This is a genomic window from Klebsiella sp. LTGPAF-6F, from assembly GCF_001753185.1.
GTDB classification, from domain to species: domain Bacteria; phylum Pseudomonadota; class Gammaproteobacteria; order Enterobacterales; family Enterobacteriaceae; genus Klebsiella; species Klebsiella michiganensis.
This window is the reverse complement of record NZ_CP017450.1, coordinates 3,791,998-3,905,439: the sequence shown is the minus strand read 5'-3', so window position 1 is coordinate 3,905,439 and position 113,442 is coordinate 3,791,998. Positions and strand designations below refer to the sequence as shown.

Sequence of the window (113,442 nt, the reverse complement as noted above, 5' to 3'; positions counted from 1 at the left end):
GGTTGTATAAAAATAGAGCAGCCATGCGCCGCTGATCGCCAGTGCGCCGCTTCCCAGTAAATTCCCGCCGCCGTAGGCTAACTGATGGCGTAACAAAATCGGTCTTCCCTGCAGCCCCTGTGGGGCTGAAGCCGTATATCTTGCCATTAAAGTAAACTCCGTGTTTTAAATTTTTGAAACAGTGTTTTTATATTATCAACCCGTAGTTTTAAACGTGATCCAGATCACCAATACCCTGCTAATTCCTCCGGCGGAGCAGGAATGAGATCTGGTTAAAAGTTTTTAATGCTTTTCTGGAATAAAAACGGCGCCGAAGCGCCGAAAAAGAAGGGGGACAGGGAACCTGCGATTAAAGAGAGCGCTGGCCCGAACAGGAGAATTCTGATGATTTATCGCCGGCGAGCATCCGCCGGCATGGCGTTATACGCGCTGTTGACTGACCAGATCCAGCAGGTGGCTATCGGTTTGTTGTACGCTGGTTCCGGCATTTTTCGCATGACGGATTTCTTCAAGAATGGTCTCCAGCAGTATGCCATCCTGATCCTGCTCTTCAGCAAGCAGCGTCAGAAAACGCAGGGTTGATTCATCGCTTTGCGCCTTCGCCTCTTCCGCCAGGCTGGAAAGTATCGTGCTGCGCTGCTGATAATCTTCGACGGTTTTGCTAAAGAGATCTTCCAGGGACGAACATTCAGTGCCGTAGGTTCCTTCCGCTTTCACAACGGGCCAGGCGCCTGATTTTTTCATAAAATCAAAGACCCGCATCATCTGCGTGATACTGGCTTGCGCTCGGTTACGGAGAAAAGTGGCGGTACCGTTCAACCGTTGCTGAGTACACCATTCGCTCAAATGCAGATACAAATTTGAGGTATAGAACTCAAGATTCATCTGGTTATTCAGCTTTTGAACCATTCCTGGTACGACCATACAAATATCCTTATTCACTTTGGAGGGGGCGGGCGTCATATCTTGACGCATCTACATCAGGGGCGCCTTAGAAATTACGGTGCGCAGAGAGAGAGTCCTGAGTAATAGTATTCAGGATTTCTGCACAGCCGTTTGAATTAAATCTCTTATCTCAACAAATATAGAATAGCGCCATATTTGAATTAAGAAAACTCTCAATGAGTGATATTTACATTTCGTTACAACATCCGTATTTATCTTGAAAAGAGGGTCTTTTGTAAGAATAAAGTCTGATGTTTAACGATCGCATATAAGCTTATTTTGCTGATTTTAAATGTTTTTATTTCCGCGCCTCATTAATTGATAGTAGTCCTAATGATTTTGTTGAAATTGTGTTTTAAAAATAATGATTAATAATTCTATTTTGTGGTAGCCTGCGAGTGAGAAAATGATGAGGTTAATTTAAAAAGATGCTGCTTTTGTAAACACATTATTGCTAACAGGCTATCTGAAGGAGTCGGAAATGAAAAAAGTTGCGGTGCTGCTGGCACCGGGTTTTGAGGAAGGTGAAGCGATTGTGGTGATTGACATTCTTCGTCGCTTACACCTCGATGTCGAACTGCTCTCCTGCGCTGATTCGCGCGCGGTGGTGAGCTATCACGATATCCCCATGGTGGCGGACAGCACGCTAACAGAGCGCGCCGGGATACTGTACGACGCGGTGGTTCTGCCCGGCGGCCCGCAGGGAAGCGTCAATCTTGCCGCCAGCCGGGACGTCGTGGCGTTTATTTCGGCCCACGATACCGCGGGAAAGCTGATCTGTCCGATCTGTTCGGCGGCAGCGAGAGTGCTCGGTGGCAACGGGCTGCTCAAGGGGCGACGCTACGTCTGTTCGGGAGAGTTATGGCAGCACGTTACGGACGGAGAGTACGTGGACCAGGCGGTAGTGGAGGACGGTAATTTGATTAGCGGTAAAGGCCTGGGACACGTTTTTGACTTTTCGTTTACCGTAGCCGCCCGTTTATTGGGGGATGAGGCGCCCGTTCGCAATCATGCGGAGCACATTTATTGTCGCTGGTAATCTCTACAGGGATAACTCTGCTGATGATATAGAGAATATTGCTACGGCATGCGCTAATTGTCTGACAATTAGCGCTTTTTTTATGTCATTTTTCGCTGTTTATATGCACGCAATTACTGTAATTCCGCGATGTGATTGGGCTCTCGTATGGAGAAATAATTTCCGGTTAATACTATTTAAACAACGGCACTCAGCGTTGAGATTTTTCTAATGCCTTGTTTTTCGTCCGATTAAAAATTTAAGACTTATTATTCCCTACATAAAAGCGAATTAAAGCTGGAGTTTACCATGCACAAATTTACTAAAGCGCTGGCGGCAATCGGTCTTGCCGCGGTTATGTCACAATCAGCTATGGCTGAGACGCTTAAGCTGGGTTTTCTGGTGAAACAGCCTGAAGAGCCATGGTTTCAAACCGAGTGGAAATTTGCCGATAAGGCCGGTAAAGATTTAGGTTTCGATGTCATTAAAATTGCTGTGCCCGACGGCGAGAAAACCCTGAACGCGATAGATAGCCTGGCGGCCAGCGGAGCCAAAGGCTTCGTCATTTGCACCCCGGATCCGAAGCTCGGGGCGGCCATTGTCGCCAAAGCGCGCGGCTATGATATGAAAGTGATTACCGTTGATGACCAGTTCGTCAACGCCAAAGGCAAACCGATGGACAGTGTACCGCTGGTGATGATGGCGGCCAGCGAAATCGGCGCGCGCCAGGGGCAGGAGCTCTATAAAGAGATGCAGAAACGCGGTTGGGACGTGAAGGATACCGCGGTTATGGCCATTACTTCCGACGAGCTGGATACCGCCCGCCGCCGCACTACCGGCTCAATGGACGCTCTGAAAGCCGCCGGTTTCCCGGAGCAACAAATCTATCGCGTGCCAACCAAATCTAACGACATCCCCGGCGCGTTTGACGCCGGTAACTCCATGCTGGTTCAACATCCTAATGTTAAGCACTGGCTGATCGTCGGCATGAACGACAACACCGTGCTGGGCGGCGTGCGCGCCACCGAAGGCCAGGGCTTTAAAGCGCCTGACGTTATCGGGATCGGTATCAACGGCGTCGATGCGGTGAACGAACTTTCTAAAGCGCAGGCCACCGGTTTCTATGGCTCTTTACTGCCAAGCCCGGATATTCACGGCTATAAAACCAGCGAAATGCTTTACAACTGGGTGACAAAAGACGTTGAACCGCCGAAATTCACCGCGGTAACCGACGTGGTGCTGATTACCCGCGACAACTTTAAAGAAGAGCTGGCGAAAAAAGGGCTGTAAGGCCAGTTGACCGGGCCTCTTGCCTTGCGCGAGAGGCTCTGTACAGAAAAGCGGAGTCGTTATGCAACAGTCTACCCCTTATCTCTCATTCCACGGCATCACCATGACATTCCCGGGCGTTAAAGCGCTGTCCGATATTAGCTTTGGCTGCTATGCCGGACAGGTGCACGCCCTGATGGGAGAAAACGGCGCCGGGAAATCCACGCTGCTGAAAATTCTCAGCGGCAACTACATACCGACCGCCGGCAGCCTGCAAATCCGCGGCCAGCAGATGACGTTTACCCACACCACCGAGGCGCTGAACGCCGGGGTGGCCATTATCTATCAGGAGCTGCATCTGATCCCGGAAATGACCGTGGCGGAAAATATCTACCTCGGGCAGCTGCCGCATAAAGGCGGGATTGTGAACCGGTCGCTGCTGAATTATGAAGCCGGCCTGCAGCTGAAGCATCTGGGGCTGGATATCGATCCGGAAACGCCGCTCAAGTATCTCTCTATCGGCCAGTGGCAGATGGTGGAGATCGCCAAGGCGCTGGCGCGTAACGCAAAAATTATCGCCTTTGATGAGCCGACCAGCTCCCTGTCTGCGCGGGAAATCGAAAACCTGTTTCGGGTTATCCGCGAGCTGCGCCAGGAAGGACGGGTCATTATTTACGTTTCCCACCGCATGGAAGAGATCTTCGCGTTAAGCGACGCGATTACGGTGTTCAAAGATGGTCGCTACGTGCGTACCTTCGACAATATGCAAGAGGTTAACCACGACGCGTTGGTACAGGCGATGGTGGGGCGCGAGCTGGGCGATATCTACGGCTGGCAGCCGCGTGAATATGGCAAAGAGCGTTTGCGTCTTGAACAGGTGAAGGCGCCAGGCGTGCGGCAGCCCGTTAGCCTTTCGGTGCGCAGCGGAGAAATCGTCGGCCTGTTTGGGCTGGTTGGCGCCGGGCGCAGCGAGCTCATGAAAGGCTTATTCGGCGGCAGCAGAATAACCGGCGGCCAGGTTTATATCGACGGGGAGGCCATTGATATTCGCAAGCCGGCTCAGGCGATTCAGGCCGGGATGATGCTCTGCCCGGAAGACCGCAAAGCGGAGGGGATTATTCCGGTCCACTCGGTGCGCGACAACATCAATATCAGCGCTCGCCGCAAGCATATTCTCGCCGGCTGCGTTATCAACAATGCCTGGGAAGCGCAGAACGCCGACCAGCATATCAAATCGCTGAATATCAAAACGCCCGGCGCCGAGCAGCTGATTATGAACCTCTCCGGCGGCAATCAGCAGAAGGCGATCCTCGGCCGCTGGCTGTCGGAAGAGATGAAAGTCATCCTGCTTGACGAGCCAACGCGCGGTATTGACGTGGGCGCTAAACATGAAATCTACAACGTTATCTACGCATTAGCGGCATCGGGCGTCGCGGTGGTCTTTGCCTCCAGCGATTTACCGGAAGTTCTCGGCGTCGCCGATCGCATTGTTGTGATGCGCGAGGGGGAGATCGCCGGAGAGCTGCTGCATGAACATGCGAATGAACAGCAGGCATTGAGCCTTGCCATGCCAAAAGTGAGCCAGGCGGTCGCCTGAGTAAGGAGTCTATGATGTCATCAGTTACCACTTCAGGTACTACCCGGTCGGCTTTTAGCTTCTCCCGCATTTGGGATCAGTTCGGCATGCTGGTTGTTTTCGCGGTGCTGTTTATTGGCTGCGTGATTTTTGTGCCTAATTTTGCCTCGTTTATTAATATGAAAGGCCTGGGGCTGGCTATTTCTATGTCCGGAATGGTGGCCTGCGGAATGCTGTTTTGCCTGGCATCGGGGGATTTCGATCTGTCGGTCGCCTCGGTTATCGCCTGTGCCGGTGTGACCACGGCGGTGGTGATTAACCTGACGGAGAGCATGTGGGTGGGGATCGGCGCCGGTCTGCTGCTCGGCGCGCTGAGCGGCCTGGTCAATGGTTTTGTGATTGCCCGCCTGAAGATTAACGCCCTGATCACCACCCTGGCCACCATGCAGATCGTCCGCGGTCTGGCCTATATCATCTCTGACGGTAAAGCGGTTGGGATTGAAGACGAGCGTTTCTTTACCCTCGGCTACGCCAACTGGTTTGGCCTGCCAGCGCCTATCTGGCTGACCATTGCCTGCCTGATTGTCTTCGGCCTGTTGTTGAATAAAACCACCTTTGGCCGCAATACCCTGGCGATTGGCGGTAACGAAGAAGCGGCGCGTCTGGCGGGCGTGCCGGTAGTGCGGACCAAGATCATCATTTTCGTCCTTTCCGGCCTGGTTTCCGCGGCGGCAGGCATTATCCTGGCTTCACGAATGACCAGCGGACAGCCGATGACCTCAATTGGCTATGAGCTGATTGTCATCTCGGCCTGCGTACTGGGGGGCGTATCGTTGAAAGGCGGGATCGGTAAGATCTCCTACGTGGTGGCCGGGATCCTGATCCTGGGAACGGTAGAGAATGCGATGAACCTGCTCAATATCTCGCCATTCTCGCAGTATGTCGTACGCGGCGTGATTTTACTGGCGGCGGTGATCTTCGACCGCTACAAACAGAAAGCGAAACGAGCCGTTTGATTCGTCCAACTTTTCAGTTTAATCCTAATCCGTTGCCAGCGCTCGTTGCGCTGGCAATGACTATCAAAAATGGCGAGGCTGGTCACACTGTCTATACTTACATGGCTACAATTATTTAACACCCAGCATGTTGCTGGCCATGATAAGGAGGAAACAGGGTGGCTGACCAGATTTATGTACCGCCTGCGTTAACCGGAAACTGCGCTTTTTTCTTTGACCTCGACGGTACCCTTGCCGGTATCAAACCCCATCCCGATCAGGTGGTCATTCCTGCCGATGTTTTGCAGTCGCTGCGCCAGCTCGTGCAGCAGCACAACGGCGCGGTGGCATTGATTTCAGGGCGCTCAATGGTTGAGCTGGATGAGCTTACCCGTCCTTACCGGCTGCCGCTTGCCGGTGTCCACGGGGCTGAACGCCGTGATATCAATGGTAAAACGCATATTGTCTCTTTACCGGATTCTCTCCAGAAGGCGCTCTCTGCGGAACTGACCGCGGCGCTGGATGACTTGCCGGGATGCGAACTGGAAAGTAAGGGGATGGCCTTTGCTCTGCACTACCGACAGGCGCCGGAGCATCAGCACGCAGTGCTGGCGCTGGCGCAGGCCGTCGTGCAGCGCCATCCCATTCTGGCATTACAGCCGGGTAAGTGCGTGGTGGAGATCAAACCGCGCGGAGTGAATAAAGGTGAAGCGATAGCCGCTTTTATGCAGGAAGCTCCATTCAGCGGGCGCAGGCCGGTGTTTGTCGGTGATGACTTAACCGATGAAGCGGGTTTTAGCGTCGTCAATCAACTGAGTGGCGTATCGGTCAAAGTGGGCGGCGGTGAGACCCAGGCGCACTGGCGCCTGCCGGATGTCGCCGCTGTTCATCTTTGGATTAGTAACATCGCGAATCATGGGCAACAACCAGATGCGCTAACCGACAGGAGAGATGGCTATGAGTCGCTTAGTCGTAGTATCTAATCGTATTGCCCCGCCGGATGACAAAAAGGCCAGCGCCGGTGGCCTTGCCGTGGGGATTATGGGGGCATTAAAAGCAGCCGGAGGACTGTGGTTCGGCTGGAGTGGGGAAATCGGTGACGACCAGCAGCCGTTAAAAAAAGTGAAGCAGGGGAATATCACCTGGGCTTCCTTTAACCTTAGCGAGCAGGATCACGACGAATATTACAACCGCTTTTCCAATGCCGTTTTATGGCCCGCATTCCACTATCGTCTCGATCTGGTCGATTTTCAGCGTGAAGCCTGGGAAGGCTATCAGCGCGTCAACGCAACGCTGGCGGATAAACTGCTGCCGCTGATCGAACCTGACGATATCGTCTGGATCCACGATTACCACCTGCTGCCGCTGGCCAGCGAACTGCGCCAGCGCGGGGTCAATAATCGCATCGGCTTCTTTTTACATATTCCGTTCCCGACGCCGGAAGTCTTTAACGCGCTCCCGCCGCACGCGGAGCTGCTTGAACAGCTGTGCGATTACGATTTACTGGGTTTCCAGACCGAGAGCGATCGCCTGGCGTTTCTCGATTGCGTATCGATGCAGACTCGCCTGACGACGCGCGACGGCAAAAAGCATGTGGCCTGGGGGAAACCTTTCCACACCGAAGTCTATCCGATCGGTATCGATCCGGAAGAGATTGCGCGGAGCGCAAAAGGGCCGCTGCCGCCGAAGCTGGCGCAGCTGAAGAGCGAACTGAAAAGCGTGCAGAATATCTTTTCCGTTGAGCGGCTGGACTATTCCAAGGGGCTGCCGGAGCGTTTTCTGGCCTACGAGGCGCTGCTGGAGAACTATCCGCAGCATCACGGCAAGATTCGCTATACCCAGATTGCGCCGACGTCGCGCGGCGATGTTCAGGCCTACCAGGATATTCGTCATCAGCTTGAAACCGCGGCCGGCCGCATTAATGGCCGATATGGCCAGCTGGGCTGGACGCCGCTTTATTACCTGAATCAGCACTTTGAACGCAAGCTGCTGATGAAAATCTTCCGCTACTCGGACGTCGGTCTGGTTACGCCGCTGCGCGATGGGATGAATCTGGTAGCGAAAGAGTATGTGGCCGCGCAGGACCCGCAAAATCCGGGCGTGCTGGTGCTGTCGCAGTTTGCCGGCGCGGCGAACGAGCTGCCGACGGCCTTAATCGTCAATCCTTACGATCGCGACGAGGTCGCGGCTGCGCTGGACCAGGCGTTAACCATGCCGCTGGCCGAGCGTATTGCCCGCCATTCGGCCATGCTGGCGGTGATTAAAGATAACGATATTCATCGCTGGCAGGAGCGGTTTATTGCCGATCTAAAGGAGATTGAGCCAGGAAGTGAGGAGAGCCACTTAGCGCGCAAGGTCGCGACCTTCCCCAAGCTCGCCTGAGACGATCGCGGTTAGCGCTTTCGGCGCTAACCTTTTTCCAGACACACCAGCAGCACGTCAACGCCGCTGCTGCCCACGATATCTTTCGCCGAACAGGTGGCGCGAGAGAACAGGCTCTGGTTGTGGTTGCCGCAAATCACCAGGTCAACGCGATGCCGCTGGCAAAAATCCTTCACATGGTGGGCAATCCCGCCGCTGGCTATAGTCATTTTCTCTATCGGGTAGTCGGCGTGGCGGGCGAGCTCGGCCAGAAAGCCGCGCGTCTCCTCCTGCATCACTTCGCGTAAATTTTCCATCATTGGCGCCGCAAACTGGTTATACAGCTCCGGGTCCGTTGCCAGGGTAATCAGGCTGACCTTCGCATTGACCGGACGGGCGATGGAGACGGCTTTCTGAATGAGGACCCGGCTTTCCGGGGTTGGCGCCACGGCGACCAGCAGATGTGAGTAGGGCATCAAGCCTCCTTGAGATACGCGAAACAACCCTTTTCTATTGTCTTTACTCCCATTCCTTAGCTTTCGCAAGGTTTATCCGCAGCGAAATAACGCGCCCAGATTTCACTCCGCCGTGCGCCATTTTGGTGGTCGCCTCGCAACTTTTGGTCCGATCTTTTGTATTAAAAGAAACGCTGTTTTATAAATCAGTGAGGCGCGTTCATCGACTCTTTGTGTTTTTGCCATTGAACGCTTTTGGCTGGCAAAAATGAAAAGGTAACGCCGTTCCCATGTTCTTAATGTAGCCATGTATCAACCCCCTTTTGGCTGAATGGGCCAAAACGCGGTTCGGAGTTCTCTAAAAAAAGACACAGGATTTACGGCGATGAAAACACGTAAAATCGGTTTGGTTAACTACCTTGCCTATGGATCGGGCGATTTCCTTGGTGCGGGAACGACCGCACTCACAGCAGCATGGCTGCTCTACTTCTACACCACCTTTTGCGGCCTTTCCCCTATCGAGGCGACGCTTATTTTTGCCACCGCCAGGGTTCTGGATGCGGTAATCAGTCCGCTGATGGGCTTTCTGACGGATAACTTTGGCTCAACCTGGCTGGGGAAACGTTTTGGCAGGCGTAAGTTCTTCATCCTGCTCGGCATCCCCTGCGTGTTTAGCTACTCCATCATGTGGGTAGGGGATATGGGGTTCTGGTACTACCTGCTGACCTATCTTCTTTTTGATATTGTCTACACCATGATTCTGGTGCCGTATGAAACGCTGGTACCGGAAATGACCGATGATTTTAAACAGAAAACCAAATTCTCCGGCGCGCGTATTTCTATGGCGCAGATGTCGGCGATTCTGGCTTCCTTCCTGCCGGGCGTTCTGCTGACTATCTTTGGTAAGGACAACGCCGTTTCTTTCTTCTATGCCAGCCTGGTGTTCTCGGTGCTGTGCGCCATGATGCTGACCTTCGTCTGGTTCTTTACCTGGGAACGCCCGCGTGAAGAGTGGACGGAGGCCGCGCTGCGCGCCGAAGAGGAGAAACAGAACCTGAGCCTGTCGCAGAGTCTTAACCGCCTGTTCATTGAGTTAAGTTCGACCCTGCGCATTAAAATTTTCCGTCAGCATCTGGGTATGTATCTGGGGGGCTATATCGCCCAGGACGTCTTCAATGCGGTCTTTACCTACTATGTGGTGTTTGTCCTGATGCAGGAAGCCTCAATGGCTTCTAACCTGCTCGGAACCATGGCGATCTTCCAGTTTATTGCGGTTATCGCCATGATCCCGCTGTGTATTCGCTTCGGGCCGGCGCCATCGTATCGCATGGTGGTGGTGCTGTTCGGCCTGAGTTCGCTCTCTTACGCGGTGCTGTACTACGCTGGCCTCAGCGATGTCTATTCGCTGCTGCTGCTGATATCCGCGGTGGCGGGCCTGGGCCGCGGCGGCATCAACTACGTTCCGTGGAACACCTACACCTATATTGCCGACGTGGACGAAGTGATCACCGGCCAGCGCCGCGAAGGCATCTTTGCCGGGATCATGACTCTGACGCGTAAAGCTTCCCAGGCCGGAGCGGTGATGCTGGTGGGGATCATCATGCAGATGTCGGGCTTTGTCTCCGGACAGAAAACGCAGCCCTATGAAGTGAGCCATACCATTCTGCTGATCCTCAGCGTGGGCACCTTACTGGTGCTGGCCTGCGGTTTCCTCGTTTCCCTGCGCTTTAAGCTTAATCTGCAAACCCACAGCGTCCTGCGCGCGGAAACGCTGAAAATGCGTGAATCCGGTCGCGCTCAGCCAGAACTGGCCAGCGCCGGGGATCGTGAGGTGGTGGAGATGCTGGCCGGGATGCCGTACGACGCCCTGTGGGGAAACAACAATATTGGTTATCTGAATCGGAATAAACCCGCCGCGCCAGCGCTGAAGCCGCGTTCAGCCATGAATTCGACATATAACAGAGGTTAAGGATATGAAAGTTTGGCCTGTCAAACATAGCCCACTACTGCGCCAGCCGGAGCGTTTTATCGCCCGCAATGAACTGCAGGCGCTGATTCAGAAGGTGACGCATAATCTGGTCAACATTAAGGACGAAAGCGGGCAATTTTTACTGCGGCTGGACGACGGACGCGTTATCGACACTAAAGGATGGAACGGCTGGGAGTGGACTCACGGCGTCGGCCTGTACGGTATTTATCAGTATTACCAGCAGACCGGCGATACGGCGATGCGCGACATTATTGATGGCTGGTTTGCCGACCGCTTTGCCGAAGGCGCGACCACCAAAAACGTCAACACCATGGCGCCGTTTCTCACCCTGGCTTACCGCTACGAAGAGACGGGCAACCCCGCGTATCTGCCCTGGCTCGATAGCTGGGCGGAGTGGGCGATGAACGAAATGCCGCGCACTGAGTCTGGCGGCATGCAGCACATCACCCTGGCGGAAGAGAATCATCAGCAGATGTGGGACGACACGCTGATGATGACGGTTCTGCCGCTGGCGAAAATCGGCAAGCTGCTTAATCGTCCGCAATACGTAGAGGAGGCGGTATATCAGTTTCTGCTGCACGTGCAGAATCTGATGGACCGTGAGACCGGCCTGTGGTTTCACGGCTGGAGCTACGAGGGGCGGCATAATTTCGCCCACGCTCGCTGGGCCCGCGGCAATAGCTGGCTGACTATCGTTATTCCGGATTTCCTGGAGCTGGTGGATTTACCCGAGAACAGCGCGGTACGGCGTTATCTGGTGCAGGTGCTGAATGCGCAGATTGCGGCGCTGGCCCGCTGTCAGGACGATAGCGGCCTGTGGCATACGCTGCTTGACGATCCTGGCTCCTATCTGGAAGCGTCGGCGACCGCCGGTTTTGCTTATGGGATCCTCAAAGCGGTGCGCAAGCGCTACGTGAGCCAGGCGTATGCGGAGGTTGCGGAAAAAGCGATTCGCGGCATCGTGCAGAATATCTCAGCGCAAGGGGAGCTGCTGCAAACGTCGTTCGGTACCGGCATGGGTTCGAATCTGGATTTTTATCGCGACATTCCGCTGACGTCGATGCCGTATGGCCAGGCGATGGCGATCCTGTGCCTGACGGAGTATCTGCGGAAGTATTTCTGAGAAGGGCGGAATTTCCCCGGTGGCGCTTACGCTTACCGGGGCTACAATGATGCTGCAGGTCTGATGAGCGTGGCGCCATCAGGCGCTATAAAACAAACCCGGCTTTCGCCGGGTTTGTTTTTACATCCGTTCTACGGTTTCGATACCCAGGGTATCCAGACCCAGCTTCAGCGTTTTCGCCGTCAGCAGCGCCAGCTTCAGGCGGCTATTGCGCGTCTCTTCGCTTTCGGCGCTCAGGATCGGGCAGTGCTCGTAGAAGCCGGAGAACAGACCCGCCAGATCGTACAGGTAAGAACACATCACGTGCGGCGTGCCTTCACGCGCGACGACCGTCAGGGTTTCTTCAAACTGCAGCAGACGGGCCGCCAGCTGGGCTTCGCGCTCTTCGGTGATGACCACCGGCGCCGCCGCCAGCGCGCTTTCATCGACATCCGCCTTGCGGAACACGGAGAGCACGCGGGTATAGGCATACTGCATATAAGGCGCGGTATTGCCCTCAAAGGCCAGCATGTTGTCCCAGTCAAAGATATAGTCGGTGGTGCGGTTTTTAGACAAGTCGGCATATTTCACCGCGCCGATCCCGACCGCGTTCGCCAGTTTTTCCAGCTCATCGGCGGGCATATCCGGGTTTTTCTCCGCCACCAGACGGCGCGCGCGCTCCAGCGCTTCGTCCAGCAGGTCGGCCAGCTTCACGGTACCGCCGGCGCGGGTTTTAAACGGTTTGCCATCTTTGCCGAGCATCATGCCGAACATGTGGTGCTCCAGCGGGACGGAATCCGGCACGTAGCCGGCTTTACGCACGATGGTCCACGCCTGCATCAGGTGCTGGTGCTGGCGAGAGTCGATGTAGTAAAGCACGCGGTCAGCATGCAAGTTTTCGTAACGGTATTTTGCGCAGGCGATATCGGTGGTGGTGTAGAGATAGCCGCCATCCTTCTTCTGGATGATAACGCCCATCGGTTCGCCTTCCTTGTTTTTGTACTCATCAAGGAACACCACGGTCGCGCCTTCGCTTTCTACCGCCAGACCTTTGGCTTTCAGATCGGCAACGATACCCGGCAGCATCGGGTTATAGAGGCTTTCACCCATCACGTCGTCGCGGGTCAGGGTAACGTTGAGGCGGTTATAGGTTAACTGGTTTTGCGACATGGTGATGTCGACCAGCTTGCGCCACATTTCGCGGAAGTACTCGTCGCCGCCCTGCAGCTTAACGACATAGCTGCGCGCGCGCTCGGCGAAGGCTTCATCTTCATCGTAGTGTTTTTTCGCTTCGCGATAGAAACCTTCGAGGTCGGCCAGCGCCATTTCACCGGCGTTTTCCTGCTGCTGTTTTTCCAGGTACGCGATGAGCATGCCGAACTGGGTGCCCCAGTCGCCCACGTGGTTAGCGCGGATCACTTTATGGCCGAGAAACTCCAGCGTACGCACCGCGGCGTCGCCAATAATGGTGGAACGCAGATGGCCTACGTGCATCTCTTTCGCCACGTTCGGCGCGGAGTAATCGACGACCACCGTCTGCGCCTGCGGCTGAGCCACGCCCAGACGTTCCGATTTCAGCGCGCTGCTGACGTTTTCCGCGAGGAAGGCCGGATCGAGGAAAATATTAATAAAGCCAGGGCCGGCGATCTCTACCTTATTGGCAATTCCGCTCAGATCGAGATGAGACAGTACCTGCTCTGCAAGTTGTCGCGGCGCCATGCCCAGTTTTTTGGCAACGGCCATCACGCCGTTGGCCTGATAGTCGCCGAACTGGACTTTTGCTGACTGGCGGACCTGAGGTTCGCAATCGGCAGACGCGCCTGCCGCGATCAGGGCCTGACTGACTTTTTCTGAGAGAAGAGCCTGAATATTCACCGAAACACCTTACGTTAACACGCCGTCACCCTGATGGGGCGGCGCGGGAATGTGGACAAATTAGGGCAGGAGTATACTGCATTTGCACCCACGCGTCAGCACCGCGCGGAGGTTGCTGAGCCTCGCGCTCAACGAATAACCGTTCGCGGGACGCTGCCGGCGATTGCCGGTTGGTCGGTCGCGGAAAACGCGATAGATTAGCGCTTTTTAGCGAGTACCGAGGCTTACGATGGCGAACTGGCAGCAGATAGATGAACTGAACGATATTTCCGCGGACCTGCCGCGTTTTACCGAGGCGCTGAACGCGCTTGCTCACCGGCTCGGTCTCGATATTACGCCCCATGACGCCGACCATATTTCCCTGCGCTGTCACCAGAACGCTACGGCGGAGCGCTGGCGTCGCGGCTTTGAACAATGCGCTACTCTGCTGTCGGAAAATGTTATTAACGGTCGACCCATCTGCCTGTTCAGGCTGGATGAGCCGGTGGTCGTGGCGCACTGGCGTTTTAGCATCGTTGAACTGCCGTGGCCGGGCGAAAAACGCTATCCGCATGAAGGCTGGGAGCATATTGAAATCGTTCTGCCGGGCGATCCTGAAACGCTCAATACCCGCGCGCTGGCGCTGCTTTCCGATGAAGGGCTGGGCCAGCCGGGCATTTTTGTGAAGACCAGCGCGCCGAAAGGAGAGCGTGAGCGTTTACCGAATCCGACCCTGGCGGTAACGGATGGCAAAGTGACGATCAAATTTCACCCGTGGTCGATTGAGCAAATTGTCGCCAGCGAACACGCTGAACGATAACAGTGTGAAGCGACGCGGCGTCTGCCGGAAGAAATCGTGACATTCTGTAGTGCCTGCCCTATCGACGGAGAGAAGAATGACCTTACTGGAAGTCTGTTGTTACAGCATGGAGTGCGCGCTGGAGGCCCAGCGCCGGGGCGCCGATCGCATCGAGCTATGCGCCGCGCCGCAGGAGGGAGGGCTGACGCCTTCGCTGGGGGTACTGAAATCGGTGCGTGAAGCGGTGACCATTCCCGTTCATCCGATTATTCGCCCGCGCGGCGGTGATTTTTGCTATACCGCCGGCGAATTTGCCGCGATGCTTGATGATGTGGCCGCGGTGAAGGATCTCGGTTTTCCCGGCATGGTGATCGGCGTTCTGGACGCCGACGGTCGGGTGGATAGGGCGCGAATGAAAAAAATAATGGCGGCGGCGGGAACCCTGGCCGTCACCTTTCATCGGGCCTTTGATATGTGCGCCGACCCGCGCCAGGCCAGCGCTGAGCTGGCTGAACTCGGCGTTCAGCGTATCCTGACTTCGGGCCAGCAGTCTTCAGCCGAAAAAGGAATTTCATTAATCAGGGAACTTATTTCCCAAAGCGATACTCCTATTATTATGGCCGGTGCAGGCGTCCGCGCCGCCAACCTGCCGCTATTTTTGCAGGCAGGGGTAAAAGAGGTGCATTCCTCGGCAGGCCAGTGGTTACCATCCCCGATGCGCTTTCGCAATCCCGGGCTGTCGATGTCTACGGATGCCGAAGCAGATGAATACTTACGCTACGCCGTCAATGGCGAAGCGGTAGCGGAAATGAAGAAGATTATTTCCGCACAGAGAGATTAAAACCCTAAATAATTCGAGTTGCGAGAAGGCGGCGACGCAGGGGATCCACAGGAGCTTACTCAAGTAAGTGACTGGGGTGAGCGACAAATCTGTCTGGAACAGATTTGAACGCCGTATCCCGGCGGCCCGTAAGGGCGAGGCTCATGGATGAGCCGAGTAACAAAGCCAACGCACATGCAACTTGAAGTATGACGGGGATAAACCGTTTTTTGCTGCACATCATGTCGCCCAATATGATGATTGCCCGTACCAGGCCCCTGCCCATTAAACAGGGGCCTTTTTTTATCCTGAAAACGCGTTAACCAGGCTGCTTGTCGGCCCGCTTTTTCGCCGCCAGCGACTGTTCTGTTTCCGGTTTGGTGGCAATAAGCACCGCGCGCAGCGGGGCAGGGTAGCCTTCGCGGGTTTTGCTGCTGTCCTGCGGATCGAGGAAGTCGGCCAGAGACTCGGTGGTCATCCACTCGGTGCGGCGCTGCTCTTCGGTGGACGTCACGCAGGCGTCGACGATGCGTACATCGATAAATCCGCATTTCTCCAGCCACTGCTTTAGCGCGGCGGCAGAAGGGATAAAGTAGACGTTGCGCATCTGCGCATAGCGATCGCCCGGCACCAGCACGGTATTTTCGTCGCCCTCGACGACCAGCGTCTCCAGCACCAGTTCGCCGCCGGGAACCAGCTGATCTTTGAGCTGCCACAGGTGATCGAGCGGGGAGCGGCGGTGGTACAGCACGCCCATCGAAAAGACGGTATCAAAGGCGTTCAGCGCCGGAAGCTGCTCAATGCCCAGCGGCAGCAGATGCGCGCGCTGATCGTTGCCCAACAGTTTTCGCACCGCTTCAAACTGGCAAAGGAACAGCTGGGTGGGATCGATGCCCACCGCCAGACGAGCCCCGGCGCCAATCATCCGCCACATGTGGTATCCGCTGCCGCAGCCGACATCAAGGATGGTACGTCCGGTGAGGTCGGAAAGGTGCGGCAGTACGCGTTCCCACTTCCAGTCGGAACGCCATTCGGTGTCGATATTCACGCCGTAAAGCGACCAGGGCCCTTTACGCCACGGCATCAGATTCTTCAGCAGGTTTTCAATCCGCAGACGCTGACCGTCGCCCAGCGGCGTTTCGCTCTCCGCGGTAACGCTATGCAGCAGATCCAGTCGGTAGGGCGAAAACTCGGGCAGAAACTCGACGGCCCGCTCCCATTCCCGGTATTTCCCGTGCAGCGCGTCACGCTGCCAGGCCGCCACCTGGGCGGGCAGCGTCTCCAGCCAGTGCGACAGCGGGCTTTTGGCAATCAACTGATAAAAGTTGCTGAAATCAATCATGCCTGGTCCCCGGATTTTACGGCGATTAACGATCCGAAGTTAAAGCACTGGAACCACAGTTCGGCATGTTCGAAACCGGCCTTGCGCAGGCGCGCTTTGTGGGTTTCGACGGAATCGGTGAGCATCACGTTTTCCAGCATGCTGCGCTTTTGGCTGATTTCCAGCTCGCTATAGCCGTTGGCGCGTTTGAAATCATGATGCATGTTGAACAGCAGTTCGCCGACGTTGTCATCTTCGAAGCTGAATTTTTCCGACAGCACCAGCGCGCCGCCCGGATTGAGCCCCTGATAGACCTTATCAAGAATGGCCTGGCGTTCGCCCGGTTCGAGAAACTGGATGGTGAAGTTCAGCACCACCATCGAGGCGTTTTCTATCGTGACGTGGCGAATATCGCCTTCAATCACTTCGACCGGCGTCGGCGCCTTATAGGCGTCAATATGGCGACGGCAGCGTTCGACCATGGCCGGCGAATTATCAACGGCGATGATTTTGCAGCCGGCATGCGCAATATTGCGGCGCACGGACAGCGTGGCTGCGCCAAGCGAGCAGCCGAGATCGTAAACCTGGGTATCCGGCTGAACGAAACGTTCCGCCAGCATGCCGATCATGGAAATGATATTGGAATAGCCGGGAACAGAGCGCTGGATCATATCCGGGAAGACTTCAGCAACCCGTTCATCAAAGGTCCAGTCGCCGAGACTGGCAATCGGCGCGGAAAAAAGCGTATCGCGGTGAGACATAACGTTAAACCCGAAAAATCGAAAACGGCGTATTGTGCGCTAACGGACGGAGAAAACCAACTCCCAGGGCATATACCAGAAGTTCGCCAGCACCATCAGCAACAACGAACACCACGTCGCGCTCATGCCGGAACGACGCCAGCGGTAGAGACGATGATGAAAGCCATAGGAGTGCATCAGGCGCCCGGCGATCAGTAAAATACCGCAGACGTGGACCATCCAGGTCTGCGCGCCGTTCATTTCCATAAACAGCAGCAGAATCAGGCCAATGGGAACATATTCCACCGCGTTCCCGTGCACGCGTATAGCAACCTGCAGTTCGCTAAAACCGCCGTCGCCGTAGCCAACGCGATATTGCGTCCTCAGTCGTACAACGTCCCAGGAAAACTTAATAAGCAATAACGCACCTAAAACCGCATACAGCGCGCTGACCATACTCAAAACTCCCTTTTATCGCTTCCGGTGGCTCAATTGAGGATAGCAGGATATCAGAAAAGAGAGGTTTGCTGCGGAATTGAAGGTGCCGCCCCTATTTCCGGTAGGGCGGCGCGCAGATCGCTCCACAGGGTGTCGACCAGTTCCGGCGCCTGGGCGATATCCGGGGTATGGAGGAACAGGTACGGCGTGGTTGTCTGCGCCCATTTTGGCAGCGTGCGTAACCACACGCTAAACAGTTCACGATTTTGCGCCATGTCATCGCTGCCGATAAAACGCACCATCGGATGGTGGGCCGTCACCAGCGCATGGACGGGGACTTTTGGCTTCTTTCTTTGTGCATCGAGCATCGCCGGGCTGCGGGCGACGGCGCTATGAACCGGACGGCTATCCAGGATCACGCGGTTGACGTTTCGCTGATGCAGCCCGCGATTGAGCTGTTGTTCCGCTTCCTCTTTGGCGAAAAACTCCGGATGCCTTACCTCAACGCCGTAGCTGAATTCGCGCGGCAGGCTGTCGAGGAACTGCCAGAGCGCGGGAAGATCCCGAGGGCCGAACGTGGCCGGCAGCTGCAGCCAGTATTGGCCAATGCGCGATGACAGCGGCGCCAGGCGGGTGAAAAACTCGTGGCTTAAGTCGTCGCAGTTGCGCAGCGATGCCCGGTGCGAAATGGTGGCCGGAAACTTGAAGCAGAAGCGAAAATCATCGTGGGTTTGTTCATACCAGCGGCTGACAATCTCAGCTTTTGGTAAAGCGTACAGGGTCGTGTTGCCCTCCACGCAGTTAAAATGGCGGGCATACTCTTCAAGGCTGGTGATACCCAGGCGCACCCACTTCGGGTGCGCCCATTGGGGAAGCCCAATATAGATCATAACGCGGCAAGTACCTCCTCGGTACTGCGCACGCGGGCAATACGCGGGAAGATGTGCGTCATGCTGCCCTGATGCTGTTCAGCCGTTGCTGCGCTGCAGGCGTCTTCAACGAGAATCAGATTGAAGCCCAGCTCCCAGGCGTTGCGCGCCGTCGATTCGACGCCGATATTGGTTGAGATACCGCACAGGATAATCGTATCGATACCGCGACGGCGAAGCTGCAGCTCCAGGTCGGTGCCGTAAAAGGCTCCCCACTGGCGTTTGGTGACTTCGATGTCGCTCTCCTGTTTTTCCAGCGCCAGCGGATAGGTCCACCAGTTTTCCGGTAGCGTATGGGCGCCTGCCTGGGCATCGACCGGCTGCTTCAGCGCTTCGGCGAAATCCGCCGACCAGCCAACGCGAACCATGACCACCGGGGAACCCTGCTGGCGGCACTTTTTGGCCAGACTCGCGGCGCGCTCAACCACGTCGTCAGCCCGATGCGGGCCGCCGGCAAACGGTAAAATGCCTTCCTGCAGGTCTATAACCACCAGCGCGGTTTTTTTTGCATTGAGTTCTAACATGATATCCCCGTATCTTCTTCTGTTGTCAGGTCGCTACAATACCGTTGCCGATCTCGCCCGAGGGTAACAAATTTTGTTAATTTTTGTGAGTACAAGCAATAAGCGCGCAGCAAAGCAACGCTGCGCGCTGCGCCGGGCTTATCGTGCGCCATAATTTCCAGTATAATAGCCGCCTTTTTTCATTCAGTTGTGACATCAGCTAAAGCTGCGACCTCGTCGCCTGCAAGACAGGCAACAATCCGCCTGCGGCTAAGTTAAGGGATATCTCATGCGTACAGAATATTGCGGGCAGCTTCGTCTGTCCCACGTAGGGCAGCAAGTGACTCTGTGTGGTTGGGTCAACCGTCGTCGTGATCTCGGTAGCCTTATCTTTATCGATATGCGTGACCGCGAAGGCATCGTACAGGTGTTTTTCGATCCGGATCGTGCCGACGCATTAAAGCTGGCCTCTGAACTGCGTAATGAGTTCTGCATCCAGGTCACCGGTACCGTGCGTGCGCGTGACGAAAAAAACATCAATAGCGATATGGCCACCGGCGCCATCGAAGTGCTGGCATCGGATCTGACGATTATCAACCGCGCTGAAGCGCTGCCGCTGGACTCCAACCACGTCAATACCGAAGAAGCGCGTCTGAAATATCGCTACCTGGACCTGCGTCGTCCGGAAATGGCGCAGCGCCTGAAGACCCGTGCGAAAATCACCAGCCTGGTGCGCCGCTTTATGGATGACCACGGTTTCCTCGACATCGAAACGCCGATGCTGACCAAAGCCACGCCGGAAGGCGCGCGCGACTACCTGGTCCCATCCCGCGTGCATAAAGGGAAATTCTACGCGCTGCCGCAGTCTCCACAGCTGTTCAAGCAGCTGCTGATGATGTCCGGTTTTGACCGCTACTATCAGATCGTTAAATGCTTCCGCGACGAAGACCTGCGTGCCGACCGTCAGCCGGAATTTACCCAGATCGATGTGGAAACCTCCTTCATGACCGCCGGGCAGGTGCGCGAAGTCATGGAAGCGCTGGTGCGCAACCTGTGGCAGGAAGTGAAGGGCGTGGATCTGGGCGATTTCCCGATCATGACCTTCGCCGAAGCCGAGCGCCGCTACGGTTCTGACAAACCAGACCTGCGTAACCCGATGGAGCTGGTGGACGTCGCCGATCTGGTGAAAGCGGTGGAATTCGCCGTCTTCGCCGGCCCGGCTAACGACGCCAAAGGGCGCGTTGCCGCGCTGCGCGTACCGGGCGGCGCTGCGCTGACCCGTAAGCAAATCGACGAATACGGTAAGTTTGTCCAGATCTACGGCGCGAAAGGGCTGGCCTATATTAAAGTAACCGAGCGGGCGAAAGGCCTTGAAGGCATCAACAGCCCGGTGGCTAAATTCCTCAACGCCGACATCGTTGAAGCGATCCTTGAGCGCACCGGCGCGCAGGATGGCGATATGCTCTTCTTCGGCGCGGATAACAAAAAAGTGGTCGCCGACGCGCTGGGCGCGCTGCGTCTGAAGCTGGGCAAAGACCTGAATCTGACCGACGAAGACAAATGGGCGCCGCTGTGGGTGATCGACTTCCCGATGTTTGAAGACGACGGCGAAGGCGGCCTGACCGCGATGCACCATCCGTTCACCTCGCCGAAAGACATGTCCGCCGCCGAGCTGAAAGCCGCGCCGGAAGACGCGGTGGCCAACGCCTACGATATGGTCATCAACGGCTATGAAGTGGGCGGCGGTTCCGTGCGTATTCACAGCGGTGAGATGCAGCAGACCGTGTTCGGCATCCTGGGCATTAACGAGCAGGAGCAGCGCGAGAAGTTTGGCTTCCTGCTGGACGCGCTGAAATACGGTACCCCGCCGCACGCGGGCCTGGCTTTTGGCCTCGACCGTTTGACCATGCTGCTGACCGGTACCGATAATATCCGTGACGTTATCGCCTTCCCGAAAACGACCGCAGCCGCTTGCCTGATGACCGAAGCGCCAAGCTTCGCTAACCCGGCATCGCTGAGCGAACTCGGTATTCAGGTGGTGGCGAAAGAGGCAAAAGAGTCTCTGGAGAATAAGTAAGATGTCATTCAAGCTCCCCGTTTCCGTACTGGTGGTGATTTACGCCGAAGATACGAAGCGGGTGCTGATGTTGCAGCGGCGCGACGATCCCGCGTTCTGGCAGTCGGTTACCGGCAGCCTGGAAGAGGGAGAAACCGCGCCGCAGGCTGCCGCGCGTGAAGTTATGGAAGAGGTCGCTATCGATGTTGCCTGCGAGCAGCTGGCTTTGGTTGATTGTCAGCGTACGGTAGAATTCGAGATATTTTCTCATTTACGTCATCGCTATGCGCCGGGCGTTGAGCGCAATACGGAGTTTTGGTTCCGTCTCGCGCTCCCCCATGAACGCCAGATTGTCTTTACGGAACATCTGGACTATCGCTGGGTTGACGCGGCGGAAGCCGCCTCGTTGACCAAGTCCTGGAGCAACCGGCAGGCGATTGAAGAATTTGTAATTAACGCCGCCTGAAAGGGCGCGCTTTTTTTTGGAGAGTTTTTTATGGCAGGTCATAGTAAATGGGCCAACACCAAGCACCGCAAAGCGGCACAGGATGCCAAGCGCGGTAAGATCTTTACGAAAATTATTCGCGAGCTGGTCACCGCCGCGCGTCTGGGCGGCGGCGATGCGGGCTCTAACCCGCGTCTGCGCGCGGCAATCGACAAAGCGCTGAGCAACAACATGACCCGCGACACCCTGAACCGCGCTATCGCGCGCGGCGTCGGCGGCGATGATGATGCGAACATGGAAACCATCATCTATGAAGGTTACGGTCCTGGCGGCACGGCGGTAATGGTTGAATGTCTGTCCGACAACCGCAACCGTACCGTGGCGGAAGTACGTCATGCCTTCACCAAAACCGGCGGTAACCTGGGGACCGACGGTTCCGTTTCCTACCTGTTCAGCAAAAAAGGCGTTATCTCCTTCGAGAAAGGCGACGAAGATGCGATCATGGAAGCGGCGCTGGAAGCGGGCGCGGAAGACGTTGTGACCTATGACGACGGCGCGATTGACGTTTATACCGCCTGGGAAGAGATGGGCGCGGTACGCGATGCGCTGGAAGCCGCCGGCCTGAAAGCGGACGCCGCTGAAGTCTCGATGATCCCGTCAACCAAAGCGGACATGGACGCGGAAACTGCGCCGAAACTGCTGCGTCTGATCGATATGCTGGAAGATTGCGACGACGTGCAGGAAGTTTATCATAACGGCGAGATCTCTGATGAGGTCGCCGCAACGCTCTAATGTTGCCGACCGTTAAACCACTAACCGGAGGCGCGTGATGGCCATTATTCTCGGCATTGACCCGGGGTCGCGCGTCACTGGTTATGGCGTCATCCGCCAGGTTGGACGCCAGCTGAGCTACCTGGGCAGCGGCTGTATTCGCACGAAAGTGGATGATTTACCGTCTCGCCTGAAGCTTATCTATGCGGGCGTGACGGAAATTATCACCCAGTTCCAGCCGGACTACTTCGCCATCGAACAAGTGTTTATGGCAAAGAACGCCGACTCGGCGCTGAAGCTCGGCCAGGCGCGCGGCGTGGCGATTGTCGCGGCGACGAATCAGGACCTACCGGTCTTTGAGTACGCCGCCAGGCAGGTAAAGCAGACCGTTGTCGGCATCGGCAGCGCGGAAAAGAGCCAGGTGCAGCACATGGTGCGCACGTTGCTTAAGCTGCCGGCTAACCCGCAGGCGGATGCGGCAGATGCTTTAGCCATCGCCATCACCCATTGCCACGTCAGCCAGAACGCAGCTCAGATCGGCGAAAGCCGCCTGAACCTGGCGCGCGGACGTTTACGATAACCTGAAATCAGGCTGGATATCTATCCAGCCTTTTTTTATGATACCGCATTAGACTTTCGGCCCTTAATCCAGGAGCTCCATGTGATAGGCAGACTCAGAGGCATCATTCTCGAAAAACAACCCCCGCTGGTTTTACTTGAAACGGGAGGCGTAGGCTATGAGGTTCATCTGCCGATGACCTGCTTCTATGAGCTGCCGGACGTGGGTAAAGAGGCGATCATTTTCACCCACTTTATCGTCCGTGAAGATGCCCAGCTGCTGTATGGCTTTAACAACAAGCAGGAGCGCACGCTGTTTAAAGAGCTGATTAAAACCAACGGCGTCGGTCCAAAGCTGGCGCTGGCGATCCTTTCCGGCATGTCGGCGCAGCAGTTTGTCAATGCCGTTGAGCGCGAGGAGCTGGCGGCGCTGGTGAAGCTGCCGGGTATCGGCAAGAAAACCGCGGAACGCCTGATTGTCGAGATGAAAGACCGCTTCAAAGGGCTACACGGCGATCTGTTCACGCCGGCAGCGGATCTGGTCCTGACGTCTCCAGCCGGCCCGTCTGATGATGACGCTGAACAGGAAGCGGTTGCCGCGCTGGTGGCGCTGGGCTATAAACCTCAGGAGGCCAGCCGGATGGTCAGCAAAATCGTACGCCCGGATGCCAACAGTGAAACGCTAATTCGCGAAGCGCTCCGCGCCGCGTTGTGAGGTAAGGGATGATTGAAGCAGACAGGCTGGTATCGGCGGACAGCAGCGGTTTTGAAGAGGCGGCCGATCGCGCCATTCGCCCTAAATTACTGCAAGAGTACGTGGGCCAGCCGCACGTCCGTTCGCAAATGGAGATCTTTATCCAGGCGGCGAAGCTGCGCGGCGACGCGCTCGATCACCTGCTGATTTTTGGCCCGCCGGGGCTGGGGAAAACCACCCTGGCGAACATCGTCGCCAACGAGATGGGCGTTAACCTGCGCACCACCTCCGGCCCGGTGCTGGAGAAGGCGGGCGATCTGGCGGCGATGCTGACCAATCTTGAGCCCCACGACGTTCTGTTTATCGACGAGATCCACCGCCTGTCGCCGGTGGTCGAAGAAGTCCTGTATCCGGCAATGGAAGATTATCAGCTGGATATCATGATTGGCGAAGGGCCTGCGGCGCGTTCAATCAAAATCGATCTGCCGCCGTTTACCCTGATTGGCGCGACCACTCGCGCCGGCTCGCTGACATCGCCGCTGCGCGACCGTTTTGGCATCGTTCAGCGCCTGGAGTTCTACCAGATCCCTGACCTGCAGCATATTGTCAGCCGCAGCGCCCGCTATATGGGACTGGAGATGAGCGAAGAGGGGGCTCTGGAGGTCGCGCGCCGCGCGCGCGGTACGCCGCGAATCGCCAACCGCCTGCTGCGCAGGGTGCGCGATTTTGCCGAAGTCCGCTACGATGGACGTATCTCAGAGGAGATTGCCGCTCAGGCGCTGGATATGCTCAACGTGGATGCCGAAGGCTTTGATTATATGGACCGTAAGCTGCTGCTGGCGGTCATCGATAAATTCTTTGGCGGGCCGGTCGGCCTGGATAACCTGGCGGCGGCCATCGGTGAAGAGCGGGAAACCATTGAAGATGTGCTGGAGCCATATCTGATCCAGCAGGGCTTTTTACAGCGTACGCCGCGCGGGCGAATGGCGACGGTACGGGCCTGGACCCACTTCGGCATTACGCCGCCGGAAATGCCGTAATCGTTGTCCGGCTATAAAACGGCAGACCTCAGGGGCCAGTAGCCCGGCTAAGCGGAGCGCAAGCCGGGGAAATAGCTGAAGCGGTATTGCGGTTTGATGTCCCGGCTTGCGGCGTGAAGGCCTTAGCCGGGCTACAACGTCCGCAGACGGCCGTGAGCCCATAGCCGTCAGCCGAGTTTTGATGGCGGCTGACGCGGGCGCATAAGCGTCAGGCGGCCGGTTTCTTGCTCATGCTGAAAATAAACAGCAGCGCGGCGCACAGCACCACGGAAGGCCCCGCCGGCGTGTCGTAGAACGCCGAGAAGGTCAATCCTCCGGTCACCGCAATCATTCCCACGCCAACCGCCACTCCCGCCATTTGCTCCGGCGTACGGGCAAAGCGGCGGGCCGTGGCGGCGGGAATAATCAGCAGCGACGTGATAATCAGCGCCCCGACAAACTTCATCGCCACGCCGATGGTCAGCGCGGTCACCAGCATCAATAGCAGCTTGACCCGCTGAAGCTTAACGCCATCAACAAACGCCAGATCCGGGCTAATGGTCATCGACAGCAGGTTGCGCCATTGCCAGAGCAGGATCGCCAGCACGATAACCACGCCAATCGCAATGGAGATCAAATCTTCCGGCGTCACCGCCAGCAGATCGCCGAACAGATAGGCCATCAGATCGACGCGCACGTTCGACATCAGGCTGACCACCACCAGGCCCAGAGACAGCGCGCTGTGCGCCATGATGCCGAGTAGCGTGTCTACCGCCAGGTGGGGGCGTTTCTCCAGCCACACCAGGCCGCCCGCCAGCAGCAGCGTCACCGCGATGACCGCATAGAACGGATTGACGTTGAGCAGTAAACCAAAAGCCACGCCGAGCAGAGAGGCGTGGGCCAGGGTATCACCGAAGTAAGACATCCGGCGCCAGACGACGAACGATCCCAGCGGACCCGCCGCACAGGCGAGCATCATTCCGGCCAGCCAGCCGGGGAGCAGTAGTTCAATCATTAACGGTCATTTCCCCGACGCAGTACAATCCGCCCCTGCAGGTCGTGGCGGTGGTTATGATGATGGCGATAGATCCCTAGCTGTTCCGCGCCGCGCTGGCCGAACATCGAGATAAATTCCGGGTGCATAGAGACCACTTCCGGCGCGCCGGAGCAGCAAATATGCTGATTCAGGCACAGCACTTCGTCGGTTTTGGCCATCACCAGATGCAGGTCATGAGAAACCATCAGTACGGCGCAATCAAGCTCCTGGCGCAGCTGGTTAATCAGATCGTAAAGCGCCACCTGGCCGTTGACGTCAACGCCCTGCGTCGGCTCGTCGAGCACCAGCAGCTGCGGCTGATTGAGCAGCGCCCGCGCCAGCAGTACCCGCTGGGTCTCTCCGCCGGAAAGCTTCTGCATAGGGGCGTCGATCAGATGCCCGGCCTGCACGCGCTTAAGCGCTGGCAGAATGTCGCGTTTGTGCGTTCCCGGACGTAAAAGCATAAAGCGGCTGACGGTCAGCGGCAGGGTAGCATCAAGGTGCAGCTTTTGCGGCACATAGCCGATCCGCAGATGCCCGTCGCGTTTGATAATCCCTTCCGAGGGTGCTACCAGCCCCAGAACCACTCTCACGAGGGTCGATTTACCGGCGCCGTTCGGCCCCAGTAAGGTTAAAATTTTGCCCGGCTTTAGCGTTAGCGAAATGTCAGACAGCACGCGCCTTTGGCCATAAACGACCGCGACGTTTTCCAGAGTTACAAGATTTGTCATATCAAATTAGAGGTTGCACAAGCCAGTGAATGTTATAATATCACATCTCTCTCATTCTATACGATGATTAGACGCATTATGTTACATAAAAATACGCTTCTTTGCGCTGGACTTAGCGCCGCTTTTTTGTTCGCCCATGCGCCGTTGGCCAGCGCCGCGGTTGTCACTTCCCTTAAGCCACTGGGCTTTATCGCATCAGCGATCGCTGATGGGGTAACCGAGACCCAGGTACTGCTGCCGGACGGGGCCTCTGAGCATGACTATTCGCTGCGGCCATCGGATGCAAAACGCTTACAGAACGCAGACTTAGTGGTCTGGATTGGTCCAGAGATGGAGGCGTTTATGGATAAGTCAACGCAAAGCATTGCGCCGAACAAAAAGGTGACGATTGCCGAGCTTGACGGCGTGAAACCGTTACTCATGAAAGGCACCGACGACGACGACGACCATCACGGTCACGACCATGGCGCCGGGGAAAATAGTGACGACGATCACCATCACGGCATCTATAACATGCATCTGTGGCTTTCCCCAGAGATAGCGCGCCTTTCGGCGGTTGCAATCCACGATAAATTATTGGAACTTATGCCGCAGAGTCGAGCCAAACTTGACGCCAACCTGAAGGATTTTGAGGCAAAATTAGCCGCAACCGACAAGCAGGTTGGGACCGAGCTGGCACCGCTGAAAGGGAAGGGATATTTCGTTTTTCATGACGCCTACGGCTACTTTGAAAAACACTACGGTTTGACCCCACTGGGCCATTTTACTGTCAACCCTGAAATCCAGCCTGGTGCGCAGCGTTTACACGAAATCAGAACACAGCTGGTTGAGCAAAAAGCAACTTGCGTTTTTGCTGAGCCACAGTTCAGGCCAGCGGTCATCGAAGCTGTTGCCAGGGGAACGTCCGTGCGCATGGGAACCCTGGATCCACTTGGAATCGGAATTAAGCTGGGTAAAGAGAGTTACCCGCAATTCCTGAGCCAGATGGCGAATCAGTATTCCAGCTGCCTGAAAGGAGAATAACGAGGAAGTGAATACGTGCAACAGATAGCCCGCGCTGTCACTCAGGCATTTAACAATCTGCCACGACCTCACCGCGTTATGCTGGGGTCGCTTAGCGTTCTTACCTTAGCGGTCGCCGTCTGGCGACCCTACATCTACCACCATCCCGAAACGGCTCCCATCTCCAGAACCATCGAGCTGGAACAAAGCGAAATTCGTTCGCTGCTGCCAGAGGCTTCGGAACCCATCGATCAGGCGCCTCAGGAAGAAGAAGCTATCCCTCAGGATGAGCTGGATGATAAAGCGGACAGCGATTCCGGCGGCCATGAATATGTGGTGTCGACCGGCGATACGCTCAGCAGCATTCTTAATCAGTACGGTATTGATATGGGCGATATCGCCCGGCTCTCCTCGGCGGATAAAGAGCTGCGTAATCTGAAAATCGGCCAACAGCTCTCCTGGACCCTGACGGCGGACGGTGACCTGCAAAGCCTGACCTGGGAGATGTCGCGCCGCGAAACCCGCACCTATGACCGGGTTGCAAACGGTTTCAAAATGAGCAGCGAGCTGCAAAAAGGCGACTGGGTCAATAACGTTCTGAAAGGTACCGTGGGCGGCAGCTTTGTCGCCAGCGCTCGCGATGCCGGCCTGACCAGCACCGAAATTAGCGCGGTGATCAAAGCCATGCAGTGGCAGATGGACTTCCGTAAGCTGAAAAAAGGCGATGAGTTTTCCGTACTGATGTCGCGTGAAATGCTCGACGGTAAGCGCGAGCAAAGCCAGCTGCTTGGCGTACGCCTGCGTTCGGATGGCAAAGACTATTACGCGATCCGCGCTGAGGATGGCAAATTCTACGATCGCAACGGTACCGGCCTGGCGAAGGGGTTCCTGCGCTTCCCGACCGCACGTCAGTTCCGCGTCTCTTCGAACTTTAACCCGCGTCGTCTGAACCCGGTGACCGGCCGCGTCGCGCCGCATCGTGGCGTCGATTTTGCGATGCCGCAGGGCACGCCGGTGCTGTCGGTAGGGGATGGCGAAGTGGTGGTGGCTAAACGTAGCGGTGCGGCAGGTTATTACGTCGCCGTCCGTCATGGTCGCACCTATACCACCCGCTATATGCACCTGCGTAAGCTGCTGGTCAAACCCGGGCAGAAGGTGAAACGCGGCGATCGTATTGCGCTGTCGGGCAACACCGGGCGTTCTACCGGTCCGCATCTGCATTATGAAGTGTGGATCAACCAGCAGGCGGTCAACCCGCTAACGGCGAAACTGCCGCGTACGGAAGGGCTCAGCGGTTCCGACCGTACCGATTATCTGGCGCAGGCAAAACAGGTGATTCCGCAGCTGCGGTTTGACTAACCTTCCGTCAGTTAAAGCCGGTGCACGCTGTGCGCCGGCTTTTTCTTTTGTACGTTACTCAACGTATCGCTAAACTAACCCATTATCTTTATTAAGCGGAAATTCTGCGGATTGGGCATGGAAACGAAAAAAAATAATATTGAATTTATTCCAAAATTTGAAAAATCCTTTTTACTGCCGCGCTACTGGGGCGCGTGGTTCGGCGTTTTTGCCTTCGGCGCAATTGCCCTGACGCCCGCGTCTTTCCGCGATCCGATCCTGGGTAAACTGGGGCGTTTTGTTGGTCGTCTGGCAAAGAGTTCGCGCCGCCGGGCGCAAATTAACCTGCTGTACTGCTTTCCGGAAAAAAGCGAGCAGGAACGTGAAGAAATAATTGATGCCATGTATGCCTCCGCGCCGCAGGCGATGGTGATGATGGCGGAGTTAGGCCTGCGCGATCCGCAGCGGATTCTTTCTCGCGTCGACTGGCAGGGCAAAGAAATTATCGATGAAATGCAGCGCAACAACGAGAAAGTGATCTTCCTGGTTCCTCATGCCTGGGGAGTAGACATCCCGGCGATGCTGATGGCGTCCGGCGGGCAAAAAATGGCGGCGATGTTTCATAACCAGGGCAACCCGGTATTCGATTACGTCTGGAATACCGTGCGCCGTCGTTTCGGCGGTCGTATGCACGCGCGCAACGACGGGATCAAACCGTTTATTCAGTCGGTGCGTCAGGGATACTGGGGCTACTATCTGCCGGATCAGGATCACGGCGCCGAGCACAGCGAGTTTGTTGATTTCTTTGCCACCTATAAAGCGACGCTCCCGGCGATCGGCCGTTTAATGAAAGTCTGCCGCGCCCGGGTCGTCCCGCTGTTCCCGGTCTATGATGGTAAAACGCATCGTCTGACGGTGCTGGTGCGCCCGCCGATGGACGATCTGCTGGAAGCGGACGATAACACTATCGCCCGGCGGATGAACGAAGAGGTGGAAGTGTTCGTGAAGCCGCATACCGAGCAGTACACCTGGATCCTCAAGCTGCTGAAAACGCGCAAGCCGGGTGAAATCGAGCCCTACAAGCGTAAAGAGCTGTACCCCAAGAAAAAGCCGCATCAGGGGTGAACATCGCAGCCAATGGCCTCACCGGGTTCATTGGCCGTATTGTTTGAGTAGCGTCAAATGTTCGGCAACGAGCCGGTAACGATATTCCGGACGACCGGTGATGCCGTAATGGTTGGTGGTGTAGAGGATATTTATCTGCTCCAGCCAAATCAGATATTTGCGGCATGAGACCCGGGATATCTGCAGCGCCGCGGCCAGTTCATTGGTCGAAAAGTCACGCTCCTGCCAGGCGTCAATCCACTGGCACACCAGACGAAGCGTCTGCGGCGTAAGCCCTTTCGGCAAGCGGCGTGCGCTTTCCTGCTGCTGAACCCCGCTGCGCAGCAGGCTGTCCACATCGGCCTGGGCGTAGCTGGATTTCGCATTCTTCAGATCGCGCTTTTTACGCCATGACAACAGCGCCTCCTCAAAGCGCGGAAACTGAAACGGTTTAATCAGGTAATCGACCACGCCATAATGCAGCGCCGTCTGAACCGTGCACCTATCGGCAGCGGAGGTAATCATAATGACATCAATATTTCGCGCATCGGCGCGTAGCGCGGGCAGCAGATCCAGCCCGTTCTCTTGCTGCATGTAGACATCCAGCAGCACCAGATCGACCTGCGCCAAATGGCTAAGCATCTCCCTGGCTTCGCGGACCGTGGGGGCCACGCCGCCGCAGTGGAAATCCGCCACCCGGCTGAGAAACAGCCGGTTCAGCTCGGCCACCATGGAATCATCATCGACAATCAGCACATTAATCATGCGGGGTTTCCCGGTGCGGCGGGAAGCCGGCGCGCTTCCCGTAATATGTGTCTGGGATGGCGATCAAAATGGCGATCGTTTATACGCGGTGTAGCGCGCTCGCCAGAACATTTTATCGATATTCGCGGCCAGCTGAGCCTCGTCAATCTGCGGCGCGACGCCATCCTGCTGAGCCGCGCGTGCGACCTCTGCGGCAATTGCCCGGGAAATCATCTCAATCTCGTCGACCGGCGGCAGTAATCCGCCGGCGTCGCGGGTGGCCAAAGGCGAGTGGGCGGCCAGGGTTTTACTGCAGGCGATAAGCATCCCTTCGGTCACGCGCGCCGCTTTGCTGGCCAGAATCCCCAGCCCCAGACCGGGGAAAACATAGGCGTTGTTGCACTGGGCGATATCGTAGGTCTTACCGTCATAGAATACGGGCGCGAACGGGCTGCCGGTGGCAATTAGCGCATTCCCCCGGGTCCATTCCAGCAGATCCTTCGGCTGGGCTTCGGCGCGGGAGGTCGGGTTGGACAGCGGCATAATAATCGGACGCGGGCAGTGCCGGTGCATCTCTTTGATAATCTCTTCGCTGAACAGTCCCGGCTGGCCGGATACGCCAATCAGCACGGTGGGATGGACGTTGCGTACAACATCCATCAGCGACAGGTGGGCCGCATCGGTATCCCAGCGGGTGAGATTTTTCCGCGGCGTGACGTGGTCCTGCTGGAAATCCAGCAAATCCGGCATCTCATCGGTCAACAGGCCTGGGCGGTCGACCATAAAGATGCGATTGCGCGCTTCCTGCTCTGAGAGCCCGTCATCAACCATCAGCGCAATGATTTTTTCCGCTATCCCGCATCCGGCCGATCCGCTGCCGAGAAACACCACGCGCTGATCGCGGATCCGCGTACCGGCGGCAGCGGCGGCAGCGATCAGCGTGCCTGAGGTCACGGCTGCCGTGCCCTGAATATCATCGTTGAAACAGCACAGCTGGTGACGATAGCGGTTAAGAAGCCGGGTGGCGTTTTTTTGCGCAAAATCTTCGAACTGTAGTAACACATTGGGCCAGCGCTGCGTGATGGCATGGACAAACATATCCATAAATTCCATGTACTGCTCGTCGCTTATACGCGGATGACGCCAGCCCATATACAGCGGGTCCTCAAGATGCTGGGCGTTGTTGGTGCCCACGTCCAGCATAATGGGGAGCGTTGATGCCGGGTGTATACCCCCGCAGGCGGTATATAACGAGAGTTTACCAATCGGGATCCCCATGCCGCCAATCCCCTGGTCGCCGAGGCCAAGAATGCGCTCGCCGTCGGTCACCACAATAACGTTGATATCATTGCGGGAAAAGCCCTGCAGCATCTCATCAATGTTGTGACGGTTAGGCCATGAAATAAACAGACCGCGTCCCCGGCGATAAATTTCAGAGAAGTGTTCACATGCTTCACCTACCGTTGGGGTATAGATGATTGGCAGCGTTTCTTTCATATGGCTGCGCAGCAGATTATAGAATAGGGTCTCGTTAGTATCCTGAATATTTCGCAGGTAGATATGGCGTGAAATATCCCGTTTAAACTGGCAAAACTGCCCCCACGCGCGTGCGGTTTGCTCTTCAATCGTTTCGACATTATGCGGCAGCAGACCCTGAAGATTAAACGCGGTCCGTTCACCTTCAGTAAACGCGAGACCTTTATTTAATAACGGGTTTTCCAGCAGTACGGCGCCGTTATAGGGGGTGTATAAGGTTTCTGTGGCTAACATTTGATGACTCCTGAATATCATAATAAATAATTGCCGGAATTCTTCGGGCTTTATTTCAGTGATTAAGAGATTAAATAAATCATGAATCCTTCAGTGACGACGCCCACTGCGGTACCGAGCAAAATAGAGGAAGAGGCGGGCTCGATATAGGTATCGCTGCGCAGGGCAAACATCCCTGCCGCAATGGCGGAAGGCGTCGCGCCGATGATAATGACCTGCTGCATCAGGCTATGGCTGAGCCCGAAGGCGAGGCCGGCTACGGCCATCATGGCCGGCTGGAGCAGATTCTTGATGCTGATATTGGTACAGGTTTGAATATTGACCGTAGGACGTTCGCCGTAAAATAGCAGCCCAAGGGCGAACAGGGAGAGGCCGCCCGCCACTTTTCCCACCATCTCAATGGGCATGCTCAGCATGTGCGGCAGCTGTACTCCGGCAAGGCTGAGCAGTACCCCGGAAATCGGTATCCAGACAATCGGGTTTCGGACGGCTTTAAACAGGTTTTGCAGGATAAGCCGCAGCGGATTAGGCTGTTCCGCGTCAGCGCGGCCGCGCTTGTCACCCATGCGAATCAGGATGATGGTCAGGGGGATCATCAATACGCTGGTCACCAGGTTACCGATAAGCACGCCGAGAAAACCCTCCGGACCAATCAGCACCGCAAGCACGGGAGCGCCAAAGTAGGCCATGTCGGGGAACGCGCACACCAGGGACTGAATCGCGCTGGTTTTAATATCATGACGAAAAACATAGCGTGAGATCAGGAGCGTGAGGATATATGACCCCATCAGACCGATGACTAACACCGCCATAAAGGTGAAGTTTTTTATCTTATCGGGATGGGTATTCAGTGCGCCGATAAAAAGATGGAAGGGAAGCGCGAAACGAATGACTACCGTGGCCAGTACGGACGCATCCTCGCGGCGGGTATAGCCCAGCTTACCGCTTAGCCATCCGAGCAGCATGATAAACACCAGGGGAAAAAGGGATTCTAAGAGTAGTGAAGGCATAAGATGTCCTGAAAATATATTATCGGCTACGTTGTGTTTTTTTAATCTAGCGATCCCATAATATTTAAAAGGTGATAGTCATCACAGTCGCTGGGGTTTAAATAATTTCGCCTTAAATACTTTACTTACAAATAGAGAAAAAAGGACAGAATCATCACTTTATCTCTCTGCTATTCAACTATACCGATGCCGGTAACTTTAGTTTCCGGATAATAAATTAAATTACTTAAAATAAATATTATGCTTTAGTCACAAAGCACGACAGTAAAACCTGGATTTTATTTTTAATGTTAACGTCCTGTGCTAACGTTTTTTTTGTTTCATTGGTATTTTGCCTGGCACTTTTTTTATTTATTTGATTGCGCGCTTTTTATATTGCGTCGATACCCTACGTGACATCATTATTCAGGTAAAAATATGGAAAATAACTCACTCAACCACCCGATAGATAAAACGCTGCCGAGCGGGCAGGCGCCACGACTTTTATCCAATATTGAGGTCGGCGCCGTGCCGTTGGCGCTATTTATCGGGATAGCCGCAATTGTTGCCATCTCCGCGACCGCAGGCCTGCTGCCGAAGAACATGATTGGCGGTCTGGCGGTAATCATGACCCTGGGGTTCGCGCTGGCTAAAATTGGCCGGATGGTGCCAATCCTCAAGGAGGTTGGCGGCCCGGCCATTTTGTGCCTGATGACGCCGTCGGTGCTGGTCTATTTCGGCATGTTCGAAGCGCATACCCTCGATACCGTGCACTTGCTGATGAAAGAGGCCAATCTCCTCTATTTTGTCATCGCCTGCCTGGTCGTCGGCAGCATTCTGGGCATGAACAGAACCATCCTGATTCAGGGAATGGTACGTATGTTTGTCCCGCTGGTGGTGGGGACCGGGGCGGCGATCTTAACCGGCCTGCTGGTGGGCAGCCTGGTTGGCTACAGTTTCTACCACACCTTTTTCTTTATTATCGTGCCGATCATCGGCGGCGGTATCGGTGAAGGGATCCTGCCCCTGTCGCTGGCCTATTCAGCTATTCTCGGGCAAACGCCCGACGTTTACGTGGCGCAGCTGGCGCCGGCTGCCGTGGTGGGCAACATTTTCGCCATCATCTGCGCCGGTTTTCTGGCGCGCATGGGGACGCGACGTCCTTCGCTCTCCGGCAGCGGAATGCTGATCCGCAGCCATGAAGATAACAGCGTCTTTGCGCAAAATCAGCGCGCGCAGCCCACGGATTTCCAACTGATGGGGGCCGGATTATTAATGATTTGCGCGTTTTTTATCGTCGGCGGTCTGCTGGAAAAGGTGGTGCATATTCCGGGGCCGGTGCTGATGATTCTGGCCGCGGTATTTTGCAAATACGCGAAGGTTATCCCGGCGGCGATGGAGCTGGGGGCGCACAGCTGCTACAAGTTTGTCTCCGCCGCGCTGGTTTGGCCGCTGATGATAGGCCTGGGAATGCTGTATGTTCCTCTGGAAAGCGTGGTCGCGGTCTTCTCGGTTGGCTACGTGGTGGTTTGCGGCTCAATCGTCATTGCGATGGCGCTAAGCGGCTTTCTTATCGCTTCTCGGCTGAATATGTACCCGGTCGAAGCGGCCATCGTCACCAGCTGCCACAGCGGGCTGGGGGGGACGGGAGACGTTGCCATTCTCTCGGCATCAAACCGAATGGGATTAATGCCTTTTGCCCAGATAGCCACCCGTATCGGCGGCGCGTCGACGGTGATTACCGCCACGCTATTGTTGAGCTGGCTTGCGTAGTTTAGCGGGCGAGGAGGCAAAAAAATACCTGCCAGCTGCGGCGCTGGCAGGTAGGTGGAGAGGCTTACTCGACGGTCAGAATGCGGGTGGTGTTGGTGCTACCGATGGTGCTCATCACGTCACCCTGAGTGACGATAACCAGGTCGCCGGTCACCAGATAGCCTTTATCACGCAGCAGCGTTACCGCGTCGTGCGCAGCGGCTACGCCGTCATTGACGCTATCGAAATGCACCGGGGTCACGCCGCGATACAGCGCGGTCAGGTTCAGCGTGCGCTCGTGGCGAGACAGCGCGAAAATCGGCAGGCCGGAGCTGATGCGGGAAGTCATCAGCGCGGTCCGACCGGATTCCGTCATAGTAATGATAGCGGTGACGCCCTTGAGGTGGTTCGCCGCGTACATGGCGGACATCGCAATGGCTTCTTCCACGTTATCGAACTGAATGTCCAGGCGGTGCTTGGAGACGTTGAGGCTGGGGATTTTTTCCGCGCCGAGGCAGACGCGCGCCATCGCGGCAACGGTCTCAGACGGATACTGGCCCGCGGCGGTTTCTGCCGACAGCATCACGGCGTCGGTGCCGTCCAGCACGGCGTTCGCCACGTCCATGACTTCGGCGCGGGTTGGCATCGGGTTGGTGATCATCGACTCCATCATCTGCGTCGCGGTAATGACCGAGCGGTTCAGCTGACGGGCGCGGCGGATCAGCGCCTTCTGGATGCCGACCAGCTCCGGATCGCCGATTTCCACGCCGAGGTCGCCGCGGGCCACCATGACAACGTCGGAGGCGAGGATCACGTCATCCATCGCGTCCTGATCGCATACCGCTTCCGCGCGCTCGACTTTGGCGACGATTTTGGCATCGCAGCCGGCATCGCGCGCCAGGCGACGAGCGTAGTTCAGGTCTTCGCCGCAGCGCGGGAAGGAGACGGCCAGGTAATCGACGCCAATTTTGGCGGCGGTGATGATGTCCGCTTTGTCTTTCTCCGTCAGCGCTTCGGCAGAGAGGCCGCCGCCCAGCTTGTTAATACCCTTATTGTTGGACAACGGTCCGCCGACGGTGACTTCGGTGAACACCTTCATGCCCTGAACTTCCAGGACCTTCAGCTGTACGCGGCCGTCGTCCAGCAGCAGAATGTCGCCCGGAACCACGTCAGCCGGCAGCCCTTTATAGTCGATGCCGACTTTCTCTTTGTCGCCTTCGCCTTTACCCAGGTTTGCGTCGAGGAGGAATTTATCGCCGATATTGAGGAAAATTTTGCCTTCTTTGAAGGTGGAAACGCGGATTTTCGGCCCCTGTAGGTCACCGAGAATCGCGACATGACGGCCCAGTTTCGCCGCAATCTCACGGACTTTATCCGCGCGGATCTGATGATCCTCCGCGGTGCCGTGAGAGAAGTTCATACGTACCACGTTAGCGCCTGCGGCAATAACCTTCTCAAGGTTGTTATCGCGGTCGGTAGCCGGGCCTAAGGTAGTCACGATTTTGGTTCTGCGAAGCCTTCTGGACATGTAATACTCCGTTGACTGAAACAACTTTGGTGTTGCGTGAACATGGATTCGGTAGCGCCGACGAGCAAAGTCGCTATACCGGAACGTTACCGACGGTGTAATAGGATAGTGCTTTGTTTCTACTTTTATTGGTCATTGCTGTGTACGCTGAGCTCTTTATCAAAGCGCGATTCCTTGAGCGCTTCCTTGACCCTCTTCAAGTTATCTCTGAATTTTGCTCCCCGCCGCAGGGTGAAGCCGGTCGCCAGGACATCAATTACCGTCAGCTGCGCTAAGCGGGAGACCATCGGCATATAGATATCGGTATCTTCCGGTACGTCCAGGGTAATCGCCAGCGTTGATTCCCGGGAAAGCGGCGTGCCGGGGGAGGTAATCGCGATCACCATCGCATCGTTTTCGCGGGCCAGCTGCGCCAGCTCCACCAGGCTTTTAGTCCTGCCGGTATGCGAGATGATCACCACCACATCATCGTCATTACAGTTCATACAGCTCATGCGTTGCAGGACGATGTCGTCGGAATAGATCACCGGCACGTTAAAACGGAAAAACTTGTTCATCGCGTCGTGGGCGACGGCGGCCGAAGAGCCCAGGCCAAAAAAGGCGATTTTCTTCGCCTGCGTGAGCAGGTCAACCGCGCGATTGATCGCCGACATGTCGAGAGAATGATGGACCTGATCTAAACTGGCCATGGCTGACTCAAATATCTTTCCCGTATAGGACTCAACGCTGTCGTCTTCATCGACGTTGCGGTTAACATAGAGCGTACCGTGCGCCAGGCTTTGTGCAAGATGCAGTTTGAAATCCGGGAAACCGCGCGTTTCCAGGCTGCGGCAGAAACGGTTAACCGTGGGCTCGCTGACGCCGGCTTCCAGCGCCAGGGCGGCAATACTTGAATGAATGGCCTGCGCGGGGGTAGCAAGGATGACTTCCGCCACTTTGCGTTCAGATTTGCTAAGGTGTTCCAGCCGGGACTGGATTTTTTCCAGCATATTCATGGGTAATCGGGCGCTCATCAATGGAAGCGATTTCATTAATGGGTGAAATCATCAGGCGTTTTAGCAAGAATATACCCCTCCGTAGTCGGAAACGGTGAGGAATGACCTGAAAATATGTTGTTTTTTTTCATTACATGATCAGAGTCGTATTTTACTAACTGATAATCGGTCGAAACAACGAACAATATTAGCCGCATGCCCAAAATCTCAGCCTCTGTTTTCCACCCTGTGCGATTTAGCAGCGGGAACGGCCGCTGAGGGTTTCGGGAAATTCGTAAACACAGTACGATGCAGTGAAAGAAAATTACAAATACAACTATAGTCTGGCATAAGCACCGGGCTATCAACTAAGGAGAATGACATGGCGGTAACGCAAACGGCCCAGGCATGCGATCTGGTCATTTTCGGCGCGAAGGGTGACCTGGCGCGACGTAAATTGCTGCCTTCCCTGTATCAGCTTGAAAAAGCGGGTCAGATCCACCCTGACACCCGCATCATCGGCGTCGGTCGCGCCGACTGGGACAAAGACGCTTACACCAAGGTAGTCCGTGAAGCGATGGAAACCTTCATGAAGGAGAAAATCGATGAAGGTTTGTGGGAGACCCTGAGCGGGCGTCTGGATTTTTGTAACCTTGATGTCAACGATACCAAAGCGTTTACCCGCCTGGGCAAAATGCTCGATCAAAAAGAGCGGGTGACCATTAACTATTTCGCCATGCCGCCGAGCACCTTTGGCGCGATTTGCAAAGGTCTGGGTGAAGCGAAGCTGAACGCCAAGCCGGCCCGCGTGGTGATGGAGAAACCGCTGGGTACCTCCCTGGAAACCTCCCGCGAGATCAACGATCGGGTGGGTGAGTTCTTTGAAGAGTGCCAGGTCTACCGTATCGACCACTATCTGGGTAAAGAGACGGTGCTGAACCTGCTGGCGCTGCGCTTTGCCAACTCGCTGTTCGTCAATAACTGGGACAGCCGCACCATCGATCACGTCGAGATCACCGTGGCGGAAGAGGTGGGCATTGAGGGCCGCTGGGGCTACTTCGATCAGGCCGGGCAGATGCGCGACATGATCCAGAACCACCTGCTGCAAATTCTGTGCATGATTGCCATGTCCCCGCCGTCAGATTTGACTGCCGATAGCATCCGCGATGAAAAAGTGAAGGTGCTGAAATCGCTGCGCCGCATTGACCGCACCAACGTGCGTGAAAAAACGGTGCGCGGCCAGTACACCGCCGGTTTTGCCCAGGGCAAAAAAGTGCCGGGCTACCTCGAGGAAGAGGGGGCCAACAAGTCCAGCCATACAGAAACCTTCGTGGCGATCCGCGTGGATATCGACAACTGGCGCTGGGCGGGCGTACCGTTCTACCTGCGTACCGGTAAACGTCTGCCGACCAAGTGTTCCGAAGTCGTGGTTTACTTCAAAACGCCGGAACTGAACCTGTTCAAAGAGACCTGGCAAGAGCTGCCGCAGAATAAGCTGACCATTCGTCTGCAGCCGGATGAAGGGGTGGATATCCAGGTGCTGAACAAAGTTCCCGGACTTGACCACAAGCATAACCTGCAGATCACCAAGCTGGATCTGAGCTACTCGGAAACCTTTAATCAAACCCACCTGGCGGATGCCTACGAGCGCCTGCTGCTGGAAACGATGCGCGGTATCCAGGCGCTGTTCGTCCGTCGTGATGAAGTGGAAGAGGCGTGGAAGTGGGTCGACTCCATCACTGAAGCCTGGGCTGCCGATCGCGATTCGCCGAAACCGTATCAGGCGGGTACCTGGGGGCCGGTTGCCTCCGTGGCGATGATCACCCGCGATGGTCGTTCGTGGAACGAGTTTGAGTAATCGCCAGCTCCTCCGTCAGGGTTATTTTACCGGTAACATGATCTGACGCAGCAAGTCGCGTAATTTTTAATCTTTTAAGCCCCGGAGGATTCACCCCCGGGGCTTTTTTTATTACACTGCCTGCAGATATTTTGCCCCTGAGCCCCAGTACTGGTGCCCTAAGCCCCTAAAAGTACCGCTAAAGCGCTGCGGCCGGACAGATGAAATTTGAGGAGCCTTTATGAATTCTGAAATGTTACGGGTAACAAATCGCATCATCGAACGCTCGCGCGATACCCGCGAAGCCTACCTCGCCCGGATTAACCAGGCCAAAACCGACACCGTTCATCGCGCCCAGCTGGCATGCGGTAACCTGGCCCACGGCTTTGCCGCCTGCCAGGCGGATGACAAAGCCTCGCTGAAAAGCATGCTGCGCAATAACATCGCCATCATTACCTCCTACAACGATATGCTGTCCGCCCACCAGCCCTATGAGCGCTATCCGGACATTATCCGCAAAGCGCTGCACTCTGCGAACGCGGTAGGCCAGGTCGCCGGCGGCGTTCCGGCGATGTGCGATGGCGTGACGCAGGGGCAGGACGGGATGGAGCTGTCGCTGCTCAGCCGCGAAGTGATTGCCATGTCCGCCGCGATTGGCCTGTCGCACAACATGTTTGACGGCGCGCTCTACCTCGGCGTCTGCGATAAAATTGTCCCCGGCCTGGCGATGGCTGCGCTGTCGTTCGGCCACCTGCCGTCCATCTTTATCCCTTCCGGGCCGATGGCCAGCGGCCTGGCGAATAAAGAAAAAGTACGCATTCGTCAGCTCTATGCGGAAGGCAAAGTGGATCGTATGGCGCTGCTGGAGTCCGAAGCCGCGTCTTACCATGCGCCTGGCACCTGTACCTTCTACGGTACCGCCAATACCAACCAGATGGTGGTTGAGTTTATGGGGATGCAGCTGCCCGGATCGTCATTCGTGCATCCGGATGCGCCGCTGCGCGAAGCGCTGACCGCCGCCGCCGCCCGCCAGGTGACCCGCCTGACCGGCAACGGTAACGAGTGGATGCCGCTGGGCAAAATGTTTGATGAAAAAGTGGTGGTCAACGGGATTGTCGCGCTGCTGGCAACCGGCGGCTCTACCAACCACACCATGCACCTGGTGGCTATGGCGCGGGCGGCAGGGATTATCATTAACTGGGATGATTTCTCCGATCTCTCTGACGTGGTGCCGCTGCTGGCGCGCCTCTACCCGAACGGCCCGGCGGATATTAACCACTTCCAGGCGGCTGGCGGCGTGCCGGTGCTGGTGCGCGAGCTGCTGAAAGGCGGCCTGCTGCATGAAGATGTTCACACCGTGGCCGGCTTCGGCCTCTCTCGCTACACCATGGAGCCCTGGCTTAATAACGGCGAACTTGACTGGCGCGAAGGGGCGACCGCGCCGCTGGACGAACAGGTTATCGCCACGTTTGACAAACCGTTCTCTCGCCACGGCGGCACCAAAGTGCTGAGCGGTAACCTCGGACGCGCGGTCATGAAAACCTCCGCCGTGCCGGTTGAAAACCAGATTATTGAAGCTCCTGCGGTGGTTTTCGAGAGCCAGCATGACGTACTGCCCGCCTTTGAAGCGGGGCTGCTCGACAAAGATTGCGTGGTTGTCGTCCGTCATCAGGGGCCAAAAGCGAACGGCATGCCAGAATTACATAAACTTATGCCGCCACTTGGTGTATTATTGGACCGCCGTTTCAAAATTGCGCTGGTAACCGATGGTCGTCTCTCCGGCGCATCAGGCAAAGTGCCATCGGCGATCCACGTGACGCCCGAAGCGTACGATGGGGGCCTGCTGGCGAAGGTACGCGATGGCGATATCATCCGCGTCAACGGCCAGACGGGCGAGCTAACGCTGCTGGTCGATGACGCAGAGCTGGCCGCGCGTCAGGCGCATATTCCTGACCTGAGCGGTTCGCGCGTGGGAACCGGCCGGGAAATGTTCGGTGCGCTGCGTGAGAAACTCTCCGGAGCAGAACAGGGCGCAACCTGCATCAATTTTTAAGACGATTCGATTTATAGATCTGGCGAGAGAAAATCTGATGAAAAACTGGAAAACAACTGCAGAAGCAATCCTCACCTCCGGTCCGGTAGTACCGGTAATCGTGGTGAAAAAGCTGGAACACGCTGTGCCAATGGCGAAAGCGCTGGTTGCAGGCGGCGTACGCGTACTGGAAGTGACCCTGCGTACCGAGTGCGCGATGGACGCTATCCGCGCGATCGCCAAAGAAGTCCCGGAAGCGATTGTCGGTGCCGGTACCGTCACCAACGTTGAGCAGCTGAAAGAAGTGACCGAAGCGGGCGCGCAGTTTGCTATCAGCCCTGGCCTGACCGAATCCCTGCTGAAAGCGGCGACCGGCGAAGGCACCATTCCGCTGATCCCGGGGATTAGCACCGTATCCGAGCTGATGCTGGGTATGCAGTATGGTCTGAAAGAGTTCAAATTCTTCCCGGCGGAAGCAAACGGCGGCGTGAAAGCGCTGCAGGCGATTGGCGGCCCGTTCGCGCACATTCGCTTCTGCCCGACTGGCGGCATCTCTCCGGCGAACTATCGCGACTATCTGGCGCTGAACAGCGTACTGTGCATCGGCGGCTCCTGGCTGGTGCCGGCGGATGCGCTGGAAGCCGGTGATTATGACCGTATCACCAAACTGGCTCGTGAGGCGGTAGAAGGCGCGAAGTAATCTTCGCGCACTCACCAGAGGCCCGGTCTGCGACCGGGCTTTTTTATCCTGCGACCACGACCGCCGCCGCCGCCGCTTTGGCGCGCGCAACCGCTTCCTCAACGTTATCGGCTATCGCCAGCGTCACGCCCAGACGACGCGAACCGTCAATTTCAGGCTTGCCGAACAGACGCAGCTGCAGCCCCGCGCCGACCGCGGCCTGAATATTGCTGAAAGTGACGTTCTGGCTGGTTAGCTGCGGCAGGATCACCGCCGAGGCCGCCGGGCCGTACTGGCGAATCGCGCCAATCGGCAGGCCGAGGAAGGCGCGAACGTGCAGGGCGAACTCGGATAAGTCCTGTGAAATCAGCGTGACCATACCGGTGTCGTGCGGGCGCGGCGAGACTTCGCTAAAAATCACCTCATCACCGCAGACGAACAGTTCGACGCCGAACAGGCCGTAGCCGCCCAGCGCCAGCACCACTTGACGGGCGATTTCCTGCGCGCGTTCCAGCGCCAGCGCGCTCATCTGCTGCGGCTGCCAGGATTCACGATAGTCGCCATCTTCCTGGCGATGACCGACCGGCGCGCAGAAGTGTACGCCATCCGCGGCGCTGACGGTGAGAAGGGTAATCTCGAAATCAAAATTCACCACGCCTTCAACGATAACGCGTCCGGCTCCGGCGCGGCCGCCCTGCTGCGCATACTGCCAGGCGTCAGCCAGCTGTTCGCTGGAACGAATAAAGCTCTGGCCTTTACCCGATGAGCTCATTACCGGCTTGACGATGCACGGCAGGCCTATCCCGGCGACGGCTTCGCGGAAGGCGGGTTCGCTGTCGGCAAAACGGTAGGCGGAGGTCGGCAGCTTCAGCTCTTCAGCGGCCAGGCGGCGGATCCCTTCGCGATTCATGGTGAGCTTTGCCGCGCGCGCGGTGGGGACGACTTTCTGCCCGGCCTGCTCCAGCGCGACCAGTGTATCGGTGGCGATGGCCTCGATTTCCGGCACGATAAAGTCAGGCTTTTCCTGCTCAATCAGCGCCTGCAGCGTTTCGCCGTGCAGCATATTGATGACGTGCGAACGGTGTGCGACCTGCATAGCCGGAGCGTCAGGGTAACGATCGACGGCGATGGTCTCAATTCCCAGGCGCTGGCATTCTATGGCCACTTCTTTACCCAGTTCGCCGGAACCTAACAGCATTACCTTTGTTGCCGCAGGGCGCAGCGCCGTACCTAATACAGTCATAACTCTCTTCCGCAGTAAAAAAACATGCGCCGCATTATAAACGAAAACGTTTGCGCATGTCTTTATGCGCGTCATTTGAGTTCGGGGAAGAAATTTGATATACTGTATAAAAATACAGTACTGAGAGGCTGCATCATGGCGGTTGAAATTAAATATGTAGTGATTCGCGAAGGTGAGGAAAAAATGTCTTTTGCCAGCAAAAAAGAGGCCGATGCTTATGACAAAATGCTCGATCTGGCGGAAGTACTGAACGACTGGCTGGTTGAATGCCCGCTAACGCTCGATGAAGAGCAGCGCGATAGCATGGCGATGTGGCTGGCCGAACGTAAAGACACTCTCAACCATATTTTGCGCTCCGGTAAGCTGCCGGAAGCCGAGGCGCCAGCCGATCGCGCAGAAGCAGAAGAGGGCGACAAGACCGACGACGTCGTCGAATCTGAAGCCCCGGCGCCGGCGAAGCCGCGCAAAGCGAAAGCGGCCTGAGCTACGCTGCTGTCGCCAGCGCTTCTGGCGGCAGGCTCCCGCGTTTCCCGGCACGACATTTGCTCATCTTTAGCTGCCGATAACGTTTCCTGACGTCGCGTCGTTTAGGCTGGTGGTATCGCTTATCGCGCAACGAGGAAATGTATGGCTAACTGGCTTAATCAACTGCAGTCTCTGCTGGGTCAGCAGGGGCGGTCTTCTTCATCTGACGATCAATCAAGCGGCAAAAATTTACTCCTGCCGGGCGCGCTCGGCGGGCTGGCCGGGCTGCTGGTCGCCAGCAAATCATCGCGCAAGCTGTTAGCCAAATACGGCACCGGCGCGCTGCTGGTCGGCGGCGGCGCGGTTGCGGGCAGCGTTTTATGGAATAAATATCAGCAGAAGATGCGCGACAGCGCGCAGCAGGCATCGGCTGATGTCGCGCCCGCACAGGCGCCATCTCCCGCACCGGCCGAACTCGACGCCCGCAGCGAACGGCTGATTATGGCGCTGGTCTTCGCCGCCAAAAGCGATGGACATATTGACGAACGCGAGCGGGCAAATATCGAAGAGCAGCTGCGTGCGGCAAACGTCGACGTCCAGGCCCGGGTGTTAATTGACCGGGCGCTGGCGCAGCCCCTCGACCCGCAGAGCCTGGCGCAGGGCATCAGCAGCGAGCAAGAGGCGCTTGAAGTTTACTATATCAGCTGCGCGGTCATTGATATTGACCACTTTATGGAACGCAGCTATCTGAACGCCCTCGGCGAAGCGCTGAAGCTCCCGCAGGAAGTGCGTGAGGATATCGAACGGGATATTCAGGCGCAAAAACAGGCCGTAACGCTCTAAATCCGCACGTTTCGCTTGCATCGCTGGCGACTTTTGCCACCCTTATATATTGTGTAGTCACGTCACCCTTCAGGCTGCTTTGAAGCAGCCTGAAAATTTTAGTACTCAATACAAGCCGCAGAAGAATAAGCAGATGCCACCAAAAGCGAAACGGATCCCCCATGCCATGACATTACATGGCGACACGCGAATCGATAATTACTACTGGCTGCGCGATGACGATCGCTCGCAGGCGGAAGTGCTGGATTATCTGCGCCAGGAAAATGAGTACGGCAAAAAAGTGATGTCTTCGCAAAGTAGCCTGCAGGACAGGGTACTCAAGGAGATTATCGACCGTATTCCGCAGCGCGAAGTGTCAGCCCCCTACAGCAAAAATGGCTATCGCTACCGTCAGGTCTACGAGCCGGGCTGCGAGTACGCGATTTATCAACGCCAGCCGGTAGTCAAAGAGGAGTGGGATGAATGGGACGTCCTGCTTGACGGCAACCAGCGTGCGGCCGGCAGCGAATTCTATACCCTCGGCGGATTAGGCGTTTCGCCCGACAACAGCCTGATGGCGGTGGCGGAAGACTATCTCTCCCGACGCCAGTATAGCCTGCGCTTCTTTCCCTTAAACGACGACCGGCAATTTGCGGAAGTGCTGGAGAACGTCTCGCCTGCTTTTGCCTGGAGTAACGATTCGCAGACCCTGTGGTACGTGCGCAAACATCCCACCACGCTGCTGCCGTATCAGGTCTGGCGCCACCGTCTGGGGACGCCGGCCAGTGCGGATGTTCTGGTGTATGAAGAGCAGGACGATACTTTTTACGTCAGCGTGCACAAAACGACTTCCCAGCAGTTTGTGGTGATCTATCTGGCCAGCGCGACCACCAGCGAAGTGCTGCTGCTCAATGCGGAAATGACCGACGCCGAGCCGGTCTGTTTTCTACCGCGGCGTAAAGATCATGAATATAGCCTCGATCACTATCAGCACGCTTTCTATCTGCGCTCTAACCGTGAGGGTAAGAACTTCGGCCTTTATCGCACTACCCTGCGCGATGAGCAGCAGTGGGAGACCCTGATCGCGCCGCGTCACGAAGTCATGCTGGAAGGATTTACCCTGTTTACCGACTGGCTGGTTGTGGAAGAGCGCCAGCGCGGGCTGACCAGCCTGCGTCAGATCAATCGTAAGACAAGAGAGTCCCAGGGCATTGCCTTTGACGATCCGGCCTATGTGACCTGGCTTGCCTATAATCCGGAGCCGGAAACCGCCCGCCTGCGCTACGGCTACTCCTCTATGACGACGCCGGATACGCTGTTTGAGCTGGATATGAATACCGGCGAGCGGCGGGTGCTGAAACAGCAGGAAGTCAAAGGGTTCGATGCCAGCCACTACCGCAGCGAGCATCTGTGGATCAACGCCCGCGACGGCGTCGAAGTCCCGGTCTCGCTGGTCTACCGTCACGAACATTTCCGCAAAGGTGCCAGCCCTCTGCTGGTGTACGGCTACGGCTCCTATGGCGCAAGCATGGATGCGGATTTCAGCGCCAGCCGCCTGAGCCTGCTCGACCGCGGCTTTGTGTTCGCTATCGCCCATATTCGCGGCGGCGGCGAGCTGGGACAGCAGTGGTACGAAGACGGTAAGTTTTTGTGCAAGAAAAATACCTTCAACGATTATCTCGACGTCTGCGATGCGCTGCTGGCGCAGGGCTACGGCGATCCGCGTTTTTGCTACGGCATGGGCGGCAGCGCCGGCGGTATGCTGATGGGCGTCGCGGTGAACCAGCGGCCGGAGCTCTTCCACGGCGTGGTGGCCCAGGTTCCCTTTGTCGATGTCCTCACCACCATGCTCGATGAGTCGATTCCGCTGACCACCGGCGAGTTTGAAGAGTGGGGGAATCCGCAGGATGAAGCCTATTACCGCTATATGAAAAGCTACAGCCCGTACGACGGCGTGCAGGCTCAGGCGTATCCGCATTTGCTGGTCACCACGGGCCTGCATGATTCGCAGGTACAATACTGGGAGCCGGCAAAATGGGTGGCAAAACTGCGCGAGCTGAAAACCGACGATAACCTGCTGCTGCTGTGTACCGATATGGATTCCGGCCACGGCGGTAAATCCGGCCGCTTCAAAAGCTATGAAGGCGTGGCGCTGGAGTATGCGTTTCTGATTGGCCTGGCGCAGGGGACGCTGCCGGGCCAGGCGGAGGTATAGCGCCGATTACTCCCCGAGATAGTGCTTCAGCGTCAGGCGCAGCTCGGGGCTCATGCGATCCAGGTTATTAAACAGCCAGCGTAAATAGCCAGGATCGTTTTCCGCCACTTCCGAGACCGGCTTGCCGCGGTATTTGCCGAAGGTAAAGGTGGAGAGCAGCGCCGGGCGGCCGGTAATGGTCGCCATCTCCTCAGGCGTCCAGCCGGAGGTGTTGATGATATCGAGCAGCAGGGCCGCGGTGATATAGCAATCGTACAGCGCCCGGTGATGATGCAGTCCCGGTGGCGTCGCGACGCTGAGCTTGCGCGATTTATACAGCCCCATATTGCTGTACTTGATGCCTGGCCACAGGCGGCGCGCCAGCTTCATCGTGCAGATCCACTCGCCCTGCATTTCCGGCAACACCCGGCGGTCAAAGCTGGCGTTATGGGCGACATACCACGGACTGCCCATATACAGCGGCACAATCTCCTCGATCCACGGCTTATCGGCGACCATCTCTTCGGTGATATGGTGAATCGCCATCGCCTGCGGGCTGATAGGCCGGTCGGGGCGAACCAGGTGGCTCATGGGATTGGTGATGTGTCCGTCGACAATATCTACCGAGGCGATTTCAACAATGCCTCCCTGCAATCCGCAGGTTTCTGTATCGATTACGCGCAGCATGGCTCGCTCCAGGCCAAAGAAACCAGCGTAATAGAATGCGCGGGTCTTGCCAACGTGGATGTCCGCAGGGGACGGGAATTATTTCTGTTTCGGTTCATAGGGCAGGCGAGAGAGCGAAACGGAGGCCAGTCGATGGGCGATCAGACGTTCGCGAAACCAGCCGCGCAGATGCTCGGGCTGTTCTCTTTCGACTAAATCAGCCACCACCGGCATATTGTAGCGTTCTTTAAACGCGACGCCCGCCGCGGCGAGATCGACATTCACTTTGTCCATCTCCTCCTGGGATAGTTTAGCCAGGTTCTTTTCCATCGGTTTCTCCTCTGATAACGCCGCAAAAAGTACTAAGCACGCGGCAAAAAGGCAAGTCTCAGACGCTTAGCTCGACTGCGCCATTATACAGGGTTATTCTCTGTGCTACATACATAACAAAAAGGAATGACAACTATGCCAATCATCGCCGGACGCGCGCTGCGTCTGTCTCTGTTTCTCGCCGGTTGCCTGACCGCAGCAGGCGCATCGGCCCACGCCCATCTCCAACAACAGCTTCCGGCGGCCAATACCGTGGTGAACGCTTCACCGCAGGCGCTGACGCTGAACTTCTCCGAAGGCATCGAAACGCAGTTTAGCGGCGTAACCCTCACCGGGCCGCAGCAGAAGACCATCACCCTCGGTAAACCCGTCCGCAGCGACAGCAATAAGGCTCAGCTGACGGTACCGGTTGAGCAGGCGTTGACGCCGGGCGAATATACCGTTAACTGGCACGTGGTCTCCGTAGATGGCCACAAGACGAAAGGGCAATACACCTTTACCGTGAAGTAAGCCAATGCTGAGTGGAGTCTATGTCAGCTTACGCTTTATCCATTTCATTTCGCTGATTGTCGCTTTCGGCTGCGTCCTCTACGGCGCATGGTGGGCGCCGGTGGCCCTACGTCGTTTGATGATGCAGCGCTTCTATCCGCTGATGCGCTATTTATTATCAGCAAGCGCGCTGTCGGCGCTGCTGATGCTGATGGCGCAGGGCGGCTTGATGGGCAACGGCTGGCCGGACGTCTGGCAGCCGGCTATCTGGCAGGCGGTGGCCGGGACGCAGTTTGGCGGCGTGTGGGTATGGCAAATTTTACTCGCCTTTGTGGCGCTGGCGGTGGTCTGGCTGAAGCCCCGGCGACCGGGACGTTTGCTGCTGGTGCTGTTTTGCGCTCAGCTGTTGCTGCTGGCCGGCGTCGGGCATGCCGCAATGAACGATGGCTGGCTGGGGATAGTGCAGCGAACCAACCATGCGCTTCATCTGTTTTGCGTGGCCAGCTGGTTTGGCGGTCTGCTGCCGTTTATCTACTGTCTTCGCCTGGCGCACGGTCGCTGGCGGCAGGCGGCCATCTGCACCATGATGCGTTTTTCGCGCTACGGGCATCTGGCGGTTGCCGGCGCCATCGCCAGCGGCGTGGTAAATGCGCTGCTGATCCAGGGCGGACTTATCAGCGCCTCGCCCTGGGGGCGTATGCTGTTGTTCAAATGTGCGCTGGTGGCGGCAATGGTGGCAATTGCGCTGGTGAACCGGTATGTTCTGGTGCCACGCATGTCGGCAGGCGGAACGCGAGCGGAGCAGCTCATCGTGCGCACTACGCAGATAGAAATTGCGCTGGGGGCGCTGGCGCTGTTTGCCGTCAGCCTGTTTGCCACCTGGGAACCTTTCTGAATAAACTGGTTAAATCATGAAAAAAATCGTTCTGACAATGTTGTTACTGGCAAGTTCTGGCGCTGCGCTGGCGGCACCGCAGGTGATTACCGTAAGCCGCTTTGAGGTGGGTAAGGAGAGCTGGGCGTTTAACCGTGAAGAGGTGATGCTGACCTGCCGTCCGGGCAACGCGCTGTTCGCCATTAATCCCAGTACCCTGGTGCAGTACCCGCTAAACGACATCGCCGAACAGCAGATGAAAGACGGTAAAACCAACGCGCAGCCGATTTCTGTGATCCAGATTGACGATCCGCAGCAGCCGGGACAAAAAATGAGCCTGGCGCCCTTTATTGAGCGCGCGCAGAAGCTCTGCTGAGCGCCGCCTGCATCCCGCTGTATTTACATGAAAAAAACCGCCATCCCCCGATACCGGGCGTGGCGGTTTTTTGTTGGCATCAGCAATTTTGATACGAATTATTCGTCCACTTTTGTCGCGGACTGGAAAACCTGACACGGTAAACTATTCTTATAAGGCAAGGCGACTTAGCCTGCATTAATGCCAACTTTTAGCGCACGGCTCTCTCCCAAGAGCCATTTCCCTGGACCGAATACAGGAATCGTGTTCGGTCTCTTTTTATCTGTTTTTCACAAACCGCAGATTCCATTGCAAAACCCCAGTCGCTTTTTTCGGGGCTTTTTTCTTATACCACAACAATAATTTCCTAAACATTTCTTTTACAAAAAATCGTCTGCTAACGTTTTAGTAGCTCACGGTCACCAGTACGGTATCGCTGTAGGTTCCCGCAGGCTGGTTGCTCTGGGTCGGGTTAATCTTGAGGGTGTAGTTCGCGGACTGCGCGGCGCCGGAGCCGGTTACGCTGAGATTGTTGCTTTCCGTCCAGGCGCTGCCGTTGGGCTGGTAAAACTGATACTGCAGCCAGGCGGTTGGTTGGTTCGCAATGGGCTGGCTCATCTGCCGCCAGTCGCCGACGCTGGCGTTAGTGCTGGCGAGGTTGACGGTGTAGGCCGCGTTTTTAGTGCAGCGGATGGCAAGCTGGCCGCTGTAGTGGCTAAAACCGGAAGGAAGGGCGGCAGAGGCAAATTCGACGTCCGGCGCGCTGTCGATATAGCAAACATTGGTCACCTTCACCGACACGTTGACCGTAGAGGTCAGGGTTCCGTTATTCGGAATACATATCTTAATGCCCAGCAGATCGAGCCCGACGTAGCAGAATCGGTACACCCAGGTGATGGTTAACACATCGGTATAGGTACCGGCGGGGACGTTGGCTCCCGGCGTGGTTCTGAAGTAGAGCGGCATGGTGCCATCGCTTGAGTTAAATAAACCCAGCAGTTCGAGCAGCGTTGTTCTGGACCAGCTAATCACGCCGCCGTCCTGATAGGCCGGCGAGCACGAGGCGTCAGAACAGACGCTATAAGGGATGGCATCGCCCGCGCCATTAAGCAGCCGCGGAACGCCGTTGCTCTTGTTGGCCGACGCCAGAGTGGCGCTTAACGTATTGGTTGAGTTCAGCGCCACCAGTTCCGGGGTGCAGTAAAACCCCGCGCCGGCCATCACGCCCTGAGGCGCGCTGTTGAGCGCAAAGGAATCGACCGGGCCGATCGCTGGCGCACTGGTTTTGATACTGCAGGCGGCCAGCGCGGTGCTGGCTTGCCCGAGCGCTAAGAGCATCGCGAATACGAGGATAATACTTTTCAACGTTATCTCCGTTGTTAAGAGGGGCAGCTGACCGGACCTATCCGCTGCGGAACCGGCGTTGAGGACGGAAGTTCGAACTGGACGCTGCATCGAAGCTCTCCGGCGTTTATTTTGACTTCGTTGTGGCGTCCAAGATGCGAGAACCAGACTACGCCGTCATAGCCCACCAGGCCGCGCTGCTTGCTGTTAACCTCCTCGACCGGCGTACCGACCGGCAGCGGTTGCCCCCTGGCATCGACGAAGACGAGGGTTGCCGAGCGCACGCGGTTCACCGGGAAATCGACCAGCGCTCCGCTGCCTTCGCGCACGGCGATGCGTTTCTCCACCGTCAGAGCTTCGGTGTCCGTTGGCAGCGGTAGCGTATCGAGGGTGACTTTCCCCGGATACCACGCCGTCGCCCACGGGATCAGCAGATGACCATTTTTATCGGTCACGCCGACTTTGCGATTTTCATAATTCACCGCAATATTCGGGTAGTTGCCGGTGGAGACGACGATAAAGGCGTCGTTAATTTGCCGGGCGAAAAACAGACTGTTATCCATCAGCACCACCGAGCCCGCGGCCTCAAACCAGCTGTGACGATCGTCGCGCGACCCGTAGTAGCCTCCGCTCAGCGTTGACACGCGGTTGATCCAGGTCAGATCCGCCTGACTATAGTTATCGCCGCCGATCGAATGGGCGAGGTTCCAGCCCAGCCCGCCTTCTGCCGGAGCAGAGCGGCTGACGCTGATATTTTCTCCCCATTGTCCGGCGCTGGCGCGCTGGCCGCTTAGCTGGACAGAGGTTTGCGAATCGAAAGGGATGATGACCTGCAGCATGCTGGCGTAGCTACCTTCCTGCAGATCGCGGTTGACGCTCAGGCTGAGGCTGCTGCTGAGCCACAGGCCGCGGCTCCAGGAGAGGTTCAGCAGCCGGGTGCGCGAATTATCCTCGGCTTTGATATCAAAGTAGCCAATGCTAAAAGAACCGAGGGTTCGTCCCCACGGACTCAGGCTCAGCGTGGCCTGGTCTGACTGACGGCTGAGCGTGGCGGTAGACCCATAGGTGCTGAGGTTGTCGTAGCCGGCGCTGCGGCGGATATGTTGATAGCTCACTCCCCAGCTACTGCCATAGTAAGAGTAACCCGAGGTGAACTGGTTTCCGTCTCCCTCGCCACGGCTGGCGCTGCCCGACAGGCTGAGGGTGCCCAGATTCCCCACGCCGATATCGCTGCCAATGCCGGCATTGGTTAACCCTTCGCGGTCTTCGGTATGCGTCGAAAGCGTGAGCCAGTTGTTGAATCCGTAGCGATAAATAGCGCTTACCGCGCCGGCGCCATAATCGGCATTCCTGATACCGTAGTTGTTGCGCAGAGCGCCGAGGGTGAAATCAAAATCGCTCAGTCCTTCCCGCAGCAGGGTATTGGAGACATAAAAAGGGATGCTGGTGGAGACCTGGCGACCCAGAGCGTCGGTAGTCACTACGGTGGCTTCGCCGGCGCCGCTGATCCAGGGAACGTTGGTCAGCGTATAGGGGCCGCCATTGATTTGCGCAGAGCTGCTCTTATAGCCGTTAATAAACAGATCGACGCTTGAAGGAACCGCCGCGCTGCCGGATAAGTTAAGCAGCGGATATGTCACCAGATCCGGGCGAACGCTGAAGTTGCGGCTCAGGCGTAGCCCCCCCATGCGCACGGAACTGCTCCACGTCAGGGCGTTACTGACCACGTCCCCGGCCTGGTAGCTAATCATTTGGTCGCTATCGCTGTACTTCCATAGGGTGTCGTAGCGCATATAGCCCTGCTGCTCGTAGCCCGTCGAAGACCAGTTTTGCCGAATCACGGCGTTATTGGAAAGGACGCCCGGCGGGCCGAAAAGGCGCGTTTCGGTGAAGGTGCTGGTGGTTTGCGAACCGCCGGATGAAAAGAGGCTGTAAGCGTCGTAGTTAAATAAAATTCCCGGGCTGCTTATCGCGGTCTGGCCAGGTTGTTCCGTAGTCCCCCCTATGTGCTGCTCGGGGAGCCATTTGTCCGGAACCTGGAGCTTGAGGATCTGACCCGGCTGGTCATATTCCACTTTCACCGAGGGTAGCGTCGTCACATCAACCAGCGCGTCGCCGGTTTGCAGGGGAATATGCGCTTGCTGCAACACGCTGGCCGCGATCCAGTAGTGGCCAGCGTTGACCTTTACCGGAACGGCGCCGGCAAGAATATTGCCGTTGACCGATACGCTGAGGTACAGCTCGTACTCCTGCTTTTCGCCGTAGGATGCCGCAGGCGCAGGCAGGGAATCATAGGTCGCGGCGCAGGCCGTTACCGACGCCATCGCCATCAGCCCCCCGGACGCCGTCCTTTTCAGATCTCTCATTTTTAACGATTCGCCGGAATTTCCACCGCCTGACCGTTATCCGTTAATTTCGCGAACAGATGCATTCCTGACGGCACGGAAGCGTTTCCGGCGCTCGGGAAACAGCTCTTTTTCTGCGCCAGAACGTAGCCGAGAAGACCATTAGCCTGGGGAATGCGCCCCTTGCCGCTCGCGTTCGCCCAGTAAACCGCGCTGAGGCGCGCGTGCTGATTGCCTCTGTTTTCGATGCACAGCGTCTGGCGGTTATTTTGCTGCGAGAGCGACCAGCGCAGCGTGGCCCTTACCGGTTCGACTGAACCCGCGTTCTTTAGCGGCGTGACGCCCTGCCCATAGGTAAACAGCGGCAGGACATAGCGCATGCGCATTTTCAGCCCGGCGGCGTTCTGTTCCGTCTGCGCCGCGGGTTGCGCGGCAGGGATCTCATCGATAACAATGCGATAGGAGTGCTCTTTGCCGTTTGCGATGGGGGCGACGCGCATGAGCCGCACCAGCTGGCGCTGCCCCGGCGCTACCGTGGTAAAAGGCGGGCTGGCGACAACATCCCGCTGATCGGCGTAGACGTCCGCTGACGCTTTTTGATCCCAGGCAAACACGCGCAGCTGCAAATTAACCGGCGCGCTGCCGCGATTCTCCAGCCACAGTTCAGACCCTGTTTCGTGGCTTTCGATCGTTTGAAATATCGGCCATACCAGAACGGAGCTGGCGGCCAGCGCGGATGAGGGAAGCAATAAAGCGAATATAAACGGCGCAAAGCTACAGCGAATCATAGTTAACCTGTGAATTATCTAATAGGTCAGCGTGACGGTGACCGTGTCGGTATAGGAGCCCACCGCCGGGAAGCCATTCGTTGCAAAAAGGCGGCCATAAACCGTGTAGGTTTGCGTGGTGCTCGGAAAGGATGCGACGCTCAGGGCCAGCGTACTGCTGCCCCAAACGTTAGCGCGGTTGGCGTCCTGATAAAGCTGGTACGCCAGCGTGCTGCTGTTGCCGTTCGACATGTAGCGCTGAGTGGCTGAGCCGCCGTTGACGCCATAGTCGAGGGCGATTGAAATAGCGGTGCCGGGCGTGCAGGTCACGATGATGGAACCTGCGCCGGCTGTACTCGCGACATCCACGTTGCTGTAAAGCGATGACAGGGTGCCAAAATTCAGCGTGCCGAAGTCCGTCGTTTGGGAGCCGTCCCCGGCGCCCAGCGCGCAGCCTGCGGTTATCTGCGCGGAGACTTTGAACGTCTTTTGGGCAACGGCGGCATGGGCGCCCGAGGTAAAAAGCAGAAGTAATGTAAGCCACTCTGGTCGAAGCATGAAGCCCATTTTCCTTATGCGGTTACCAGGCTAAGGTCGCGGTGACAATGTCGTCATACACATCGGCTGTCGGCGCGTTGACGCTCTGGTCTTCGGGGCGAATGCGGGCAAAAACAGGAATCGCCTGTGGATTCCCTGTGCCAACGATAGGTATCGTGCCGCCAGGCAGGATTTCGTTATTGCGGGCGGCATCCGAATAGAGCCGATAGGCAATCTGCTGGGTGCCACCGGCGTTTTTCATATAGCGCAGCGCAGCATCGCCAGACTGGCCGCCGTCAAGCGTCAGGGTCGAGGCAAGATCCTCGGTACAGGTCACGGTTAGGGCGTTTCCGCCGCCGCTGCCGGTGATCTCCGCATCAATGGAGTTGGCTAAATCGCCATAGGAGCCGAAATTAATGTTGCCCCAGCGGTTGTTTTCGCCATTGCGGACATTCGATACGCTGCATCCGCTGCCGAGCGTCACCTGGACGCCAATCTGGCCGCTTAAGGTTCCCGCTGCAGAAGCCGGTTGAAGAATGACTATGGCGCTCAGTAAGCCGCCCAGGAGACTGCGCGAGATCGTTGTGACGTTCATAGAGAACCTCTTAGTGGAAAGCCGCTGAAGAAAAACAACAATATAGCGATAGACGTTGGTCACCGATTAAGTGCCGCGGTTTTGTTGGTTAACGTATAACTACTCCTGCAAGATATGTGTAATTTTGTATTTATGGCTGGTTATGTGTTTTTTATTGGATTGTTGTTCTGTGTTTATGCCTTTTATGTGGATGCAAACTCTTTTTGTTAATTAATTGTTGGTGTTATGTTTTTTGATTGTGTTTTGAAGGGGCGTGAAAATAGGGCGATTTTTTCTTAAATCACAATCTGGCGCAAAGTTTGCAACAAAAAATCTGGACAAAAAGGCGGGTATAGACACTGGAGGCGCCGTTGAGCAAGGGCGAGGAGAAAACACCTGCACAAAATCAGGCCCATAGTGCAGGTGAACTTTACGGGCCAACATCGGAAGTGACCCAGTATACACATTTGTATGACAAATGAAATAATAGATAAGAGACGGTTTTTCACTTTTTTGGCGATTATTCTTCTGACCGCGCTATGGGTTATTGTCAAGGAGGCAAAGGGGGCGAACGGCGGCGTGAAAATAATGGACAACGATTTATTCTGGCGCCACAAAAGAGGGGTACAGCCATGTTTCCAGAAAGCTCACCAGAAACCATATTTGTCCGCTAAAAATAAACCACAGAGCAGCGGTCAAAATAATCAACAGGATAGCCAGCAGGAGTAATTCTGTTTTGCTCATAACTTCACTAGCCGTCCGCAAGGAGTACAACGAAGTTATGATAGTAACTAAAGCGCCGTTGAAGATGCAAACGCCGTTGTGCTAAACGGCGTTGGCGAAGCGGCGGGAGAGCTAATCCATGAGTATCGCCATCTGAGCGGCCATATCATCCAGCAGCTGGAAGCGGCGACGATATTCGGCGCGTTTCTTACTGGCGATGCTCTCAAGCGTCTTTCTTTCCAGCTGCAGCGGCAGGCGCCAGCGCCAGGCGCCGTCGGCGACCCCATCGATAGAGTGCCAGAACTCGTTATAGCTGGCGTGAAAATGGCGCCCTTTACTCAGTCGATAGCGCAGCGCGCGGAAGACGTGGCCGCTGTCGCTGACCCCGTAAATGTGATGAATGTTGCAACGCGCCGCCATTAACCAGATAAATTCCATCAGCAGGCGTTTCGGGAACAGGCCGTAACAGGCGCGGGTCGCCCGTTTAATCACTTCGTGCGGAACGGTACTGCGCGGCCCCTGCAGGCCGCCGATAGTCAACTGCCATTGCTCCTGCTGGCGGGTGACGCTAAAGGTCGCGCTGGCAAGCACAATCTCATCGCTATCGCGCAGCCACAGCGTCGTTTCGCCCTCGCGTTCGGCTTTGCCCGCCGAGGAAGCGGAGAGCGTAAACCGGCTGTCGTCTTTGCCTGTCAGCTCAAGCAGCGGCACATCTTTCGCTGCGGTCATGGCCCCGGCGAGGCGCGAGGCGCCCAGGGAATCAACGAACTGATAGTGGCTGATAATGGCCTGAGCGCGCTGGCTAGCGTTTAACCCGCGGATTAAATACTGGCGATGGACTTTGCCCGGCAGCGTCACCTGAGCGGCGAGCAGCTGATTGAAATCCGCACGCGCCGACAGGCTCTCCAGCATGCTGCGCGTTGGCGCATAAAATAATGCCGTGCGCAGTAAAAACTTAAGCCGGTAATGACGTTGTTGCCAGATGGGGGCGGGTGTGATCCGGCCCATCACCAGATCGGCAATGAGATTTGGGCGTCGCTCAACTACGCTGGCTGAATGCAGGCTGTTATCCGTCACGATGAATACCTCGGTGTTATTTAGCCTCTATTCTATGGATATATCGTGGGGAGCTTAATGCCCGGCCGGACTATATTTGGCTTTCGTTTAAAATCGATTGAGGTGCCAATTTACGGGCGGTGAAGCCGCGGGGTTTTCCTATAATTATGCGAGGAGGACGAAATATGTATCAGCGTATTTACGGTTGCGACTGGCGTAATATCTGGCTGGTGGGCGACCTGCACGGCTGTTTCGCACGCCTGATGGCGGCCCTTCGTGAGCGCAAGTTTGACCCTTACCAGGATCTGCTTCTTTCGGTGGGCGATCTGATCGATCGAGGGCCACAAAGCGCGGAGTGTCTGGATTTACTGCGCTATCGCTGGGTTTACGCGGTGCGTGGAAACCATGAACAGATGGCGCTGGAGGCGCTTGCCGACGGCGATATGAGGCTCTGGGAGATGAACGGAGGCGACTGGTATACGCAGCGTGCGGCGAGCCAAAAGCAACGCCTTACGGCGCTTATTGCCCGCTGCCGCCGACTGCCGTTGATTATTGAACTCCACAGCGGTGAGCAGGTGCACGTGATTGCCCACGCTGATTACCCCGCCGCGGTTTATCGCTGGCAGCGCGCTGTCGATGAGCACCAGGTGCTGTGGCGTCGGCAGCGTCTTACTGACCACCTCGCCGGGCGTCACGGCGCGATTGCCGGCGCAGACCATTTCTGGTTCGGCCATACGCCGCTGAAACGACGCTACGACAGCGATAACCAGCACTATATCGATACGGGGGCCGTGTTTGGTGGAGAGCTAACCCTGGTGGCGCTACAGCTGGCAGGCTAAAAATCGCTGTATTCTCGGGCGGGAAGCCAGAAACTATCGATAAAATCTTCTACCGGAAAGCAGCCGCCGTGGCGTATCCGCTGATCGTCCATGGCCGTTGTGCACTGCCGCTCGTTATCGTAAACATCGACAACGATATCTTCACAGCCGCCGTCCAGGTAACAAATAAACAGCACTAAGGCAAACATCCGAGCCTCATATCCTGAAAAACATAGCGTTAAGTGTAGGAGATGACGGAGAAGCGGGGAAATAAATAACCCGTCTCAGGCGACGGGTTCAATTGAGTCAGGCGAGGCGCATGACCCAGGCATCGGACTGGCGATCGTAGTGCTTACGGTAGAGGACGGAATGTTCACCATCAAGTATGGCGGGTACGCTGGTGTCCGCGTCCCATGCATCAAGCTGCATGCATAAATCCGGATCGGATTTGCAGGGGATGCTTAACGTTCGCTCTCCCTGCTGTTCGCCGTGCAGTTCGGCGTCGTCTATCTCAAACGCGCCGATACGTACGTTAGTTTTGGCCATAAATTCACCCCGTTTGTCTGCTGAGTTGTGGTACGACCAGTTAAGGCCGCCATTTTTCAGCGTAGACAAACGGGCGTAAAGCGCCAGTGAAAAAATGCTGTTTTTCGACGCGCCATCACGCTTTTTTGCTAAAAAGCTTACCGTCACGCACCAGTTCGCGGGGATAGCTATTTTTTAAACGCGACCCGACTTTTTTCGCCAGCCCGATCGGCGCGCCCTGATAGGTGACAATCGCATCATCCTTCTGCGGGAGCGTTTCAGGATAGATATCGCGACCGCGATACCACTCTTCCGCTTCGGCCTCCGTCAGCGCCAGGGGAGCGGCCGGCGCGGCAAGCGCAATCACCGCTTCGTGCTGCCAGCGGTAGCCTTTGTTATGGGTTTCGGCGAGCCGGATGCCGATGCGGGAAAAGCGCACTTTGCCGAATAACGCTTCGAGCGCCTGTGGGAATAACCAGATTTCTTTATCGCGCTGCCAGAGCGTATGGTCGGCGGTCCACTGCAAACCGACGGCGGCGGCGGCGGCAATCACGGCGGCGGATTCGCGGGTTTTAAGCGGCGTGAAGGGGAATTTCCCCACTTTATAACCCGGCGCCGGGAGCGGGTCGATGGCCGCGGTTTTACGTAAACGGGCGACGAAGAACCCTTCGCAGTCAAAAATCTGCGGGAAGACGTGCAGGAAGCCCTCCTCGGTGAGGGCTTCGCTGGCCTGCGGGAACAGTGAGCCGAGCGGCACGACTTCTACCGCCTGCGGATAGCGCGCCAGCAGCCCGTTGACCACCTCTTCGTTTTCTTGCCGGTTCAGGGTACAGGTGGAGTAAACCAGCGTCCCGCCGGGGCGAAGGGCGTGAAACGCGCTGTCAATCAGCTCGCGCTGGGTCACCGCAATTTCCGCGTTGCTTTCCGGCGACCAGTTTTTCAGCGCATCGGGATCTTTACGTACTACCCCTTCGCCGGAGCAGGGGGCGTCGAGCAGGATCGCGTCAAAGCATTCCGGCAGCGCGGCGCCGAATACCCGACCATCGAAATGGGTCAGCGCCACGTTGCTGATTCCACAGCGGCTGATGTTGGCGTGCAGGACTTTAACCCGGCTGGCGGAATATTCATTGGCCAGAATGCCGCCTTCATTACCCATGCGGGCGGCGATTTGCGTGGTTTTAGAACCCGGCGCGGCGGCGACGTCCATCACCCGCTTCGGCATCTGGCCGTCGGCAAACAGCGCGGCGACCGGCAGCATGGAGCTGGCTTCCTGAATGTAAAACAGCCCGCTAAGGTGCTCGGCCGTGCTGCCCAGCGGCAGGTCGTCTTCATCTTCACGCTCGATCCAGAAACCCTCTTCGCACCACGGAACCGGCGTGAGCTGCCAGCGGTAGGGGGCGACCAGCTGCAAAAAATCAGCCACCGTGATTTTCAGCGTATTGACGCGAATGCTTCGCCGCAGCGGGCGCTGGCAGGCGGCGATAAAGTCGTCAAAAGAGAGATGCGTCGGCATTGCCGCACGCATTTGAGCGAGGAATTCTTCAGGAAGATAGACAGCGTTTTGAGCCACGGGGAGCGCACCACAACGAAAAAAGGGGGCGTAGTTTACCATAAAGGCTCCGGCGGCGGACACCGGAGCCTGTTATGCTTAGCGCGGCAGGGCGGTGCCCCATTCGCGCCACTCTTTCGGTTCGCTCTCCAGCAGCAGGAAGTGTTTGCCATCCTGCGCTTTCGGCGCCAGCGGCGTACCCGGAGGCGTCGCAAACGCGATGCCGCCGCGAATGAACTGATTAAAGGTACCGGTTTTCACCACCCCGCCAATCAGGCCAAAGTCGAGGCTATAGCCGGAAGCCAGCCAGAATACCGAGTTGTTGCGCACCAGATACTGATAACGCTTGCTGATACGCAGCTGTACCATCACGCGATCCGACATCGAACCGAGCATCAGACCGGTCACCGTGCCGACTTCGAGCCCGCGGAACAGCACCGGCGTGCCGATACCCAGCGAACCCGCTTCCGGTACTTCGACGATAATGCTCAGGCCGTCGATATAACGTGAATCGCTGATCGTGGTTTCCTGTATTTCGAAATCACGGCGCGGCGCACCGCGTCCCGGCTCGACGTTGATATAGGCCTGGAAAAGGGTATCCAGATGTTCAACGCCCGCCGCGGATATCTGCGGCGTAATCACCGAGAAACGCGTCCCGGCGCGGGCAAAGGTATTGACGTATTCCGGGTAGAGAACCGCTTTCGCCTGCACTTCATTTTTCGCGGTAATTAAATTCAGCGACTGGATCTGGCCAATATCAATCCCCAGATAGCGAATTGGCATCCCTTCGGCGATTTTACCGGCGTCGAAGGCGTGCAGGGTTATCTGCCCACCCACCGCGCGGGCGGCGGTTTCTGACGCATACAGCACGCGTTTGTTATCGATCCGCGCGCTGGCGCTGGCGCCGCTGAGGTTATCAAAGCTAATCGCGCCCTTCAGCGCGCGGGAGAGCGGGGATGCCTGCACTGTTAGTCCGCTGCCGTTAAGCTGCACTTTCGCGCCGCCTTCGGCCCAGAACACGCTGTTGCTGGTCAGCAGATGGCGATATTCCGGCTTGATATGGATATTGATCTCAAAGGCGTTCTTGCGCGGCTGCACGGTGATGATTTCCCCGACCGCAAATTTACGGTACAGCACCACGGAGCCTGCCTGCACGTCCGGCAGCGTCTCGGCTGAGAGCGTAAGCGTGGTGGTCGGCAGATCGCTCATGCTGTTTTCCAGCGCCTTTTCCTGGTTCGCGTACAGCGGATAGCGGCTTTGCATCGCCCCTTTGTCGCCCGGGATAACGCGGATCCCGCCGCTGACCCATTCGCTGGCGCTGGCCCCGAGGAACTCCACGCCATCGATGCCGACTTTAACGTCGATGCGGCTGTTGACCACGAATTTGCTATCGCCGCGTACCAGAGAACGGTACTCCGGCATCACCGCCACCTGGAACGTGACGCCATCGGCGTTCAGCTTGCGCTCCAGAACCTGGCCAATCTGCACGCCGTGCAGAATCAGCGGCTGCCCGGCGTCGATGCCGTAGCTTTCCGGCGCGGTGAGCGTGACGGTCGCGACATCCGGCTCTTCCAGAATGGATTTATCGGCAGGCAGCACCGCAAACTGGTTGCGGGGTTCACCCTCGCCGGGGACCAGCTCGAAGGTGGTGCCGGTCAGCAGGGCGCTGACGCTGGGGTTATCCAGCGAGATTTTTGGCTTCTTCATCTGAATCAGCGTCTTCTCGCGCAGTAGGCTGACGACGCTCGGGTCGACGGTCATTTCGCCGGTCACTTTCCCGTCGGCATTGAGATTCAGCTTACTGAGCTGGCCGACCTCCAGGCCCTGGTACATCAGCGGCGTAGAGCCCGCTTTTAAGCCTGCGCCATCCGGGAGATCCAGTTTAACCACCACGCCGCGCTGGCTGTGCGCCAGGTCTTCGTATAAGTGATAATCCGTGTTTTGCTGAGCCTGTGGAGAATCATCCGGGGAATCAAAGGCGATAGCGCCGTTCACCAGCGCCGAGAGGCTGTCCAGCTGGACTTTCGCTCCGCTCAGGCTGACGTCCGCCTTCACGCCGGATACGTTCCAGAAACGGCTCTCTTTTTTCACCAGGTTGGTGAAACGCCGCTCGATCAGCACATCAATGGTGACGCCCTGATTGTTCGGATTAATGGCGTAGTCATATACCCGGCCGACCGGAATCTTACGGAAGTAGACCAGCGAGCCGCTGGTTAACGAACCCAAATCCGCTGACTTGAGATGAATCATCAGCTCGCCGTTGTTGATGTGGTACTTCGGCTGGGTATCGAGGGCGACAAAGTGATCCTCGGGCTCGCCCTGGCCGGGCATCATGCCGATATAGTTACCGCCCACCAGCGCATCCAGGCCGGACACGCCGGCGAGAGAAGCCTTCGGCGTTACCAGCCAGAACTGCGTCTCCTTGCGCAGCGCATCTTTCATATCGCCCTTGACGCTGGCGGAAACCTCAATTTTGCTCAGATCTTTACTCAGCGAGATGTTCTCCACCGTACCGACTTCTACCCCCTGATAGCGGATAGGCGTGCGGCCAGGGACGATACCGTTAGCGGACTGGAAGTCGATAACGATCGTCGTACCGCGATCCTGGTAGCTGGTCCATATCAGCCAGCCGGCAATCAGCAGCGCGATGACCGGCAGCAGCCAAAATGGCGAGATACGGCGTTTAGTTTTAATTTTGGCTTCAGTCGGCGAAGCGGGCGTTTCCTGACTCATGTGCGTCCCAAAGTAAGCGGCTGTCCAGCCATTCAACAGCAAGGATAGTTAATATTACCGCGGCGCCAAAATAGACCGCGGCGGGCCCCATCGTAAACGCGAGGAGCTGATCGCGGTTGATCAGCGACATGGTTAATGCGATGACAAAAAGATCCAACATAGACCAGCGGCCGATCCAGGTAATCAGCCGCAGTAGCAGGATGCGGGTACGTAACCCCTGTTCACACTTGAATTGTATGCTGACCAGCAGCGTAAACAATACAATTACTTTGGTGAATGGGACCAGAATACTGGCGATGAACACGACGCCGGCGATAGCGACGTTGCTGCTGGCCAGCGACATAATGCCGGAAAGGATGGTGTCATCCTGACGTGCGCCGTTGACGTAGATAATCGAGATCGGCAGCAGGTTGGCAGGCAGCAGGAAAACCATTGACGCAATCAGCGCAGCCCAGCTCTTTTGCAGGCTCTGGCGGCGTCTGTGGCGCAGGGGAGTGTGGCAGCGACGGCAGCGGCCGCGCGAATCGCGATGGCCGGTATAATGGCAGCCGAGGCAAACCTGCAGGTTTTCATCCGGCCGCAGCGCCGGGCGCTGGGGGTAAAAACGCTCCCAGAGCTCCTCAACGTTCATATGGATAAGCGTCAGGATACTGAGCAGGGTGAGGGAGATATAGGCGATAAGCCCGATGCCCGGCTGCAGGAAGGCGTAATCCTGCACCTTAATGGAGGCGACGCCGATGCCGACCAGGTAAATATCCAGCATCACCCACTCTTTGAGCCGCTCCAGCATCAGCAGTATCGGGCGCAGATTCATGCCCAGCACGTTGCCCAGCCACAGATAGGCGATTGAGACCACCAGCAGCACCGGCGCCACGACCGCGCAAAATAGCACCATCGCCGCCGTGAGCGGATCGCCCTGGCCGGTCATTTGCCAGATGCCCTGAAGGACGTTAGCGTCGATACGCACGCCCAGCAGATGCAAACGCAGCAGCGGTTCGCTCCAGGCAAAAGGCATCAGCAACAGCATCGCGATTGCCATGCTGCCCAGCCGGGTAAGCGACCAGTCGCGGCCATCGCGCACTTTGGCGTTGCAGCGGGGACACCAGGCGCTTTGATTCTTTTTAAGGACCGGTAAACGAAACAGCAGGTCGCACTGCGGACAGCGCTGATAGTGAGCGTGCTCAACGGGGGCGCTGACCGAGTAGACGATCATTTTTTTTGCTGGCGTAATCCTGGGTGTTTTTAGTGGCATTTATAGCTTACAGAAATGAGTGTATCTCTCTATCTTAACTCAGGAATGAATTCATCTTGAGCATGAATGCATTTAAAGCTTATTTTATTAGGCTGTAAGTGTAAGGTAGTAAGACAACTAAGCGACCAAATAATGAACAAATCAGAATTCTACGCGGATTTGAACCGCGATTTTCAGGCGTTAATGGCAGGCGAAACCAGTTTTCTGGCGATGATTTCAAATACCAGCGCGCTGCTGTTCGAGCGGCTGACCGACGTGAACTGGGCCGGTTTCTATCTTCTGGAAGGTGACACGCTGGTGCTTGGCCCGTTCCAGGGCAAGCTGGCCTGCGTGCGGATTCCGGTCGGACGCGGCGTATGCGGGACTGCCGTCGCGCAGAATCGCGTGCAGCGGGTAGAGGATGTTCACGCGTTTGATGGGCACATCGCCTGTGACGCCGCCAGTAATTCGGAAATTGTCTTCCCGTTACGGGTGAACAATCAAACTATCGGCGTCCTGGATATCGATAGCACGGCGCATTCCCGCTTCACCGCTGAAGATGAGCAGGGACTGGCAGAACTGGTCGCGCATCTGGAAAAACTCATTTCTGCGACTGATTATCAAAAAATATTCACCCGCGTCGCAGGATAATCAACGGATAACGTAGCATTTACCGATGACGTCATTATAATGACGCCTGTTCATGCCTGCGGCTTGTTGGCTACGTCCGTTGTAATCAGGAAATTTCATGGAAAATCAACCTAAGTTGAATAGCAGTAAAGAAGTCATTGCGTTTCTGGCCGAACGTTTCCCTCAGTGTTTTAGCGCTGAAGGCGAAGCTCGCCCCCTGAAAGTCGGTATTTTTCAGGATCTCGTTGAGCGCGTTGGCGGAGAGATGAATCTCAGCAAAACCCAACTTCGCGCTGCTTTGCGTCTTTATACTTCGAGCTGGCGCTACCTGTACGGCGTTAAGCCTGGCGCAGTCCGCGTTGACCTTGACGGCAACCCGTGCGGCGAACTGGAAGAGCAGCACGTTGCTCATGCCCGTCAGCAGCTTGAAGAAGCAAAAGCCCGCGTTCAGGCGCAGCGCGAAGCGCAGCAGGCCAAAAAACGCGAAGCCGCTGCCGCAGCAGGCCAGCCGGAAGAGGGGGCACGTCGCGAGCGTAAACCACGTCCTCAGCCTCAGGCGCGTCGTAAAGACGGCGCTGAGCAGCGTAAACCTCGCCCGGCAGCAGCAGCCAAAGCGCCGCGCGAAGAGCGTCATACCCCTGTATCAGATGTGTCTGTATTGACCGTTGGCCAGGCACTGAAGGTGAAAGCAGGCAATAATGCAATGGACGCCACCGTCCTGGAAATCACCAAAGATGGCGTTCGTGTACAGCTGACTTCTGGTATGTCAATGATTGTACGCGCAGAACACCTGGTGTTCTGAAACGGAGGCCGGGCCAGGCATGAACAAATTCTTTAAGCTCACCGCGTTGGCGGGCCTGCTGGTAATCGCAGGCCAGTCATTCGCCGTGGACGATATCACCCGGATCGATCAAATCCCCGTGCTGAAAGAAGAGCCGCAGCACGCGACGGTGAGCGAGCGCGTCACATCGCGCTTTACCCGCTCTCACTACCGGCAGTTCGATCTTGATAATGCCTTTTCGGCAAAAATTTTCGATCGCTACCTGAACCTGCTCGACTACAGCCATAACGTGCTGTTAGCCAGCGACGTGGCCCAGTTTGCCGCGAAAAAGACTCAAATCGGCGATGAGCTGCGCAGCGGGAAGCTGGACGTTTTTTACGACCTGTATAACCTGGCGCAGAAGCGTCGATTTGAGCGTTATCAATATGCATTGAAAGTGCTGGAACGTCCGATGGACTTTACCGGCAATGACAACTTCAACCTTGACCGCAGCAAGTCTCCCTGGCCGAAAGATGAGGCCGAGCTGAATGCGCTGTGGGATGCCAAGGTGAAGTTTGATCAGCTCAGCCTCAAGCTGGCTGGCAAAGATGATAAAGAGATTCGCGAGACCCTAACCCGTCGCTACAAGTTTGCCATTCGCCGTCTGGCGCAAACCAATAGTGAAGACGTTTTCTCGCTGGCGATGACCGCCTTTGCGCGTGAAATCGACCCGCATACGAACTATCTCTCTCCGCGCAATACCGAACAGTTCAACACCGAAATGAGCCTGTCTCTCGAAGGTATCGGCGCGGTACTGCAGATGGATGACGACTATACGGTGATCAACTCACTGGTGGCCGGTGGTCCTGCGGCGAAGAGTAAATCCATCAGCGTGGGCGACCGTATCGTTGGCGTTGGCCAGCCGGGTAAAGGCATGGTTGATGTCATCGGCTGGCGTCTTGATGATGTCGTGGCGCTGATTAAAGGTCCCAAGGGCAGCAAGGTTCGTCTGGAAATTCTCCCGGCGGGTAAAGGCGCGAAAACGCGGATTGTGACCCTCACGCGCGAACGCATTCGTCTTGAAGACCGCGCGGTTAAGATGTCAGTCAAAACCGTCGGCAAAGAGAAGGTTGGCGTGCTGGATATTCCGGGTTTCTATGTTGGCCTGACGGACGACGTCAAGGTTCAGCTGCAGAAACTGGAGAAACAGAACGTTAGCAGCATCGTTATCGATCTGCGCAGCAACGGCGGCGGGGCGCTGACCGAAGCGGTTTCGCTTTCTGGCCTGTTTATTCCATCCGGCCCGGTTGTCCAGGTTCGCGATAATAACGGTAAGGTGCGTGAAGACAGCGATACCGACGGCGTGGTGTACTACAAAGGCCCGCTGGTGGTGCTGGTCGACCGTTTCAGCGCCTCGGCTTCTGAAATTTTCGCCGCCGCGATGCAGGACTATGGCCGAGCGCTGATCGTCGGTGAGCCGACCTTTGGCAAGGGGACCGTCCAGCAGTATCGTTCGCTGAACCGCATTTACGATCAGATGCTGCGCCCTGACTGGCCGGCGCTGGGGTCCGTACAGTACACCATCCAGAAATTCTACCGTATTAACGGCGGGAGTACTCAGCGCAAGGGTGTGACGCCAGACATCATGATGCCGACCGGAACCGAAGAGCGTGAAACCGGCGAGCAGTATGAAGATAACGCGCTGCCGTGGGATAGCGTCAATGCGGCAACTTTCGTGAAGTATGGTGACCTGACGCCGTTCGGACCCGAGCTGCTGAAGCGCCACGATGCCCGTATCGCCAAGGATCCTGAGTTCCAGTACATCATGAAGGACATTGCTCGCTATAACGCGATGAAAGACAAACGCAACATCGTCTCCCTGAATTACGCGCAGCGTGAAAAGGAGAATGAAGAAGATGATGCGATTCGTCTGGCCCGCGTTAACGATCGCCTGAAACGCGAAGGCAAGCCGCTACTGAAAAAACTGGAAGATCTGCCGAAGGATTACCAGGAGCCTGACCCGTATCTTGATGAAACGGTTCATATTGCGCTCGACCTGGCCCATGAGGAAAAGGATCGGCCAGCGGTCGAGCCTCCGGCCAGTAAATAATCCCCCAACGGGCACACTAAGTTGTGCCCGTTTTCTTTCTCGCCTTTCCCAACGTTCATTGCCTGATTTCAACAAAATGTCAACGCTTTTGCCCAGCGTCAGCAATATGCTACAAAATGTAAAGTTGTGTCTTTCTCGTGACTTAGCGGGGCCTGATGGTTGAAAATTGGCGTTCTACCCATACCATGTGGGTAATCGCATAGTGCGTTTTGTTAAATCGAGGTTAAAAGAAAATTATGATGCGAATCGCGCTTTTCCTGCTGACCAACCTGGCAGTGATGGTGGTGTTCGGGCTGGTGCTGAGCCTGACGGGAATTCAGTCAAGCAGCATGACCGGGCTGCTGATCATGGCCCTGTTGTTTGGTTTCGGCGGCTCAATCGTTTCGCTGCTGATGTCGAAATGGATGGCGCTGAAATCGGTGGGTGGGGAAGTCATTGAGCAGCCGCGTAACGAAACCGAGCGCTGGCTGATGAATACCGTCGCGCAGCAGGCGCGCCAGGCGGGCATCGCTATGCCGCAGGTCGCTATCTACCATGCGCCGGATATTAACGCCTTCGCGACCGGCGCGCGCCGCGATGCGTCGCTGGTGGCGGTCAGTACCGGGCTGCTGCAGAACATGAGCCGTGATGAAGCGGAAGCGGTTATCGCCCATGAGATTAGCCACATCGCCAACGGTGATATGGTCACCATGACGCTGATCCAGGGGGTAGTGAACACCTTCGTTATCTTTATCTCGCGCGTTATCGCGCAGATTGCGGCGGGCTTCCTCGGCGGCAACCGCGATGAAGGTGAAAGCAGCAACGGCAACCCGCTGATCTACTTTGCGGTAGCCACGGTGCTGGAGCTGGTATTTGGTATTCTGGCCAGCATCATCACCATGTGGTTCTCCCGCTACCGCGAGTTCCATGCGGACGCCGGTTCAGCGAAGCTGGTAGGGCGTGAGAAAATGATCGCCGCGCTGCAGCGTCTGAAAACCAGCTATGAGCCGCAGGAGGCCAGCAGCATGATGGCGTTCTGCATTAACGGCAAAGCGAAATCCATGAGCGAGCTGTTTATGACTCACCCGCCGCTGGATAAACGTATTGAAGCCCTGCGCAGCGGCGAATACCTGAAATAACCGTCGCGTCTGGCCCTGAAAGTAAAAGACCACCTTCTGAGAAGGTGGCTTTTGAGAATGCCCCCTGTAAGGGGGGCTATTGTCACCTGCCGCTGATTACTCTAGCAATTCCATCTGCTGTTCATACGTTTGTTCCGTTTTCTCCTGATGCCTCACATATCGTCTGATAATTTCTTCATTCACTCCCACCGTATCGACAAAGTAGCCTCGCGACCAAAAATGATTCCCCCATAGCTTCTTCCTGATATGTGGAAAACGGTTATAAAGCCTGATGGCACTGCGTCCTTTTAGATGGCCCATCAGAGTTGATATCGAGATCTTTGGTGGAATGATGACGACCAGATGTACATGATCGGGCTGAACATTTAGCTCCAGAACCTCACAATCCTTTATTCCACAGAGGATATAGATCGTCCTGTACAGCTCCTTACCCAGCTTATCTTTCAGGATCCTGAATCGGTACTTGGGTGTCCAGACTATGTGGTATTTGCAACGCCAATATACATGTGATGAACTCCTGTAAAGTCCCATGTCGGTTTGTCTCCTTTTACTTGTGGTGAGTAAGCAGAGATATTCCGACATGGGCATTCTTCAGGCTATAGCCTTACAGGAGCAATCACCACCTCCCTAGGAGGTGGTTTAGGGATGACAACAAAAATCCGCAACCTTCGGGCTGCGGATTTTTTTATGCCGGTTTTGCGTTACAGCCTGACGCGCGGCTGCGTGACGCGTAGCCCGCTGACGGCGGCCGCGACGACGGCAAACGTTCCGGCCAGCAAAAGGGCGGTGTGGGTTCCGCTATCGCCCAGCAGGTTAAACAGCAGCGCCACCAGCGCGGCGCCAGTGCTCTGTCCAAGCAGGCGCGCGGTCCCCAGCATGCCGCTTGCGCCGCCGCTGCGATGAGCCGGCGCTGACGAGACGATGGTGTGATTGTTGGGGGACTGGAACAGACCAAAGCCCGCGCCGCAGAGCGCCATTCGCCAGATAATATCCAGGTCCGACGGCGCGGAGGGCAGTAAAGCCAGGCCGAACAGGCCGCAGGCCATGATGATTAGACCCATCGCGCCCAGCAGCCCGGCGTGAACTTTCTCAATCAAATATCCCGCCAGCGGCGCCATGACCATAGTGGCCAGCGGCCACGGCGTCAGGAGCAGACCGGTTTCCACCTCGCTACGCCCCATCATTGACTGCAGGAAGAACGGCAGCGAAACCATCGCCAGCATCTGGGCGCAAAAAGAGCATATCGACGTACAAATTGACAGAGAGAATAGCGGAATGCGCAGCAGGTCAACCGGCAGCAGGGGGACCGGCATTTTGAGCTGGCGGCGGACAAAAAAGAACCCGACAACCAGCATGGCCATAACCTCCGCCGCAACCAGCGCGCCTGACTGGCCCTGAGCGAACCCGCCGAGGGCGGTAATCAGTAAGCCAAAAGTGAGAGCATTCATGATGGCGCTCGGCAGGTCGAAGCGGGTGACCTTGCTGCGGCCGGTGTTAGCTGGCAGATAGCGCATCGCGAGAAGCAGTGAAATAATCCCCAGCGGAACGTTAATCAGAAACAGCCATTGCCATGAAGCCATTGAGAGAATCGCGGCGGCGATGGTCGGCCCCGCCGCGGAGGAGACGGCCACCACGAAAGAGTTGATCCCCATCCCGCGGCCGAGAAAGCGCTGAGGATAAATCAGGCGAATCAGCGCGGTGTTCACGCTCATCAGCGCCGCGCCGCCGAGCCCCTGCGCCACGCGCGCCAGGGTCAGCATTTCGAGGCTTCTGGAGAGCGCGCAGGCCAGTGAGGTGAAGGTAAAAAGCACCAGGCCGATTTTATAAATACGCCGGTAGCCGACCATATCGCCGAGGAAAGAGAGCGGCAGCAGCGCGATAACGATAGCGATTTGGTAGGCATTGACTATCCAGATTGAAGAGGCCGGGGATGCGTTTAAATCGCTGGCGATGGTCGGCAGGGCGACGTTGGCGATAGCGCCGTCCAGCACCGCCATCGCCAGGCCTAATACAATGGTCAGAATGGCGCCGTAACGCTGCGGTAAAGGCAGCCCATCGGAGATGTTTTTATCCATGTGAAGTCTGTATCTTATCGGGAACTATTAACTGGTTAATAATTTTAGCATTGATTATTCAGCGGTATGTCGCAGATTTGTAACGAATCGGCAGAAGAACGATTGCGGGTAGCGGGATGCGAATTTATAATAAAAACCGGTTCTAATTTTTATAAAACAGTTGCGATGAGGTGATAAATGGCAGTTGCAGATTTGGATAAACAGCCAGATTCTGTCTCTTCGGTATTGAAGGTTTTTGGCATTCTGCAGGCGCTTGGCGAAGAGCGTGAAATTGGCATTACCGAACTGTCCCAGCGCGTCATGATGTCAAAAAGCACCGTTTATCGCTTTTTGCAGACCATGAAATCGCTGGGATACGTAGCTCAGGAAGGTGAGTCCGAGAAATATTCTCTGACCCTGAAACTCTTCGAACTTGGCGCGCGGGCTTTGCAGAACGTTGATTTGGTGCGCAGCGCTGATATTCAGATGCGCGAGCTTTCACGCCTGACGAAAGAGACCGTCCACCTGGGCGCCCTGGATGAAGACAGTATTGTTTACATCCACAAAATCGACTCAATGTACAATTTGCGCATGTATTCGCGCATCGGGCGTCGTAACCCGCTGTACAGCACCGCGATCGGTAAAGTGCTGCTGGCCTGGCGCGATCGTGCCGAGGTTGAGCAGATTCTGGAAGGGGTGGAGTACAAACGCAGCACCGACAGAACTATCACCAGCACCGAAGCGCTGCTGGCGGTTCTCGATAAGGTCCGCGAGCAGGGGTATGGCGAAGATAACGAAGAGCAGGAAGAGGGGCTGCGCTGCATCGGGGTTCCGGTTTTCGACCGCTTCGGCGTGGTTATCGCGGGCCTGAGTATCTCTTTCCCGACGCTGCGTTTCTCGGAGGAGCGCCTGAACGAGTACGTGGCGATGCTGCACACGGCGGCGCGTAAAATTTCAGAACAGATGGGCTACAACGATTATCCGTTCTGACCTTGTGCGTAAATCGGGCTACAGTGTATGTAGCCCGTTCGTGACTAGCCGTTATCGACTACCGTGGCGCTTTTTCGCAGGATAGGGCAATCGGTAATGCCGATAATACCGCTGCTGGAATGAACATATTGTGCGGTACTGATGCCGCGAGCCGTGAGATATTTACACTGCAATCCCAGCCCCCCGGCATTCTCGCTGCTGCCCATTAATACGCCGTAGCCGCTTAATAATACGCCAATCCACAAGATAGCCAGCACCACAATGGTACGAATGATCAATCGCATTGTTGCCTCATTATTTGTATTATCCTTGCGTCCATTCTGGCATGAACATCGTTTGAAACAAGTCTATGATTCCTAAACTTGCCTTTCGTATTACAGTTAGCCGCGGTTTAAGAAGGTCATGCTATCCTGGCGACATCTGATACTGATGCGGAGTGTGGAGTGAAAAAATTACGCTGGGTTTTGCTGATAGTCATCATCGCAGGTTGTTTACTGCTATGGACTCAGATGCTTAACGTAATGTGCGATCAGGATGTACAGTTCTTCAGCGGCATCTGCACTATCAATAAATTTATTCCCTGGTAAGACATTTTTAATATGACTGATTTTCTTCTGCCGCGCGGGTGGTAGAATAAACGCCTTCTCTTTGAGGTGGTGAAATGAGTGAGTTACTAAATCCTGGGATTGTAAGCCTGGCATCCGTGGCGCTTTCAGTTGTGCTGTTGCTTGTCGGCCTGTTGTTATGGTTTTTTGTTAATCGCGCCAGCTCGCGCGCTAATGAGCAGATAGCGCTGCTGCAGGCGCTGCTGGATCAGCAAAAGCGGCAAAACGCGCTGCTGCGCCGTCTCTGCGAGGCCAATGAGCCAGAGAAGGAGAGTGCCGCAGAACCTTCCATCGCCGAGAAGGGGAAAGGCGACGACGACTTCATTCGTCTGGTCGCAGAGCGCTAATCTGATTGTCAGGTGTACATCGTGACGGTGTGCGCCTGTATCTCCCCCGGTGTATAACGTACCCTTATCGATAAATTCTCTTCCGACCGTAAACCTGCCCACCGGCAAGCGGAGGCGGCGCGTTTATGCTCTCTTTAATTAGTTTGTTTAATTCATCAAATAAAAGAACAGGAAAGACCTGACTGTCATCAGGCGTTCATTATTGCCGTGAAGTATAGACAATATTTTAAGTACTTCAATTAACGCGCTTCGATATTATGCCATGGGCCGGTAAAGCAATTTTTCAACTATCGATATGAGCTTTTAAATGCATCTTTATGCAATGATTTCTGACTCCCCCTAAAATTGGCAGTTTGGCTCTACGCGGGGCCCGGCAAGCTGAAGTCATTGAGCAATGGTCGATAAACTCCCAGGCAGGGGGCCGTCTCAGCGGCGCCAGCGCGGAGGGAGAAGGATAAGCCAGAGGAAGCAAAGTCGCATAAATGTGCAGGTGATCAAATGATTCCCTTATAATTTGTGCGAGCGATCGAGAGCCGTCTAAAAATGGCTTGCCATTATTTACGTAGTATGTGATAACACCTTTCGGGTTAAACGAGGTACAGTTCTGTTTATGTGTGGCATTTTCAGTAAAGAAGTCCTGAGTAAACACGTTGTCGTTGAATACCGCTTCTCTGCCGAACCTTATATTAGTGCCTCATGCAGTCATGTGTCAGTTTTATCTATGTAAGTGCCCCACGGGCGAAGAAAACAGTCTAAGGAATTTTGCAAATGGCAAAGATTAAAGGTCAAGTTAAGTGGTTCAACGAGTCTAAAGGTTTTGGCTTCATTACTCCGGCTGATGGCAGCAAAGATGTGTTCGTACACTTCTCCGCTATCCAGGGTAACGGCTTCAAGACTCTGGCTGAAGGCCAGAACGTTGAGTTCGAAATTCAGGACGGCCAGAAAGGTCCAGCTGCAGTTAACGTAACTGCTATCTGATTTAGACCACTGAATCTTGTAAGAAAGCCTCGCAGCCGCGGGGCTTTTTAGTCTTTATTGCAAATCATGTCATTTTTCCTCCCTCTGTTGCGCTTTGTTGCAAAACAACATCCTTATTAGCACTGTTTAGCAACCTGTTTTGTATATATCTGTTAAATCAGGTGGTTGCAAAATAATGATGGAGCTAAGGTGCAAAAGAACAAACTTAAGTCAGCCGCTAACTTTACCCCTTTACGGTTTGGGTTGTTATGCGTGGCCATTCTTTGCTGTATGGGTCTGCTGCTGGCCCGGGTAGGCTGGCTGCAAATTGTCTCTCCCGACAATTTGGTTAAACAAGAAGATATGCGCTCCTTGCGCGAAGAGCCTATCGACGTGCAGCGCGGCATGATTAGCGATCGCGAGGGCCGCCCGCTGGCGGTTAGCGTGCCGGTGAGCGCCATCTGGATCGATCCGCAAACAACTCTCGCAAAAGGCGGCGTCGGGTATGGCCCGCGCTGGCAGGCGATGGCGCAAGCTTTACACCTCAACCTTAGCGAGCTTGCCCATCGCGTGCAGACGCATCCTCATGCGCGTTTTCTCTATCTGGCGCGTCAGATAAACCCGGAGCAGGCGGAGTGGATCGACAAGCTGCACCTGCCGGGGATTAATCTGCGCGATGAGTCGCGTCGTTTTTATCCCGCGGGGCACGTTGCGGCTAATCTGCTGGGCTTTACCAATATCGATAATCAAGGAATCGAGGGGGTAGAGAAAAGCTTTAATGCCCAGCTAACCGGTCAGCCCGGGCGCCGTTTGGTGCGCAAAGACCGGCACGGCAACGTCATCGAAAATATCACCGAAGTCCCGGCGGTCCCGGCCCACAATTTGCAGCTCAGTATCGATGAGCGTCTGCAAACGGTGACCGAGGACGCGCTGGATAACGCCGTGCGCTGGAACAAAGCGGAATCAGGGGCGGCGGTATTAATTAAAATTGATACCGGGGAAATCCTGTCGATGGCCAGCTACCCCGATTTCAACCCTAATAATCGCGATGACGCGAAGCTGGATGATTTCCGCAATCGCGCGATTAGCGATACTTTCGAGCCGGGGTCGACGGTTAAGCCGCTGGTGCTGATGACCGCGCTCCAGCAGGGCATTGTTCAGCCGGATAGCGTGGTGGATACCCATCCGTTTACCCTCGACGGTCATCGTATTCGCGACGTCGGTTACTACCCTGAGCTGTCCCTCACCGGCATTCTGCAAAAATCCAGCGATACCGGCGTTTCACATTTGTCGCTGGCCATGCCGATTCAACATCTTATCGATACCTATAAAGCGTTCGGTTTCGGCGACTCTACCGGTCTGGGATTAACCGGTGAAAGCGCCGGGCTGATGCCGCAGCGTCGCTACTGGGGACAGCTGGACCGGGCGACATTCGCCTTCGGTTACGGCCTGATGGTTACGCCGCTTCAGCTGGCGCACGTTTACGCAACTATTGGCAGCTACGGTATTGAGCGTCCGCTATCGATCACGCGTATCGATCCGCCGGTCATGGGCACCCGAGTGATGCCGGAGCAGATTGTGCATGAAGTCGAACATATGATGGAGAGCGTTGCCTTGCCGGGCGGCGGGGGCACCAAAGCGGCGGTGCGCGACTATCGGGTGGCGGTAAAAACCGGTACCGCCAAGAAAATTGGTCCTGACGGGAAATATATCGACAAATACGTGGCCTACACCGCAGGGGTGGCGCCCGCCAGTAACCCAAAATTTGCGCTGGTAGTGGTGATGAACGACCCCAGCAACGGTTCGTATTACGGTGGGGCAGTGTCGGCGCCGGTATTCAGCCAGATCATGGGCGATGTCCTGCGCCTGGAAAACGTGATGCCAGATGGGATGCCGCAGGGTTCTGAAAACCTGATCGTCATGCATCATGACGGCGTGCTGCCGCCTGCGCTGTAACGGTGGCCTGGAGGGGCGAATAGCGCTACACTTTCGCCCTTTCAGCACACCGGAGTTGCCATGTCTTACAGTTGCCCACTTTGCCACGCGCCGCTTGAGCGCCGCGATAATAGCTTTATCTGCCCGCAGCGGCATCAGTTCGATCTGGCGAAGGAAGGGTACGTCAATTTACTGCCGGTGCAGTTTAAGCGCTCCCGCGATCCGGGCGACAGCGCTGAAATGATGCAGGCCCGGCGGGCGTTTCTCGATGCGGGTCATTATCAGCCGCTTCGCGACGCGATCTGCGCTTATCTGCACACTTTCGCTCCGACCGATTTACTGGACATCGGCTGCGGGGAAGGCTACTACACGCACGCTTTTGCCGCCATCGCCAGCCGCAGCTGGGGTCTGGACGTGTCGAAATCCGCTATCCGCGCGGCGGCAAAACGGTACCCGCAGGTCAACTTTTGCGTCGCCTCCAGCCAGCGTTTACCGTTTGAGGATGCAAGCCTGGATGCGATAGTACGTATTTACGCCCCCTGCAATGCCGTTGAGCTGGCGCGCGTTGTCCGCCCCGGCGGCTGGGTCATCACCGCGACGCCGGGGCCTCGTCACCTGATGGAGCTGAAAGGGTTGATATACGACGAAGTGCGTTTGCACGAGCAAAACGCGGAAGAGATGGCAGGGTTTACGCTACGTCACCAGCAGCAGCTGGCCTATCCGATGCAGCTTAACGGCAGCGAGGCGGAAGCTTTACTGCAAATGACGCCGTTTGCGTGGCGGGCTAAGCCGCCGGTTCGGGAAGCGCTGCGTCAACAGGTGGGATTCGGCTGCCAGACCGATTTTGCCATTCACTGCTGGCAGCGCGACGCCTGAGGATCAGCCGGCGAAATGGCTCCAGAGGATCTGGGCGCCGATGCCAATCAGCACGATACCGCCGAGGATTTCCGCCCGTTTGCCGAGCAGCGGGCCGATAAAACGTCCCACCATCATACCGAGCGTCGACATTATCAGCGTGGCGCAGCCGATAGCCAGCGCGGTGGCGATAATGTTGACCTGCAGAAACGCCAGGCCAACGCCGACGGCCATGGCGTCAAGGCTGGTAGCGAATGCGGTGGTCACCAGCAGCCAGAAACCGTGGCGTCGCGGAGTTTCGCAGTCGTCGTCGTTGCCGCCGCGAAACCCTTCGATAACCATTCGACCGCCGAGAAACACCAGCAGCACAAAGGCAATCCAGTGGTTCCACTCGAGAACGAACTGGCTGGCAAGCATCCCCATTCCCCAACCGACCAGTGGCGTGAGCGTTTCGATAGCGCCAAAGATAAGACCCGTGCGCAGGGCTTCAGAAAATTTAGGTTTATGGAGAGTGGCGCCTTTGCCAATAGAGGCCGCGAAGGCGTCCATGGACATGCCGAAGGCAAGAAGAATTGTAGCGGATACATTCATGAGAGCGTCCTGACCGGGGATAATCCATATGACACATCGCCGCCCCCAGTAAAAATACGCGGCCCATCCTGAAGATGAGGCGCCGCGTACAGCAGCGATGCGTCTATGGTCTCGCCTGATTGAAGACGTTCTTCTTCAACCCGTACGTGCCACGTTTTGCAACGAGTATGTTGACACGTACATTTTCTGGCAGGCAGAAAATTGGCTACTCCCCAACGACGGGCGCAACCTTAACATAATTTTAGAATATAAAACAATAACAGAGTCAGGTTATTTTGCTAACCAAATGATAACGATTTTCATTTAAATTTAGAAGTGAATAATTCGTTAATAAATATCGGCGAATTAAACGAATGGAATATAGCCGCGGCTATATTCCATTCGCCGTGGAATGACAAAATATAGCGCAGGCTATATTTGTAACTCATTGAGTTGAAATGAGAAGTTTGTATATTTTTTCCAGGTCGTCGATATTTTGTACGCGAATTAGCAGGCGACGCTGCTCTAATTGCATGACCAGCACGCCATCTTCCGATAAATTCATCTCTTTAATACGCTTATATTCGATCCAGATATTGGCGAAAAAAAAGCCTTCTTTTTTGAAGATGATTTTGGGTGAACGGATCCAGAAAAGATATAACCCCATCAAGGCCAGGGCAGATAATAGCCAGGTGGTGATAAGTTCGCCCTGGCTGGCAATATTGTTATAAATCAGGATAGCAATGAGGCCGACGAAGATAATGCCATCGACGCGATTGCGGCGGAGCAGGGGGATAGCCAGCAAAACGGGGCCATTGCGGCGCGGCATGATGAACTGATCGTAAATCGCAAACGCGAGCAGAACGAGAATAAACAGGATTAACACCAGGTCCGTGATTGTCATCCATCCTCCAAATAAAAAAGCCGGGGGCAAGCCCCCGGCGCACAGCGTGTAGATTACTGGCCCAGCAGGCCGACAGCGTAGCCCGCGATACCGATGACGAAGAAGCCAACGATGATCCACAGGGCGTTAACTTTCTTGCGCAGCAGCCACATACAGGCGAAGGTCAGCAGCAGCGGCACCAGGCCCGGCATCAGCTGGTCAAGGATAGTCTGCACGGTGGTCACGCGCGTCTGGCCATCCTGACCGGTGATGGTGGAAACCACCAGCGGGATGTTCACGTGCGTCCACTTGTTAACCAATGCCCCCATGACAAACAGGCCGAGAATTGACGCCCCCTCGGTCAGTTTCTGCAGGAAGCCGCCGCCCATATCTTTAACGATATCGATACCTTTACGGTAACCGTACGCGACGCCGTAATAACGGGTCAGCAGACGCACCGCGTTAAACAGGATAAAGAACAGCAGAGGCCCGAGCAGGCTGCCGCTCATGGCGATACCTGCGCCCAGCGCGGCGAACACCGGACGAACGGTACCCCAGAAGATAGGGTCGCCCACGCCGGCCAGCGGGCCCATCAGACCAACTTTGATACCGTTGATAGCACCATCGTCGATCTCTGCGCCGTTAGCACGCTGCTCTTCCATCGCCAGCGTTACGCCGAGAACCGGCGCCGCAACGTAGGGATGGGTGTTAAAGAACTCAAGGTGACGCTTAATCGCCTGTTTACGCGCATCGTTGTTCTCCGGATACAGGCGACGAATAGCCGGCACCATGGAGAAGCAGAAGCCCAGCGCCTGCATACGTTCGAAGTTCCATGAACCCTGGAACAGGTTAGAACGAATGAACACGCCACGAATATCACTCTGAGTCAGTTTTTTCTCGGTGGTATTTTTAGTCATATCAACCATTTCGCTCACCTGTTAGTCCAGTTCGTTGTCGAGATCGTTATTACCAGCAGCCTGCACAGGCGCACCCGCTACGCGGTTGTATTTCGGGCTCAGCTGGATGTAGAGCACCGCCATCACGGTACCAATTACACCCAGAGCAACCAGGTTGAAATCGGTGAACGCGGCGGTAACAAAGCCCAGGTAGAAGAACGGCATCAGGTAGCCTGCGCGCATCATATTGATGACCATCGCGTAACCGACGACCACGATCATGCCGCCCGCGATGTTCAGACCGCCGGTAACCACTTCTGGAATGGCGTTCAGCATACCCTGTACTTCGCTGGTACCGACGGAAATCGCCACGATAACGGCAGGGATAGCGATACGCATGGCCTGCAGGAACAGCGATGAAACGTGCAGCCAGGATATGGCCGTCAGGTTTCCATTCTCCGCGGCCTTATCCGCCGCGTGCTGGAAGGCAACGGTGATGGTACGAACGATAATGGTCAGAACCTGGCCTGCCGCGGCCAGCGGGATTGCCAGCGCGATACCGGCACCGATGCTTTGATGGCCGGCGATAACCAGAACGGTAGAGATGATGGAAGCAAGGGCGGCATCCGGCGCAACGGCCGCACCGATGTTCATCCAGCCCAGGGCGATCATTTCCAGGGTACCACCGATAATAATACCGGTTTTCATATCCCCGAGAACGGCGCCAATCAGCGTACAGGCCACCAGAGGACGGTGGAACTGAAATTCATCAAGTACCGACTCCATACCCGCAATACACGCGACGATGAACACCAGCACAATCTGAAGAAAGGTAATCTCCATTGTACTTCTCCTGTTGATTAAGTCTTAAGTTGAAAATTGCGTTGCGATCCGCGGGGTGACTTATTTCACCTTGGCGATCAGATCCATCATTTTCAGTTTCTGGTCGGTGGAAACTTTGCGGGCCTCCAGTTCGATACCGCGGGCATTCAGCTTTTTGAACGCTTCGATATCTTTCTCATCGACCGAAATGGCGTTGTTCACCTGCGTTTTACCCTGGCGGAAAGCCATGCCGCCGATGTTGACGCTGGTGATTTTCACACCGCCTTCAACCACGCGTTCAACGTCCGTTGGGTTAGTGAACAGCAGCATAATGCGCTCGCCTGCGTATTTAGGGTTGTTATAGACGCGGATCATTTTCGCGACGTCTACAACGTGGGCGGTAACGCCCGGAGGAGCAACCTGAGTCAGCAGCGTTTTACGTACGGTATCCGCCGCAACTTCGTCGCTGACGACGATAATGCGGGAAACGTTGGTTTCTTTAGTCCAGCGAGTGGCGACCTGGCCGTGGATTAAACGGTCATCGATACGCGCAAGCCCGATAACCATGTAGTCGTTTGGACCCATTGGCTTCAATGGCGCAGCCGCTTTCGGTGCAGCCGCCTGAACCGGAGCAGGGGCGGCCTTTTCCACCGGCTTCGCTTTCAGCGCCTTAACGCCCTCGCGACCGGTTTCTACCGCCAGGGCAACCAGCTCATCGAACGACGGGTTGTCGTCACGCGCCATCAGCGTTTCGACCAGCATCGGAATATTAACGCCCGCGATGACTTCATAATGTTCTTTATCGACGACAATGCGGCTGGCCGCGTTAAACGGGCTGCCTCCCCATGTATCGACGAGAAATAACACGCCTTTTGCTGTATCCAGCTTTGCCAGCTGAGCGTTGTACTTTTCGATTAACGTTTCCGCGTTTTCGCCAGGGACGAAATCAATCCAGCCAACGTTTTCCTGTTCGCCCAGCAGCATTTCTGCCGTTTTTAACAGCTGTTCTGCAGCCCAACCATGTGTGCCTATTACAATAGCAATCGTCACTTGCTACCTCCTTTATAATCGTGAATGCATCATCTGTTCTGATACATCCTGAATCACTCTTGCGAACAAAATCGATTCAGTAAGGGTGTAAGATATAAAGTAATTACTACAGCGAATTATTTTAGACAGTGAAAAAATAATTAATGTGATGAAGCTCCGCTAATTATGCATCTGTTGGTAATTATTTTGCAGCGCAAAAAATAGTCTTAGCTATTGCAAAGACAGGTAAATTTTTTCCAATTATGCTCTATATTTTGCTATGTTTACGTTCCGTTTAATTACTCAGGAGTATAGGGCATAGCCCGCTATATGGACCGTCACCGACGTCTTTTCACCTTCCGGCACGCGTTTGCCGCCGCCACCTGCTACGTCTTTTCACCAGCAACAAGTGTCTCGTCTGTGCATGACACAGCGATGACTACGCCTGCCGTTAACTGGAGCTGCTCATGGAATTCTTAATGGATCCCTCTATTTGGGCCGGTTTGCTGACGCTTGTCGTCCTTGAAATCGTACTGGGTATCGACAACCTGGTGTTTATCGCCATCCTTGCCGACAAGCTGCCGCCAAAGCAGCGGGACAAGGCGCGCCTGATCGGCCTCTCGCTGGCGCTGTTTATGCGCCTGGGTCTGCTGTCGGTTATTTCGTGGATGGTGACCCTGACGAAACCGCTTTTCAGCGTTGCCGATTTCTCGTTTTCAGGACGCGACCTGATCATGCTGCTCGGGGGGATATTCCTGCTGTTTAAGGCGACCACCGAACTGCATGAACGGCTGGAGAACCGCCAGCATGACTCCGGTCATGGTAAAGGCTATGCCAGCTTCTGGGTGGTGGTACTACAAATCGTGGTGCTGGATGCCGTGTTCTCGCTGGACGCCGTGATTACCGCGGTCGGGATGGTTAACCACCTGCCGGTGATGATGGCGGCGGTGGTGATCGCGATGGCGGTGATGCTGCTGGCTTCGAAGCCGTTGACTAATTTTGTCAACCAGCATCCGACGGTGGTAGTGCTCTGTCTGAGCTTCCTGCTGATGATCGGCCTGAGCCTGGTGGCTGAAGGTTTTGGTTTCCATATACCGAAAGGTTACCTGTACGCCGCGATTGGCTTCTCGATAACCATCGAGTTCTTTAACCAGATTGCGCGCCGTAACTTTATTCGTCATCAATCGACCCTGCCTCTGCGCGCGCGCACTGCCGATGCGATCCTCCGTCTGATGGGCGGGCGTAAGCAAAGCGCCGCGGCGCATGATAGCGATAGCGCGTCCGTCGTGCCGATCCCCGAAGGCGCGTTTGCGGAAGAAGAGCGCTACATGATTAACGGCGTGCTGACCCTGGCCCAGCGTTCGTTGCGCAGCATTATGACCCCGCGCGGGGAAATTAGCTGGGTAAACGCCGAGCAAAGCGAAGAGGAAATTCGCCGTCAGCTGCTCTCTTCACCGCACAGCCTGTTCCCGGTCTGCCGCGGCGAGCTGGATGAAATCATCGGTATCGTGCGGGCGAAAGAGATGCTGGTGGCGCTGGAAGCGGGTGACAACGTTGCCGCTCTGGCTTCCGCCTCGCCGGCGATTGTGGTCCCGGAAACGTTGGACCCGATCAATCTGCTGGGCGTGCTGCGCCGCGCCCGCGGTAGCTTTGTCATCGTGACTAACGAGTTTGGCGTCGTACAGGGGCTGGTTACGCCGCTGGACGTACTGGAGGCGATTGCCGGCGAGTTCCCGGACGCTGACGAAACGCCGGAAATTGTCATCGACGGCGACGGCTGGCTGGTGAAAGGTTCAACCGACGTGCATGCGTTGCAGCAGGCGTTGGGGGTAGACGATCTGGTCGATGAGGACGAAGATATTGCCACGGTTGCCGGCCTGGTGATTGCCGTCAACGGCCATATTCCGCGTCCGGGCGACGTGCTTGAACTGTCACCTTTGCAGTTCACGATTGTTGAAGCCAACGACTATCGCGTCGATCTGGTACGGGTCGTCAAGCTGCGACAGTATAACGACGAAGAAGAGTAACGGTTGATGCCCGTCGGCCCTCGGGCCGCCGGGCATTTTTAAGCGTTCAGCTCCCGATGCTTTTCCGCCGCCAGCCACTGCGGAAAGTCCTCTACCGGCATCGGCCGGGCGTAGTAAAATCCCTGCAATAAATCGACGCCGTTGCCGCGCAGATACTCTTCCTGATCCCGGGTCTCTACCCCTTCCGCGACCGTCACAATCTTCAGCCGGTGGGCGAGAGCAATGATCATGTCGGTCACCGTTGCGTTGACGCTATCAATTCCAATTGCGCTGGTGAAGGATTTATCGATCTTCAATACGTCAGGACGCAGCTTTTCCAGCCAGGAAAGGGAGCTGTTGCCGGTGCCGAAATCGTCGATGGCCAGCTTTACTCCCTTAAAATGGAGATGTTCGGCCATATGGTGATCGCCATCCTGGAGTACGTCGCGTTCGGTGAGCTCAACCACCAGCTGCTGTACCGGATGGGCGCTGAACCAGTAGTGATGCAGATCGCGCAGCAGTTCGCCGTTGGCGAAATGGCGGGCGGCGACGTTGATGCTGATGTGAAAATGTTTGTCCTGCGGAAAAAGGGCTAATTTGTGGGCCGTCTGGGAGATGACATAGCGGGTGAGGGGAACGATCAGATTATAGCCTTCGGCTATGGGGATAAACACCTCCGGCGAGATAGCGCCTCTGCGTGGATTATTCCACCGCAGCAGTATTTCCACGCCGCAGCACTGACGGGTGCGCAGGTCCTGCAGGGGCTGGCACCAAAGCGTGAACTCGTGGGCGGCAATACCGAGATTAATTTCCCGGGAAAAGCTCATTCTTCCCGCGGTCGCCAGCCAGGCGATGCCGGTCATTAACAGGCTGATTATCAGCGCCAGCGGCAGTTCGCCCGGTAGCTCATTGAGGGCGACCGCTGAGGCGCCCGGCCCGCTGACGTTAATGGTGAAGGGAAACTGCGTCGACGACTGGCGGTAGATGATTTGCTCGCCCGGCAAGGATTCCTGTTTAATCAGCCCGGAACCGCCAATAAAGCTTTTATCGCCAACGCTGAGGCCAATGCCGGTAATTAATGGCGATTTTGCATTAAAAATTAACTCGCCCAGCAGCTCGATATTGATCACCAGCAGGACGCCATCGGCGCCGCTAAGCGAAGCGGGATACCACTGGATAAGCACCGGCGTCCCTTTAAGCAGCGATGCGTCGTAGCTGAAGGTAAGCAGGTCGTGGTTGGCGGGGAGCGCCGGCTGTAACTGGTGAACCGGAATATTTCGTTGGCCAAAAATACTCGAGCAATAGAGCAGGTCAGACTGGACCAGCGCGATGGAACGTACCGTTTGCAGCGATGCCGCCAGCTTACGTAACGTGAGGTGGACGTCCTGACAGGGCTGGTTCACAAGTTGCAGCAGCGTGGCATGCTGGGCCGCCAGGGGCCGCAGAATATTATCCATTGCGGCCACCATTTTATTGGTGCTGAGCTGGACGCGCTGCTGATTTAAGCTACGCTGCGAAATAAATCGTATCACTAATGTTGTCGTCAGGGTCAGTAGCGCGACCAGCAAGCAAACCAGGATACGTTTCCTGCGGTAGGTTGTGATAACTTTTTGTGCAGTCTGCATGCGCGACGCCCTGTCGGCTAAAAGTGTTAATGAGAGTAACAGCCGTTATAGAGCAAGTGTAGTGGGCGCAGATAATAATATAGCGTGGAAAAAGAAGAATGCGCCCGGGGGCGCATTCTGTAGGACACGGATTAGTCGCACTGAACTTTAATCGCCAGGCCGCCGCGCGACGTTTCCCGGTATTTGGCGTTCATGTCTTTACCGGTCTCGTACATGGTCTCAATGACTTTATCGAGCGAGACGCGCGGTTCGCTGGTGCGGCGCATGGCCATCCGGCTGGCGTTGATCGCTTTGACGGAGGCAATGGCGTTACGTTCGATGCACGGCACCTGTACCTGGCCGGCCACCGGGTCGCAGGTGAGGCCAAGGTTGTGCTCCATGCCGATTTCCGCCGCCACGCAGACCTGCTCGGGGCTGGCGCCAAGGATTTCCGCCAGGCCCGCAGCGGCCATTGAGCAGGCCACGCCCACTTCGCCCTGACAGCCCACCTCCGCGCCGGAAATGGACGCGTTCATTTTATACAGCGTGCCGATAGCCCCTGACGCCAGGAAGTAACGAATATAGATATCCGGGCTGACGGACTCGATAAAGTGGTCGTAGTAAGCCAGCACCGCCGGTACGATGCCGCAGGCGCCGTTCGTCGGTGCCGTCACCACGCGGCCACCGGCGGCGTTTTCTTCGTTGACCGCCAGCGCGAACATGTTGACCCAGTCCACCACGTTCATCGGATCGTGGGAGAGTTTATCGCTGGCAACCAGCATCCGCCGCAGCGCCGAGGCGCGACGAGGCACGCGCAGCGGGCCGGGCAGAACGCCTTCGGTATTCATTCCGCGATCGATACAGGCGCGCATGGTCTGCCAGATATTGGCAAAATAGTCTTCAATCTCTTTTTTGCTGTGCAGCGCCAGCTCATTCTGCATCACCATGCCGGAGAGCGACATGCCGGTCTCTTTGCAGTAGCCCAGCATTTCCTGAGCGGATTTAAACGGATAGGGTACGGTGAGTTCGCTGGCGCTCTCTTTGCCGAAATGCTCTTCATCGACGATAAAACCGCCGCCGATGGAGTAATAGGTTTTGCTGTAGATTTCTTTCTCGCCAGCCCAGGCATGAATGGTCATGCCGTTTTCATGCAGCGGCAGGTTGTCGCTGCGAAAACGCATACCGTCATTCTGCGGGAAGTCGACCTCATGCTGCCCCTGGGCCAGCAGCAGGCGACCGCGCGTTTCAACGTCGCGGATAAATGCCGGTATCGCGTCAATATCGACCGTATCGGGCTGATTGCCCGCCAGTCCCATAATAATGGCGATATCCGTATGGTGGCCTTTGCCGGTTAATGACAGTGAGCCGTAGACGTCAACCGCCACGCGCGTCACTTCATTAAGCAATCCCTTTTCGACCAGGTCATCGACGAACTGTTTACCGGCCTTCATCGGCCCTACAGTATGGGAAGATGAGGGGCCGATCCCCACCTTGAACATGTCGAATATACTAATCACGCTAACACTCCTGACAGGGTTGTCGCGGGTGCGACAACGATGTAATCACTGCGCATAGTGTAAGAGGGAACCAGGTCATCGGCTTATCTATTCACATGAATTAAACTAATAGATAACCGCGGATTTACTAATGCTGAGAACGCCGTCTCAGTTTGAGTATAGCTAAGGACGGGCGCCTATCTGTAGCGCCAGCTCGCGAATAATGCCGGCGGTCATTCCCCAGACAAAATAATGCTGGTACCAGGAGAGCCAGACGCGATGCGAATTGCCGCGGCGATGGATATCCAGCGGATGGTAGCGCCCCAGGCGCAGCGCTTCGGCCAGCGGCATTTCGAAGACCGCGGCCACTTCATCCTGGCTGGCGTGATAGTGCAAATTGGGTGGGATAATCCCTACCACCGGAGTAACCTGAAAGCCGGTCACGCTATCGACCGGCGGCAGAACGCCAATCACCTCAACCGACTCCGGCGGGATCGCCACCTCTTCCTGCGCTTCACGCAGCGCGGCGGCGATTAGCGTTGCATCGCTGTTATCTACCGCGCCGCCGGGGAAGGCCACCTGACCCGCATGCTTGCGCATCAGCGGCGAACGCTGGGTCAGCAGCAGCCCCGGCTGCGGGCGGCGAACTATCGGTACCAGCACCGCGGCCTGGCGCTGGTTGAGCGCGTGGCGCGTGGGCTGCGGACGCAGAAGCTGAAAACGTGAGAGGAAATCGTCAAGTTCGAGGGCGCTGTCCGCCATGTTCTAGCTCTCCAGTTGATGCAGGATACGATTAACTTTATCAAAAGTTTCCTGATATTCCGCTGCCTCTTCGCTATCGGCCACAATTCCGCCGCCGGCGGAGCAGTAGAGGTGTCCCTGCCAGGCCGTCAGCGTACGGATAGTGATACTGGTATCCATGTTGCCGCAGAAGCTGAGATAGCCGATGCTGCCGCACCACGCGTTGCGCCGCTGCGGTTCCAGTTCATCGATGATCTCCATCGCTCTGACCTTCGGCGCGCCGGTGATTGAGCCGCCGGGAAAGGCCGCGCGCAGCAGGTCGGCGGCGTGCAGATGAGCGGGCAGCCTGGCGGTGACGGTGCTCACCAGATGATGCACGGCGGGGAAGGGTTCCACCACAAACAGCTCAGGAACGCGAACGCTACCGGGTTCCGCAACCCGGCCAATATCGTTACGCATTAAATCGACGATCATCAGATTTTCGGCGCGGTCTTTTGGCGAGTTCGCCAGCTTTTGCGCCTGCAGCGCGTCCTGCTCAGGGTCGGTCAGCCTGGGTAATGTCCCCTTAATGGGCCGGGTCTGAATTTCGCCTTGCCGGAGCTGAATAAAACGCTCGGGCGACAGGCTTAATACGGCCCCTTCATCCAGGCGAATAAAGGCGCTGAACGGCGCGCGATTGGCGCGGTTAAGCTGACGGAAGGCCTGCCACTCATCCCCGCGATAGCTCGCCGTAAACCGCTGCGCCAGGTTGACCTGATAGCAGTCGCCGCTGTGCAGATAAGCCTGAATCTGGCGGAACTTCTCGCCATACTCCTCGCGGCTCATATTAGCGCGCCACGCTGAGGTCAGGGTAAAGGTTGCAGCGACAGGCGCAGTCTGTGCTTCCAGCCACGCCAGGCGCGCCTGCGGATCGTCATAGCTGAATAACGATACCTCCCGGCGCTGATGATCGACGATTAACGCCCAGTCATAAATACCTACCGCCATATCCGGCAGTTCGATATCCGCGTCGGCCCGCGCCGGCAGATGTTCAAAACGACGACCCAAATCGTAGCCGAACAGTCCCAGCGCGCCGCCGAGAAACGGCAGATGCGGATGAGGCTGCGGCTGCAGGTTACAGTGCGCCAGCTGCTGATGCACCAGCGTAAGCGGATCGGCGGCGGAGGTTGAGACGGTTTCCCCTTCGCGTAGGGTGGTTAGTTGACCGTGAGTCACCAGCGTGGCGCGCGGCTGGGCGACAATGATGTCAAAACGGTTATGCGCATGTTCGGCAAAACCGGAATGCAGCAGCATCGCCCAGGGCTGGGAACTTAACGGGCTAAAATAGTATTCAGCGGCATCCGGGCGCCAGGGCAGGGAAATCATTGCGGGGGACAACATCGTCTTCTTCAATCCTGATCGTTACCGTCCGCTAGTATACGCGCGGACGGCGTGAAATAATTACGCCCCACAATGTAGCAGGAGTCAGTCATGTTTGCAGGTTTACCTTCGCTGAGCCACGAGCAGCAGCAAAAAGCAGTGGAACGAATTCAGGAGCTGATGTCGCAGGGCATGAGCAGCGGCCAGGCGATTGCTTTAGTGGCGGATGAACTGCGCGCCTCGCATACCGGGGATCGGATTGTGGCGCGCTTTGAGGATGAAGACGAGTAAATCCCCCGTTGCGATCAAATGCCGCTTTCCGGGAGCGGAAGGATCGCATCAGGTCGTTTCCCGGGATCGTCGTACAGCGTTACGTGCGTGACGCGATCGCCGCGCCAGAAGGTAATGTGCGTACCGGCTGGCGTATGATGCACATTCACCTCCGTCAGCGGCGCGCGGTTAGCGAAATCCCACAGGCAGACGAAACGCGCCTGCGGCAGGTGATTGCGCATCACCAGATAGCTGAGATCGCGAATCGCCGGGTTATCGGGCGCCAGCCCTTGCCAGAGTTCACCATCGCCGGAAAGCCAGAGCGCAACGGTGTCTTTGTCGCGCGCAAAGTGGCGCGGCTGGCAGCCGTTCAGCGGGGTCATGGTGGCATTGGCCATGTGCCGCAGCGGTCCGCTGAGCGAAAAAGGCTGCGGCGTACCGCTCTGGTCCAGCGCCCGCGCCGCCAGGTGCAGTGTCCAGTCAAGCTGCTGGCGATGCGGATTTTCCACGGTAGAGAGATCGATCAGTACCTCTTCAAGCCACAGCAGGCGACGGCGAAAGCGTACGCCTCGCCAGGCCGCCGCGTCCCACTCGACCCGGCTATGGCTGTTGAGCTCCGGCGGCGGCTTCCCCCAGTCAACCTCGCTATCCAGCCACAGAGAGTCGCTATCCATATGCCAGCCTAGCACCTGCGGATTGGCCGGAGGCTGGTTGGTCTGATTGACCGAAAGCGTATTGTGGGTGGCGCTGTTTTTATAATAGTCATAGTGCATTTTCGCACCGTAGCCGGTGGTGCCCATATCCGTGAGCAGCCAGCCGTCGCGATGCCAGAGCATCAGCCCCAGCCTGTCGTAATGGTCATGCTCGCCGCCCCAGGGGCTGTGCTTAATCAGCAGCGCCTGCTGTGGTCGCCGCCATAACGTCAGGCCGGCGCCGGGCGCAAACAGCGACTGCTGCGGGATCAGCGGCAGGGGCGTTTCCGGCAGGGGGTGTTCGCGCCACAGTAAGGTTTCACGCTCGTCGGGCGTCGTTTCGGTAAACTGCAGCACCGCGGCGTACTGCGGGTCACGCCAGATAAACCAGGCGAACTCGTAAAGATCCTGATGATTGAGCTTCTCCTGCCCGGCGAGGCAGTCATTAAGCCGCGGGAAGGTGCCGTCCGGCAGCAGCAGCGACAGCGGGAACGTCAGCATCGCCTGATACCACGGGCCGTCCAGCAGGCTCCAGCGGGTGCCGCGCGCCAGCTTCTCAAACGCCAGAAAGCCCTGCAGCGCGTAGTAGTGATAGTGAACGGAGCCTTCAAACCATAGCCCCTCCGCCAGCAGGCCATTTTCCAGCTGCCAGCGCAGGCCGTACGGCTGGTTCACGGCAAACTCCAGCAGCGTCTCCTCTTCGAGGATGAAACCCAGTACGCCAAGCGCCGCGCTGATTTTAACCTCATGGTTGTGGATCTGCGGGCTACGATGGTCGCGCAAAAACGCTGCAGCGCAGCGCAGCAGGTTTTCACTGATGTGCCGCTGCTCGCCGGGCGCCAGGCTGTCGCGAATGAAGTCATAACCCAGCGCCATTTCCAGAATGCAGTTGGCTTCGCACAGCGTCTGGGCGTTCATCTTGCCCGGTCCGTTGTTGGGAATATCGCCGTGGATCTCATAGCCGGGATAGACATCCGCGTAGCCCATCAGCAGCGTGCGAACTTTATCGCGATACGCCGTTTCGCCGGTCAGCCGCCATAACAGGCCAAGCTGCTGACAGGCGCTGGCGTTACGGCCATTCATCTCGCGCCACCATGCGCCATCCCACGGTTCACCGCTAAATATTTCCCCATCGACCGGGCAGGCATGCTGGTGGGGCGTATCCGCCCGCCACGCCAGGCGCACGCCGTGGCGCGGACAAAAGTAGTAGAGATTCCAGCTGGCGATCCCTGACTGCGGAATGCGAACCGCTGCATCTAATACCGGCTGAGCATCCTTCACCAGCCGTTCAAGCAGTCCGCTATTCGCGGCTGCACGTCCGACAATGTCGGGCCAGAGCCCGGAGAATTGTTTCATTAGCGGTTATCCCTGACCTCTGACGATGCGGAAAGCGGGGCGATGAGCGTAGTGATATCGTCGGGGTATTTCGCCCGCAGCCACTGCGCTTTGTCACGGAACAGCGGATCTTCCGGCCAGGCGTGCGCGGCGGTGGCGATATTGCGCAGCGCTTTCTTGTCATCCATTTTATCCAGGTCCTTCCAGGGCCACGGCGTATCGCTGTTAATAAACCCGGCGATGTATTGATAGCCTTTGCGCAGGCTATGGTCGTCGAGGGTGAAGTTCCAGATATCGACGCCCGCCTTCTCGCCGAGCCTTCCCAGGCGGTTGTAGGCTTCAAGGTTAAAATTGCTGTAGTGCCACGGGCGCGTGCGCTCCAGTTCGGCCATCTGGCGGCCTTCAATATCAAATTGTCCCGCAATACGCCGCAGCTGGGTGATGTACAGGCGCTTTTTCGCCTCGTCGGTTTTCCCACTGAACAGGGCGAAGGCGGCGGCCTGCATATCGAAATAGCTGCCGTGATTGTTATGCCAGTTCTCTTCTTCAAAGCCGTTCTGGCTGGTGGTCATCCAGTGATAATAGTCACCAAACCACTGCTTCAATGCGCTAACGTCGTTTTCGCTCAGCGCATCGGAGGATTGCAGCAGGGCGATGGCGTCAACGACGTCAACCAGCGCGCGGCTATCAATAATGCCGATACCGCGTCCGGTATTGATGCCGGGAATGGCCTGGGCATGCTGCAGGTTGGGGGTCATGCGCGTTTTGGGATCGAGGAACCAGGTCTTTAACTGCGCCGCCGCCTTTTGCGCGTAGCGTTCGTCGTGAGAGAAGTACCACGCCAGCGCCAGCGTTGACACGTCGTTACTCATCTTCACCAGCCGGTTCTTATCGGTGGCGTCGCTATTGGCGTCAGGGTTGGTTTGCCCATCTTTGCGAATATAAGGAAGCCCGTCTTTGGTATCGGGATTCGGCCACCAGTAAGGCGGAAAGCTGTAGTAGTCGTGTTTATTGCCGCTGGCGGCGACCAGCGTTTTATCCATCACCGAGAACAGCGGATGATTGAGCGCCAGATCGGCTTTTTTTAGCAGCGCCGCTTGCGCCTGAACAAATAGCGGATCTTTCGCGGCGATCTGCTGCCGGCTAAAGGCTAAATCCTTTCCGTCTAGCGTATATGGCTCGGCGGCATACGAGGCGGCGCTCAAGCCGGAACAAAACAGCGCAATGCCTAACAAACCTCGGCGAGGTATTGAGTTCATCGTGATAACCCTTCTGCAAATATGAGAAAAGATAACAACAGAATTATACCTGACGCGTATTTAAAGAACGCGTGAAACAGGCGGTGTAATTAAAAACAATATATTTAAATATTCGATGGCGAGCAGTGTAAAAGACAAAGTGATTTTTTTTGTGATGTCCTTCAAGTTTAACGTTTTGGATAAATAATGACGCTTTTAATGCAGCGTACATCACGTTTTTTGCCGTTTTTCTCTGTTTTTTGAATCTTTTAACAAAATCAGTAAAATTATAATCAATTGATTTTTATGATTATTTATTTTTTGTCACTTTTTTTGTCACTTCCGTGTGTGATCTGTCTCAATTTTCTTGTTTTTGAAACGCAATTTCTTTTTTATACGGTTGTATTGGGAAATACATTTCTATCTAATGAATGGAAATAATTCTTGCGCCAGCTGTATTAACGCCTGAGCGATATTCAAATTCTTTTTCGTGTATTAATTGAGAATTTAATTACCTTTGTGCCCTACAATAAAGGATATGCCATCATGTCTGCCTGTAAATTACGTTCACTGTTACTTCTCACCGCACTCGGGCTCGGCGTTAGTCAAAGTTACGCCACCACCACTCTCAACGTCTGGATCCGCGCCAGCAATGACTCGAAGAATATCTACAAACAGGAGGCGGAAAAATTTGAAGAAAAAACCGGTATCAAAATCGCGTATTTCAACGCCACCACCGACTTTGAACAGCGGCTGGCGCGCGCCACGGCTGGCAACGCCTTACCCGATTTGATTTTTAACGATGCGGCGTCGCTGGGGCAGTTCATCCAGCTGGGTATTGCCGAAGAAATTGACCCGCAGACGATCGCGGGCGGCGACCAGCTATTCCAGACGGCATGGAAGAGTACCCGCTATATCGACGGTAAGTACTACGGCGTGCCGACCTCGGCGCAAACTTTCGCGCTCTTCGTGCGTAAAGACTGGCGTGAAAAACTGGGGCTGCCGCAGCCTCAGAGCTGGGATGATATCCAGACGCTGGCGAAAGCCTTCACCACTCAGGATCCCGATGGTAACGGCAAAAATGATACCTACGGCTTTATCGTTCCCGCTTCCACGACGCGCGGCTACGCCAGCTGGTTTATGAGCAGCTTTATCTGGCAGGCGGGTGGTGATTTCGTTAAAGAAGAGAACGGAAAATTCAGCGCTTCGCTCAATACGCCGGAAGTGGCTCAGGCGATGACCTTTATGCGCACCATGATGTGCGACAAAGTCACCCAGCCGGGCGCGATTAACGCCACCACCGCCGACGTTATTTCCTCCTTCCGCTCCGGGCAAAGCGGCATGTTCTTCAGCGGGCCGTACCATATCGCGCTGTTCGATAAAGACCCCGGTAAAGACAACTTCGAAGTGATCCCGGTGGCGGGGCCGAAAGGCGAAGCCACCCTCGCCGAGGGCACCACGGTCTTTATGATGAAGAGCAGCATACAGAAAGAGGCGGCGCGAAAATTTATCGAATTTATGATCTCTGCGGAAGGCCAGGAGATCGGCATGGGTAAAGGCAGCCAGCATATTCCGGTAGTGCGTCTGCCGGTGAATAAGAACGTCGACGTCAAAGCCGTGTATCAGGACGCGCGCTGGGAAACTTTCGCCAGACTTTACAATGAACAGGGACGCTACGTGCCGCAAATTCCCAACTGGACGCCGGTGCGTCAGGTGGCCGCCGACGGTTTTAACCGGATTTTTGCCGACTGCGGCAGCGATATTCCCGGCGAGCTGAAGACGCTCGACGGCAAGGTGAACGCTGAGCTGAAAAAACAAAATGTGCTGGCTAACTGAGGACATAGGTTATGACGCTGCATGAGACGAAGTCCTCGCCGATAAAGCAGGCCGCTTCGCCTGACTCGACCCGATGGCTGAGCGCAAAGCGTAAGCGGGCGCTGAGCCCGTGGCTGTTTTTAGCGCCTGCGCTGATTATTTTTAGCTGGTTTAAGTTTATCCCGATGATTCAGGGTCTGGTGATGAGCTTTTACAAGGTTAACTTTAATCAGCCCAACGAGTGGGTGGGGCTCGATAACTTCACCCGCGCTTTTGCCGACGCAGAGCTGCACGCGGCGGTGGTGAATACCCTGCTTTACGTGGTGGTAACGATGTTCGCCGCGGCTATCCTGGCGTTTTTCCTCGCCATGCTGCTGGAAGGCCCGGCGCGCCATCTGCGCTTTATTCGAACCGCCATCTTTTTACCGGCGGTTACCAGCGCGGCGATCGTCGCCGAAATGTGGCGCATTTTGTTTAACCCGACGCCCAACGGCGTGGTTAACCACATCCTCAGCTGGTTTGGCGTCGCCGACCAGGGCTTTCTTGCCAGCTCCGATCAGGCGCTGGGCGTCATCATGCTGCTGCATATCTGGAAAGCGGTGCCCTACAACATGGTGATCTTTATTGCCGGCCTGGCGGGAATCAGCCGCGATTTATACGATGCGGCGAACGTCGACGGCGCCAGCTGGTGGAACCGCCTGCGCTACGTCACGCTGCCCGGCATGATCCCGGCGCTCTCGGTGGTACTGATGCTCTCCTTCATTCGCGGTTTCCGCGTGTTTGCCGAGGTGTACGCCACCACCGGCGGGGGACCTTCTAACGCCACGGAAATGGTCATGACCCACATCTACAAGCTGGGCTTTGAGCAGTTTGACTATGGCTACGCTTCGGCGGTGTCGTTCCTGCTGTTTACCTTCACCGTAATCTTAACCATCTGTCATTTGACGCTGAAAAAACGTATCGCCCGTTACTAAGGAGCCGCGATGTTAAGCAAACGTTGGGATACAGCAGGGCGCTGGTGCATCTACGCGCTGCTGCTGATTGTCTTTGTCGGGCCGTTCTGGGGCATCGTCGCCACGGCATTCAGCGGCGCGCCTGTGAAGCCGGGCGAGCTGCTGGCCTGGCCGCATCAGTTCTCGTTGGAAAACTTCATCTTCGCGTGGATGGATATCGGCGTCTGGCAGTATCTGCTGAACTCCATTCTGGTGGTGTTCTTCGGCACCGTTCTGCAGGTGTCGGTCAGCGCGCTGGCGGCGTACGCCCTGGCGCGGAAGAAGTTTCGCGGCGTAGCGCTGGTGAGCCTGGTGATTTTGTCCACCATGATGCTGCCGGAAGAGGTCATCGCCATTCCGCTGTACATGATTATCAACTGGCGGCTGCCGCTGATCGACGCCTCGCTCTACAACAGCTATCTCGGAATGATTTTACCGGTCGTCGGCTGGGCGTTCTCCATCTTTGTCCTGACCGAATTTATGTCAGCGATACCGAAAGAGCTGGAGGAGGCGGCGCGGATTGACGGCGCCAACGAATGGCAGATTTTCTTCCACGTCATTCTGCCGCTGGTAAAACCGGCGCTCGGCACGGTGGTGACCTTCGGCTTTATTATGATTTGGGACCAGTACCTGCTGCCGCTGATTGTGGTCAACCAGGACAGCCTGAATACCATTCCGGTGATCCTCGGTACGCTGCGTACCGATGAGAGCATCACGCCGAACATTTTTATCGCCATTACGCTGCTGGCGATGCTGCCCAGCATCATCGTCTATCTGGGTCTGCAAAAACATTTCAATCGCGGGATTATGTCCGGCGCGGTCAAAGGATAAGGGGTTAACGATGGGATCGGTTGTATTAAATAGCGTGCGCAAATCATACGGGGATGCCCACGTCATTAAAGATGTGTCGCTGACGATTCCGGACGGCGAGTTCTGCGTTCTCGTCGGGCCCAGCGGCTGCGGCAAATCCACGCTGCTGCGCATGATTGCCGGGCTGGAGGAGATCTCCGGCGGCGAAGTGCATATCAACGAGCGTAACGTCACCGAGGTGGAGCCGAAGCTGCGCGACATTGCGATGGTGTTCCAGAGCTATGCGCTCTACCCGCAGATGACCGTGCGTGAAAATATGGGCTTTGCCCTGAAGATGGCTAAGCTGCCGAAAGCGGAAATCAGCCAGAAGGTGAATGAAGCGGCGGCGCTACTGGGGCTGGAGCCGCTGCTGGAGCGCCTGCCCAAAGATCTCTCCGGCGGCCAGCGCCAGCGCGTGGCGATGGGGCGGGCGATCGTGCGTAAGCCGCAGGTGTTCTTGTTCGATGAACCGCTCTCCAACCTTGACGCCAAGCTGCGAACCCAGGTACGCGGCGAGATCCGCGAACTGCATCGTCGGCTGAAAACCACCTCGGTGTACGTCACCCACGATCAGATTGAAGCCATGACCATGGGGCAGATGATTGTGGTGCTGCGCGACGGGCGAATAGAGCAGGCGGGGACCCCGCTGGAACTGTACGACCGGCCGGCGAATCTGTTTGTCGCCGGGTTTATCGGCTCGCCGGAGATTAACCAGCTGCCGGGCGTCGTGGTCTTGAACGGTAGCGCCACCAGCCTGCGTCTGAAAGATGGCTCCCTGTTGGCTTTGCCCGCCGGTTTACGGGTCACCGATGGCCAGCAGGTGGTGTACGCCATTCGCCCCGAACAGGTCAACGTGGTTCATGAAGCGCGGGACGATGCGCTGGCGGCGAAGGTGACGGCGGTGGAGAACACCGGCTCGGATATGCAGCTCTTCTGCGATACCGGCGGCGGGGCGTTTACATCGGTGTTCAAACAGCGTCTGGCCGTAAAAGAGGGCGATAAGATCTGGCTGCAGCCGAAGCTCGCCGGCGTGCACCTGTTCGATGCGCAAAGCGGCCAGCGCATAGCCTGCCGGGAGGGAAATTAAGGTGGCGATGAAGCTGTACACCCTTGACGAAACCTGCCTGGAAAACGCCCGGGCGGGCCTGAAGCAGCCCTTCTCGCCGCTGCAGCTGGCGCTAAGCAAGCTGGTATCGGAGGCGGATATCCTGCGTCGGGAAGCGCCGGAAAGCGTGGTACATAAAAAGCTGCGCCCGGCGAGCGGCGACGCGCACGATTACTACAGCCTGGGGACCTACTGGTGGCCAAACCCGCGGCGGCCGAACGGGCTGCCCTATATTCGCCGCGACGGGCATATTAATCCGCAGTGTGAGAACAACGACACGGATACCTCGCGCATTATCCGCATGTGCGAACGGTGCCTGACCCTCGGGCTGGCGTGGTACTTCACCGGTCAGCGCCAGTACGCGCAGGCGGCGGCTGCGCAGATCCGCTGCTGGTTCCTTGATGCGGAAACGCGGATGAACCCGCATCTGAACTATGGCCAGGCGATCCCGGGGATTGTTTCCGGTCGCGGTACCGGGCTTATTGATACCCGCTTAATGTGGATGGTGGTGGACACCATCGGTTTGATTAACGCGGCGAGCGTGCTTGATACCGACGATATCATCGGCCTGCACCAGTGGTTCCGCGACTTTAACCACTGGATGTACTACAGCGACATCGGCCACTCTGAGTACGTCTGGCACAACAACCACGGCACCTGGTACGACGCTCAGCGGACGGTTAACGCGCTATTTTATGGCGATAAAGGGCTGGCGGCGCGGATCATCGAGCAGGGGATCACCCAGCGGATGGCGGCGCAGATTGACCAGGACGGCAGGCAGACGATGGAGCTGGAACGTACCATTCCGTTCCACTACTCGCTGTTTAACCTGGAGGCGCATCTGCTGCTCAACCGCTACGCTGAACACGTTGAGTTCGATCGCTGGAACGCCATCCGCGATGGGCGAGGCGTGAAGCAGGGGATTGATTACCTGGTGCCGTTTATCCGGGAACCGGATCTCTGGCCCTACAGCGACCTGCAGGGAATCGTGTGGGATAGCGCGCTGCGCGTGCTGCTGCAGTCAGTGCGGGGCTATGCAAAACAATCTGCCAGCTATCGTGAAGCGCTGAAATGTGTGCCGCAGGAGACGCTGCAGCTGAAGGAACAGCTGATGTGGTGTCCGGGCTGATAGAACAATGCTTCTTGCCTCCCGACGGCGCTGTGCCCGATCGGCCTGGCTGCTATGTAGCCGGATAAGGCGTTTACGCCGCTATCCGGGGAATGCGCCGGATAACGGCTTTGGCGCGGCTTCTTCCCGGGCGGCGCTGCGCGTGCCCGGGCTACGGGGCCACGGCTGTCTTACACGGCGGCGATGATTTTAATCTCGACTTTGTACTTCGGATTCATCAGCTTCGCCTGCACCGTACAGCGCACCGGGGCATGACCGGCGACGACCCACGCATCCCAGGCCTGGTTCATCGCCGCAAAGTCTGCGCCGTCGGCAAGAAAAATCGTCGCATCAAGAATACGCGACTTGCTGCTGCCCTGTTTCTCCAGCACGGCGTCAATCTGCGCCAGGGTATCGGCGGTTTGCGCGCAGGCATCGGCATCAAGGTTGGACGGCACGCCGGTGTAGTACAGCGTCTGGTTGTGAATCACCACATCAGACCAGCGGGCTTCGGCATCAATACGCGTAATGGTCATGTTTATTTCCTCTTTGTTCCGGTTCATTAAGCTGCGGCAAGACTGCCATAATGTTTCACCTGCGTCACTACCCGCACTGGCGAAAACGACTCCACCCTGACATAATCACTGTCCAAATAACCAGGGGGTAATGTGATCGACGATTTTGCAGCAGACGGCCAGCTGGCCAGCGCGATTGCGGGATTTAAACCACGCGAGCCGCAGCGTCAGATGGCTTTCGCCGTCGCCAGCGCGATTGAAGAAACCCGTCCGCTGGTGGTTGAGGCGGGGACCGGGACCGGGAAAACCTACGCCTACCTGGCGCCTGCGCTCCGCGCCAATAAGAAAGTCATTATCTCCACCGGCTCGAAAGCGCTACAGGATCAGCTCTACAGTCGGGATTTACCCACTGTCGCTAAAGCGCTGAAGTACACCGGTAAGCTGGCCCTGCTGAAAGGGCGTTCGAACTACCTGTGCCTGGAGCGGCTGGAACAGCAGGCGCTCGCCGGCGGCGACCTGCCGGTGCAAACCCTCAGCGATGTCATTCTGCTGCGTTCGTGGTCTAACCAGACCGTCGATGGCGATATCAGCACCTGCGTTAGCGTGGCCGAAGATTCCCAGGCCTGGCCGCTGGTCACCAGTACCAACGATAACTGCCTCGGCAGCGACTGCCCGTTATATAAAGACTGTTTTGTGGTGAAGGCGCGGAAAAAGGCGATGGATGCTGACGTGGTCGTCGTCAACCACCATCTGTTCCTCGCCGATATGGTGGTCAAAGAGAGCGGATTTGCCGAGCTGATTCCCGAAGCGGAAGTGATGATCTTCGACGAAGCGCATCAGCTACCGGACATCGCCAGCCAGTACTTCGGCCAGTCGCTCTCCAGCCGCCAGCTGCTGGACCTGGCGAAAGATATCACCATTGCTTATCGCACCGAACTCAAAGACACCCAGCAGCTGCAGAAATGCGCCGACCGCCTGGCCCAGAGCGCGCAGGATTTTCGCCTGCAGCTGGGGGAACCCGGCTATCGCGGCAACCTGCGCGAGCTGCTGGCGGATAACAACATTCAGCGCGCGCTGCTGCTGCTTGATGATGCGCTCGAACTCTGTTACGACGTGGCAAAGCTGTCGCTGGGCCGCTCGGCGCTGCTCGACGCCGCCTTTGAGCGGGCCACCGTCTACCGCGGCCGCCTGAAGCGGCTCAAAGAGACCAACCAGCCCGGCTTTAGCTACTGGTATGAGTGCACTTCGCGTAATTTTACTCTGGCGCTGACTCCGCTGACGGTAGCGGATAAGTTTAAAGAGGTGATGGCGCAAAAATCGGGGAGCTGGATTTTTACCTCGGCGACGCTCTCGGTCAATGACGATTTGCACCACTTTACCGATCGCCTGGGGATTGGCGAAGCGCAAACGCTGCTGCTGCCCAGCCCCTTTGATTATGCCCATCAGGCGCTGCTGTGCGTACCGCGCAATTTACCTTTGCCGAACCAGCCCGGCGCGGCGCGCCATCTGGCGGCGATGCTCAAACCGCTGATTGAGGCCAACGACGGGCGCTGCTTTATGCTCTGCACCTCGCACGCCATGATGCGCGATCTGGCGGAACAGTTCCGCGCCACCATGACGCTGCCGGTGCTCCTGCAGGGAGAAACCAGCAAAGGTCAGCTTTTACAGCAGTTCGTCAGCGCCGGAAATGCGCTGCTGGTGGCGACCAGCAGCTTCTGGGAAGGGGTGGACGTGCGCGGCGATGCGCTTTCGCTGGTGATTATCGACAAGCTGCCGTTCACCTCGCCGGACGATCCGCTACTCAAAGCGCGGATGGAAGATTGTCGCCTGCGCGGCGGCGATCCTTTTGACGAGGTCCAGCTACCGGACGCGGTGATTACCCTTAAACAGGGGGTGGGGCGCCTGATTCGCGACATCGACGATCGCGGGGTACTGGTTATCTGCGACAACCGTCTGGTGATGCGTCCCTACGGCGCGGTCTTCCTCGCGAGCCTTCCGCCTGCGCCGCGCACGCGCGATATCCGCCGGGCGGTGCGTTTTCTTGCGGTGCCGCCGGCGAGGTAATCCGGCGCAAAATGTGGTAAGCTGCGCGCCATTTTGTCAATCTGCTAGAGCGAGAGCGCGACAACCCATGCGAATTTTAGCTATCGATACCGCCACGGAGGCCTGCTCCGCGGCGCTGTGGAATGATGGCACCCTCAGTGCTCATTTTGAAATCTGCCCCCGTGAACATACCCAACGTATCCTGCCCCTGGTGCAGGATGTCCTCAATGAAAGCGGAACGCTATTGACCGAGCTTGATGCGCTGGCCTTTGGCCGCGGGCCGGGGAGCTTCACCGGCGTGCGTATCGGCATCGGTATCGCGCAGGGGCTGGCGCTGGGGGCCGGGCTGCCGATGATCGGCGTATCTACGCTGGCGACCATGGCGCAGGGCGCGTGGCGGAAAAACGGCGCCACCCGCGTGCTGGCGGCCATCGACGCCAGGATGGGCGAAGTCTACTGGGCGGAATATCAGCGCGATGAGCAGGGCGTCTGGCACGGCGAAGAGAGCGAGGCGGTGCTGAAGCCGGAAGCGGTTCGCGAGCGGCTTCAGCGGCTGGAAGGCGAGTGGGCCACCGTGGGCACCGGCTGGCAGGCGTGGCCGGATATGGCTCGCGACTGCGGTTTAACGCTCGTCGATGGCGACATTCAGCTGCCTGAAGCGCAGGATATGCTGCCGCTGGCCTGCCACCTGTTTACGGCGGGAAAAACCGTGGCCGTCGAACACGCTGAGCCAGTTTATTTACGTAATGAAGTGGCGTGGAAGAAACTTCCTGGCCGCGAGTGAATCTCAGTAACTATATGTCTGAGAAGAAGGAAGGAGTCGCGTCATGGCGGGTCAAAAAAGGGTAGTGCGTTGGTTAGTCGCGGCAGCAGTCGTTGCTGCGCTGAGCGGGTGCGCTTCGGTGCCGGATGCCATTAAGGGCACCACCCCGACGCCGCAGCAGGATTTAGTCCGCGTGATGAACGCGCCGCAGCTGTATGTCGGCCAGGAAGCGCGTTTTGGCGGTAAGGTCGTCAGCGTGCAGAATCAGCAGGGTAAAACCCGCCTGGAAATTGCCACCGTTCAGCTTGACGACGCCGCGCGTCCGGAGCTGGGCGAAGCGTCGCGCGGGCGTATTTTTGCCGACGTGAACGGCTTTATCGACCCGGTGGATTTTCGCGGACAGCTGGTTACCGTGGTTGGCCCGATCGTCGGCGTCGTCGACGGTAAAGTGGGCAATACGCCGTATAAATTCATGCTGATGAACGCCACCGGCTACAAACGCTGGAACGTAGTCCAGCAGGTGGTCATGCCGCCGCAGCCGATGATGGACCCGTGGATGTTCGGCCCGCGCCCGTGGGGCTACGGGTACGGCGGCTGGGGCTGGTATAACCCCGGTCCTGCCGAAGTCAGAAACGTTGTAACCGAATGATTTTGTAGTCTTTGTAAGCAAAAAGAAACAGCGGCTGGTCCGCTGTTTCTTCGTTTTCAGTCAAATAAGAAAAATAAATAGTGACGCGCTTCGCAACCTGTACAACGGCTAATTAATAAACTGGTACGCTGAGTTAATATAATGTTAACAAAATGTTTGTTGATCAGGGGCTGTGATGACGACGAATAACTATTTCAGAGGTGATGCAGTGAAAAAGGTTTGGCTAAACCGTTATCCCGCGGACGTTCCTGCGGAGATAAACCCTGACCGCTATCAATCCCTGGTTGAACTGTTTGAACACGCCGTCCGCCGCTATGCCGATCAGCCGGCCTTTATCAATATGGGCGAGGTGATGACCTACCGTAAGCTGGAGGAGCGCAGTCGGGCGTTCGCCGCTTATCTACAGGAAGGGTTAGGCCTGCAAAAAGGCGACCGCGTCGCCCTGATGATGCCTAACCTGCTGCAGTATCCGGTGGCGCTGTTTGGTATCCTGCGTGCCGGCATGATCGTGGTGAACGTTAATCCGCTCTACACCCCGCGCGAACTGGAGCACCAGCTCAACGACAGCGGCGCCGCCGCCATTGTGATCGTTTCCAACTTCGCCCATACCCTTGAAAAGGTGGTTGATAAAACCCAGGTCAAGCACGTGATCTTAACCCGCATGGGCGATCAGCTTTCCACGGCGAAAGGGACGCTGGTTAACTTTGTGGTGAAGTACATCAAACGGCTGGTGCCAAAATATCATCTGCCGGACGCCATCTCGTTTCGCAGCGCGCTGCAGCACGGCTACCGTATGCAGTACATTAAGCCGGAAATCGTCTCTCAGGATCTCGCTTTTCTCCAGTACACCGGCGGGACCACCGGCGTGGCGAAGGGGGCGATGCTGACTCATCGTAATATGCTGGCGAACCTTGAGCAGGTCAACGGCACCTACGGGCCGCTGCTGCACCGCGGTAAAGAGCTGGTTGTTACCGCGCTACCGCTGTACCACATTTTTGCCCTGACCATGAACTGTCTGCTGTTTATAGAGCTGGGTGGGCAGAACCTGCTGATCACCAATCCGCGCGATATTCCAGGCCTGGTCAAAGAGCTGGCGAAATATCCCTTCACCGCGATGACCGGGGTCAACACCCTGTTTAACGCGCTGCTCAATAACAAAGAGTTTCAGCAGCTCGATTTCTCTTCACTGCATCTCTCCGCCGGCGGCGGAATGCCGGTACAGCAGGTGGTGGCGGAGCGCTGGGTTAAGCTGACCGGGCAGTATCTGCTGGAAGGCTATGGCCTGACGGAGTGCGCGCCGCTGGTAAGCGTCAATCCGCACGATATCGATTATCACAGCGGCAGTATCGGCCTGCCGGTGCCCTCCACCGAAGCGAAGCTGGTGGATGATGACGATAATGAAGTCGCGCCGGGAGAACCGGGGGAGCTGTGCGTGAAAGGGCCGCAGGTGATGCTGGGCTACTGGCAGCGTCCGGACGCGACCGCTGAAATTATCAAGGACGGCTGGCTGCATACCGGCGATATCGCGGTGATGGATGAAGAGGGCTTCCTGCGTATCGTCGATCGCAAAAAAGATATGATTCTTGTCTCGGGCTTCAATGTCTATCCGAATGAAATCGAAGATGTGGTGATGCAGCACGCCGGGGTTCAGGAAGTGGCCGCGGTCGGCGTGCCGTCCGGCAGCAGCGGTGAAGCGGTGAAGATTTTCGTGGTCAAGAAAGATCCGGCGCTGACGGAAGAGATGCTGATCGCTTTCTGCCGTCGCCAGCTAACCGGCTACAAGGTGCCGAAGCTGGTGGAGTTTCGCGATGAGCTGCCGAAATCCAACGTCGGGAAAATTTTACGTCGAGAACTGCGTGACGAAGCCCGTGCTAAAGTAGACAATAAAGCCTGAGCTAAGAGTGAATCGCCAGACGCCGGCTAAGCCGGCGTTTTTTATGGGCGCAAGTTAAGAGAGTATGATTTGAACTATCAGATGATCACCACCAACGATGGCCTTCGCGCCGTCTGCGACGCGGCAAGCGCGGTTTCCGCCATCGCGCTGGATACGGAATTTGTCCGTACTCGTACCTACTACCCGCAGCTCGGTCTGCTCCAGCTGTTCGACGGCAGCCAGGTTTCGCTGATTGACCCGCTGGTCATCACCGACTGGGAACCGATGCGTGAACTGCTGCTGAATAAAGATGTGACCAAATTTCTGCACGCCGGCAGTGAAGATCTGGAAGTATTCCTCAATGCTTTTCATTTGATGCCGCAGCCGCTGATCGACACGCAAATTCTCGCCGCTTTTTGCGGCCGCCCGATGTCGTGGGGCTTTGCGTCGATGGTGGAAGAGTTTACCGGCGTGGCGCTGGACAAGAGCGAGTCCCGCACCGACTGGCTGGCGCGCCCGCTGACCGAACGCCAGTGCATTTATGCTGCCGCCGACGTCTGGTACCTGCTGCCGATTGCCGGAAAGCTGATGGCTGAGACCGACAGCGCAGGCTGGCTCTCCGCCGCCCTGGATGAATGTCAGCTGATGCAGCAGCGGCGTCAGGAGATTCAGGATCCCGCCGAGGCGTGGCGCGATATCGGTAATGCCTGGCAGCTGCGTACTCGTCAGCTGGGCTGCCTGCAGCTGCTGGCGGAGTGGCGTCTGCGCAAAGCGCGCGAGCGCGATCTGGCCGTCAACTTTGTGATCCGGGAAGAGCATTTGTGGAACGTGGCGCGCTATATGCCCACCAGCCTCGGGGAGCTTGACAGCCTCGGACTCTCGGGCAGCGAAATTCGTTTCCACGGCAAGACGCTGATCGGCCTTGTCGAGAAAGCGCAGGCGCTGCCGGAAGAGGCGCTGCCAGAGCCGCTGCAGAACCTGATCGACATGCCGGGCTACCGCAAGCTGTTTAAGGATATTAAAGCGCTTGTGCAGACCGTGAGCGCCGAGAAGGGCGTCAGCGCGGAGCTGCTGGCCTCAAGAAGACAGATTAACCAGCTGCTGAACTGGCACTGGGGGCTTAAAAACGGCAACGGGCAGCCTGAACTGGTTTCCGGCTGGCGCGGAGAATTGATGGCCGATCGCCTGAATGCGCTATTGAGCGACTACCCGCGCTAGCGCCGAACGGCATAGTGAAAAACCGGCTTCGCACAGCGTTGCCGGTTTTTTTATACCTTCAGGCTCAGGACTTCGACTCTTCAGTTTCCGGCAGGGTCACGTTCAGCTCCAGAATCGAAATATCACCGTCCCTCTGCTCCAGCTGTACGCTGACCATTTCCGGGTCGATTTGCACATACTTGCAAATCACTTCGAGAATGTCTTTGCGCAGCTGCGGAAGATAGTGCGGTTCAGCGTCGCCGCGGCGGCGCTCCGCGACGATAATTTGCAGGCGCTCTTTCGCAATGTTGGCCGTGTTCTTTTTCCGCGAGAGAAAAAAGTCGAGTAATGCCATAATTTATCCTCCGAACAGGCGTTTGAGGAAACCTTTCTTCTCTTCTTCTACGAAGCGGAAAGGGCGTTCTTCTCCGAGCAGACGTTCAACGGTATCGGCATAGGCTTTACCCGCATCCGAGGCGTCATCCAGAATAACCGGTTCGCCCTGGTTAGACGCGCGCAGCACGGACTGATCTTCCGGAATCACGCCCACCAAATTGATGCGCAGAATTTCCAGCACGTCTTCCATGCTCAGCATGTCACCTTTGTTTACGCGGCCTGGGTTATAGCGCGTCAGCAGCAGATGCTCTTTAATCGGATCTTCGCCCCTTTCCGCGCGGCGGGATTTGGAGGCCAGGATGCCGAGGATACGGTCGGAGTCGCGAACGGAGGAGACTTCCGGGTTGGTGGTGATGATGGCTTCATCAGCGAAGTACAGCGCCATCAGCGCACCGGTTTCGATGCCTGCAGGGGAGTCACAGACGATAAAATCAAAATCCATTTTTTTCAGTTCTTCGAGAACTTTGTCTACGCCTTCGCGGGTCAGGGCGTCTTTGTCACGCGTCTGGGAGGCCGGAAGGATGTAGAGGTTCTCCGTGCGCTTGTCTTTAATCAGCGCCTGGTTCAACGTGGCATCGCCCTGGATGACGTTGACGAAGTCATAAACGACCCGGCGTTCACAGCCCATGATTAGATCGAGGTTACGCAGGCCGATGTCGAAGTCGATAACGACCGTTTTCTTTCCCTTCTGGGCCAAACCAGTAGCGATGGCCGCGCTGGAGGTGGTCTTGCCAACGCCTCCTTTACCCGAAGTCACAACAATAATGCGTGCCATAGAAATTCCTTGTTAAAAAGGGATTAATTCAACGATTGAATCGTCAAAGCGCTGTCGTCTAAACGTAGACGGGCCGCTTTGCCATAAAATTCGGCCGGAATGTTATCACTCAGCCAGTATTCCCCGGCGATGGAAACCAGTTCCGCCGAGAGGTTGCTGCAAAATATTTGGGCGTCTCTGTCGCCGCCGGCGCCGGCAAGCGCACGTCCCCGCATCATGCCATATACATGGATATTACCATCGGCAATAAGTTCAGCCCCGGCACTCACATGGTTTGTAACAATTAGATCACAGTGTGGCGCATAAATACGCTGACCGGAACGTACCGGCTGATCGATCAAGCGCGTTTTTGTGATCTGATTAACAGCTGGCGGCGGGGCAACGGGTTCTGGCGCGGCCTGACGGGTAATTTTTTCTTTCCCTTCGGTTAATAAAGGGATCCCGGCGCGGTCAATTTCGGTTTTCAGCCGAGGAAGTTTACATCCGCTTACGCCCATAATACGCAGACCGGTAGCCGCGATAGCCTCATGAAGAGGGCGCCAGTCGACGTCATCTTCAATGCTGCTGATATTCACCACCACGGGGGCATGACGTAAAAAGGCGGGAGCCTGGGCGATTTTGTCTTCTAACGCCTGACGAATAACCTCGGGATTTGCATCGTGCAAATGAATCACAGATAAGGTGAAGCTACTGCCCTTAAGTTCGATTGGCGTATTTGACATCCTGGCCTTACTCAATTTGCTGTTTATCACTCGCTGAAGTGCGGTGATATTCCGAAGACTAAAAGGCATGTTATAGTCACTCATATATAGAGGCAAGTGACCACAGGTCTAATTCCGAGTAAAACTATGTTTTGTGTGATCTATCGAAGTACTAAACGTGAGCAAACCTATTTATATGTCGAAAAAAAGGACGATTTCTCCCGCGTTCCTGACGAATTAATGTATAGCTTCGGTACGCCTAAACTGGCAATGATTTTACCGCTCGATGGGCGAAAAAAACTCATCCACGCCGATTTGGATAAAGTGAAACAGGCGCTGGCCGATCAGGGCTATTACCTTCAGCTCCCTCCTCCGTCTGAAAATTTACTCAAGAAACACCTGGCGGAACAGGGGAATAAATCTGATTAACCCACAGAGGGAAAACAATGTACCAACATCATAACTGGCAGGGTGCGCTACTGGATTATCCGGTAAGCAAAGTGGTGTGCGTGGGCAGCAACTACGCAAAACACATCAAGGAGATGGGCAGTGCGACGCCGGAAGAGCCGGTGCTGTTTATTAAACCTGAGACGGCGCTATGCGATATCCGCCAGCCGTTGGTGCTTCCTGAGGGGCTGGGGTCGGTGCACCACGAGGTTGAGCTGGCGGTGCTGATTGGCGGCACGCTGCGTCAGGCGACGGACGATCATGTGCTCAAAGCCATCGCCGGCTATGGCGTGGCGCTGGACCTCACCCTGCGCGATCTGCAGGGCAAAATGAAAAAAGCCGGGCAGCCGTGGGAAAAGGCGAAAGGCTTTGATAACTCCTGCCCGATTTCGGGGTTTATTCCCGCCGGCGAATTTCACGGCGACGCGCAGAATACGCCGCTGAGCCTGAAGGTAAACGGCGAGGTGCGCCAGCAGGGCACGACGGCCGACATGATTCATAAAATTGTGCCGCTGATCGCCTATATGTCGCGCTTCTTCACCCTGAAAGCCGGTGATGTGGTTCTGACCGGCACCCCGGAAGGCGTGGGGCCGCTCGCCAGCGGCGACGAGCTGGAAGTCGGTTTTAACGGGTTTTCGCTGACCACCCGCGTGCTGTAACGACCGCTTGCCGCCTTCTCCGGGCGGCAAAACTTGCATCGGCGTGCCAGACTGGTTATAAGGTGCACCCTGAACTGCAATGACGGACATCCCAATGAGCGAACAACCTTTCTGGCAACACAAAACACTGGATGAAATGAGCGATGCGGAGTGGGAATCACTTTGCGACGGCTGCGGACAGTGCTGCCTGCATAAGCTGATGGATGAGGATACCGACGAAATCTACTTCACCAACGTCGCCTGCCGTCAGCTTAATATCAAAACCTGCCAGTGCCGTAACTATGAGCGCCGTTTCGAATATGAACCGGACTGCATTAAGCTCACCCGCGACAACCTGCCTACGTTTGAATGGCTGCCGCCGACCTGCGCCTATCGTCTGCTGGCGGAAGGTCAACCGCTGCCGCACTGGCACCCGCTGTTAACCGGTTCGAAGGCGGCGATGCATGGCGAACGCATCTCGGTTCGCCATATTGCTGTGAAAGAATCCACGGTGGTTGACTGGCAGGATCATATCCTGAATAAACCAGACTGGGCGCAGTAGGCGCTCAGTTAGCCTTTCTTCGCGTGAAATAGCCCGCTTTCACCGTCGGCGTCATCTGCAACCCAAAAGTTAATATTGAACTGCGCGTCGTCGCTAAGCTCAATGCGGTGCCAGTACTGCGGCGGGCTGGTCGCGAACTGTCCGGCGTTGATAACGACTTTTGCTTCAGGCTCTGTCGCCTGTTCGTCGGCGAAACCATAATAGGTTACCGTACCTTCCATCACGCAAAGCTGGCCGAAAACACCCGCAGCGGTGTTGTGGTGCGTCAGCAGAGCGGCAGGGACGTTCTGTTTGGTAAAGAATGGGGTGGAGCGTTTTACCTTCCAGCTAGCGGGAATACGCAAATGAGACATCATGTGCTCCTTAGTTAACATCGATAAGTTGCATTTAATATGCAACTTTATGTGACCGACGTCAACGTGCAGGCAAAAAAAACGCTCCCGGAGGAGCGCTTTATCAGCAATCGTTCTTAGCGACCAAACAGATCGCGCTTTTTAGGTTTAAACGGCTGTGCGATAAGCACCAGCGCGCCGACAACCAGATAGGCGGCGAAGATCCCGACCAGCCACTGCGGCATTTCCAGCGTCAGGAATTCCCACTGGCGTACGGAGCAGTCACCGGTGGCGACAAATACCTGAGGCAGCCATTTATCCAGCGGCAGCCACGTGGGGAAACGAGCGGCGAAATCGCAGGTCTGGAAGGGGGATGGGTGAAGCTGAATCATGGTGTGTTCCCATGCCAGCTGCAGTCCGCGCAGGGCGCTGTAGAGCCAGATAATAATCGCCACATAGCGCAGAGGCGATTTTGGCGCAATGGCGCCGACAATACCGGCACCCATAATGCCAAAAAGCGCGCAGCGTTCGTAAATACAGAGTACGCAGGGTTGCAGCAGCATGACGTGCTGGAACCACAAAGCAACCAATTCAAGAACAAACGCGGTAAGCGCCATCAGGAGCCAGGCACCGCGTCCCCTTGAGCACTGGTTTAAATATCGCAACATAATCATTTCCCTGGAACATGCTAAATCATGGCAGTGTAAACGAAAACCGATGCGACGCCAGCAGCTAGTCTGAAAATATTACGTAAGCGAATATGGAATACCCGGATTTTTGATCCGGGTATTGCTTTTTATTTCAGCAGCTGAGGCGTCACCAGCCAACCCTGCTCCAGCATCCACTGGGTCGCCGGCATCAAGGTAAACTCGACGCACGCCAGGCCCACCAGGGTCAGGACGAGAGTATACGGCAGCGCCATCCACACCATACGGCCATAGGAGAGGCGAATCAGCGGGGCCAGCGCGGAGGTGAGCAGGAACAGAAACGCGGCCTGACCGTTCGGCGTGGCGACGGATGGCAGGTTAGTACCGGTATTAATGGCCACCGCCAGCAGCTCAAACTGCGGCAGGCCGATCGTCCCATGCTCCAGGGCCGCTTTCACTTCGTTGATGTACACGGTGCCGACGAAGACGTTATCCGAAATCGATGATAGCAGGCCGTTAAACAGATAGAACAGCGACAGCTGGGCGTGCGGCGAGGCCTGGAGAACAAATTCGATCACCGGGGCAAACAGGTGCTGATCGATGATCACCGCCACGACGGCAAAAAAGACCGTCAGCAGCGCGGTAAACGGCAGCGCTTCGGTAAACGCTTTGCCGATGGCGTGTTCGTCGGTGACGCCGGAAAAAGTCGTTGCCAGAACGATGACCGACAGGCCAATCAGGCCGACTTCCGCCAGATGCAGCGCCAGCGCGACGATCAGCCAGACGCCGATAATCCCCTGGGCGATAAGGCGCAGGCGATCCTGGCGGCTGCGGCTCTGACGGCTACGATCGTCAAACTCCTGCAGCACTTTGCGCACCGTTGGCGGCAGCGGTTCGCCGTAGCCAAACAGGCGGAATTTCTCCAGCAGCAGGCAGGTGAGCAGGCCGCATACCAGCACCGGTAAGCTTACCGGCAGCATGCGCATGAAGAATTCACCGAAGTGCCAGCCCGCGGCTTTGGCGATAATCAGGTTCTGCGGCTCGCCGACCATCGTCATTACGCCGCCGAGCGCGGTGCCGACCCCGGCGTGCATCATCAGGCTGCGCAAGAAGCCGCGAAACTGCTCCAGAACATCGCGATAGTGCTGCTCGATATGGCTGTCGTCGAGCATGTTGTCATCGTCCGGCCGCGCCGAAGCGGCTTTGTGATAAATACCGTAGAAGCCAACGGCTACGCTGATCACGACGGCGACAACGGTCAACGCGTCGAGGAAGGCGGAGAGGAAAGCGGACGCGACGCAAAACGCCAGCGACAGCAGCATCTTGCTGCGAATGCCGAGCAGCAAACGGGTGAAGATGAACAGCAGCAGCTGCTTCATGAAGTAGATACCCGCCACCATAAACATCAGCAGCAGCAGGACTTCAAGATTACTGGCCACTTCTTCGCGAATATGCCCGGGCGTGGTCATACCGATAAATACCGCTTCAATAGCCAGCAGGCCGCCCGGCAGCAGCGGATAACATTTAAGCGCCATCGCCAGGGTGAAGATAAATTCGATAACCAGCAGCCATCCGGCAATAAACGGATGAAGATAAAAGACCAGCGGATTAACGATCAAGAAAATGATGAGAGTGAGTTTGTACCAGTCCGGGGACTGACCAAGAAAGTTGCGCCACAGGGCGCGGCCATACGACATTTCCACGACAGACATCCTTTCTCCGTCAAATTCTGAAACATGATTTTATGCGTAACTATACGCAAGATTACCAGTTGCGCAAAACGAGACGCAACTTTCTTCGCATCACGTTCTTTAGCCACAGAAAGTGTGAAATGAAAAGTTGAAAATGAAACGGCGATCCCTTTTTAATTACTTTCTGGCGCTATCTGCCTTATGGTCGCTCTGGTATGATGAGTCGAATAGCAACGCTGTGTAATGGAAATCTTATTATGGTCATTAAGGCGCAAAGCCCTGCGGGTTTCGCTGAAGAGTACATCATTGAAAGTATCTGGAATAACCGCTTCCCTCCTGGTTCAATTCTTCCCGCTGAACGTGAACTTTCTGAACTGATTGGTGTTACCCGTACAACCTTACGTGAAGTGTTGCAGCGTCTGGCCCGCGATGGCTGGTTAACTATTCAGCACGGTAAGCCTACCAGGGTGAACAACTTCTGGGAAACGTCAGGTCTGAATATTCTCGAAACCCTCGCGCGTCTCGATCACGACAGCGTTCCGCAGCTGATTGATAATCTGCTGTCCGTGCGTACCAATATTTCGACTATTTTTATCCGCACCGCTTTCCGTCAGCACCCGGATAAAGCGCTGGAGGTTCTGGCGAGCGCGCGTGAAATTGAAGACCACGCCGATGCGTTTGCCGAGCTGGATTATAATATCTTCCGCGGTCTGGCCTTTGCTTCAGGTAACCCCATCTACGGCCTGATCCTCAACGGGATGAAAGGTCTGTACACCCGCATAGGTCGTCACTATTTTGCCAACCCGGAAGCGCGTAGCCTGGCGCTCGGCTTCTATCATCAGCTGGCGAAAGTATGTGAAGAAGGGCTTCATGAACAGGTTTATGAAATCGTTCGCCGCTACGGGCATGACAGCGGGGAGATTTGGCATCGTATGCAGAAGAATTTGCCGGGTGACCTGGCGATTAATATGCGCTAGACCCCGCCCACGAATAAACAACGCCCGGTTCTGTCACCGGGCGTTTTGCTTTTTTACGCGCTACAGCGGATTGGGCCGCGGCGGCGTGCGTTCCAGCAGCTCAACGCTACCATCGGCGTTTTGCTGCTCCAGAAGAACGTCAAATCCCCACAGGCGGTGGACGTGCTTCAGCACCTCGCGGCGGCCTTTATCCAGCGGCACGCGGTTGTGCGGCACGTAGCGCAGGGTGAGCGAACGGTCGCCGCGCAGATCCACATTCCATACCTGAATGTTCGGCTCGAGGTTGCTCAGGTTGTACTGCGCTGAAAGCTTCGAACGAATCTCACGATATCCCTCTTCATTATGAATGGCGGATATTTCCAGATAGTTGTTGTGATCGTCATCGAGCACGGTAAAGAAGCGGAAATCGCGCATGATTTTCGGCGACAGGAACTGGCTGATAAAGCTTTCATCCTTGAAGTCGCGCATGGCGAAGTGCAGGGTTTCGAGCCAGTCGGATCCGGCAATATCCGGGAACCAGTACCTGTCCTCTTCCGTCGGCGACTGACAAATACGTTTGATATCCTGGAACATGGCAAAACCCAGCGCATAGGGGTTAATGCCGCTGTACCACTGGCTGTTATAGGGCGGCTGGAACACCACGTTGGTGTGGCTGTGCAGAAACTCCAGCATAAAGCGCTCGGTGACTTTTCCTTCATCATAAAGATGATTCAGGATGGTGTAGTGCCAGAAGGTCGCCCAGCCTTCGTTCATCACCTGAGTCTGCTTCTGTGGATAAAAATACTGGCTGACCTTACGCACGATACGCAGGATCTCACGCTGCCATGGCTCCAGCAGGGGCGCGTTTTTCTCCATAAAGTAGAGCAGGTTTTCCTGCGGCTCAGACGGATAGCGGCGCGCCGCTTCAATGGTCTTTTCCTCTTCGCGCTTCGGCAGGGTGCGCCACAGCATATTCACCTGGCTTTGCAGATACTCTTCCCGGCTTTTTTGCCGCGCCTTTTCCTCCTGCAGCGAGATTTTCTGCGGGCGTTTATAGCGGTCAACGCCGTAGTTCATCAAGGCGTGGCAGGAGTCGAGCAGCTTCTCGACTTCATCAACGCCGTAGCGCTCTTCACATTCGGTGATGTATTTACGCGCGAAGATGAGATAGTCGATGATGGAGCTGGCGTCGGTCCAGCTGCGAAAGAGGTAGTTATTTTTGAAAAACGAGTTGTGCCCGTAGCAGGCGTGCGCCATCACCAGCGCCTGCATGGTGATGGTGTTCTCTTCCATCAAATAGGCGATACAGGGGTTGGAGTTAATGACGATTTCATAGGCCAGCCCCTGTTGCCCGTGCTTATAGGCCTGTTCGGTCTCAATGAATTTTTTACCAAACGACCAGTGCGGATAGTTAATCGGCATCCCGACGCTGGAGTAGGCATCCATCATCTGTTCGGAAGTAATGACTTCGATTTGGTGCGGATAGGTGTCAAGACGATACAGCTTCGCCACCCGATCGACTTCTGCCAGATAGGTTTCCAGCAGCTCAAAAGTCCAGTCGGGTCCATCGCTTAAACGGGTTGTGTCCTTGTTCATGGAATCAATCGTAGCCATTAGCGCGCCCTCGTTGTTGATGGTTCTCTCTGTACGGAAAACCTCTTAACAAGCATAGAACACGGCGTCGCAAACTGCGTGCATCCACATTTTCTTTTCTTCGCGATTTCACAATCTTATAGGCGTTTTTTTGCGGTTTAAACAGGATTTTATTCTGTAGAAAAATGAGGCGCAGCAGGAGATGGTAAACCGACGGGGGCAGAGCTGGCGCAGAACCCTGTGAGATAAGTCACCATAAATAAAGCGTATGTTGAATAATATTTTCATCTGAGTTATCAATTTGTAATCAGATGATTGTTCTTTAACGATTACGGAGCCGCTATGCGCGTCGTCATACTGGGAAGTGGGGTAGTTGGAGTCGCTAGCGCCTGGTACTTAAGCCAGGCAGGACATGAAGTGACGGTTATCGATCGTCAGCCGGGGCCGGCCGAAGAGACCAGCGCCGCTAACGCCGGGCAGATCTCTCCCGGCTACGCTGCGCCGTGGGCGGCGCCGGGCGTACCGTTGAAGGCGATTAAGTGGATGTTCCAGCGCCACGCGCCGCTGGCTATCGGGCTGGATGGCACGCCGTTCCAACTGAAATGGATGTGGCAGATGCTGCGCAACTGCGACACTCGCCACTATATGGAAAACAAAGGACGTATGGTGCGCCTGGCGG

General features: G+C 56.3%; 111 protein-coding genes, 1 pseudogene and 1 riboswitch (2 of these 113 cut by a window edge). Of the genes and pseudogenes, 58 read left to right on the top strand and 54 right to left on the bottom strand.

Translation table 11 applies throughout. From position 1 onward, the window contains the following. Both BJF97_RS18220 and BJF97_RS18215 read right to left on the bottom strand, forming a co-directional pair. Positions 1-96 carry the start of an MFS transporter gene (locus BJF97_RS18220; RefSeq protein WP_014229867.1) on the bottom strand. It extends 1,416 nt beyond the left edge of the window, so the window shows 96 of its 1,512 coding nt (coding positions 1-96); the start codon lies at positions 94-96; its stop codon lies beyond the left edge, outside the window. Positions 97-420: 324 nt separating this feature from the next. Beyond that, a complete protein-coding gene (locus tag BJF97_RS18215) occupies positions 421-924 on the bottom strand; it encodes a non-heme ferritin-like protein (protein WP_014229866.1) in 504 nt (167 codons plus the stop codon). Between the two features lie 502 nt (positions 925-1,426). Between BJF97_RS18215 and BJF97_RS18210 the strand changes: the two genes are divergently transcribed. The 6 genes from BJF97_RS18210 to otsA all read left to right on the top strand — a co-directional run bounded on the left by BJF97_RS18210 (position 1,427) and on the right by otsA (position 8,185). Then, positions 1,427-1,984 carry a DJ-1/PfpI family protein gene (locus BJF97_RS18210; RefSeq protein WP_032693589.1) on the top strand — a complete coding sequence of 186 codons (558 nt, stop codon included), beginning with the start codon at positions 1,427-1,429 and terminating at the stop codon, positions 1,982-1,984. Positions 1,985-2,272: 288 nt separating this feature from the next. Beyond that, entirely contained in the window at positions 2,273-3,253 is a 981-nt protein-coding gene (locus BJF97_RS18205; RefSeq protein WP_004852174.1) for an arabinose ABC transporter substrate-binding protein, read from the top strand. Positions 3,254-3,314: 61 nt separating this feature from the next. Further along, positions 3,315-4,829 (top strand): L-arabinose ABC transporter ATP-binding protein AraG, encoded by a 1,515-nt coding sequence (gene araG, locus BJF97_RS18200; RefSeq protein ID WP_014229863.1) that lies wholly within the window; start codon positions 3,315-3,317, stop codon positions 4,827-4,829. A gap of 14 nt (positions 4,830-4,843) precedes the next feature. Continuing rightward, positions 4,844-5,824, top strand: coding sequence for an L-arabinose ABC transporter permease AraH (gene araH, locus BJF97_RS18195; RefSeq protein WP_004852169.1), 981 nt, complete (start codon positions 4,844-4,846; stop codon positions 5,822-5,824). A 158-nt stretch (positions 5,825-5,982) separates the two neighbouring features. Beyond that, positions 5,983-6,786: a trehalose-phosphatase gene (otsB, locus tag BJF97_RS18190; RefSeq protein ID WP_014229862.1), complete on the top strand. Its 804-nt coding sequence runs from the start codon at positions 5,983-5,985 to the stop codon at positions 6,784-6,786. Further along, positions 6,761-8,185 (top strand): alpha,alpha-trehalose-phosphate synthase, encoded by a 1,425-nt coding sequence (gene otsA, locus BJF97_RS18185; RefSeq protein ID WP_014229861.1) that lies wholly within the window; start codon positions 6,761-6,763, stop codon positions 8,183-8,185. The genes otsB and otsA overlap by 26 nt, the downstream gene beginning before the upstream one ends. A gap of 26 nt (positions 8,186-8,211) precedes the next feature. On the opposite strand, the gene uspC is transcribed toward otsA, so the two are convergent. Further along, complete coding sequence (gene uspC / locus BJF97_RS18180) at positions 8,212-8,640, bottom strand: universal stress protein UspC (RefSeq protein ID WP_004852164.1); 429 nt, start codon at positions 8,638-8,640, stop codon at positions 8,212-8,214. A gap of 102 nt (positions 8,641-8,742) precedes the next feature. After that, positions 8,743-8,928, bottom strand: coding sequence for a hypothetical protein (locus BJF97_RS34760; RefSeq protein ID WP_158413318.1), 186 nt, complete (start codon positions 8,926-8,928; stop codon positions 8,743-8,745). 76 nt (positions 8,929-9,004) lie between these two features. On the opposite strand from BJF97_RS34760, the gene BJF97_RS18175 reads away from it, so the two are divergent. Together BJF97_RS18175 and bglB are read left to right on the top strand one after the other, a co-directional pair. Next, on the top strand, positions 9,005-10,588 hold the full coding sequence (locus BJF97_RS18175) for an MFS transporter (protein WP_009652039.1): 1,584 nt from the start codon (positions 9,005-9,007) through the stop codon (positions 10,586-10,588). Positions 10,589-10,592: 4 nt separating this feature from the next. Next, positions 10,593-11,732, top strand: coding sequence for a beta-galactosidase BglB (bglB, locus tag BJF97_RS18170; protein WP_014838839.1), 1,140 nt, complete (start codon positions 10,593-10,595; stop codon positions 11,730-11,732). 120 nt (positions 11,733-11,852) lie between these two features. Here the strand turns inward: bglB and argS are convergent, their stop codons facing one another. Beyond that, entirely contained in the window at positions 11,853-13,586 is a 1,734-nt protein-coding gene (gene argS, locus BJF97_RS18165) for an arginine--tRNA ligase (protein ID WP_032693591.1), read from the bottom strand. Positions 13,587-13,815: 229 nt separating this feature from the next. On the opposite strand from argS, the gene BJF97_RS18160 reads away from it, so the two are divergent. Both BJF97_RS18160 and cutC read left to right on the top strand, forming a co-directional pair. Then, positions 13,816-14,385 carry a VOC family protein gene (locus BJF97_RS18160; protein WP_014838837.1) on the top strand — a complete coding sequence of 190 codons (570 nt, stop codon included), beginning with the start codon at positions 13,816-13,818 and terminating at the stop codon, positions 14,383-14,385. 76 nt (positions 14,386-14,461) lie between these two features. Continuing rightward, entirely contained in the window at positions 14,462-15,205 is a 744-nt protein-coding gene (gene cutC / locus BJF97_RS18155; RefSeq protein WP_014229858.1) for a copper homeostasis protein CutC, read from the top strand. 298 nt (positions 15,206-15,503) lie between these two features. Here the strand turns inward: cutC and cmoB are convergent, their stop codons facing one another. From cmoB to BJF97_RS18130, 5 genes are read right to left on the bottom strand one after another with little or no spacing between them, the layout of a single operon-like run. After that, entirely contained in the window at positions 15,504-16,526 is a 1,023-nt protein-coding gene (gene cmoB / locus BJF97_RS18150) for a tRNA 5-methoxyuridine(34)/uridine 5-oxyacetic acid(34) synthase CmoB (protein WP_004852151.1), read from the bottom strand. Further along, positions 16,523-17,266 carry a carboxy-S-adenosyl-L-methionine synthase CmoA gene (gene cmoA / locus BJF97_RS18145; protein WP_009652021.1) on the bottom strand — a complete coding sequence of 248 codons (744 nt, stop codon included), beginning with the start codon at positions 17,264-17,266 and terminating at the stop codon, positions 16,523-16,525. The genes cmoB and cmoA overlap by 4 nt, the downstream gene beginning before the upstream one ends. Before the next feature lie 39 nt (positions 17,267-17,305). After that, the gene (locus BJF97_RS18140) at positions 17,306-17,701 is read right to left on the bottom strand and encodes an MAPEG family protein (protein ID WP_004122068.1); all 396 of its coding nucleotides are present in this window, start codon (positions 17,699-17,701) and stop codon (positions 17,306-17,308) included. A gap of 53 nt (positions 17,702-17,754) precedes the next feature. Continuing rightward, positions 17,755-18,573: a DUF72 domain-containing protein gene (locus tag BJF97_RS18135; RefSeq protein ID WP_064388207.1), complete on the bottom strand. Its 819-nt coding sequence runs from the start codon at positions 18,571-18,573 to the stop codon at positions 17,755-17,757. Then, on the bottom strand, positions 18,570-19,136 hold the full coding sequence (locus BJF97_RS18130) for a hydrolase (protein WP_009652068.1): 567 nt from the start codon (positions 19,134-19,136) through the stop codon (positions 18,570-18,572). The genes BJF97_RS18135 and BJF97_RS18130 overlap by 4 nt, the downstream gene beginning before the upstream one ends. 268 nt (positions 19,137-19,404) lie before the next feature. Between BJF97_RS18130 and aspS the strand changes: the two genes are divergently transcribed. The 6 genes from aspS (at position 19,405) to ruvB (ending at position 24,679) form a co-directional block, all read left to right on the top strand. Further along, on the top strand, positions 19,405-21,192 hold the full coding sequence (aspS, locus tag BJF97_RS18125) for an aspartate--tRNA ligase (RefSeq protein WP_032694928.1): 1,788 nt from the start codon (positions 19,405-19,407) through the stop codon (positions 21,190-21,192). Between the two features lies 1 nt (position 21,193). Then, positions 21,194-21,637 carry a dihydroneopterin triphosphate diphosphatase gene (gene nudB, locus BJF97_RS18120; RefSeq protein WP_032694927.1) on the top strand — a complete coding sequence of 148 codons (444 nt, stop codon included), beginning with the start codon at positions 21,194-21,196 and terminating at the stop codon, positions 21,635-21,637. Between the two features lie 30 nt (positions 21,638-21,667). After that, positions 21,668-22,408: a YebC/PmpR family DNA-binding transcriptional regulator gene (locus BJF97_RS18115; RefSeq protein ID WP_004122063.1), complete on the top strand. Its 741-nt coding sequence runs from the start codon at positions 21,668-21,670 to the stop codon at positions 22,406-22,408. Positions 22,409-22,445: 37 nt separating this feature from the next. Continuing rightward, complete coding sequence (ruvC, locus tag BJF97_RS18110) at positions 22,446-22,967, top strand: crossover junction endodeoxyribonuclease RuvC (protein ID WP_014229855.1); 522 nt, start codon at positions 22,446-22,448, stop codon at positions 22,965-22,967. Between the two features lie 81 nt (positions 22,968-23,048). Then, positions 23,049-23,660 carry a Holliday junction branch migration protein RuvA gene (gene ruvA, locus BJF97_RS18105; RefSeq protein WP_004103390.1) on the top strand — a complete coding sequence of 204 codons (612 nt, stop codon included), beginning with the start codon at positions 23,049-23,051 and terminating at the stop codon, positions 23,658-23,660. An 8-nt stretch (positions 23,661-23,668) separates the two neighbouring features. Beyond that, a complete protein-coding gene (gene ruvB, locus BJF97_RS18100) occupies positions 23,669-24,679 on the top strand; it encodes a Holliday junction branch migration DNA helicase RuvB (RefSeq protein WP_004852130.1) in 1,011 nt (336 codons plus the stop codon). Between the two features lie 208 nt (positions 24,680-24,887). On the opposite strand, the gene znuB is transcribed toward ruvB, so the two are convergent. Both znuB and znuC read right to left on the bottom strand, forming a co-directional pair. Further along, complete coding sequence (gene znuB, locus BJF97_RS18095; protein WP_014229854.1) at positions 24,888-25,673, bottom strand: zinc ABC transporter permease subunit ZnuB; 786 nt, start codon at positions 25,671-25,673, stop codon at positions 24,888-24,890. Continuing rightward, a complete protein-coding gene (gene znuC / locus BJF97_RS18090) occupies positions 25,673-26,425 on the bottom strand; it encodes a zinc ABC transporter ATP-binding protein ZnuC (protein ID WP_014229853.1) in 753 nt (250 codons plus the stop codon). The genes znuB and znuC overlap by 1 nt, the downstream gene beginning before the upstream one ends. A gap of 78 nt (positions 26,426-26,503) precedes the next feature. Between znuC and znuA the strand changes: the two genes are divergently transcribed. From znuA to lpxM, 3 genes are all read left to right on the top strand, one after another. Next, positions 26,504-27,448, top strand: a complete 945-nt coding sequence (znuA, locus tag BJF97_RS18085) for a zinc ABC transporter substrate-binding protein ZnuA (RefSeq protein ID WP_014229852.1) — start codon at positions 26,504-26,506, stop codon at positions 27,446-27,448. Positions 27,449-27,463: 15 nt separating this feature from the next. Continuing rightward, positions 27,464-28,786: a murein DD-endopeptidase MepM gene (gene mepM / locus BJF97_RS18080; protein ID WP_014229851.1), complete on the top strand. Its 1,323-nt coding sequence runs from the start codon at positions 27,464-27,466 to the stop codon at positions 28,784-28,786. A 117-nt stretch (positions 28,787-28,903) separates the two neighbouring features. Then, positions 28,904-29,890, top strand: a complete 987-nt coding sequence (gene lpxM / locus BJF97_RS18075) for a lauroyl-Kdo(2)-lipid IV(A) myristoyltransferase (protein WP_014229850.1) — start codon at positions 28,904-28,906, stop codon at positions 29,888-29,890. Between the two features lie 27 nt (positions 29,891-29,917). Here the strand turns inward: lpxM and dcuR are convergent, their stop codons facing one another. From dcuR to BJF97_RS18060, 3 genes are all read right to left on the bottom strand, one after another. Then, positions 29,918-30,634, bottom strand: a complete 717-nt coding sequence (gene dcuR / locus BJF97_RS18070; protein ID WP_032694925.1) for a two-component system response regulator DcuR — start codon at positions 30,632-30,634, stop codon at positions 29,918-29,920. A gap of 63 nt (positions 30,635-30,697) precedes the next feature. Then, positions 30,698-32,383 (bottom strand): NAD-dependent malic enzyme, encoded by a 1,686-nt coding sequence (locus tag BJF97_RS18065; RefSeq protein ID WP_014229848.1) that lies wholly within the window; start codon positions 32,381-32,383, stop codon positions 30,698-30,700. A gap of 62 nt (positions 32,384-32,445) precedes the next feature. Next, complete coding sequence (locus tag BJF97_RS18060) at positions 32,446-33,393, bottom strand: AEC family transporter (protein WP_032694924.1); 948 nt, start codon at positions 33,391-33,393, stop codon at positions 32,446-32,448. Between the two features lie 417 nt (positions 33,394-33,810). On the opposite strand from BJF97_RS18060, the gene BJF97_RS18055 reads away from it, so the two are divergent. Then, entirely contained in the window at positions 33,811-35,145 is a 1,335-nt protein-coding gene (locus tag BJF97_RS18055; RefSeq protein ID WP_014229846.1) for a 2-hydroxycarboxylate transporter family protein, read from the top strand. A gap of 64 nt (positions 35,146-35,209) precedes the next feature. Here BJF97_RS18055 and pyk read toward each other — a convergent pair whose 3' ends face one another. Next, positions 35,210-36,652 carry a pyruvate kinase gene (gene pyk / locus BJF97_RS18050; protein ID WP_014229845.1) on the bottom strand — a complete coding sequence of 481 codons (1,443 nt, stop codon included), beginning with the start codon at positions 36,650-36,652 and terminating at the stop codon, positions 35,210-35,212. Positions 36,653-36,777: 125 nt separating this feature from the next. Next, positions 36,778-37,683, bottom strand: a complete 906-nt coding sequence (locus tag BJF97_RS18045; RefSeq protein WP_161505349.1) for a MurR/RpiR family transcriptional regulator — start codon at positions 37,681-37,683, stop codon at positions 36,778-36,780. 325 nt (positions 37,684-38,008) lie between these two features. Between BJF97_RS18045 and zwf the strand changes: the two genes are divergently transcribed. The 3 genes from zwf (at position 38,009) to BJF97_RS18030 (ending at position 42,195) form a co-directional block, all read left to right on the top strand. Continuing rightward, positions 38,009-39,484: a glucose-6-phosphate dehydrogenase gene (gene zwf / locus BJF97_RS18040; RefSeq protein ID WP_004122041.1), complete on the top strand. Its 1,476-nt coding sequence runs from the start codon at positions 38,009-38,011 to the stop codon at positions 39,482-39,484. A 220-nt stretch (positions 39,485-39,704) separates the two neighbouring features. Further along, positions 39,705-41,516 carry a phosphogluconate dehydratase gene (edd, locus tag BJF97_RS18035; RefSeq protein ID WP_025106126.1) on the top strand — a complete coding sequence of 604 codons (1,812 nt, stop codon included), beginning with the start codon at positions 39,705-39,707 and terminating at the stop codon, positions 41,514-41,516. Positions 41,517-41,553: 37 nt separating this feature from the next. Further along, positions 41,554-42,195: a bifunctional 4-hydroxy-2-oxoglutarate aldolase/2-dehydro-3-deoxy-phosphogluconate aldolase gene (locus tag BJF97_RS18030; RefSeq protein WP_004103368.1), complete on the top strand. Its 642-nt coding sequence runs from the start codon at positions 41,554-41,556 to the stop codon at positions 42,193-42,195. Positions 42,196-42,238: 43 nt separating this feature from the next. On the opposite strand, the gene purT is transcribed toward BJF97_RS18030, so the two are convergent. Further along, positions 42,239-43,417 carry a formate-dependent phosphoribosylglycinamide formyltransferase gene (gene purT, locus BJF97_RS18025; protein WP_032694922.1) on the bottom strand — a complete coding sequence of 393 codons (1,179 nt, stop codon included), beginning with the start codon at positions 43,415-43,417 and terminating at the stop codon, positions 42,239-42,241. 135 nt (positions 43,418-43,552) lie between these two features. On the opposite strand from purT, the gene BJF97_RS18020 reads away from it, so the two are divergent. From BJF97_RS18020 to ptrB, 3 genes are all read left to right on the top strand, one after another. Then, complete coding sequence (locus tag BJF97_RS18020) at positions 43,553-43,900, top strand: YebG family protein (protein WP_032694921.1); 348 nt, start codon at positions 43,553-43,555, stop codon at positions 43,898-43,900. A gap of 144 nt (positions 43,901-44,044) precedes the next feature. Then, complete coding sequence (locus BJF97_RS18015; protein WP_032694920.1) at positions 44,045-44,725, top strand: tellurite resistance TerB family protein; 681 nt, start codon at positions 44,045-44,047, stop codon at positions 44,723-44,725. Between the two features lie 133 nt (positions 44,726-44,858). After that, positions 44,859-46,919: an oligopeptidase B gene (gene ptrB, locus BJF97_RS18010; RefSeq protein ID WP_014229840.1), complete on the top strand. Its 2,061-nt coding sequence runs from the start codon at positions 44,859-44,861 to the stop codon at positions 46,917-46,919. A 6-nt stretch (positions 46,920-46,925) separates the two neighbouring features. Here the strand turns inward: ptrB and exoX are convergent, their stop codons facing one another. After that, the gene (exoX, locus tag BJF97_RS18005; protein WP_014229839.1) at positions 46,926-47,585 is read right to left on the bottom strand and encodes an exodeoxyribonuclease X; all 660 of its coding nucleotides are present in this window, start codon (positions 47,583-47,585) and stop codon (positions 46,926-46,928) included. Between the two features lie 78 nt (positions 47,586-47,663). Then, on the bottom strand, positions 47,664-47,894 hold the full coding sequence (locus BJF97_RS18000) for a DNA polymerase III subunit theta (RefSeq protein ID WP_004103351.1): 231 nt from the start codon (positions 47,892-47,894) through the stop codon (positions 47,664-47,666). 135 nt (positions 47,895-48,029) lie between these two features. Here BJF97_RS18000 and yobA point away from each other — a divergent pair, with 135 nt between their 5' ends. Genes yobA through BJF97_RS17985 form a run of 3 tightly spaced genes read left to right on the top strand, consistent with a single transcriptional unit; the run spans position 48,030 to position 49,633 of the window. Then, positions 48,030-48,404: a CopC domain-containing protein YobA gene (gene yobA, locus BJF97_RS17995; RefSeq protein WP_014229838.1), complete on the top strand. Its 375-nt coding sequence runs from the start codon at positions 48,030-48,032 to the stop codon at positions 48,402-48,404. A 4-nt stretch (positions 48,405-48,408) separates the two neighbouring features. Continuing rightward, positions 48,409-49,278, top strand: a complete 870-nt coding sequence (copD, locus tag BJF97_RS17990) for a copper homeostasis membrane protein CopD (RefSeq protein WP_014229837.1) — start codon at positions 48,409-48,411, stop codon at positions 49,276-49,278. Positions 49,279-49,294: 16 nt separating this feature from the next. Continuing rightward, positions 49,295-49,633, top strand: coding sequence for a YebY family protein (locus tag BJF97_RS17985; protein WP_004103344.1), 339 nt, complete (start codon positions 49,295-49,297; stop codon positions 49,631-49,633). Between the two features lie 384 nt (positions 49,634-50,017). Here BJF97_RS17985 and BJF97_RS17980 read toward each other — a convergent pair whose 3' ends face one another. From BJF97_RS17980 to BJF97_RS17950, 7 genes are all read right to left on the bottom strand, one after another. Further along, a complete protein-coding gene (locus BJF97_RS17980) occupies positions 50,018-50,977 on the bottom strand; it encodes a Csu type fimbrial protein (RefSeq protein WP_025106131.1) in 960 nt (319 codons plus the stop codon). A 14-nt stretch (positions 50,978-50,991) separates the two neighbouring features. Next, on the bottom strand, positions 50,992-53,322 hold the full coding sequence (locus BJF97_RS17975; protein WP_032694917.1) for a fimbria/pilus outer membrane usher protein: 2,331 nt from the start codon (positions 53,320-53,322) through the stop codon (positions 50,992-50,994). Positions 53,323-53,324: 2 nt separating this feature from the next. Further along, positions 53,325-54,089 (bottom strand): fimbrial biogenesis chaperone, encoded by a 765-nt coding sequence (locus tag BJF97_RS17970; protein WP_032694916.1) that lies wholly within the window; start codon positions 54,087-54,089, stop codon positions 53,325-53,327. Between the two features lie 18 nt (positions 54,090-54,107). Continuing rightward, the gene (locus BJF97_RS17965; RefSeq protein WP_004852079.1) at positions 54,108-54,626 is read right to left on the bottom strand and encodes a Csu type fimbrial protein; all 519 of its coding nucleotides are present in this window, start codon (positions 54,624-54,626) and stop codon (positions 54,108-54,110) included. Positions 54,627-54,648: 22 nt separating this feature from the next. Then, the gene (locus BJF97_RS17960) at positions 54,649-55,200 is read right to left on the bottom strand and encodes a Csu type fimbrial protein (RefSeq protein ID WP_032694913.1); all 552 of its coding nucleotides are present in this window, start codon (positions 55,198-55,200) and stop codon (positions 54,649-54,651) included. A 579-nt stretch (positions 55,201-55,779) separates the two neighbouring features. After that, on the bottom strand, positions 55,780-55,923 hold the full coding sequence (locus tag BJF97_RS34265) for an Ecr family regulatory small membrane protein (RefSeq protein ID WP_009651986.1): 144 nt from the start codon (positions 55,921-55,923) through the stop codon (positions 55,780-55,782). A gap of 111 nt (positions 55,924-56,034) precedes the next feature. After that, positions 56,035-56,979 carry a VirK/YbjX family protein gene (locus BJF97_RS17950; RefSeq protein WP_014838819.1) on the bottom strand — a complete coding sequence of 315 codons (945 nt, stop codon included), beginning with the start codon at positions 56,977-56,979 and terminating at the stop codon, positions 56,035-56,037. Between the two features lie 164 nt (positions 56,980-57,143). Between BJF97_RS17950 and pphA the strand changes: the two genes are divergently transcribed. Beyond that, positions 57,144-57,797 carry a protein-serine/threonine phosphatase gene (gene pphA, locus BJF97_RS17945; RefSeq protein ID WP_014229829.1) on the top strand — a complete coding sequence of 218 codons (654 nt, stop codon included), beginning with the start codon at positions 57,144-57,146 and terminating at the stop codon, positions 57,795-57,797. On the opposite strand, the gene BJF97_RS17940 is transcribed toward pphA, so the two are convergent. The 5 genes from BJF97_RS17940 to yebS all read right to left on the bottom strand — a co-directional run bounded on the left by BJF97_RS17940 (position 57,794) and on the right by yebS (position 63,835). Continuing rightward, positions 57,794-57,985, bottom strand: coding sequence for a YebW family protein (locus BJF97_RS17940; RefSeq protein ID WP_004122014.1), 192 nt, complete (start codon positions 57,983-57,985; stop codon positions 57,794-57,796). The two genes, pphA and BJF97_RS17940, sit on opposite strands and share 4 nt — an antisense overlap. Positions 57,986-58,082: 97 nt before the next feature. Next, positions 58,083-58,322: a YebV family protein gene (locus BJF97_RS17935; protein ID WP_004852069.1), complete on the bottom strand. Its 240-nt coding sequence runs from the start codon at positions 58,320-58,322 to the stop codon at positions 58,083-58,085. 115 nt (positions 58,323-58,437) lie between these two features. After that, positions 58,438-59,871 (bottom strand): 16S rRNA (cytosine(1407)-C(5))-methyltransferase RsmF, encoded by a 1,434-nt coding sequence (gene rsmF, locus BJF97_RS17930; RefSeq protein ID WP_042934115.1) that lies wholly within the window; start codon positions 59,869-59,871, stop codon positions 58,438-58,440. 78 nt (positions 59,872-59,949) lie between these two features. After that, entirely contained in the window at positions 59,950-62,583 is a 2,634-nt protein-coding gene (locus BJF97_RS17925; RefSeq protein ID WP_032694909.1) for a PqiB family protein, read from the bottom strand. Further along, positions 62,552-63,835, bottom strand: coding sequence for a membrane integrity lipid transport subunit YebS (gene yebS, locus BJF97_RS17920; protein WP_014229826.1), 1,284 nt, complete (start codon positions 63,833-63,835; stop codon positions 62,552-62,554). The genes BJF97_RS17925 and yebS overlap by 32 nt, the downstream gene beginning before the upstream one ends. Positions 63,836-63,967: 132 nt before the next feature. Between yebS and BJF97_RS17915 the strand changes: the two genes are divergently transcribed. From BJF97_RS17915 to htpX, 4 genes are all read left to right on the top strand, one after another. After that, on the top strand, positions 63,968-64,465 hold the full coding sequence (locus tag BJF97_RS17915) for a GAF domain-containing protein (protein ID WP_014229825.1): 498 nt from the start codon (positions 63,968-63,970) through the stop codon (positions 64,463-64,465). 97 nt (positions 64,466-64,562) lie between these two features. Beyond that, on the top strand, positions 64,563-65,246 hold the full coding sequence (proQ, locus tag BJF97_RS17910; RefSeq protein ID WP_004852059.1) for an RNA chaperone ProQ: 684 nt from the start codon (positions 64,563-64,565) through the stop codon (positions 65,244-65,246). Between the two features lie 19 nt (positions 65,247-65,265). Then, positions 65,266-67,314 (top strand): carboxy terminal-processing peptidase, encoded by a 2,049-nt coding sequence (prc, locus tag BJF97_RS17905; protein ID WP_032694908.1) that lies wholly within the window; start codon positions 65,266-65,268, stop codon positions 67,312-67,314. 236 nt (positions 67,315-67,550) lie between these two features. Beyond that, positions 67,551-68,432: a protease HtpX gene (htpX, locus tag BJF97_RS17900; RefSeq protein ID WP_014229823.1), complete on the top strand. Its 882-nt coding sequence runs from the start codon at positions 67,551-67,553 to the stop codon at positions 68,430-68,432. A 96-nt stretch (positions 68,433-68,528) separates the two neighbouring features. On the opposite strand, the gene tnpA is transcribed toward htpX, so the two are convergent. Then, complete coding sequence (gene tnpA / locus BJF97_RS17895; protein WP_014228411.1) at positions 68,529-68,963, bottom strand: IS200/IS605 family transposase; 435 nt, start codon at positions 68,961-68,963, stop codon at positions 68,529-68,531. Between the two features lie 170 nt (positions 68,964-69,133). Beyond that, the gene (locus BJF97_RS17890) at positions 69,134-70,507 is read right to left on the bottom strand and encodes an MFS transporter (RefSeq protein WP_014229822.1); all 1,374 of its coding nucleotides are present in this window, start codon (positions 70,505-70,507) and stop codon (positions 69,134-69,136) included. A 177-nt stretch (positions 70,508-70,684) separates the two neighbouring features. On the opposite strand from BJF97_RS17890, the gene kdgR reads away from it, so the two are divergent. After that, the gene (kdgR, locus tag BJF97_RS17885) at positions 70,685-71,476 is read left to right on the top strand and encodes a DNA-binding transcriptional regulator KdgR (protein WP_014229821.1); all 792 of its coding nucleotides are present in this window, start codon (positions 70,685-70,687) and stop codon (positions 71,474-71,476) included. Positions 71,477-71,520: 44 nt separating this feature from the next. On the opposite strand, the gene BJF97_RS17880 is transcribed toward kdgR, so the two are convergent. Then, positions 71,521-71,760: a YobH family protein gene (locus BJF97_RS17880; protein ID WP_004122000.1), complete on the bottom strand. Its 240-nt coding sequence runs from the start codon at positions 71,758-71,760 to the stop codon at positions 71,521-71,523. Positions 71,761-71,919: 159 nt separating this feature from the next. Between BJF97_RS17880 and mgrB the strand changes: the two genes are divergently transcribed. The 6 genes and pseudogenes from mgrB (at position 71,920) to rlmA (ending at position 76,196) form a co-directional block, all read left to right on the top strand. Further along, positions 71,920-72,063, top strand: a complete 144-nt coding sequence (mgrB, locus tag BJF97_RS17875; RefSeq protein WP_002911375.1) for a PhoP/PhoQ regulator MgrB — start codon at positions 71,920-71,922, stop codon at positions 72,061-72,063. A gap of 74 nt (positions 72,064-72,137) precedes the next feature. Beyond that, entirely contained in the window at positions 72,138-72,428 is a 291-nt protein-coding gene (locus BJF97_RS17870) for a YebO family protein (RefSeq protein WP_004103312.1), read from the top strand. 610 nt (positions 72,429-73,038) lie between these two features. Then, a pseudogene (locus BJF97_RS32745) lies at positions 73,039-73,184 on the top strand (DUF2627 domain-containing protein). A gap of 12 nt (positions 73,185-73,196) precedes the next feature. Beyond that, positions 73,197-73,406, top strand: coding sequence for a transcription antiterminator/RNA stability regulator CspE (gene cspE, locus BJF97_RS17865; protein WP_001062678.1), 210 nt, complete (start codon positions 73,197-73,199; stop codon positions 73,404-73,406). Positions 73,407-73,595: 189 nt separating this feature from the next. Then, positions 73,596-75,341 (top strand): peptidoglycan glycosyltransferase FtsI, encoded by a 1,746-nt coding sequence (ftsI, locus tag BJF97_RS17860; protein ID WP_032694114.1) that lies wholly within the window; start codon positions 73,596-73,598, stop codon positions 75,339-75,341. A 60-nt stretch (positions 75,342-75,401) separates the two neighbouring features. After that, a complete protein-coding gene (gene rlmA / locus BJF97_RS17855; RefSeq protein WP_014229819.1) occupies positions 75,402-76,196 on the top strand; it encodes a 23S rRNA (guanine(745)-N(1))-methyltransferase in 795 nt (264 codons plus the stop codon). A 3-nt stretch (positions 76,197-76,199) separates the two neighbouring features. Here the strand turns inward: rlmA and mntP are convergent, their stop codons facing one another. From mntP to manX, 5 genes are all read right to left on the bottom strand, one after another. Further along, positions 76,200-76,766 (bottom strand): manganese efflux pump MntP, encoded by a 567-nt coding sequence (gene mntP, locus BJF97_RS17850; protein WP_014229818.1) that lies wholly within the window; start codon positions 76,764-76,766, stop codon positions 76,200-76,202. Between the two features lie 70 nt (positions 76,767-76,836). Beyond that, a riboswitch (yybP-ykoY riboswitch) is annotated at positions 76,837-76,992 on the bottom strand. 198 nt (positions 76,993-77,190) lie between these two features. Then, a complete protein-coding gene (locus BJF97_RS17840; RefSeq protein ID WP_004852044.1) occupies positions 77,191-77,649 on the bottom strand; it encodes a DUF986 family protein in 459 nt (152 codons plus the stop codon). Positions 77,650-77,702: 53 nt separating this feature from the next. After that, complete coding sequence (locus BJF97_RS17835; protein ID WP_004103307.1) at positions 77,703-78,554, bottom strand: PTS mannose transporter subunit IID; 852 nt, start codon at positions 78,552-78,554, stop codon at positions 77,703-77,705. A 12-nt stretch (positions 78,555-78,566) separates the two neighbouring features. Continuing rightward, a complete protein-coding gene (gene manY, locus BJF97_RS17830) occupies positions 78,567-79,367 on the bottom strand; it encodes a PTS mannose transporter subunit IIC (protein ID WP_004103305.1) in 801 nt (266 codons plus the stop codon). 60 nt (positions 79,368-79,427) lie between these two features. Further along, positions 79,428-80,396, bottom strand: coding sequence for a PTS mannose transporter subunit IIAB (manX, locus tag BJF97_RS17825; RefSeq protein ID WP_004103303.1), 969 nt, complete (start codon positions 80,394-80,396; stop codon positions 79,428-79,430). 446 nt (positions 80,397-80,842) lie between these two features. Between manX and yoaE the strand changes: the two genes are divergently transcribed. After that, complete coding sequence (gene yoaE, locus BJF97_RS17820; RefSeq protein ID WP_004852040.1) at positions 80,843-82,402, top strand: CNNM family cation transport protein YoaE; 1,560 nt, start codon at positions 80,843-80,845, stop codon at positions 82,400-82,402. 38 nt (positions 82,403-82,440) lie between these two features. On the opposite strand, the gene BJF97_RS17815 is transcribed toward yoaE, so the two are convergent. The 4 genes from BJF97_RS17815 to pabB all read right to left on the bottom strand — a co-directional run bounded on the left by BJF97_RS17815 (position 82,441) and on the right by pabB (position 87,602). Next, positions 82,441-84,006, bottom strand: a complete 1,566-nt coding sequence (locus tag BJF97_RS17815) for an EAL domain-containing protein (protein WP_032694113.1) — start codon at positions 84,004-84,006, stop codon at positions 82,441-82,443. Positions 84,007-84,137: 131 nt separating this feature from the next. Beyond that, a complete protein-coding gene (gene sdaA, locus BJF97_RS17810; protein ID WP_032694112.1) occupies positions 84,138-85,502 on the bottom strand; it encodes an L-serine ammonia-lyase in 1,365 nt (454 codons plus the stop codon). A gap of 162 nt (positions 85,503-85,664) precedes the next feature. Further along, positions 85,665-86,243: a CoA pyrophosphatase gene (locus tag BJF97_RS17805; protein ID WP_004852034.1), complete on the bottom strand. Its 579-nt coding sequence runs from the start codon at positions 86,241-86,243 to the stop codon at positions 85,665-85,667. A gap of 3 nt (positions 86,244-86,246) precedes the next feature. Beyond that, entirely contained in the window at positions 86,247-87,602 is a 1,356-nt protein-coding gene (gene pabB, locus BJF97_RS17800) for an aminodeoxychorismate synthase component 1 (protein WP_032694111.1), read from the bottom strand. Between the two features lie 90 nt (positions 87,603-87,692). Here pabB and BJF97_RS17795 point away from each other — a divergent pair, with 90 nt between their 5' ends. Beyond that, a complete protein-coding gene (locus BJF97_RS17795) occupies positions 87,693-87,872 on the top strand; it encodes a YoaH family protein (RefSeq protein WP_004103292.1) in 180 nt (59 codons plus the stop codon). Positions 87,873-87,886: 14 nt separating this feature from the next. Here BJF97_RS17795 and BJF97_RS17790 read toward each other — a convergent pair whose 3' ends face one another. Further along, on the bottom strand, positions 87,887-89,899 hold the full coding sequence (locus BJF97_RS17790) for a heparinase II/III domain-containing protein (protein WP_032694110.1): 2,013 nt from the start codon (positions 89,897-89,899) through the stop codon (positions 87,887-87,889). Then, positions 89,899-91,137: an alginate lyase family protein gene (locus BJF97_RS17785; protein WP_032721098.1), complete on the bottom strand. Its 1,239-nt coding sequence runs from the start codon at positions 91,135-91,137 to the stop codon at positions 89,899-89,901. The genes BJF97_RS17790 and BJF97_RS17785 overlap by 1 nt, the downstream gene beginning before the upstream one ends. Positions 91,138-91,662: 525 nt before the next feature. On the opposite strand from BJF97_RS17785, the gene BJF97_RS17780 reads away from it, so the two are divergent. From BJF97_RS17780 to BJF97_RS17760, 5 genes are read left to right on the top strand one after another with little or no spacing between them, the layout of a single operon-like run. Next, the gene (locus BJF97_RS17780) at positions 91,663-92,952 is read left to right on the top strand and encodes an ABC transporter substrate-binding protein (protein ID WP_032694109.1); all 1,290 of its coding nucleotides are present in this window, start codon (positions 91,663-91,665) and stop codon (positions 92,950-92,952) included. Between the two features lie 11 nt (positions 92,953-92,963). Further along, a complete protein-coding gene (locus BJF97_RS17775) occupies positions 92,964-93,905 on the top strand; it encodes a carbohydrate ABC transporter permease (RefSeq protein WP_077253363.1) in 942 nt (313 codons plus the stop codon). Positions 93,906-93,914: 9 nt separating this feature from the next. Then, positions 93,915-94,754, top strand: coding sequence for a carbohydrate ABC transporter permease (locus tag BJF97_RS17770; protein ID WP_009651976.1), 840 nt, complete (start codon positions 93,915-93,917; stop codon positions 94,752-94,754). 10 nt (positions 94,755-94,764) lie between these two features. Further along, positions 94,765-95,859, top strand: coding sequence for an ABC transporter ATP-binding protein (locus BJF97_RS17765; RefSeq protein ID WP_014229809.1), 1,095 nt, complete (start codon positions 94,765-94,767; stop codon positions 95,857-95,859). A 7-nt stretch (positions 95,860-95,866) separates the two neighbouring features. Further along, positions 95,867-97,006, top strand: a complete 1,140-nt coding sequence (locus BJF97_RS17760) for an alginate lyase family protein (protein WP_014229808.1) — start codon at positions 95,867-95,869, stop codon at positions 97,004-97,006. Positions 97,007-97,176: 170 nt separating this feature from the next. Here the strand turns inward: BJF97_RS17760 and BJF97_RS17755 are convergent, their stop codons facing one another. After that, positions 97,177-97,521: a RidA family protein gene (locus tag BJF97_RS17755; RefSeq protein ID WP_004113724.1), complete on the bottom strand. Its 345-nt coding sequence runs from the start codon at positions 97,519-97,521 to the stop codon at positions 97,177-97,179. Positions 97,522-97,653: 132 nt separating this feature from the next. Here BJF97_RS17755 and BJF97_RS17750 point away from each other — a divergent pair, with 132 nt between their 5' ends. The 5 genes from BJF97_RS17750 to rnd all read left to right on the top strand — a co-directional run bounded on the left by BJF97_RS17750 (position 97,654) and on the right by rnd (position 104,046). Further along, positions 97,654-99,564 (top strand): ATP-dependent DNA helicase, encoded by a 1,911-nt coding sequence (locus BJF97_RS17750; protein WP_014229807.1) that lies wholly within the window; start codon positions 97,654-97,656, stop codon positions 99,562-99,564. A 67-nt stretch (positions 99,565-99,631) separates the two neighbouring features. Then, on the top strand, positions 99,632-100,327 hold the full coding sequence (gene tsaB / locus BJF97_RS17745) for a tRNA (adenosine(37)-N6)-threonylcarbamoyltransferase complex dimerization subunit type 1 TsaB (protein WP_004852009.1): 696 nt from the start codon (positions 99,632-99,634) through the stop codon (positions 100,325-100,327). Between the two features lie 43 nt (positions 100,328-100,370). After that, a complete protein-coding gene (locus tag BJF97_RS17740) occupies positions 100,371-100,955 on the top strand; it encodes a Slp family lipoprotein (RefSeq protein WP_004852007.1) in 585 nt (194 codons plus the stop codon). 208 nt (positions 100,956-101,163) lie between these two features. Beyond that, positions 101,164-102,849 (top strand): long-chain-fatty-acid--CoA ligase FadD, encoded by a 1,686-nt coding sequence (gene fadD, locus BJF97_RS17735; RefSeq protein WP_014229806.1) that lies wholly within the window; start codon positions 101,164-101,166, stop codon positions 102,847-102,849. A gap of 81 nt (positions 102,850-102,930) precedes the next feature. Beyond that, positions 102,931-104,046 (top strand): ribonuclease D, encoded by a 1,116-nt coding sequence (rnd, locus tag BJF97_RS17730; protein WP_004852003.1) that lies wholly within the window; start codon positions 102,931-102,933, stop codon positions 104,044-104,046. A 64-nt stretch (positions 104,047-104,110) separates the two neighbouring features. Here the strand turns inward: rnd and minE are convergent, their stop codons facing one another. The 3 genes from minE to minC are packed head-to-tail and all read right to left on the bottom strand — an operon-like array spanning position 104,111 to position 105,918. Next, positions 104,111-104,380, bottom strand: coding sequence for a cell division topological specificity factor MinE (minE, locus tag BJF97_RS17725; RefSeq protein WP_002910902.1), 270 nt, complete (start codon positions 104,378-104,380; stop codon positions 104,111-104,113). Between the two features lie 3 nt (positions 104,381-104,383). Next, entirely contained in the window at positions 104,384-105,196 is an 813-nt protein-coding gene (minD, locus tag BJF97_RS17720) for a septum site-determining protein MinD (protein ID WP_004103267.1), read from the bottom strand. A gap of 23 nt (positions 105,197-105,219) precedes the next feature. Continuing rightward, positions 105,220-105,918 carry a septum site-determining protein MinC gene (gene minC, locus BJF97_RS17715; RefSeq protein WP_004852000.1) on the bottom strand — a complete coding sequence of 233 codons (699 nt, stop codon included), beginning with the start codon at positions 105,916-105,918 and terminating at the stop codon, positions 105,220-105,222. A 126-nt stretch (positions 105,919-106,044) separates the two neighbouring features. Here minC and BJF97_RS17710 point away from each other — a divergent pair, with 126 nt between their 5' ends. From BJF97_RS17710 to BJF97_RS17700, 3 genes are all read left to right on the top strand, one after another. Next, positions 106,045-106,326 (top strand): YcgL domain-containing protein, encoded by a 282-nt coding sequence (locus tag BJF97_RS17710; RefSeq protein ID WP_004138522.1) that lies wholly within the window; start codon positions 106,045-106,047, stop codon positions 106,324-106,326. A gap of 17 nt (positions 106,327-106,343) precedes the next feature. Beyond that, a complete protein-coding gene (locus BJF97_RS17705; protein ID WP_004851997.1) occupies positions 106,344-107,003 on the top strand; it encodes a fumarylacetoacetate hydrolase family protein in 660 nt (219 codons plus the stop codon). 94 nt (positions 107,004-107,097) lie between these two features. Next, positions 107,098-107,544 carry a YcgN family cysteine cluster protein gene (locus BJF97_RS17700; protein ID WP_004851995.1) on the top strand — a complete coding sequence of 149 codons (447 nt, stop codon included), beginning with the start codon at positions 107,098-107,100 and terminating at the stop codon, positions 107,542-107,544. An 8-nt stretch (positions 107,545-107,552) separates the two neighbouring features. Here BJF97_RS17700 and BJF97_RS17695 read toward each other — a convergent pair whose 3' ends face one another. The 3 genes from BJF97_RS17695 to nhaB form a co-directional block, all read right to left on the bottom strand. Further along, positions 107,553-107,897: a DUF1971 domain-containing protein gene (locus BJF97_RS17695; RefSeq protein ID WP_004103255.1), complete on the bottom strand. Its 345-nt coding sequence runs from the start codon at positions 107,895-107,897 to the stop codon at positions 107,553-107,555. A gap of 116 nt (positions 107,898-108,013) precedes the next feature. Then, on the bottom strand, positions 108,014-108,544 hold the full coding sequence (gene dsbB / locus BJF97_RS17690) for a disulfide bond formation protein DsbB (RefSeq protein ID WP_014229804.1): 531 nt from the start codon (positions 108,542-108,544) through the stop codon (positions 108,014-108,016). Between the two features lie 128 nt (positions 108,545-108,672). Further along, positions 108,673-110,226, bottom strand: a complete 1,554-nt coding sequence (gene nhaB / locus BJF97_RS17685; RefSeq protein ID WP_014229803.1) for a sodium/proton antiporter NhaB — start codon at positions 110,224-110,226, stop codon at positions 108,673-108,675. Positions 110,227-110,471: 245 nt separating this feature from the next. Here nhaB and fadR point away from each other — a divergent pair, with 245 nt between their 5' ends. Continuing rightward, complete coding sequence (gene fadR, locus BJF97_RS17680) at positions 110,472-111,191, top strand: fatty acid metabolism transcriptional regulator FadR (protein ID WP_014229802.1); 720 nt, start codon at positions 110,472-110,474, stop codon at positions 111,189-111,191. A 60-nt stretch (positions 111,192-111,251) separates the two neighbouring features. Here the strand turns inward: fadR and BJF97_RS17675 are convergent, their stop codons facing one another. Beyond that, on the bottom strand, positions 111,252-112,784 hold the full coding sequence (locus tag BJF97_RS17675; RefSeq protein ID WP_004138526.1) for a SpoVR family protein: 1,533 nt from the start codon (positions 112,782-112,784) through the stop codon (positions 111,252-111,254). A gap of 321 nt (positions 112,785-113,105) precedes the next feature. On the opposite strand from BJF97_RS17675, the gene BJF97_RS17670 reads away from it, so the two are divergent. Further along, a protein-coding gene (locus tag BJF97_RS17670; protein WP_014229801.1) for a D-amino acid dehydrogenase crosses the window boundary here: on the top strand, positions 113,106-113,442 show its 5' end (the start). The gene runs 962 nt beyond the window's last position; 337 of the gene's 1,299 nt are visible here — the first part of the coding sequence; the start codon lies at positions 113,106-113,108; its stop codon lies beyond the right edge, outside the window.

Coding starts and splice junctions, on each gene's coding strand:
- BJF97_RS18135 (WP_064388207.1), bottom strand. CDS start 18,573: ATGATCTATATTGGGCTTCCCCAATGGGCGCACCCGAAGTGGGTGCGC.
- tsaB (WP_004852009.1), top strand. CDS start 99,632: ATGCGAATTTTAGCTATCGATACCGCCACGGAGGCCTGCTCCGCGGCG.
- znuA (WP_014229852.1), top strand. CDS start 26,504: ATGTTACATAAAAATACGCTTCTTTGCGCTGGACTTAGCGCCGCTTTT.
- cutC (WP_014229858.1), top strand. CDS start 14,462: ATGACCTTACTGGAAGTCTGTTGTTACAGCATGGAGTGCGCGCTGGAG.
- kdgR (WP_014229821.1), top strand. CDS start 70,685: ATGGCAGTTGCAGATTTGGATAAACAGCCAGATTCTGTCTCTTCGGTA.
- copD (WP_014229837.1), top strand. CDS start 48,409: ATGCTGAGTGGAGTCTATGTCAGCTTACGCTTTATCCATTTCATTTCG.
- dcuR (WP_032694925.1), bottom strand. CDS start 30,634: ATGATTAATGTGCTGATTGTCGATGATGATTCCATGGTGGCCGAGCTG.
- BJF97_RS17755 (WP_004113724.1), bottom strand. CDS start 97,521: ATGACCATTACGCGTATTGATGCCGAAGCCCGCTGGTCTGATGTGGTG.
- yobA (WP_014229838.1), top strand. CDS start 48,030: ATGCCAATCATCGCCGGACGCGCGCTGCGTCTGTCTCTGTTTCTCGCC.
- BJF97_RS17970 (WP_032694916.1), bottom strand. CDS start 54,089: ATGATTCGCTGTAGCTTTGCGCCGTTTATATTCGCTTTATTGCTTCCC.
- BJF97_RS18065 (WP_014229848.1), bottom strand. CDS start 32,383: ATGTTAGCCACAGAAACCTTATACACCCCCTATAACGGCGCCGTACTG.
- proQ (WP_004852059.1), top strand. CDS start 64,563: ATGGAAAATCAACCTAAGTTGAATAGCAGTAAAGAAGTCATTGCGTTT.
- cmoB (WP_004852151.1), bottom strand. CDS start 16,526: ATGATTGATTTCAGCAACTTTTATCAGTTGATTGCCAAAAGCCCGCTG.
- BJF97_RS18215 (WP_014229866.1), bottom strand. CDS start 924: ATGGTCGTACCAGGAATGGTTCAAAAGCTGAATAACCAGATGAATCTT.
- BJF97_RS17985 (WP_004103344.1), top strand. CDS start 49,295: ATGAAAAAAATCGTTCTGACAATGTTGTTACTGGCAAGTTCTGGCGCT.
- BJF97_RS17890 (WP_014229822.1), bottom strand. CDS start 70,507: ATGGATAAAAACATCTCCGATGGGCTGCCTTTACCGCAGCGTTACGGC.
- BJF97_RS34265 (WP_009651986.1), bottom strand. CDS start 55,923: ATGAGCAAAACAGAATTACTCCTGCTGGCTATCCTGTTGATTATTTTG.
- BJF97_RS18130 (WP_009652068.1), bottom strand. CDS start 19,136: ATGTTAGAACTCAATGCAAAAAAAACCGCGCTGGTGGTTATAGACCTG.
- BJF97_RS17700 (WP_004851995.1), top strand. CDS start 107,098: ATGAGCGAACAACCTTTCTGGCAACACAAAACACTGGATGAAATGAGC.
- BJF97_RS17770 (WP_009651976.1), top strand. CDS start 93,915: ATGTTAAGCAAACGTTGGGATACAGCAGGGCGCTGGTGCATCTACGCG.
- uspC (WP_004852164.1), bottom strand. CDS start 8,640: ATGCCCTACTCACATCTGCTGGTCGCCGTGGCGCCAACCCCGGAAAGC.
- BJF97_RS17795 (WP_004103292.1), top strand. CDS start 87,693: ATGTTTGCAGGTTTACCTTCGCTGAGCCACGAGCAGCAGCAAAAAGCA.
- zwf (WP_004122041.1), top strand. CDS start 38,009: ATGGCGGTAACGCAAACGGCCCAGGCATGCGATCTGGTCATTTTCGGC.
- pyk (WP_014229845.1), bottom strand. CDS start 36,652: ATGTCCAGAAGGCTTCGCAGAACCAAAATCGTGACTACCTTAGGCCCG.
- prc (WP_032694908.1), top strand. CDS start 65,266: ATGAACAAATTCTTTAAGCTCACCGCGTTGGCGGGCCTGCTGGTAATC.
- lpxM (WP_014229850.1), top strand. CDS start 28,904: ATGGAAACGAAAAAAAATAATATTGAATTTATTCCAAAATTTGAAAAA.
- BJF97_RS18055 (WP_014229846.1), top strand. CDS start 33,811: ATGGAAAATAACTCACTCAACCACCCGATAGATAAAACGCTGCCGAGC.
- BJF97_RS18015 (WP_032694920.1), top strand. CDS start 44,045: ATGGCTAACTGGCTTAATCAACTGCAGTCTCTGCTGGGTCAGCAGGGG.
- BJF97_RS18160 (WP_014838837.1), top strand. CDS start 13,816: ATGGCGAACTGGCAGCAGATAGATGAACTGAACGATATTTCCGCGGAC.
- manY (WP_004103305.1), bottom strand. CDS start 79,367: ATGGAGATTACCTTTCTTCAGATTGTGCTGGTGTTCATCGTCGCGTGT.
- BJF97_RS17775 (WP_077253363.1), top strand. CDS start 92,964: ATGACGCTGCATGAGACGAAGTCCTCGCCGATAAAGCAGGCCGCTTCG.
- BJF97_RS17695 (WP_004103255.1), bottom strand. CDS start 107,897: ATGTCTCATTTGCGTATTCCCGCTAGCTGGAAGGTAAAACGCTCCACC.
- BJF97_RS17880 (WP_004122000.1), bottom strand. CDS start 71,760: ATGCGATTGATCATTCGTACCATTGTGGTGCTGGCTATCTTGTGGATT.
- dsbB (WP_014229804.1), bottom strand. CDS start 108,544: ATGTTGCGATATTTAAACCAGTGCTCAAGGGGACGCGGTGCCTGGCTC.
- nudB (WP_032694927.1), top strand. CDS start 21,194: ATGTCATTCAAGCTCCCCGTTTCCGTACTGGTGGTGATTTACGCCGAA.
- znuB (WP_014229854.1), bottom strand. CDS start 25,673: ATGATTGAACTACTGCTCCCCGGCTGGCTGGCCGGAATGATGCTCGCC.
- BJF97_RS17870 (WP_004103312.1), top strand. CDS start 72,138: ATGAGTGAGTTACTAAATCCTGGGATTGTAAGCCTGGCATCCGTGGCG.
- BJF97_RS17790 (WP_032694110.1), bottom strand. CDS start 89,899: ATGAAACAATTCTCCGGGCTCTGGCCCGACATTGTCGGACGTGCAGCC.
- BJF97_RS18000 (WP_004103351.1), bottom strand. CDS start 47,894: ATGGAAAAGAACCTGGCTAAACTATCCCAGGAGGAGATGGACAAAGTG.
- ptrB (WP_014229840.1), top strand. CDS start 44,859: ATGCCACCAAAAGCGAAACGGATCCCCCATGCCATGACATTACATGGC.
- BJF97_RS17785 (WP_032721098.1), bottom strand. CDS start 91,137: ATGAACTCAATACCTCGCCGAGGTTTGTTAGGCATTGCGCTGTTTTGT.
- rlmA (WP_014229819.1), top strand. CDS start 75,402: ATGTCTTACAGTTGCCCACTTTGCCACGCGCCGCTTGAGCGCCGCGAT.
- BJF97_RS18060 (WP_032694924.1), bottom strand. CDS start 33,393: ATGCCTTCACTACTCTTAGAATCCCTTTTTCCCCTGGTGTTTATCATG.
- BJF97_RS17780 (WP_032694109.1), top strand. CDS start 91,663: ATGTCTGCCTGTAAATTACGTTCACTGTTACTTCTCACCGCACTCGGG.
- cspE (WP_001062678.1), top strand. CDS start 73,197: ATGGCAAAGATTAAAGGTCAAGTTAAGTGGTTCAACGAGTCTAAAGGT.
- htpX (WP_014229823.1), top strand. CDS start 67,551: ATGATGCGAATCGCGCTTTTCCTGCTGACCAACCTGGCAGTGATGGTG.
- ruvB (WP_004852130.1), top strand. CDS start 23,669: ATGATTGAAGCAGACAGGCTGGTATCGGCGGACAGCAGCGGTTTTGAA.
- BJF97_RS17740 (WP_004852007.1), top strand. CDS start 100,371: ATGGCGGGTCAAAAAAGGGTAGTGCGTTGGTTAGTCGCGGCAGCAGTC.
- BJF97_RS17925 (WP_032694909.1), bottom strand. CDS start 62,583: ATGAGTCAGGAAACGCCCGCTTCGCCGACTGAAGCCAAAATTAAAACT.
- BJF97_RS17710 (WP_004138522.1), top strand. CDS start 106,045: ATGTTTTGTGTGATCTATCGAAGTACTAAACGTGAGCAAACCTATTTA.
- fadR (WP_014229802.1), top strand. CDS start 110,472: ATGGTCATTAAGGCGCAAAGCCCTGCGGGTTTCGCTGAAGAGTACATC.
- BJF97_RS18045 (WP_161505349.1), bottom strand. CDS start 37,683: ATGAAATCGCTTCCATTGATGAGCGCCCGATTACCCATGAATATGCTG.
- cmoA (WP_009652021.1), bottom strand. CDS start 17,266: ATGTCTCACCGCGATACGCTTTTTTCCGCGCCGATTGCCAGTCTCGGC.
- pabB (WP_032694111.1), bottom strand. CDS start 87,602: ATGTTGTCCCCCGCAATGATTTCCCTGCCCTGGCGCCCGGATGCCGCT.
- BJF97_RS18115 (WP_004122063.1), top strand. CDS start 21,668: ATGGCAGGTCATAGTAAATGGGCCAACACCAAGCACCGCAAAGCGGCA.
- BJF97_RS17840 (WP_004852044.1), bottom strand. CDS start 77,649: ATGACAATCACGGACCTGGTGTTAATCCTGTTTATTCTCGTTCTGCTC.
- BJF97_RS17965 (WP_004852079.1), bottom strand. CDS start 54,626: ATGCTTCGACCAGAGTGGCTTACATTACTTCTGCTTTTTACCTCGGGC.
- BJF97_RS17935 (WP_004852069.1), bottom strand. CDS start 58,322: ATGGCCAAAACTAACGTACGTATCGGCGCGTTTGAGATAGACGACGCC.
- BJF97_RS17940 (WP_004122014.1), bottom strand. CDS start 57,985: ATGTTTGCCTTAGTGCTGTTTATTTGTTACCTGGACGGCGGCTGTGAA.
- BJF97_RS17705 (WP_004851997.1), top strand. CDS start 106,344: ATGTACCAACATCATAACTGGCAGGGTGCGCTACTGGATTATCCGGTA.
- otsA (WP_014229861.1), top strand. CDS start 6,761: ATGAGTCGCTTAGTCGTAGTATCTAATCGTATTGCCCCGCCGGATGAC.
- araG (WP_014229863.1), top strand. CDS start 3,315: ATGCAACAGTCTACCCCTTATCTCTCATTCCACGGCATCACCATGACA.
- minE (WP_002910902.1), bottom strand. CDS start 104,380: ATGGCATTACTCGACTTTTTTCTCTCGCGGAAAAAGAACACGGCCAAC.
- purT (WP_032694922.1), bottom strand. CDS start 43,417: ATGACTGTATTAGGTACGGCGCTGCGCCCTGCGGCAACAAAGGTAATG.
- BJF97_RS17975 (WP_032694917.1), bottom strand. CDS start 53,322: ATGAGAGATCTGAAAAGGACGGCGTCCGGGGGGCTGATGGCGATGGCG.
- ruvC (WP_014229855.1), top strand. CDS start 22,446: ATGGCCATTATTCTCGGCATTGACCCGGGGTCGCGCGTCACTGGTTAT.
- BJF97_RS17765 (WP_014229809.1), top strand. CDS start 94,765: ATGGGATCGGTTGTATTAAATAGCGTGCGCAAATCATACGGGGATGCC.
- aspS (WP_032694928.1), top strand. CDS start 19,405: ATGCGTACAGAATATTGCGGGCAGCTTCGTCTGTCCCACGTAGGGCAG.
- znuC (WP_014229853.1), bottom strand. CDS start 26,425: ATGACAAATCTTGTAACTCTGGAAAACGTCGCGGTCGTTTATGGCCAA.
- rnd (WP_004852003.1), top strand. CDS start 102,931: ATGATCACCACCAACGATGGCCTTCGCGCCGTCTGCGACGCGGCAAGC.
- pphA (WP_014229829.1), top strand. CDS start 57,144: ATGTATCAGCGTATTTACGGTTGCGACTGGCGTAATATCTGGCTGGTG.
- tnpA (WP_014228411.1), bottom strand. CDS start 68,963: ATGGGACTTTACAGGAGTTCATCACATGTATATTGGCGTTGCAAATAC.
- BJF97_RS17835 (WP_004103307.1), bottom strand. CDS start 78,554: ATGGTTGATATGACTAAAAATACCACCGAGAAAAAACTGACTCAGAGT.
- BJF97_RS18205 (WP_004852174.1), top strand. CDS start 2,273: ATGCACAAATTTACTAAAGCGCTGGCGGCAATCGGTCTTGCCGCGGTT.
- BJF97_RS18175 (WP_009652039.1), top strand. CDS start 9,005: ATGAAAACACGTAAAATCGGTTTGGTTAACTACCTTGCCTATGGATCG.
- exoX (WP_014229839.1), bottom strand. CDS start 47,585: ATGCTGCGCGTAATCGATACAGAAACCTGCGGATTGCAGGGAGGCATT.
- BJF97_RS17960 (WP_032694913.1), bottom strand. CDS start 55,200: ATGAACGTCACAACGATCTCGCGCAGTCTCCTGGGCGGCTTACTGAGC.
- minC (WP_004852000.1), bottom strand. CDS start 105,918: ATGTCAAATACGCCAATCGAACTTAAGGGCAGTAGCTTCACCTTATCT.
- edd (WP_025106126.1), top strand. CDS start 39,705: ATGAATTCTGAAATGTTACGGGTAACAAATCGCATCATCGAACGCTCG.
- BJF97_RS34760 (WP_158413318.1), bottom strand. CDS start 8,928: ATGGCTACATTAAGAACATGGGAACGGCGTTACCTTTTCATTTTTGCC.
- mntP (WP_014229818.1), bottom strand. CDS start 76,766: ATGAATGTATCCGCTACAATTCTTCTTGCCTTCGGCATGTCCATGGAC.
- BJF97_RS17815 (WP_032694113.1), bottom strand. CDS start 84,006: ATGCAGACTGCACAAAAAGTTATCACAACCTACCGCAGGAAACGTATC.
- BJF97_RS18030 (WP_004103368.1), top strand. CDS start 41,554: ATGAAAAACTGGAAAACAACTGCAGAAGCAATCCTCACCTCCGGTCCG.
- BJF97_RS18210 (WP_032693589.1), top strand. CDS start 1,427: ATGAAAAAAGTTGCGGTGCTGCTGGCACCGGGTTTTGAGGAAGGTGAA.
- bglB (WP_014838839.1), top strand. CDS start 10,593: ATGAAAGTTTGGCCTGTCAAACATAGCCCACTACTGCGCCAGCCGGAG.
- minD (WP_004103267.1), bottom strand. CDS start 105,196: ATGGCACGCATTATTGTTGTGACTTCGGGTAAAGGAGGCGTTGGCAAG.
- BJF97_RS18020 (WP_032694921.1), top strand. CDS start 43,553: ATGGCGGTTGAAATTAAATATGTAGTGATTCGCGAAGGTGAGGAAAAA.
- BJF97_RS17915 (WP_014229825.1), top strand. CDS start 63,968: ATGAACAAATCAGAATTCTACGCGGATTTGAACCGCGATTTTCAGGCG.
- BJF97_RS17805 (WP_004852034.1), bottom strand. CDS start 86,243: ATGGCGGACAGCGCCCTCGAACTTGACGATTTCCTCTCACGTTTTCAG.
- araH (WP_004852169.1), top strand. CDS start 4,844: ATGTCATCAGTTACCACTTCAGGTACTACCCGGTCGGCTTTTAGCTTC.
- yoaE (WP_004852040.1), top strand. CDS start 80,843: ATGGAATTCTTAATGGATCCCTCTATTTGGGCCGGTTTGCTGACGCTT.
- yebS (WP_014229826.1), bottom strand. CDS start 63,835: ATGCCACTAAAAACACCCAGGATTACGCCAGCAAAAAAAATGATCGTC.
- BJF97_RS17675 (WP_004138526.1), bottom strand. CDS start 112,784: ATGGCTACGATTGATTCCATGAACAAGGACACAACCCGTTTAAGCGAT.
- BJF97_RS18140 (WP_004122068.1), bottom strand. CDS start 17,701: ATGGTCAGCGCGCTGTATGCGGTTTTAGGTGCGTTATTGCTTATTAAG.
- BJF97_RS17760 (WP_014229808.1), top strand. CDS start 95,867: ATGAAGCTGTACACCCTTGACGAAACCTGCCTGGAAAACGCCCGGGCG.